General features: G+C 34.9%; 99 protein-coding genes and 3 tRNA genes (2 of these 102 cut by a window edge). 51 read left to right on the forward strand and 51 right to left on the reverse strand.

The window, feature by feature from the left end; translation table 11 throughout:
- From secA to BUB25_RS05290, 4 genes are all read right to left on the reverse strand, one after another.
- Positions 1–2,464: the 5' portion of a preprotein translocase subunit SecA gene (gene secA, locus BUB25_RS05275; protein ID WP_072941232.1), read on the reverse strand. Its footprint begins 881 nt before the window's first position; only the first 2,464 of its 3,345 coding nucleotides appear in the window; the start codon lies at positions 2,462–2,464; its stop codon lies beyond the left edge, outside the window.
- 88 nt (positions 2,465–2,552) lie between these two features.
- Positions 2,553–2,774 (reverse strand): DUF2795 domain-containing protein, encoded by a 222-nt coding sequence (locus tag BUB25_RS05280; protein WP_007138072.1) that lies wholly within the window; start codon positions 2,772–2,774, stop codon positions 2,553–2,555.
- A 175-nt stretch (positions 2,775–2,949) separates the two neighbouring features.
- The gene (locus BUB25_RS05285) at positions 2,950–3,519 is read right to left on the reverse strand and encodes a cob(I)yrinic acid a,c-diamide adenosyltransferase (protein WP_072941235.1); all 570 of its coding nucleotides are present in this window, start codon (positions 3,517–3,519) and stop codon (positions 2,950–2,952) included.
- 63 nt (positions 3,520–3,582) lie between these two features.
- Positions 3,583–4,269 carry an ABC transporter ATP-binding protein gene (locus BUB25_RS05290; protein ID WP_072941238.1) on the reverse strand — a complete coding sequence of 229 codons (687 nt, stop codon included), beginning with the start codon at positions 4,267–4,269 and terminating at the stop codon, positions 3,583–3,585.
- Positions 4,270–4,533: 264 nt separating this feature from the next.
- Between BUB25_RS05290 and BUB25_RS05295 the strand changes: the two genes are divergently transcribed.
- Complete coding sequence (locus BUB25_RS05295) at positions 4,534–5,217, forward strand: DUF6565 domain-containing protein (RefSeq protein WP_072941240.1); 684 nt, start codon at positions 4,534–4,536, stop codon at positions 5,215–5,217.
- 79 nt (positions 5,218–5,296) lie between these two features.
- On the opposite strand, the gene BUB25_RS05300 is transcribed toward BUB25_RS05295, so the two are convergent.
- Together BUB25_RS05300 and BUB25_RS05305 are read right to left on the reverse strand one after the other, a co-directional pair.
- Positions 5,297–5,926 (reverse strand): carbonic anhydrase, encoded by a 630-nt coding sequence (locus BUB25_RS05300; RefSeq protein WP_072941243.1) that lies wholly within the window; start codon positions 5,924–5,926, stop codon positions 5,297–5,299.
- 31 nt (positions 5,927–5,957) lie between these two features.
- On the reverse strand, positions 5,958–6,737 hold the full coding sequence (locus tag BUB25_RS05305; RefSeq protein ID WP_072941246.1) for an O-methyltransferase: 780 nt from the start codon (positions 6,735–6,737) through the stop codon (positions 5,958–5,960).
- 156 nt (positions 6,738–6,893) lie between these two features.
- Between BUB25_RS05305 and BUB25_RS05310 the strand changes: the two genes are divergently transcribed.
- Both BUB25_RS05310 and katG read left to right on the forward strand, forming a co-directional pair.
- Complete coding sequence (locus BUB25_RS05310) at positions 6,894–8,444, forward strand: SDR family NAD(P)-dependent oxidoreductase (protein ID WP_072941248.1); 1,551 nt, start codon at positions 6,894–6,896, stop codon at positions 8,442–8,444.
- Between the two features lie 200 nt (positions 8,445–8,644).
- Positions 8,645–10,861, forward strand: a complete 2,217-nt coding sequence (katG, locus tag BUB25_RS05320) for a catalase/peroxidase HPI (RefSeq protein WP_072941253.1) — start codon at positions 8,645–8,647, stop codon at positions 10,859–10,861.
- A gap of 160 nt (positions 10,862–11,021) precedes the next feature.
- Here katG and BUB25_RS05325 read toward each other — a convergent pair whose 3' ends face one another.
- Entirely contained in the window at positions 11,022–12,884 is a 1,863-nt protein-coding gene (locus tag BUB25_RS05325) for an ABC-F family ATP-binding cassette domain-containing protein (protein ID WP_072942063.1), read from the reverse strand.
- A 508-nt stretch (positions 12,885–13,392) separates the two neighbouring features.
- Between BUB25_RS05325 and BUB25_RS05330 the strand changes: the two genes are divergently transcribed.
- The 15 genes from BUB25_RS05330 (at position 13,393) to BUB25_RS05400 (ending at position 25,377) form a co-directional block, all read left to right on the forward strand.
- Positions 13,393–14,697, forward strand: coding sequence for a dihydrolipoamide acetyltransferase family protein (locus tag BUB25_RS05330; protein WP_072941256.1), 1,305 nt, complete (start codon positions 13,393–13,395; stop codon positions 14,695–14,697).
- A 198-nt stretch (positions 14,698–14,895) separates the two neighbouring features.
- Positions 14,896–15,666: a 3'-5' exonuclease gene (locus BUB25_RS05335; RefSeq protein ID WP_072941259.1), complete on the forward strand. Its 771-nt coding sequence runs from the start codon at positions 14,896–14,898 to the stop codon at positions 15,664–15,666.
- A 51-nt stretch (positions 15,667–15,717) separates the two neighbouring features.
- Entirely contained in the window at positions 15,718–16,329 is a 612-nt protein-coding gene (locus BUB25_RS05340) for a fumarylacetoacetate hydrolase family protein (protein ID WP_072941265.1), read from the forward strand.
- Positions 16,329–16,673: an Hpt domain-containing protein gene (locus tag BUB25_RS05345; protein WP_072941270.1), complete on the forward strand. Its 345-nt coding sequence runs from the start codon at positions 16,329–16,331 to the stop codon at positions 16,671–16,673. The genes BUB25_RS05340 and BUB25_RS05345 overlap by 1 nt, the downstream gene beginning before the upstream one ends.
- 110 nt (positions 16,674–16,783) lie before the next feature.
- Positions 16,784–18,034, forward strand: a complete 1,251-nt coding sequence (locus BUB25_RS05350; RefSeq protein WP_072941274.1) for a CinA family nicotinamide mononucleotide deamidase-related protein — start codon at positions 16,784–16,786, stop codon at positions 18,032–18,034.
- A 75-nt stretch (positions 18,035–18,109) separates the two neighbouring features.
- A complete protein-coding gene (gene rpmB, locus BUB25_RS05355; RefSeq protein WP_072941276.1) occupies positions 18,110–18,346 on the forward strand; it encodes a 50S ribosomal protein L28 in 237 nt (78 codons plus the stop codon).
- Positions 18,347–18,375: 29 nt separating this feature from the next.
- A complete protein-coding gene (rpmG, locus tag BUB25_RS05360; protein ID WP_011963553.1) occupies positions 18,376–18,558 on the forward strand; it encodes a 50S ribosomal protein L33 in 183 nt (60 codons plus the stop codon).
- A gap of 48 nt (positions 18,559–18,606) precedes the next feature.
- The gene (locus BUB25_RS05365) at positions 18,607–18,759 is read left to right on the forward strand and encodes a DUF4295 domain-containing protein (RefSeq protein WP_072941281.1); all 153 of its coding nucleotides are present in this window, start codon (positions 18,607–18,609) and stop codon (positions 18,757–18,759) included.
- 266 nt (positions 18,760–19,025) lie between these two features.
- Positions 19,026–19,979 carry a signal recognition particle-docking protein FtsY gene (gene ftsY / locus BUB25_RS05370; RefSeq protein ID WP_072942066.1) on the forward strand — a complete coding sequence of 318 codons (954 nt, stop codon included), beginning with the start codon at positions 19,026–19,028 and terminating at the stop codon, positions 19,977–19,979.
- 308 nt (positions 19,980–20,287) lie between these two features.
- Complete coding sequence (locus BUB25_RS05375) at positions 20,288–21,409, forward strand: sensor histidine kinase (protein WP_317047065.1); 1,122 nt, start codon at positions 20,288–20,290, stop codon at positions 21,407–21,409.
- On the forward strand, positions 21,409–22,743 hold the full coding sequence (locus BUB25_RS05380; RefSeq protein ID WP_072941288.1) for a sigma-54-dependent transcriptional regulator: 1,335 nt from the start codon (positions 21,409–21,411) through the stop codon (positions 22,741–22,743). The genes BUB25_RS05375 and BUB25_RS05380 overlap by 1 nt, the downstream gene beginning before the upstream one ends.
- 202 nt (positions 22,744–22,945) lie before the next feature.
- Positions 22,946–23,167, forward strand: a complete 222-nt coding sequence (locus BUB25_RS05385; RefSeq protein WP_072941291.1) for a hypothetical protein — start codon at positions 22,946–22,948, stop codon at positions 23,165–23,167.
- Between the two features lie 6 nt (positions 23,168–23,173).
- Positions 23,174–24,454 carry a Glu/Leu/Phe/Val family dehydrogenase gene (locus tag BUB25_RS05390; protein WP_072941311.1) on the forward strand — a complete coding sequence of 427 codons (1,281 nt, stop codon included), beginning with the start codon at positions 23,174–23,176 and terminating at the stop codon, positions 24,452–24,454.
- A 90-nt stretch (positions 24,455–24,544) separates the two neighbouring features.
- Complete coding sequence (locus BUB25_RS05395; protein WP_072941314.1) at positions 24,545–24,961, forward strand: GreA/GreB family elongation factor; 417 nt, start codon at positions 24,545–24,547, stop codon at positions 24,959–24,961.
- Positions 24,958–25,377 carry a hypothetical protein gene (locus BUB25_RS05400; RefSeq protein ID WP_072941317.1) on the forward strand — a complete coding sequence of 140 codons (420 nt, stop codon included), beginning with the start codon at positions 24,958–24,960 and terminating at the stop codon, positions 25,375–25,377. The genes BUB25_RS05395 and BUB25_RS05400 overlap by 4 nt, the downstream gene beginning before the upstream one ends.
- Before the next feature lie 61 nt (positions 25,378–25,438).
- Here the strand turns inward: BUB25_RS05400 and BUB25_RS05405 are convergent, their stop codons facing one another.
- A complete protein-coding gene (locus BUB25_RS05405) occupies positions 25,439–26,503 on the reverse strand; it encodes a serine hydrolase domain-containing protein (protein ID WP_072941320.1) in 1,065 nt (354 codons plus the stop codon).
- A gap of 222 nt (positions 26,504–26,725) precedes the next feature.
- On the opposite strand from BUB25_RS05405, the gene BUB25_RS05410 reads away from it, so the two are divergent.
- Genes BUB25_RS05410 through BUB25_RS05420 form a run of 3 tightly spaced genes read left to right on the forward strand, consistent with a single transcriptional unit; the run spans position 26,726 to position 27,939 of the window.
- The gene (locus BUB25_RS05410; protein WP_072941322.1) at positions 26,726–27,169 is read left to right on the forward strand and encodes a lipocalin family protein; all 444 of its coding nucleotides are present in this window, start codon (positions 26,726–26,728) and stop codon (positions 27,167–27,169) included.
- Entirely contained in the window at positions 27,150–27,446 is a 297-nt protein-coding gene (locus BUB25_RS05415) for a DciA family protein (RefSeq protein WP_072941325.1), read from the forward strand. Before BUB25_RS05410 ends, BUB25_RS05415 begins: the two co-directional genes overlap by 20 nt.
- 16 nt (positions 27,447–27,462) lie before the next feature.
- A complete protein-coding gene (locus BUB25_RS05420) occupies positions 27,463–27,939 on the forward strand; it encodes a hypothetical protein (protein ID WP_072941328.1) in 477 nt (158 codons plus the stop codon).
- 87 nt (positions 27,940–28,026) lie between these two features.
- Here the strand turns inward: BUB25_RS05420 and BUB25_RS05425 are convergent, their stop codons facing one another.
- Positions 28,027–28,446, reverse strand: a complete 420-nt coding sequence (locus BUB25_RS05425) for a nucleoside-diphosphate kinase (protein WP_072941331.1) — start codon at positions 28,444–28,446, stop codon at positions 28,027–28,029.
- Between the two features lie 91 nt (positions 28,447–28,537).
- Positions 28,538–30,127: a bacillithiol biosynthesis cysteine-adding enzyme BshC gene (bshC, locus tag BUB25_RS05430; protein ID WP_072941334.1), complete on the reverse strand. Its 1,590-nt coding sequence runs from the start codon at positions 30,125–30,127 to the stop codon at positions 28,538–28,540.
- Between the two features lie 105 nt (positions 30,128–30,232).
- Here bshC and BUB25_RS05435 point away from each other — a divergent pair, with 105 nt between their 5' ends.
- Complete coding sequence (locus BUB25_RS05435; RefSeq protein ID WP_072941337.1) at positions 30,233–31,516, forward strand: MFS transporter; 1,284 nt, start codon at positions 30,233–30,235, stop codon at positions 31,514–31,516.
- Positions 31,517–31,527: 11 nt separating this feature from the next.
- On the opposite strand, the gene BUB25_RS05440 is transcribed toward BUB25_RS05435, so the two are convergent.
- Complete coding sequence (locus tag BUB25_RS05440) at positions 31,528–35,583, reverse strand: DUF7948 domain-containing protein (protein WP_072941340.1); 4,056 nt, start codon at positions 35,581–35,583, stop codon at positions 31,528–31,530.
- Positions 35,584–35,730: 147 nt separating this feature from the next.
- Between BUB25_RS05440 and BUB25_RS05445 the strand changes: the two genes are divergently transcribed.
- The 4 genes from BUB25_RS05445 to BUB25_RS05460 all read left to right on the forward strand — a co-directional run bounded on the left by BUB25_RS05445 (position 35,731) and on the right by BUB25_RS05460 (position 41,498).
- Positions 35,731–37,917, forward strand: coding sequence for a B12-binding domain-containing radical SAM protein (locus tag BUB25_RS05445; protein ID WP_072941343.1), 2,187 nt, complete (start codon positions 35,731–35,733; stop codon positions 37,915–37,917).
- A gap of 104 nt (positions 37,918–38,021) precedes the next feature.
- Entirely contained in the window at positions 38,022–38,507 is a 486-nt protein-coding gene (locus BUB25_RS05450) for an acyl-CoA carboxylase biotin carboxyl carrier protein subunit (RefSeq protein ID WP_072941345.1), read from the forward strand.
- A 3-nt stretch (positions 38,508–38,510) separates the two neighbouring features.
- Positions 38,511–39,953, forward strand: coding sequence for an acetyl-CoA carboxylase biotin carboxylase subunit (locus BUB25_RS05455; protein WP_072941348.1), 1,443 nt, complete (start codon positions 38,511–38,513; stop codon positions 39,951–39,953).
- Between the two features lie 3 nt (positions 39,954–39,956).
- On the forward strand, positions 39,957–41,498 hold the full coding sequence (locus tag BUB25_RS05460; protein ID WP_072941351.1) for an acyl-CoA carboxylase subunit beta: 1,542 nt from the start codon (positions 39,957–39,959) through the stop codon (positions 41,496–41,498).
- Positions 41,499–41,583: 85 nt separating this feature from the next.
- Here the strand turns inward: BUB25_RS05460 and BUB25_RS05465 are convergent, their stop codons facing one another.
- The 5 genes from BUB25_RS05465 to BUB25_RS05485 form a co-directional block, all read right to left on the reverse strand.
- Positions 41,584–42,486: an N-acetylmuramoyl-L-alanine amidase gene (locus BUB25_RS05465; protein WP_072941355.1), complete on the reverse strand. Its 903-nt coding sequence runs from the start codon at positions 42,484–42,486 to the stop codon at positions 41,584–41,586.
- A gap of 31 nt (positions 42,487–42,517) precedes the next feature.
- Entirely contained in the window at positions 42,518–42,991 is a 474-nt protein-coding gene (locus BUB25_RS05470) for a hypothetical protein (RefSeq protein ID WP_072941358.1), read from the reverse strand.
- A 133-nt stretch (positions 42,992–43,124) separates the two neighbouring features.
- Complete coding sequence (rimO, locus tag BUB25_RS05475) at positions 43,125–44,438, reverse strand: 30S ribosomal protein S12 methylthiotransferase RimO (protein WP_072941361.1); 1,314 nt, start codon at positions 44,436–44,438, stop codon at positions 43,125–43,127.
- A gap of 269 nt (positions 44,439–44,707) precedes the next feature.
- On the reverse strand, positions 44,708–46,204 hold the full coding sequence (locus BUB25_RS05480) for an OmpP1/FadL family transporter (RefSeq protein ID WP_072941364.1): 1,497 nt from the start codon (positions 46,202–46,204) through the stop codon (positions 44,708–44,710).
- Positions 46,205–46,254: 50 nt separating this feature from the next.
- Entirely contained in the window at positions 46,255–47,286 is a 1,032-nt protein-coding gene (locus tag BUB25_RS05485; protein WP_072941367.1) for a hypothetical protein, read from the reverse strand.
- Between the two features lie 101 nt (positions 47,287–47,387).
- On the opposite strand from BUB25_RS05485, the gene proS reads away from it, so the two are divergent.
- The 5 genes from proS to rpsT all read left to right on the forward strand — a co-directional run bounded on the left by proS (position 47,388) and on the right by rpsT (position 49,539).
- Positions 47,388–48,866, forward strand: coding sequence for a proline--tRNA ligase (gene proS, locus BUB25_RS05490; protein ID WP_072941370.1), 1,479 nt, complete (start codon positions 47,388–47,390; stop codon positions 48,864–48,866).
- Between the two features lie 78 nt (positions 48,867–48,944).
- Positions 48,945–49,016 (forward strand) — tRNA-Glu (locus tag BUB25_RS05495).
- A gap of 47 nt (positions 49,017–49,063) precedes the next feature.
- Positions 49,064–49,135, forward strand: a tRNA-Glu gene (locus BUB25_RS05500).
- 45 nt (positions 49,136–49,180) lie between these two features.
- Positions 49,181–49,252 (forward strand) — tRNA-Glu (locus BUB25_RS05505).
- Positions 49,253–49,287: 35 nt separating this feature from the next.
- Positions 49,288–49,539, forward strand: a complete 252-nt coding sequence (gene rpsT / locus BUB25_RS05510; RefSeq protein ID WP_072941373.1) for a 30S ribosomal protein S20 — start codon at positions 49,288–49,290, stop codon at positions 49,537–49,539.
- A gap of 135 nt (positions 49,540–49,674) precedes the next feature.
- Here rpsT and BUB25_RS05515 read toward each other — a convergent pair whose 3' ends face one another.
- Together BUB25_RS05515 and BUB25_RS05520 are read right to left on the reverse strand one after the other, a co-directional pair.
- Entirely contained in the window at positions 49,675–50,085 is a 411-nt protein-coding gene (locus tag BUB25_RS05515) for a response regulator (protein ID WP_072941375.1), read from the reverse strand.
- Between the two features lie 4 nt (positions 50,086–50,089).
- Complete coding sequence (locus tag BUB25_RS05520) at positions 50,090–51,799, reverse strand: PAS domain-containing protein (protein ID WP_072941378.1); 1,710 nt, start codon at positions 51,797–51,799, stop codon at positions 50,090–50,092.
- A 169-nt stretch (positions 51,800–51,968) separates the two neighbouring features.
- On the opposite strand from BUB25_RS05520, the gene typA reads away from it, so the two are divergent.
- The gene (typA, locus tag BUB25_RS05525) at positions 51,969–53,765 is read left to right on the forward strand and encodes a translational GTPase TypA (RefSeq protein ID WP_072941381.1); all 1,797 of its coding nucleotides are present in this window, start codon (positions 51,969–51,971) and stop codon (positions 53,763–53,765) included.
- Positions 53,766–53,853: 88 nt separating this feature from the next.
- On the opposite strand, the gene BUB25_RS05530 is transcribed toward typA, so the two are convergent.
- The 6 genes from BUB25_RS05530 to BUB25_RS05555 form a co-directional block, all read right to left on the reverse strand.
- Positions 53,854–58,290 carry a T9SS type B sorting domain-containing protein gene (locus BUB25_RS05530; RefSeq protein ID WP_072941385.1) on the reverse strand — a complete coding sequence of 1,479 codons (4,437 nt, stop codon included), beginning with the start codon at positions 58,288–58,290 and terminating at the stop codon, positions 53,854–53,856.
- 24 nt (positions 58,291–58,314) lie between these two features.
- Positions 58,315–60,651, reverse strand: coding sequence for a T9SS type B sorting domain-containing protein (locus BUB25_RS05535; RefSeq protein ID WP_072941389.1), 2,337 nt, complete (start codon positions 60,649–60,651; stop codon positions 58,315–58,317).
- Between the two features lie 15 nt (positions 60,652–60,666).
- Complete coding sequence (locus BUB25_RS05540) at positions 60,667–61,503, reverse strand: ABC transporter permease (protein WP_072941392.1); 837 nt, start codon at positions 61,501–61,503, stop codon at positions 60,667–60,669.
- Between the two features lie 11 nt (positions 61,504–61,514).
- Positions 61,515–62,423, reverse strand: coding sequence for an ABC transporter ATP-binding protein (locus BUB25_RS05545; protein ID WP_072941395.1), 909 nt, complete (start codon positions 62,421–62,423; stop codon positions 61,515–61,517).
- 76 nt (positions 62,424–62,499) lie between these two features.
- Positions 62,500–62,889: a response regulator gene (locus tag BUB25_RS05550; RefSeq protein WP_072941398.1), complete on the reverse strand. Its 390-nt coding sequence runs from the start codon at positions 62,887–62,889 to the stop codon at positions 62,500–62,502.
- The gene (locus BUB25_RS05555) at positions 62,879–64,708 is read right to left on the reverse strand and encodes a PAS domain-containing sensor histidine kinase (protein WP_072941401.1); all 1,830 of its coding nucleotides are present in this window, start codon (positions 64,706–64,708) and stop codon (positions 62,879–62,881) included. Before BUB25_RS05555 ends, BUB25_RS05550 begins: the two co-directional genes overlap by 11 nt.
- Before the next feature lie 333 nt (positions 64,709–65,041).
- On the opposite strand from BUB25_RS05555, the gene BUB25_RS05560 reads away from it, so the two are divergent.
- Together BUB25_RS05560 and BUB25_RS05565 are read left to right on the forward strand one after the other, a co-directional pair.
- Positions 65,042–66,091: a hypothetical protein gene (locus BUB25_RS05560; protein WP_072941403.1), complete on the forward strand. Its 1,050-nt coding sequence runs from the start codon at positions 65,042–65,044 to the stop codon at positions 66,089–66,091.
- Between the two features lie 36 nt (positions 66,092–66,127).
- A complete protein-coding gene (locus tag BUB25_RS05565) occupies positions 66,128–67,003 on the forward strand; it encodes an SdiA-regulated/phytase-like domain-containing protein (protein WP_072941420.1) in 876 nt (291 codons plus the stop codon).
- Here BUB25_RS05565 and BUB25_RS05570 read toward each other — a convergent pair.
- A complete protein-coding gene (locus tag BUB25_RS05570; RefSeq protein ID WP_072941423.1) occupies positions 66,986–70,717 on the reverse strand; it encodes a metallophosphoesterase in 3,732 nt (1,243 codons plus the stop codon). The genes BUB25_RS05565 and BUB25_RS05570 overlap by 18 nt on opposite strands.
- Positions 70,718–70,742: 25 nt before the next feature.
- On the opposite strand from BUB25_RS05570, the gene BUB25_RS05575 reads away from it, so the two are divergent.
- The gene (locus tag BUB25_RS05575; RefSeq protein ID WP_072942069.1) at positions 70,743–71,915 is read left to right on the forward strand and encodes a Pycsar system effector family protein; all 1,173 of its coding nucleotides are present in this window, start codon (positions 70,743–70,745) and stop codon (positions 71,913–71,915) included.
- Here BUB25_RS05575 and BUB25_RS05580 read toward each other — a convergent pair.
- The 18 genes from BUB25_RS05580 to BUB25_RS05665 form a co-directional block, all read right to left on the reverse strand.
- On the reverse strand, positions 71,912–74,278 hold the full coding sequence (locus tag BUB25_RS05580) for a GAF domain-containing protein (RefSeq protein WP_072941426.1): 2,367 nt from the start codon (positions 74,276–74,278) through the stop codon (positions 71,912–71,914). The two genes, BUB25_RS05575 and BUB25_RS05580, sit on opposite strands and share 4 nt — an antisense overlap.
- 136 nt (positions 74,279–74,414) lie before the next feature.
- On the reverse strand, positions 74,415–74,657 hold the full coding sequence (locus tag BUB25_RS05585) for a hypothetical protein (protein WP_072941430.1): 243 nt from the start codon (positions 74,655–74,657) through the stop codon (positions 74,415–74,417).
- Positions 74,658–74,858: 201 nt separating this feature from the next.
- Complete coding sequence (locus BUB25_RS05590; protein WP_072941432.1) at positions 74,859–75,917, reverse strand: nucleoid-associated protein; 1,059 nt, start codon at positions 75,915–75,917, stop codon at positions 74,859–74,861.
- 88 nt (positions 75,918–76,005) lie between these two features.
- Positions 76,006–76,545 (reverse strand): IS1096 element passenger TnpR family protein, encoded by a 540-nt coding sequence (locus BUB25_RS05595; RefSeq protein ID WP_072941435.1) that lies wholly within the window; start codon positions 76,543–76,545, stop codon positions 76,006–76,008.
- Between the two features lie 215 nt (positions 76,546–76,760).
- A complete protein-coding gene (locus BUB25_RS05600; protein ID WP_072941438.1) occupies positions 76,761–77,360 on the reverse strand; it encodes an HPP family protein in 600 nt (199 codons plus the stop codon).
- A 5-nt stretch (positions 77,361–77,365) separates the two neighbouring features.
- Positions 77,366–78,646: a chloride channel protein gene (locus BUB25_RS05605; protein WP_072941442.1), complete on the reverse strand. Its 1,281-nt coding sequence runs from the start codon at positions 78,644–78,646 to the stop codon at positions 77,366–77,368.
- A gap of 187 nt (positions 78,647–78,833) precedes the next feature.
- Positions 78,834–79,223, reverse strand: coding sequence for an SMU1112c/YaeR family gloxylase I-like metalloprotein (gene gloA2 / locus BUB25_RS05610; RefSeq protein ID WP_072941445.1), 390 nt, complete (start codon positions 79,221–79,223; stop codon positions 78,834–78,836).
- Positions 79,224–79,225: 2 nt separating this feature from the next.
- Positions 79,226–79,486, reverse strand: a complete 261-nt coding sequence (locus BUB25_RS05615) for a hypothetical protein (RefSeq protein WP_072941448.1) — start codon at positions 79,484–79,486, stop codon at positions 79,226–79,228.
- A 3-nt stretch (positions 79,487–79,489) separates the two neighbouring features.
- Complete coding sequence (locus BUB25_RS05620; protein WP_072941451.1) at positions 79,490–80,047, reverse strand: sugar O-acetyltransferase; 558 nt, start codon at positions 80,045–80,047, stop codon at positions 79,490–79,492.
- 58 nt (positions 80,048–80,105) lie between these two features.
- Entirely contained in the window at positions 80,106–80,879 is a 774-nt protein-coding gene (locus BUB25_RS05625; RefSeq protein WP_072941454.1) for a CDP-alcohol phosphatidyltransferase family protein, read from the reverse strand.
- A 60-nt stretch (positions 80,880–80,939) separates the two neighbouring features.
- A complete protein-coding gene (locus BUB25_RS05630; RefSeq protein WP_072941457.1) occupies positions 80,940–81,962 on the reverse strand; it encodes a COX15/CtaA family protein in 1,023 nt (340 codons plus the stop codon).
- 51 nt (positions 81,963–82,013) lie between these two features.
- The gene (locus tag BUB25_RS05635; RefSeq protein WP_072941459.1) at positions 82,014–83,435 is read right to left on the reverse strand and encodes a CCA tRNA nucleotidyltransferase; all 1,422 of its coding nucleotides are present in this window, start codon (positions 83,433–83,435) and stop codon (positions 82,014–82,016) included.
- A 74-nt stretch (positions 83,436–83,509) separates the two neighbouring features.
- On the reverse strand, positions 83,510–83,887 hold the full coding sequence (locus tag BUB25_RS05640; protein WP_072941462.1) for a GxxExxY protein: 378 nt from the start codon (positions 83,885–83,887) through the stop codon (positions 83,510–83,512).
- Between the two features lie 61 nt (positions 83,888–83,948).
- Positions 83,949–84,515 carry an L-threonylcarbamoyladenylate synthase gene (locus BUB25_RS05645; protein WP_072941464.1) on the reverse strand — a complete coding sequence of 189 codons (567 nt, stop codon included), beginning with the start codon at positions 84,513–84,515 and terminating at the stop codon, positions 83,949–83,951.
- A 544-nt stretch (positions 84,516–85,059) separates the two neighbouring features.
- The gene (locus tag BUB25_RS05650; protein ID WP_072941467.1) at positions 85,060–85,899 is read right to left on the reverse strand and encodes a DUF4422 domain-containing protein; all 840 of its coding nucleotides are present in this window, start codon (positions 85,897–85,899) and stop codon (positions 85,060–85,062) included.
- Positions 85,900–85,910: 11 nt separating this feature from the next.
- Positions 85,911–87,011 (reverse strand): UDP-galactopyranose mutase, encoded by a 1,101-nt coding sequence (gene glf, locus BUB25_RS05655; RefSeq protein ID WP_072941471.1) that lies wholly within the window; start codon positions 87,009–87,011, stop codon positions 85,911–85,913.
- Between the two features lie 28 nt (positions 87,012–87,039).
- The gene (locus BUB25_RS05660; protein WP_072941474.1) at positions 87,040–88,029 is read right to left on the reverse strand and encodes a glycosyltransferase family 2 protein; all 990 of its coding nucleotides are present in this window, start codon (positions 88,027–88,029) and stop codon (positions 87,040–87,042) included.
- A gap of 11 nt (positions 88,030–88,040) precedes the next feature.
- Positions 88,041–88,856: a 2,3,4,5-tetrahydropyridine-2,6-dicarboxylate N-succinyltransferase gene (locus tag BUB25_RS05665; protein WP_072941477.1), complete on the reverse strand. Its 816-nt coding sequence runs from the start codon at positions 88,854–88,856 to the stop codon at positions 88,041–88,043.
- A gap of 237 nt (positions 88,857–89,093) precedes the next feature.
- On the opposite strand from BUB25_RS05665, the gene ruvX reads away from it, so the two are divergent.
- Entirely contained in the window at positions 89,094–89,510 is a 417-nt protein-coding gene (ruvX, locus tag BUB25_RS05670; protein ID WP_072941481.1) for a Holliday junction resolvase RuvX, read from the forward strand.
- A 120-nt stretch (positions 89,511–89,630) separates the two neighbouring features.
- Positions 89,631–91,124, forward strand: coding sequence for a malate:quinone oxidoreductase (locus tag BUB25_RS05675; RefSeq protein ID WP_072941484.1), 1,494 nt, complete (start codon positions 89,631–89,633; stop codon positions 91,122–91,124).
- Positions 91,125–91,174: 50 nt separating this feature from the next.
- Here BUB25_RS05675 and BUB25_RS05680 read toward each other — a convergent pair whose 3' ends face one another.
- Positions 91,175–93,388, reverse strand: coding sequence for an FUSC family protein (locus BUB25_RS05680; protein WP_072941486.1), 2,214 nt, complete (start codon positions 93,386–93,388; stop codon positions 91,175–91,177).
- Between the two features lie 200 nt (positions 93,389–93,588).
- Here BUB25_RS05680 and def point away from each other — a divergent pair, with 200 nt between their 5' ends.
- The 4 genes from def to BUB25_RS05700 all read left to right on the forward strand — a co-directional run bounded on the left by def (position 93,589) and on the right by BUB25_RS05700 (position 97,121).
- Positions 93,589–94,176 carry a peptide deformylase gene (gene def / locus BUB25_RS05685; protein ID WP_072941489.1) on the forward strand — a complete coding sequence of 196 codons (588 nt, stop codon included), beginning with the start codon at positions 93,589–93,591 and terminating at the stop codon, positions 94,174–94,176.
- Between the two features lie 89 nt (positions 94,177–94,265).
- The gene (locus tag BUB25_RS05690) at positions 94,266–94,742 is read left to right on the forward strand and encodes a DUF5606 family protein (RefSeq protein ID WP_072941492.1); all 477 of its coding nucleotides are present in this window, start codon (positions 94,266–94,268) and stop codon (positions 94,740–94,742) included.
- 85 nt (positions 94,743–94,827) lie between these two features.
- On the forward strand, positions 94,828–95,601 hold the full coding sequence (gene mazG, locus BUB25_RS05695) for a nucleoside triphosphate pyrophosphohydrolase (RefSeq protein WP_072942072.1): 774 nt from the start codon (positions 94,828–94,830) through the stop codon (positions 95,599–95,601).
- A 71-nt stretch (positions 95,602–95,672) separates the two neighbouring features.
- A complete protein-coding gene (locus BUB25_RS05700) occupies positions 95,673–97,121 on the forward strand; it encodes an APC family permease (RefSeq protein ID WP_072941494.1) in 1,449 nt (482 codons plus the stop codon).
- A gap of 1 nt (position 97,122) precedes the next feature.
- Here the strand turns inward: BUB25_RS05700 and BUB25_RS05705 are convergent, their stop codons facing one another.
- Complete coding sequence (locus tag BUB25_RS05705; RefSeq protein WP_072942074.1) at positions 97,123–97,803, reverse strand: Crp/Fnr family transcriptional regulator; 681 nt, start codon at positions 97,801–97,803, stop codon at positions 97,123–97,125.
- A gap of 110 nt (positions 97,804–97,913) precedes the next feature.
- On the opposite strand from BUB25_RS05705, the gene BUB25_RS05710 reads away from it, so the two are divergent.
- The 9 genes from BUB25_RS05710 (at position 97,914) to BUB25_RS05750 (ending at position 106,994) form a co-directional block, all read left to right on the forward strand.
- On the forward strand, positions 97,914–100,301 hold the full coding sequence (locus tag BUB25_RS05710; RefSeq protein ID WP_072941498.1) for a heavy metal translocating P-type ATPase: 2,388 nt from the start codon (positions 97,914–97,916) through the stop codon (positions 100,299–100,301).
- 108 nt (positions 100,302–100,409) lie between these two features.
- On the forward strand, positions 100,410–100,601 hold the full coding sequence (gene ccoS / locus BUB25_RS05715; protein WP_072941501.1) for a cbb3-type cytochrome oxidase assembly protein CcoS: 192 nt from the start codon (positions 100,410–100,412) through the stop codon (positions 100,599–100,601).
- 2 nt (positions 100,602–100,603) lie between these two features.
- On the forward strand, positions 100,604–102,787 hold the full coding sequence (gene ccoN, locus BUB25_RS05720; RefSeq protein ID WP_072941504.1) for a cytochrome-c oxidase, cbb3-type subunit I: 2,184 nt from the start codon (positions 100,604–100,606) through the stop codon (positions 102,785–102,787).
- A gap of 12 nt (positions 102,788–102,799) precedes the next feature.
- Entirely contained in the window at positions 102,800–102,970 is a 171-nt protein-coding gene (locus BUB25_RS05725) for a cytochrome C oxidase subunit IV (RefSeq protein ID WP_072941525.1), read from the forward strand.
- Positions 102,971–102,995: 25 nt separating this feature from the next.
- The gene (locus BUB25_RS05730; protein ID WP_072941528.1) at positions 102,996–103,880 is read left to right on the forward strand and encodes a cbb3-type cytochrome c oxidase N-terminal domain-containing protein; all 885 of its coding nucleotides are present in this window, start codon (positions 102,996–102,998) and stop codon (positions 103,878–103,880) included.
- A gap of 38 nt (positions 103,881–103,918) precedes the next feature.
- Positions 103,919–105,337, forward strand: coding sequence for a cytochrome c oxidase accessory protein CcoG (ccoG, locus tag BUB25_RS05735; protein ID WP_072941531.1), 1,419 nt, complete (start codon positions 103,919–103,921; stop codon positions 105,335–105,337).
- Positions 105,338–105,473: 136 nt separating this feature from the next.
- Positions 105,474–105,923 carry a FixH family protein gene (locus BUB25_RS05740; protein ID WP_072941534.1) on the forward strand — a complete coding sequence of 150 codons (450 nt, stop codon included), beginning with the start codon at positions 105,474–105,476 and terminating at the stop codon, positions 105,921–105,923.
- A 97-nt stretch (positions 105,924–106,020) separates the two neighbouring features.
- Positions 106,021–106,722 carry a sulfite exporter TauE/SafE family protein gene (locus tag BUB25_RS05745; RefSeq protein ID WP_072942077.1) on the forward strand — a complete coding sequence of 234 codons (702 nt, stop codon included), beginning with the start codon at positions 106,021–106,023 and terminating at the stop codon, positions 106,720–106,722.
- 38 nt (positions 106,723–106,760) lie between these two features.
- Positions 106,761–106,994: an HP1242/YdcH family protein gene (locus tag BUB25_RS05750; RefSeq protein WP_072941537.1), complete on the forward strand. Its 234-nt coding sequence runs from the start codon at positions 106,761–106,763 to the stop codon at positions 106,992–106,994.
- A 151-nt stretch (positions 106,995–107,145) separates the two neighbouring features.
- Here BUB25_RS05750 and hemN read toward each other — a convergent pair whose 3' ends face one another.
- Entirely contained in the window at positions 107,146–108,513 is a 1,368-nt protein-coding gene (gene hemN / locus BUB25_RS05755; RefSeq protein ID WP_072941540.1) for an oxygen-independent coproporphyrinogen III oxidase, read from the reverse strand.
- A gap of 141 nt (positions 108,514–108,654) precedes the next feature.
- A complete protein-coding gene (locus BUB25_RS05760) occupies positions 108,655–110,667 on the reverse strand; it encodes a DUF349 domain-containing protein (RefSeq protein ID WP_072942080.1) in 2,013 nt (670 codons plus the stop codon).
- Between the two features lie 459 nt (positions 110,668–111,126).
- Between BUB25_RS05760 and BUB25_RS05765 the strand changes: the two genes are divergently transcribed.
- On the forward strand, positions 111,127–111,561 hold the full coding sequence (locus tag BUB25_RS05765; protein ID WP_072941544.1) for a WxcM-like domain-containing protein: 435 nt from the start codon (positions 111,127–111,129) through the stop codon (positions 111,559–111,561).
- A gap of 145 nt (positions 111,562–111,706) precedes the next feature.
- Here the strand turns inward: BUB25_RS05765 and BUB25_RS05770 are convergent, their stop codons facing one another.
- The 4 genes from BUB25_RS05770 to BUB25_RS05785 form a co-directional block, all read right to left on the reverse strand.
- Entirely contained in the window at positions 111,707–112,456 is a 750-nt protein-coding gene (locus tag BUB25_RS05770) for a shikimate dehydrogenase family protein (protein WP_072941547.1), read from the reverse strand.
- Positions 112,456–113,853 carry a tetratricopeptide repeat protein gene (locus BUB25_RS05775; protein ID WP_072941550.1) on the reverse strand — a complete coding sequence of 466 codons (1,398 nt, stop codon included), beginning with the start codon at positions 113,851–113,853 and terminating at the stop codon, positions 112,456–112,458. Before BUB25_RS05775 ends, BUB25_RS05770 begins: the two co-directional genes overlap by 1 nt.
- Positions 113,854–114,062: 209 nt before the next feature.
- Complete coding sequence (locus BUB25_RS05780) at positions 114,063–115,253, reverse strand: aspartate aminotransferase family protein (RefSeq protein WP_072941553.1); 1,191 nt, start codon at positions 115,251–115,253, stop codon at positions 114,063–114,065.
- A gap of 89 nt (positions 115,254–115,342) precedes the next feature.
- Position 115,343 carries a 1-nt sliver of an OstA-like protein gene (locus BUB25_RS05785; protein WP_072941557.1) on the reverse strand. Its footprint extends 1,631 nt past the window's final position, so just 1 of its 1,632 coding nucleotides falls inside the window; its start codon lies beyond the right edge, outside the window; its stop codon straddles the right edge of the window (only 1 of its three bases is visible, at position 115,343).

The raw sequence follows: 115,343 nt of genomic DNA on the forward strand, positions 1-115,343 counted from the left end.
GCTCTCCAAACAAAGCATGACGACGACGTTTGTACACTACTTCACGTTGCGCGTTCATTACGTCATCATATTCTAACAAACGTTTACGAACACCAAAGTTGTTTTCTTCTACTTTTTTCTGGGCGCGTTCGATAGATTTAGTCATCATCGAATGTTGGATTACTTCTCCTTCTTCCAATCCCATTCTGTCCATAACCTTGGCGACTCTTTCAGAACCAAAAAGACGCATTAAGTTGTCTTCAAGAGAAACGTAGAACTGAGAACTTCCCGGATCTCCTTGACGACCGGCACGACCTCTTAACTGACGATCCACACGACGGGAATCGTGACGCTCTGTGCCTACAATTGCTAATCCGCCTGCTGCTTTCACTTCGGCAGATAATTTAATATCCGTTCCACGACCAGCCATGTTGGTTGCAATAGTTACCACTCCGGCTTTACCTGCTTCTTCAACGATTTGTGCTTCTTGTTTGTGCATTTTTGCATTCAATACGTTGTGGGTCACACCGCGCATTTTTAGCATTCTGCTCAATAATTCCGAAATCTCTACCGAAGTCGTACCAATAAGTACCGGTCTTCCGGCTTGTGATAAGGCTGTTACATCTTCGATAACCGCATTGAATTTTTCACGAGTGGTTTTGTAGATGAAATCTTCTTTGTCTTGTCTGGCCATTGGTCTGTTAGTAGGAATTTCTACTACATCCAATTTGTATATTTGCCATAGCTCACCAGCTTCAGTAACCGCAGTTCCAGTCATACCGCCCAATTTCTTGTACATTCTGAAATAATTCTGTAAAGTTACCGTGGCAAAGGTTTGGGTAGCGGCTTCGATTTTTACATTTTCTTTGGCTTCAATCGCTTGGTGCAAGCCGTCAGAATAACGACGACCGTCCATAATACGACCGGTTTGCTCATCTACAATCATGATTTTGTTATCCATGATTACATATTCTACGTCTTTTTCGAAAAGGCTGTAGGCTTTCAAAAGTTGTGTCAAGGTATGAATACGCTCACTTTTGATAGCGAAATCTTGGAATAATTTTTCTTTCTCTTCCGCTTCTGCGTCTTTGTCTAGTTTTTTCTTCTCGATCATGGCAATTTCAGTACCAATATCCGGAAGAACGAAAAAGTCAGCATCAGTATCGCCAGAAAGGAATTTGATTCCGTTATCAGTTAATTCTACCTGATTGTTTTTTTCTTCGATTACAAAATACAAGGCCTCATCAATCTTATGCATTTCGCGATTGTTGTCTTGCATGTATTGATTTTCTGTTTTTTGAAGCAGTTGTTTAATACCTTCCTCACTCAAAAACTTAATCAATGCTTTGTTTTTTGGTAAACTTCTGTACGCTCTCAAAAGCAAGAAACCACCTTCTTTAGTGTTTCCTTCTTTGATTAATTTCTTGGCTTCAGCCAAAAATCCGTTAGCCAATTGACGTTGTAAATTAACTAGGTTTTCAATCTTTGGTTTCAGTTCATTAAACTCGTGACGATCTCCTTGAGGAACCGGACCAGAAATAATTAAAGGTGTTCTGGCGTCATCAATCAAAACCGAATCGACCTCATCGACAATGGCATAATTGTGTTTTCTTTGTACCAAATCATTTGGCGAATGCGCCATATTGTCTCTTAAATAATCAAAACCAAATTCATTATTGGTTCCGTAAGTGATATCGGCTTCGTAGGCTTTTCTTCTTTCGTCAGAATTAGGTTGGTGATTGTCAATACAATCTACAGTCATACCGTGAAACTCAAATAAAGGTGCTTTCCAAGTGCTGTCACGTTTTGCCAAGTAATCATTCACCGTTACAAGATGTACTCCATTTCCGGTTAAGGCATTCAGGTATAGCGGTAAAGTAGCTACTAATGTTTTTCCTTCCCCTGTTTGCATTTCGGCAATTTTACCTTGGTGCAATACCATTCCACCAATCAATTGGACATCATAATGAATCATGTCCCAAGTAATTTCTTTACCTGCGGCATTCCATTTGTTTTGCCAAATAGCGTTGTCTCCGTCAAGGCGAACATAGCTTTTTGTTCCAGAGAATTCTCGGTCTTTAGCTGTTGCTGTTACGATTATTTCAGAATTGTCTTTGAAACGTCTGGCTGTTTCTTTTACTACTGCAAAAGCTTCAGGTAGAATTTCTAGCAATGTTTTCTCCGAGATATCGTAGGCTTCTTTCTCTAAAGCGTCAATTGCGTTATAGATATCTTCTTTTTTGTCAATATCTTCAATGCCTTCTACTTCTTGTTGAAGTGCGCTAATCTTAGCGTCAATTCCGGCTCGGGCATGTTTCAGCTGATCTTTAAAGAAATAGGTGCGCGCTCTTAACTCATCATGTGACAAAGTAATCAAATTACTTTCAAATGTCTTGATTTTGTTTAAGTAAGGCTGTAAGGCTTTGACATCTTTGTCGGATTTGTCTCCAACAAAGGCTTTAATAATGCTATTTATGAAACTCATAATATGTTTGTATTTCTAATTTGTTTTCTAGCTGTAAATTTAACCAAAAAAAAAGCCTCTTTTGAGACTTTTTCTTGGGGTAATTTTTTTAATATTCATCCTCATTCCAAAGATAATCTTCGTCAGTTGGATAATCCGGCCAAATTTCTTCCATTGATTCATATATCTCGCCTTCGTCCTCTATAGATTGAAGGTTTTCTACTACTTCTAATGGTGCTCCAGCACGTATAGCGTAGTCAATAAGTTCGTCTTTGTTAGCAGGCCACGGTGCATCACTAAGATAGGATGCTAATTCTAATGTCCAATACATGTTTTGTCGATTTAGTTTTGTGCAAAAATAAAATTTTTACTGAAAAAGGCAAGTAAAAATCCATTTATTTTTTAAAAATTTAAGAACGTGTTTTTTAGTTTAAAGTTTAAGGTTTAAAAGTTTAAAATTTTGAACCGAAAAACACAACTGAATACTGATTTCTGTTTACTGAATTCTACTTTCTTGGAATCCATTGAACTTCTTCGGCCTTTAAATCATGAGACAACTTCCGTGCCAATACAAAAAGGTAGTCAGAAAGTCGGTTTAAGTACTTGATTGCGATTTCGGCAACGGGCTCATTATGACTTAAATGTACCGCTAAACGCTCAGCACGGCGGCAAACACAGCGTGCTATATGACAATATGACACAGTGGTATGGCCTCCAGGCAGCACAAAATGAGTCATAGGCGGGAGTTCGTTTTCCATGGCGTCAATTTCCTGTTCCAGTAATTCGATGTCACTTTCTATAATTCCTAATTTTTTTAAACGAAGTTCTCCATTTTTCATCACTTCTTTTTCGGGAGGTGTCGCAAGAATGGCTCCTATGGTAAATAATCGATCTTGAACTTCGATCAGGATTTTTTTGTAATGTGTATTCATTTCCTGGTCTCGTATCAATCCGATATGGGAGTTCAGTTCGTCAACAGTACCATAACTTTCTATTCTCGCATGGTCTTTTGGAACTCTGGTTCCTCCAAAAAGAGCTGTCGTTCCTTTGTCACCAGTTTTGGTATATACTTTCATTTTTGTATGTTTATTTGGTTATTTGTTTAATCGATTAAGCAAATAACCGAATAAACAAATAAACTATTTTGTAATGTCACTTTCAACAAGACCATCTCGCAAGCGAATGACGCGATGTGCGTGTTCTGCAATTTCCTCTTCGTGGGTAACCAGAATAACGGTATTTCCATTGGCATGAATCTCATCAAAAAGGGTCATGATTTCAAGGGAAGTCTTGCTGTCTAGGTTTCCTGTGGGTTCATCGGCAAGAATAATAGAAGGGCTGTTTACTAATGCTCTAGCTACGGCTACACGCTGGCGCTGTCCACCGGAAAGTTGATTGGAATGGTGGTCTATCCTGTCAGAAAGGCCCACTTGTGTCAGTACTTCTTTGGCTCTGTTGTGTCTTTCAGATTTAGAATAACCGGCATAAATCATCGGGAGAGCCACATTGTCGAGGGCTGTTGTTCGAGGCAAAAGGTTGAAAGTTTGAAAAACAAAACCAATCTCCTTATTTCGTATTTCGGCCAGTTCGTCATCTTTCATGTGGCTGACATCTTTGCCGTTCAAAATGTAAGTCCCTGACGTGGGAGTGTCTAAGCAACCCAAAAGGTTCATGAGCGTTGATTTTCCGGATCCTGAAGGGCCCATTAATGCAACATATTCGCCTTTGTTTATCTCTAAATCAATGCCTTTTAAGACATAGACAATTTCATTTCCAAGAACAAAATCTCTTTTGATGTTGGTTATTTTTATTAATGGATTTGCCATTTATGGTTACAATTGATTGATTGTGAATTCTCGGTTTTAAAAGTACAAAAGACTTTTGAATTAAAGATAAGTTGCCAAAAATACATTTTTGTTACAAAAATAATAGGGCAGTGTTCTTCGTTTGTTTGGATTAGGCTTATTGGTTTTCTTTGCGTTAGGGTTAATTTCATAATTAATTTAATTATTTGTATAATTTTTGTATTTAAATTGGGTATAGTTTAATGATGTCTATATTTGTTTGGTAATATTTAATAAATTGAAATTATGAAAAGTACAAATTTAGTATTAGGAATGGCGGTTTTGGCTCTTGGATTTACATCTTGTAAAGGAGAGAAAGAAAAAGAAGCAGAGAAAACAGTGGAATCTTATGTTGTTTATGTTGACTCATTGGAAAATTTGGCTCCGGAAGATGCTAAAGCTAATTGGCAGTCTATAGAAGCTACATATGAGTTGAAAAATAATCAGGCCGAAACAGCGCTTTTAGACTTAAAAAAGAGTGAAGAAGCGAGGGTGAAACTGGAAGCCAGTAGAACGAAGTATGCAGCATTGCAGGCTCAAATACAGGCCGAAATACAAGCTCAAACACAAGCTCAAACACAAGCTCAAATGCCAAACTCTAAGCAACAAATGCGAAATGCACTTTTTGGTGAAGGGAAAATTGGTGAGGATATGAATTTTAGCTGGGTTAATAAGGATAATATCCTAAATGTTTACCAGCAATTTGTAAACACTGTTCAGGCTAATAAAGATAGCTATTCTCGTGAAGACTGGGACGAAATCAAATTGATGTACGAAGCATTGGACAGCAGAAAAAACACCGTTGAAAAAGAAGGATTAACTTCTTCTGATAATAATAAAATTGCCGGATTAAAATTGAAATTTGCGCCCATGTATTCTTTGAACAGAATGGGAGCAAAGACGGATGAAATGGAAGAAGCTAAAAAATAAGACTAAAATTTTGAATAAGAAAGACCGTCAGCAATGACGGTCTTTTTTTGTATTTTGAACTTTTTAAGGGAGATGTGTGTTAGTTTTTGATCTTGTAAATCTTTGTAATATCTTTTAATATTTTGTCAAAATCAATTTCCAAATCAATCAGTTTTCCGGTGTGTATGTCAAAAACCCAACCGTAAACTTTTAAATTGCGTTGGCTGTTTGCTTTTTGTACTTCGGCTGTTTTGATAACATTGATACATTGTTCCTGAACATTTAATTCTATGAGTCTTTTGTATTTTTGCTGTTCATCAGTAATGGCGTCCAATTCATTTACATGTATTCGATACACATCTCGAATGTTTCTTAACCAAGGATTCAAGATTCCTAAATCAGCTTGTTGCATGGCTGCAAGTACACCGCCACAACCATAATGACCGCAAACTACGATATGATTTACTTTTAGATTCGTCACGGCATAATTAATGACTGACATGGAATTCAGGTCGGTATTGGGAACGATATTCGCAATATTGCGATGTACAAAAACTTCGCCTGGTTCTAATCCCATTAGTTCTTCAGCCGAAACCCGACTGTCAGAACAGCCAATATAAAGAAATTCAGGTGATTGTCCTTGACCTAATTTGTCAAAATAGTTTTCATCGCTTTGTAGTTTTTTAGCGATCCAATTTCGGTTATTCTCAAAGATTTGTTTGATATCCATAAAGTATTATTTATGGGGCAAATATACTAATCTATACGCGAATGATGAAATGTTCTTTGGGTTGTTCCCGTCTAAAAAAGACTAATCCCCACTGAAAAGTATCGATAGTGACTGTCACTTTTGGGTGTTTTTGTATTGTTTTCCAAGCTTCTTCCATTTCTTTCGACCAATGAATATCATCGAAAATCCAAACTGTATCATTACTGATGGTTGGGAGTAATAATTCAAAATAGTCTAAAGTCGCTTTTTTCGAATGGTTTCCATCAAAGTAAACGAGACCAAAGCCAAAAGGCGAAAGACTAAGGTCGCTCAAATAAGTTTCAAACTTCGTTACAACAGAATTTACATTGTTTAACCCAAATTGTTGCAATTGAGTATTTGCAATCGACATGGTATTTGGACAACCTTCCAGTGTTGTTATTTTTGCTTTTGGATTCCCCAAGGTCAGCGCAGCAGTCGCTAATCCTAATGAAGTGCCTATTTCTAAAATGGTTTCTGGCTTAAAATAATTCACGATTCTAAATAGCAATTTTGCCCTTTTAGGGCTGATTCCTGCCGTTTGGGCAATCTTTGAAATCTGTCTTTTATCCGATTTAAAAACTTTGGAACCCGCGCCAAAATCAGTCACTTCAATCGTTTTATTGTTTTCTAAAAGTGAATTTCTATAGTTTTTTAAAACTAGATATTCTGGTTTTGATTTTTTGTCGTAAAAACATTTGGTTAACAGATTAAAAACAAAAGGCGAATGTACGGCATGCTCATTCTTGGAGTGCCAAAGGAATTTTATGTAAGATTTTATTTGGAATAACATAGAAAGATTTGCAAAGTAGTCGCGAAGATACAAAGATAATCAGCAGTAGTGAATATCGTAAATTCAAGTATTTTTTTTTGGATTATTTAGCGTTCACTTTAAAGACTATATTTGCGACCTTGGTATTTACACTAAAAGCAATACCCATTTTTTAAGATGATTACGGAAGAAATACAAAATAAAACGACCTTAAGTTCAGAAGAAATTGACCGATGTATCGCTGTTTTGGCACAATTGAACGCGGATACAGATCAAATATTTGAGATTCCAAAAGAGCAAAGAACAGCCCTGATTAAAGCGGCAGGAATGTTTTCCAGACCGGATCGCGAGGAGTTTGCTCGCAGGAAAAAAGACGGAAAGGCTGTGGCCAAACGAAAAATGGAAAAAAAGGACAGAACCGCCCGTAAAGAGACCGGAATCCGATCTGCCCGGGAAGCGAGTGTTTTTGTTGCTCCAAAATTATTGGCTTCGCATGAGCTTACGAATAAAGGACAACTGGAACTGGAAACTCCCAGGAAGTGCTACGTTTGTAAAACCGAGTTTCGTAAAATGCACCACTTTTATGACAGCATGTGTACTGATTGCGGTGATTTTAATTATGCCAAGCGTTTTCAAACAGCCGATGTAAAGGGACAAATAGCAGTGATTACAGGTTCCCGACTGAAAATAGGCTATCATATCACCTTGATGTTGTTGCGCGGTGGAGCAACCGTTATTGCCACGACCCGTTTTCCGGTAGATTCGGCCTTGCGATTTTCTCAGGAAGCCGATTTTATGGATTGGGGACACCGCTTAAAAATTCACGGATTGGATTTAAGACATATTCCCAGCGTGGAGATTTTTTGCAATTTTATTGAGCAAAAATACGGGCGACTGGATATTTTAATTAATAATGCAGCTCAAACGGTGAGACGCCCCGCAGGATTTTACGCCCACTTGATGGAAAATGAAGAGCGTCCTATTGCTACTTTGCCTCAGCAAGCGCAGGAATTATTATTAGATCATACCAATTGTTTGGATGAACTAAAGGTACTGACAGCAGGAGCTTCTTCTAATCAAAATATGCCGGTAACTTGGCATGGACCCGAGCCCGGAATTGGCTTGCGGGCTTCCGCCAAATTATCCCAGATTCCCTATTCCTTCGATAATGCCTTGGTCGCAAATGAGGTTTTCCCGGAGGGGGAACTCGATGCCGATTTGCAGCAAGTGGATTTGAGAAAAACCAATAGTTGGCGCTTGAAATTAGGACAGATAGAAACTACTGAAATGATCGAAGTACAATTGGTGAATTCGGTTGCACCTTTTGTATTGTGCAATAGACTTTCAGAAGTGATGAAGAAAGACCATACGGGACAAAAACACATCATTAACGTTTCGGCAATGGAAGGAAAGTTTTATCGCGATTTCAAAGAAGACCGTCATCCGCATACCAATATGGCTAAAGCGGCTCTGAATATGCTCACACATACCGCTGCGGGAACTTTGGCAAAAGACGGTATTTTCATGAATGCGGTAGATACCGGTTGGGTAACAGACGAAGATCCTGCAGAATTGGCCAAAAGAAAACAGGAAGAAGAAGATTTTCAGCCGCCATTGGATATTGTTGATGGTGCCGCAAGAGTTATGGATCCTTTGTTTGATGGAATTAATACAGGAAAACATTGGTGCGGTAAATTTTTGAAAGATTATAATCCAATTCCTTGGTAAAAATCTATAAATTGTTCTAATATAAAGAGAAAGAATTGTTTGATAAACCACAGTAAATTTAATTTTGCTGTGGTTTTTTGTTGGCTATGTTTTAGTAAACAGATTGTTGAATAGTTTTTATCTATTTTAAAAAAAAAATCGATACTGTTTTTTGTGTAAATTAGCATAGAGAGTTTATAAAATAAAAAACAGATATAATTATGGAAAACAACATTAATCCGAATGGTGAAGGCAAATGCCCATTTTCAGGAACAGCTGCAAAACAAAGTGCAGGTTCTGGTACAAGAAATAATGATTGGTGGCCCAATCAATTGAAATTAAATATTCTTCGTCAACATGCTGAAGTGTCTAATCCGATGGGCAAGGAGTTCAATTATGCAGCGGAGTTCAAAAACCTCGATTTAGCAGCTGTAAAAAAAGATATTTTTGAATTAATGACTAACTCTCAAGAGTGGTGGCCAGCTGATTATGGTCATTATGGACCTTTCTTTATTCGAATGGCATGGCATAGCGCTGGAACCTATCGTATCGCAGATGGTCGTGGAGGAGGAGGTTCCGGTTCCCAACGATTTGCACCTTTGAACAGTTGGCCTGATAATGTAAACCTAGATAAGGCACGTTTGTTATTATGGCCTATCAAAAAGAAATATGGCAAGAAAATTTCATGGGCCGATCTGATGATTCTTACCGGTAATTGTGCTTTGGAGTCGATGGGAGTCAAAACTTTCGGTTTTGGTGGCGGACGTGAAGATATTTGGGAACCAGAAGAAGATATTTACTGGGGATCTGAAGGCAAGTGGCTTGATGACAAACGCTATACAGGAGACCGAGAACTCGAAAATCCTCTTGCAGCGGTTCAGATGGGGCTAATTTATGTGAACCCCGAAGGACCTAACGGGAATCCTGATCCATTGGCATCAGCACGTGATATTAGAGAAACTTTTGCCCGTATGGCCATGAATGATGAGGAAACAGTTGCTCTTATTGCCGGCGGACATACCTTTGGAAAAACTCATGGTGCCGCTGATCCAAATAAATACGTTGGTCCAGAACCCGCAGCTGCGCCTATTGAACAACAAGGGCTTGGGTGGAAAAACACTTTTGGTACTGGAAATGGAGAATATACAATAGGAAGTGGTCTAGAAGGTGCTTGGACAACAACACCAACAAAATGGAGCAACAACTATTTTGAAAACTTATTTGGATTTGAATGGGAATTAGCAAAGAGTCCAGCAGGTGCTCACCAATGGAAACCGAAAGGGGGAGCAGGAGCAGGTACAGTGCCGGATGCTCATAATCCATCAAAAAGTCATGCACCAACCATGCTTACTGCTGATCTTGCGTTGAGAGTTGATCCTATTTATGAACCAATTTCAAGACATTTCTTTGAAAATCCGGATGTATTTGCTGATGTATTTTCTCGTGCTTGGTTTAAGCTGACCCATCGTGATATGGGACCGATATCCCGTTATCTGGGGTCTGAAGTGCCTAAAGAAGAATTAATCTGGCAAGATCCTGTTCCGGCTGTTACGCATAAATTAATTGATGATGCCGATATCGCTACGCTAAAGACTAAAATACTGGATTCAGGATTATCCGTTTCTCAATTGGTGTCGACTGCTTGGGCTTCTGCTTCTACCTTTCGTGGTTCTGATAAACGTGGTGGAGCAAACGGCGCACGCATTCGATTAGCGCCACAAAAAGATTGGGAGGTTAATAATCCGGCTCAATTGTCTAAAGTATTAGAGACATTGGAGGGAATTAAATCAGAGTTTAATAGCACTATATCTGGAGGAAAGCAAGTTTCTCTTGCTGACTTAATCGTACTTGCTGGTTGTGCGGCTATTGAAAAGGCAGCGAAAAATGGAGGTCAGAGCGTAATTGTACCATTTATTCCCGGAAGAACCGATGCGTCACAAGAACAAACAGATGTAGAGTCATTTGCAGTTCTGGAACCTGAAGCAGATGGTTTCCGTAACTATATGAAAGCAAAATATACTATATCTGCAGAAGAAATGCTGGTGGACAAAGCACAACTACTAACGTTGACCGTGCCTGAGATGACTTTGCTTTTGGGTGGACTACGTGTTCTTAACACTAATTTCGATCATTCCAATAAAGGAGTATTCACAAACCGTCCTGAGGTACTTACTAACGATTACTTTTTGAATCTATTGGATTTAGATACGACTTGGAAAGCAACTTCTGATTCTCAAGAGGTATTCGAAGGGCGTGACCGTAAGACTGCCGAATTAAAATGGACTGCGACTCGTGTTGATCTTATTTTTGGATCCAACTCTGAGCTTAGAGCAATTGCTGAGGTATATGGATGTGAAGATGCTAAAGAGCAGTTCGTAAACGATTTTGTGGCAGTGTGGAATAAAGTGATGAATTTGGATCGTTTCGATTTGGTCTAATTTTTTGTCGCCTTTTAAATCAAAATACTTAGAAACAGTTTATAATAGAAAAACCACAACAGAATCTAATTTTGTTGTGGTTTTTTAATGCTATTTTAAAATAAGTATTTAACTCAGTAAATTGCGACTGAACACTGCGACTGCAGACTGAATACTAATTTTATCCTTCTATCTTCGCGCTCAGCTCAAACCAGCGTTCTTCTTTCTGATCTATTTTATTGATGATATTTTGTAATTCGTTCGCTTTTTTCTCGATATCGGCATCGGCAACTTTCCCGTCTGAGAATAATTGCTCGATTTTAGTTTTATCAATTTCTAAATCCTTTATTTCTCTCTCCAGTTTTTGATATTCTTTTTGCTCGTTGAAAGTCAGATTTCCGGTTGGGTTGTTTTGTTTCCAGTCTTTTTTATCGGCTTTGTTTTCCTCTTTTTGAGCCACATCGGCACTGTCTTCATAAGCTCTGAAATCAGAATAGTTTCCCGGGAAATTTTCCACCACACCTTGTCCTCTAAAGATAAACAAGTGATCTACAATTTTATCCATGAAATAACGGTCGTGCGATACCACTAATAAACAGCCGGGATAATCCAGAAGGAAGCTCTCTAAAACGTTCAGGGTCACAATATCCAAATCGTTTGTAGGCTCATCGAGAATCAAGAAGTTAGGATTCTGAATCAAAACCGTACACAGGTACAAACGTTTTAATTCCCCACCACTCAAACGGTCTACAAAATCGTATTGTTTTTTAGCATCAAAAAGAAAACGCTCTAACAACTGAGAAGCCGAAATGATTTTTCCTTTCATCAACGGAATGTATTCTCCGTATTCCTTGATTACGTCAATCACACGCTGTCCCGGTTTTGGGTTGATTCCGCTTTGGGTATAATAACCCAGTTTGATCGTTTCGCCAATCACCACTTTTCCACTATCCAGCGGAAGTGTTCCCGTTAACAGATTCAAGAAAGTCGATTTTCCGGTTCCGTTTTTTCCAATGATTCCAATGCGTTCTCCGGGCTGAAAGTCAAAACTGAAATTATCCATGATCACATGATCCTTGAATTTCTTGGAAATTTTGTGAAGTTCGATAATCTTACTTCCCATACGCTCCATGTTGATTTCGAGCTCTACCTTGTTTTCCTTACGGCGACTTTGTGCTTTTTCTTTAATGTCGTAAAAATCATCCTGACGGGATTTCGACTTGGTCGTTCTCGCTTTTGGCTGACGGCGCATCCATTCTAATTCTTTTACGAAAAGGTTTTGCGCTTTGTCTACACTCGCATTTTCGGAGGCGATGCGTTCCTCTTTTTTCTCTAAATAATATGAGTAGTTTCCTTTGTAGGAATATAATTTTCCGTTGTCCAGCTCGATGATTTCGTTACAAACACGCTCCAGGAAGAAACGGTCGTGCGTCACCATAAACAAGGTAATGTTTTCTTTGGCAAAATAACTTTCGAGCCATTCGATCATTTCCAGATCCAAGTGATTCGTAGGTTCGTCCAAAATCAACAAGTCAGGGCGGTTGATCAAAATAATGGCTAGAGACAAACGTTTTTTCTGTCCACCCGATAGGTTTTTTACTTTCAGTTTGAAATCTTCCAATTTCAGTTTGAACAAAATTTGCTTGTATTGGGTTTCAAAATCCCAGGCATTGTGCTGATCCATTCCGTCAAAAGCTTTTTGATAAGCTTCCTCGTCTTCTGGATTTTCCAATGCTTTTTCATAAGCTTCAATCACTTTCAAGATTTCATTGTCTGAAGCAAAAATGCTTTCTTCAATCGTTAATTCGTCTTGTAAGTTGTTGTTTTGCGACAGGAAAGCCATTTTAATTCCTTTTCTCAAAACCACTTGCCCGGTATCGGATTCGTCCAAACCATTGATAATGCTCATAATGGTTGTTTTTCCCGAGCCGTTCTTGGCTATAAAGGCAATTTTCTGGTCTTTGTTGATTCCAAAAGAAATGTTTTCAAAAAGTGTTCTTTCTCCAAAAGATTTGGATATATTTTCGACTGATAGATAATTCACAAGTGTAATTTTTTGCAAAAGTAAGCTATTTATATGGAGTTGTTGCAATCCTGTGAATTAGAGTACGAAAACTAATAGGATTTAAAGTAAATGATGGGTGTTGTCTGTGAAATTAAACTCGTGCAAATCATTTATTCTCCACTCTCAGCTAAGGGTTTGGAAGCTAAATGATTTTGTTATTGTAAAAAAAAGCTTCATTTCACGATTTAAAAACGGAAAAAATGGTATTTTCGTCATGGAATTGGCTAAAAATAAATAACAGAACACTATCGGATAAGTTTTTGTTTGCTTCCAATTAATGGGGTATTTTTATGAAATCGTTAAAAAATAAAAGATTAACGGTGAAAACAGCATCAAAACATAGCGATTTTTTAATACGAAGGGCTAATTCTGATGAAAAGTTATGTTTTTAAAAATATCGCTAAAAATTACATTAAATGTAATTTATATTCCAAATATTTAGTAATTTCGCAAACTGAAAACAAAAATCACCTTTTAGGTTAACAATATGGCAAGATTTGAATTAAAGCTTCCAAAAATGGGAGAAAGTGTCGCAGAAGCAACCATTACAAATTGGTTAAAAGAAGTTGGAGACAAAATTGAAGCTGACGAGGCAGTGCTAGAAATTGCAACGGATAAAGTGGACAGCGAAGTGCCTAGTGAAGTTAGTGGTGTTTTGGTTGAGAAGTTGTTTGGTAAAGATGATTTAGTTCAAGTAGGTCAAACCATTGCTATTATTGAAACAGAAGGTGGTGAGATAAGTACTAAGGTTGAAGAAGCTGTGGCCCCAGAAGTGGTTGCTGAAGTAGAAAAAACAGTGGAAGCAGCCAGAGAAAGTGTTGCAGTTCCAGTTGATTTTTCAGATTCAGATAAATTCTTTTCTCCATTAGTTAAGAACATTGCAAAAGAAGAGGAGGTTTCGATTGCTGAATTAGAAACAATCAATGGTACAGGAAAAGATGGAAGAGTTACCAAAAATGATATATTAGATTACGTAAAAAATAGAGGAAATCAACCAGTATCCGCTGCGACAACTGCGATTGAAACACCAAAAGTAGCTCCTGCCGCTGTAGCTCAAAAAGCAGCTCCGGTTTCTCTAAGCGGAGGCGATGAGATTGTTGAAATGGACAGAATGCGCAAGTTGATTGCGGGTTATATGGTCGCTTCGGTACAAACATCGGCTCATGTGCAATCGTTTATTGAGGTTGATGTGACCAATATTGTAAAATGGAGAGAAAAACATAAAAATGCTTTCGAAAAGAGAGAAGGAGAGAAGTTGACGTACACGCCAATCTTTATGGAAGCGGTTGCAAAAGCATTGAAAGATTATCCGGGAATGAATATTTCTGTGGACGGCGATTTTATTATCAAAAAGAAAAATATCAATTTAGGGATGGCGGCTTCGTTGCCAAATGGAAATCTAATTGTTCCGGTTATTAAAAATGCGGATCAGTTGAATTTAGTTGGAATGGCTAAGGCGGTAAACGACTTAGGTGGTCGTGCAAAAGCTGGAAAATTAAAACCAGATGATACTCAAGGAGGAACTTATACGGTTACTAATGTGGGGACTTTTGGAAGTGTTTTTGGAACGCCAATCTTAAATCAGCCACAAGTAGGGATTCTAGCTCTTGGAGCCATACGTAAAATGCCGGCAGTTATCGAGACACCGGAAGGAGATTTCATAGGTATTCGTCAAAAAATGTTCCTTTCGCATAGCTATGACCATCGTGTTGTGGATGGTGCGTTAGGTGGAAGTTTTGTAAAACGTGTTGCTGAATACCTGGAAGCATTTGATGTAAATAGGGATTTGTAAAAGATTAAAAGATTAGATAAAGAACTCAACAGATTTTTTTGATTTGTTGGGTTTTTTAGTTTTGTAAAAAGATTAGACTTTTGAGTAAAACTCTTTCTTGATTTGAGAATTGACAAGCTTTAAAATTAAAATTTTTGAAAAAACAATGGTCTGATTTCATGTTTAAAAATTACATTTGTAATATTATAAAAATAAAAAATGGAACTTAAGTTAAATAAACCAATCTGCTTTTTTGACCTGGAAACTACAGGAATTGACATTGGAAAAGACAGAATTGTTGAGATATCAATATTTAAAGTTTTTCCTAACGGAAATAAAGAAAGCAAGACGTGGTTAGTGAATCCTACAATTCCAATTCCGCCACAAACAACAGCTGTTCATGGAATTACGAATGAAAAAGTAGCTAATGAGCCTACTTTTAATGAGTTGGCTTCTCAGGTTTATAATATGATAAAGGATAGTGATTTGGCTGGTTTTAATTCTGATCGCTTTGATATTCCATTATTGGCTGAAGAATTGCTTCGTGCCGGCGTGGATTTCGATATGAAAAACAGGGTTTCGGTGGATGTTCAGACTATTTTTCATAAAATGGAAGAGCGTACTCTATCAGCGGCTCTTAAGTTTTATTGCGGCAAAGGATTGGAGAATGCACATTCTGCCGAAGCGGATACGATGGCGACTTATGAGATATTGAAGGCGCAATTGGATCGTTATCCGGAGCTTGAAAATGATGTGAAGTTGCTTTCTGAATTTTCGACAAGAAAAAAAATAGCCGATTTTGCTGGAATGATCGCTTTTGATGAAGATGATAATGAGATTTTTGCTTTCGGAAAACATAAAGGAGTGAAGGTAGATACGGTTTTGGAAAAGGAACCGGGTTATTTCAGTTGGATACAAAATGCGGATTTTCCTTTGTATACCAAAAAAGTATTGACTGCAATCAAATTAAGAAAATTGAATACGAAATAAGTGTTCAGTGTTCAGTTCTAAACTGACCACTGATTACTGAATACTAAAGTTATGAAGATAATTTGTATCGGCAGAAATTATGTCAATCATATAGAGGAGTTGCAAAATGAGCGTCCTACTGAACCTGTGGTTTTTATGAAACCGGATTCGGCGATTTTATTAAAGCAGCATCCGTTTGTTATTCCGGAATTTTCGGAGGATATTCATCATGAGGTTGAGATTATTGTCAAAATAAGTAAGGTGGGGAAATACATCGAACCTAAGTTTGCTCATAAATATTATGACGAAATTAGTGTGGGAATAGATTTCACTGCTCGTGATTTACAGTCAAAGTTGAAAGCCAAAGGATTGCCGTGGGAAAAAGCTAAGGCATTTGATGGATCAGCGGTTATTGGAGATTTTTTACCTAAAGAGCAATTTAGTTCGTTAGAAAATCTTACTTTTGAGTTGACTAATAATGGAAAGTCGGTGCAAATGGGTGATTCAGCCTATATGTTGTGGAAAATTGATGAGCTTATTTCTTATGTTTCTCAATATTTTACTTTGAAAATAGGTGATATTATTTTTACAGGAACTCCTGAAGGAGTTGCTGCTGTGCAACCGAATGATGTTTTAGAAGGATTTTTAGAAGGACATAAACTCTTTAGAATACAAGTAAAATAATGGCTTTAAACTATAACCTTTCAAAAGTGTACGCACTTTCAGATAATGACACCGAATTTGTAAATGAAATTCTTACTCTGTTTGTGACAGAGGTTCCTGAGGATTTGTTGCAAATAAAAGAAGGAATTAAAAAGAAAGATCACAAGCATGCGTATGCTTATGCGCATAAAATTAAACCCACTCTTGATTTGCTGGGGTTAAATGTGGCTTTTGAGGAAATTCTGCAATTGGAAGCTTGGACCAAAGAAGAAGGTAAAAAGAAAGATATTAAAGATACTTTTAAGAGCATTAAGAGTCAAGTGAGTGATGCCGTTAAAGAAATAAAAAAAGATTTCGATTTGTAATTTTTCAAATGTTTGTATTTCTGTTGTAAAAACTTTTAAAAATTCAGCATTCATTTTTTCTTGAATGTTGAATTTTATTTATAGTCTCAATCCTAAATTTTTAGTAAAGAATGAAAGCAACCATAGTTACTATTGGCGATGAAATTTTAATAGGGCAAATTGTAGATACGAATTCTGCTTTTATAGCTAAATCATTAGATGGTATAGGGATAGAGATCGATGAAATGATTTCGATTAGTGATGATAAGCAAAGTATATTAAAGACTTTCTTGTGTTTACAAAATAAAGTAGATTTGGTTATTCTAACCGGGGGTTTAGGGCCTACGAAAGACGATATTACTAAGAAAACGTTTTGTGATTATTTTGAAGATGAATTGATTGTGGATCAAGGAGTTTTGGCTCATGTTACGCAGCTTATTGAGGGTTTTTATAAGCGTCCAATTACGCAAATCAACAAGGATCAAGCTTTGGTTCCGTCAAAATGTACGGTGCTTCCTAATCAGGTGGGTACGGCTCCGGGTATGTGGATGAAGAAAGAAAATACTGTTTTTGTTTCGCTACCAGGGGTTCCTTATGAAATGAAATACTTGGTTGAAAATGAGATTGTTCCAAGAGTTGTGAAAGAATACAAGCGTCCGTTTATTGTCCATAAAACGATTCTTACTTACGGTCAAGGAGAAAGTCTTGTGGCGGAACGTATTGAAGATTGGGAAAATAATCTTCCTGATTTTATAAAATTGGCTTATTTACCAAGTCCGGGAAGAGTGCGTTTGCGGCTTTCTGCTCGAGGAGATAATAAGCAGCAATTGATGGATGCAATCGAGGAAAAGGTGCGTTCATTGGATGTGATTATTGGTGATATTATCGTTGGTTTTGAAGAAGAAGAAACGATTGAGGTTGTGGTTGGGGAATTGTTGAAAAAACATAAAATGACTATTTCTACTGCCGAAAGTTGTACCGGCGGAACAATTGCATCGGTTTTGTCAGCGGTACCCGGAGCTTCAAATTACTTTAAAGGAAGTGTGGTTTCCTATGCAACGGAAGCGAAAATAGATGTTTTGGGCATTCCTGAAAGTTTGATAAAGGAGTTTTCTGTGGTGAGTGCTGAGGTGGTTTCGGCTATGGCCTTGAGTGTGAAAAATCTGATGAAAACAGATTTTGCAATTGCGACTACTGGAAATGCAGGGCCGACTAAAGGGGATGAAAATGCTGAAATTGGTACTGTTTTTATCGCTTTGGCAACGCCAAATGAAGTGATTGTTGAAGAATATAATTTTGGTCAACCACGTGAAAAAGTGATAGATAGAGCGGTGATTAAAAGTTTAGAACTATTAAGGAAAGAATTTTTGAAAAATGTGTAGTGATTTTTTTGCTTCATCCGTTTATTTTTCTTTTCTTTGCACCCTGATTTTGAATAACGATAAAAGATAAGCATAATGTCAAGAGTTTGTGACCTTACAGGTAAAAGAGCGATGGTAGGAAATAACGTTTCTCACGCTATGAATAAAACTAAGAGAAAATTTTCTGTAAACTTAGTTAAAAAGCGTTTTTATCTTCCAGAAGAAGATAGATGGATTACTCTTAGAGTAGCAGCATCTACGATAAAAACAATTAACAAAAATGGAATTGCTGCAGTTTTGAAAAAAGCGCAGTCACAAGGATTTATTAAATAATCTTTATTCCAATATAAATAAATAGCAAGATGGCAAAGAAAGGTAATAGAATCCAGGTAATTTTAGAATGTACTGAACACAAAGCATCAGGTGTTGCAGGAACTTCAAGATACATAACAACAAAGAACAAAAAAAATACTCCGGATAGATTAGAGATTAAAAAATTTAATCCAGTTTTGAAGAGAGTAACTGTTCATAAAGAAATTAAATAATTAGAGATTTTTATTTTTTAAAAATTTCAAATAAACAAATAGTAAGTCATGGCAAAGAAAACAGTAGCATCGTTACAAACATCTTCTAAGAGATTATCAAAAGCCATCAAAATGGTGAAATCTCCTAAAACAGGTGCATATACATTCGTAGAATCTATTATGGCTCCTGAAGCTGTTGATGAATTCTTGAAAAAGAACTAATTAGTTAAGCATTATATAGAAAAGCTACTTTCATTCGGAAGTAGCTTTTTTATTTTATATATTTGTCAGTGAATTTTTAGAAGCAAAACATTTGGGCTATTTTTTAGACTGATTTCCCGTTTTCCGATAATTATCGGGACGTTGCAAACTTTATTTAGGATAAGAAAGATCTTGAAATAAAGGGTTTTTACTGCAATCGGGGCTAATAAAAACATTTGGGTATCTTTAAAGAATCCCAATTCCCAAATCCTAAAACCCAAATTAAAATGAGTTTTTTCAAAAGAATATTTTCATCAGAAAAAAAAGAGACTTTGGATAAAAGTCTTGAAAAATCAAAAACATCTTTCTTTTCTAAGTTAAGTAAGGCCATTGCCGGAAAGTCTAAGGTTGATGATGATGTTTTGGATAATTTAGAGGAAATACTTGTCTCCTCGGATGTTGGTGTCGATACGACATTGAAAATAATTACCCGAATTGAAAGCCGTGTCGCTGCTGATAAATACCTTGGTACTGATGAGCTTAATCAAATTTTGCAAGAAGAAATTGCAGCTTTGCTGTCTGAAACCAATACTGGCGAAGCTACTGAGTTTGTAATTCCAATTAATACAAAACCCTATGTTTTAATGGTTGTTGGTGTCAACGGAGTGGGGAAAACCACGACGATAGGCAAGCTGGCATATCAATTTAAAAAGCAAGGATACAAAGTGGTTCTTGGTGCAGCCGATACTTTTAGAGCGGCGGCGATTGACCAATTGCAAATATGGGCCGATAGAGTTGGGGTTCCAATTGTAAGACAAAATATGGGTTCAGATCCGGCTTCAGTGGCATTTGATACTTTGCAATCGGCAGTAGCGCAAGGAGCAGATGTTGTAATTATTGATACAGCAGGTCGTTTGCATAATAAAATTAACCTGATGAATGAATTGACAAAGGTAAAACGAGTGATGCAAAAAGTCGTAGCCGATGCGCCACATGATGTTTTGTTGGTTTTGGATGGTTCTACAGGTCAAAATGCTTTTGAGCAAGCTAAGCAATTTACCGCGGCTACCGAAGTGACTTCTCTTGCTGTTACCAAATTAGATGGGACGGCTAAAGGCGGGGTTGTTATTGGAATTTCAGATCAGTTTAAAATTCCGGTAAAATATATTGGTGTAGGAGAAGGTATTGAAGATTTGCAGGTTTTTAATAAATATGAGTTTGTGGATTCTTTCTTTAAATAATTTATACAATGAATTTTTCTTCGATTAAAAATATTCCAACGATGTATCTCTATTTAGGGAGCATTTTTTCCTTTGTTTTGGCTAATATGGTTAGAGATAAAAATATTATTTTCTACTATGTTTTATTGGTTGTTGGAGTTTTGTTTTTTGTTTTCGGTTTGTTTAAAAGAACTAGAAAACAATAGATTCTGCAATTTATAAAGTAGTGTTTGATTTCAAAAAAGAACTGTAATTTAGGTTAATCTTTAAGTATTAAATGTATTATTTGTTAGGTTTTTGGATTAATTCTACTGCTGTATTTTTTAATATTGATTGCTTTAAAAACTATGGGTTCTATTATAACTACAGAAGAAACTCTTCAAGAGCGGATTAAGGAATTGTCCTGTCTCTATGATGTTTCCTCTGTGATTATTCTTCATGAAGAATCCGTTACAGATACTTTAGATAAGATTTGTTCTATTCTAGAACGAGCTTGGCGATTTTCTGACAAAGCAATTATCGAGTTGCAATTAGGAGATTATTATTTTTCTACTTCTAAATTAATGCCAGAGGAGACTGTTTTTCAACAATCGATAATTTCAGTTTTTAACGAAAGTAAAGGATATCTTAAAGTGCATTATCCATTAGGGGAGTTTTCTCAGAATGATTTTTTGTGTGATGAACAAAAACTACTCAATAAGGTTTCTTCGGATATTAGTAGTTTTTATGAGCGACATTTGAATCAAGAAAAGAATGAGTTGCTGAAACGAAATATGGAGCGAGTAGATCGGCTTGCTATTTTGGGTGAAATAACGGCTGGAATTGCTCATGAACTGAATACTCCTTTGGGAAATATTTTGGGTTTTGCAGAATTGATTCAAGAATCTACTAAAGAAAAACAATCTCAGTTAGATTGTGCTAAAATTATCAAAGCTGCTATTTATTCGAGAGAAGTGGTTAAAAAACTTATGTTTTTTTCCTGTGAGATGCCTCAAAATAGGAGGTTTGTTGAAGTAGTACCTGTTATTTCGGAGGCTTTAAGTTTAATGGGGCCTAATTTCAAAAAAGCTGAAATTAGTTATGAGTTTGACTATCAAGACCCGCAATTGGAAGTGCAATTAGATTCGATTCAGTTTACTCAAATTTTATTCAATATTTTAATAAATGCCATTTATGTTTCTCCTAAGAACTCGGTTATTAAAGTAAAGATTTATGTCTTAGAGTCGGACTTTTTCATAGAAATTGCCGATCAAGGACCTGGTATAGTTGAAGAATTTAAATCTAAAATATTTGAGCCATTTTTTACTACAAAACCTGTAGGTGAAGGTTCGGGCTTAGGACTTAGTGTGGTGCATGGTATTGTTAAAAGTCATAAGGGAGATATTTTTTCTTTTGATAATGTGCCTCAAGGAACTATTTTTCAAATAAGATTACCTTTAAAGACAATTTAATGAAGTTAAAGAAAGAAAATATTCTAATTGTTGATGATAATTATGATATGCTTGAGTTGCTTCATCGCAATTTAAAGGCTCAAAATTTTCACACTTATAAAGCTTCTTCTGTGAAGGAAGCCATTGAGATTTTAAAATTCAGTACTATAGATTTACTGATTACTGATTTGCAGATGCCTGGAATTAATGGTATCGAATTGGTGAAATATGTTCAGGAACATTTTCCTGTTATTCCAAAATTAGTTATTACAGGATTTCCGTCTGTCGATGGAGCTATTGAAGCGGTTAAGTCCGGAGCTTTGGATTATTTGGCCAAGCCTTTTACTAATGAAGAGTTGAACGCTGCGGTGCAGAATTTAATTGTTTCAAAAGAGAGAGCAAAAAACAGTACTGAAAAAGTAGTTTCTTCTGATGTGAAAATTAAAGAATATGCGGGTATTGTAGGGAAATCTCAGCAGATAGTTCAGTTGATAGATTTGATTCAACGGGTGAAAGACAATAGAGCTACAATTTTGATTCAAGGCGAGAGTGGTACCGGAAAAGAGTTGGTGGCTAGAGCGATACATTATCAAGGAGCTTTTTCTTCTAAACCGTTTATTACGGTAAATTGCGGTGCTATACCTGAAAATTTAATGGAATCGGAGCTTTTTGGTTATGTGAAAGGCGCTTTTACTGGGGCCAATGAGAATAGGGATGGTTTTTTTCAAGCAGCTGCAGGCGGAACGATATTTTTAGATGAAATAGGGACGGCTCCTTTGGCTGTTCAAACTAGGTTGTTGAGAGTGTTACAGGAAAAAGAAATCAGTATGATTGGTTCTCAGAAAAGCCAGAAAGTTGAACTGAGAATTATTGCAGCTACAAATAATGATCTCTATGAGATGTCTAATAAGGGGATTTTTCGTGAGGATCTTTATTATAGATTAAATGTAGTGAATATTGAAACTCCGCCACTGCGTCATCGCCGTGGTGATATAAGGCTTTTAGTAGCAACTTTTTTGGATAAATATAGCGTGGAGTATAGCAAACCTCAGATTACTATTTCAGATAATGCAGTCGAGATCTTGATGCGTCATTCATGGCCGGGTAATGTCAGGGAATTGGAAAATGTAATCCAAAGAATGATTATTATGAGTGGTGATCAAATTGAAGTTAGGGATGTTCCTGAATACTTAAAATATCCAATGCCATTTGAAAAGGAAGAACTTAAGTCTTTAAAGGACATGGAAAAAGCACATATTTTAAAGGTTCTTGCAGCTGTAGATAACAATAAAACTCGCGCAGCAGAAATACTTCAAATTGATCGAAAAACACTTCGTCAAAAACTAGATAAATAATTTTTTTTGGGGAATACCTCCTCTTTCGGGTAGTTTTACCCCGCTTATTTTTAGTATATATATCCCTATCTTTTATCAAGCCCCTTGTTTCTAAGGGGTTTGTTGTTTCTACGAGTAAGATCATTTCAATTGGCATGCAGTTTGTCTATTGCTAGTAGAATAATTGTTTTTTTTGGATAAATAAGTTTTTAAAAGATATAAAATGAGCTTGTTAGGTAAAAAAGGGATTGATTATATTCCTATTGTCATTAAAAAAAAATCAAAAAAAGATAAGATGATAATTGATTTGGATCTATCATCAGTTTCAAAAGAAAAAGCAATTGTTACAAATGGTTTGATTTCGGGTTTGTGTAGTCATTGCGATGATAATTTGCACTGTGACTGGAAACGGAATAATAAGATGTTTTGTGAACATTATCAATAAAATAATATGACAACTATAAAAGGAGCAACAAAAAAAAGTATGCTCGACAATGTGATGCAACAGTTTAATAAAACAGCTGATAGCATTAATTTGAATCCAAATATTAGAAAAATTTTATCAGTAACAAATAATGAAATTAAAATTAACTTCCCCGTTAAGATGGACAATGGTGAAGTACGAGTTTTTACCGGTTACCGAGTGCAACACAACAATGCATTAGGGCCTTATAAAGGCGGTTTGCGTTACCATCCCTCAGTAGATGCCGAGGATACTAAAGCGCTTGCTATGTGGATGACTTGGAAAACCTCATTGGCTGGTTTGCCTTATGGCGGGGCAAAAGGAGGAATTCAAATTGATCCAAAAGAATTTTCAATTCAAGAGCTGGAACGTATTACAAGACGTTTTACTTATGCTTTGGGAGAAAACATTGGTCCGGAACATGATATTCCGGCACCAGATGTCAATACTAATGAACAAACGATGGCTTGGATGGCTGATACATTTATGTCAACAAAACCATCATCAGAGCGCTCTCGTAATCAGCATGTGGTAACAGGGAAACCCGTTGGTTCTGGTGGTTTAGAAGGGAGAAATCGTTCCACTGGTTACGGGGTGTATCTGACTATTAAGTTGCTGTACAAAAGTAGAGGTGAAAGTTTGCAGGGTAAAAAGTTTATTGTACAAGGTTTTGGTAATGTAGGTTATTGGGCTTCTCATTTCTTAAGTCAGGATGGTGCCATTATGATAGCAGTTCAGGATGCTCAGGCTACAATAATTAATGAAAATGGGATAGCCGTACAAGCTTTATTTGATCATTCAAAAGCTGTAAATGGCTCTGTAAAAGGCTTTGTTGGCGCTAAAGAAATGGACTCAGACTTGTTTTTTGCTTTGCCTTGTGATATCCTTATTCCAGCGGCTTTAGGAAATCAAATTACGGAGGAAAACGCCTATTCTGTTAAAGCAGATGTGATTGCAGAAGGGGCAAATGGGCCTATAGATACCGAAGGAGAGCAAATCCTGTTAAGAAATGGAATTACCATTATTCCTGATATTTTATGTAATTCAGGTGGGGTGATTGGTAGTTATTTTGAATGGCTTCAAAATAGAAATGGGGAGCTTTGGTCATTGGAAGAAGTGATGCAAAAGATTGATAAAAAACTTAGTGAGGCCTTCTATAAAGTGGAAGGTTTTGTAGAAGAAGGGGAAATTGACTGGAGAACAGCAGCCTATATTTTAGCAATAACAAGGATAGAAATAGCCTATAATCATAGAGGGATTTTTCCTTAAACACTTTTTAATCAGTTTAATAAAAATATACCTTTATAGTGACTCAGCGTTACTATAGAGGTTTTGACTTTACACTTTTACATTATAATTATGAAATACGGACAATTAATAGTAGACGAAAGAGAGTATGCTTTGCTAATGCGAAATATAGAGAGTTCTAGAAGTCAGGAAGATAAAATATATAGAGATTCAATTAAAAAGTTGAAAACGGAATTGCTATCTGCTAAAATTAAGAAAGAAGGCAAGATGCCAGAAGATGTAATTCGATACAATTCGGTTGTGAGAATTCGAACGCCTTTTAATACGGAAAGTAGTTATCAAATTGTGACTCCTGAGAAAAGTAATATAAAGCAAAACAAAATTTCTATTTTGTCTCCTATGGGATTGGCGCTTTTTGGTTATGCCAAGGGCGATCGCATAGTTTGGCAATTTCCGTCAGGGACTAATGAGATTGAGATTATCGGTGTAAGCCAGCAGGAAATTCAGCTTAATACTGAAGTGCTATGAAAGATTTGATTTACAAACATGAGACAATTGACGATATCCAAATGAAATTTATGGATAAAGATATTGAGCTTTGGAAAGAAGAAATTTCGATTATAAGGGTAGAAATTCTTTTTTTTAAACGAATGTTAACTTCGTCTGTTTTTAAGGTTTTGATTTTCAATCAGCAAAAAAAAGAGGATTTAATAAAAGATCTTATAAAAGTTAAAGAAATAAATGAATCCTATTACAATCAATTAGTAGATTTTCTGAATAAGTTGGATATGATAAAAGAGTGCGATGATGTTCAATGCGAAACGTTCTATTTAAATAATCACACTAAGTTTAGAAAAGAGATCGAAAGCCATTTTTCGGCTTATCGATATTATAAAAAGAATGTTATTTTATTTTTTGACAGCTATCTCGAAGATAAAATATAAAAATAAGTTTTGTAGTTGATTTTGATTGAAAACACATTTGGATTCTGTTCGAATGTGTTTTTTATTGATACAAGGCTCTGATTTTTTGCCATAATACTGCATCAAAGTCTGATAACGCTAGGTTTGAATTGTCTGCTGCATTTCCCATCCTGATGATTACCATATTCTTGCTGGGAACAACATAGATTTTTTGATCATTTTTCCCTAAAGCCATAAACATATCATTTGGCGCAGAGGGAATTATGCTTCCTGAAAATTGCAATTGTGATTGAGGTAAGTGGTAGCTGCTTTTTCCGTTGATCCACCATAAATATCCATATCCCGAATTTATATTTTGTGAAGTTGTTGTAGCGGTATTACAATAGTTTTCATTTAGAATGATATTATTATCCCATTTTCCTTTATTGAGAATTAGTAAGCCAAAACGCGCCATGCTTCTTGTAGTACTTGTGTATACAGAGTTATTATCAACTGTAATCCAGTTGCCGTCCATTCCTATTTTGTCCCTTAACCTGGCGTTGAAGTAATTAGTCCAAGTTTGATTTGTAGCTTGGGCAATGATATCCTGCAATTTGACATAAACATTGTGATACGCCCATCGGGTTCCGGCATCTGCTTTATAGGTCAAACAATCAGCTGTGACACAATCTCCATTGTCTAAGTCTTCCAGTCCGGAAGTCATAGTAAGTAAGTGTTTAGCAGTAATCAGGTTTTCTTTGTTTAAGGCTAAGCTTGTCCAGTTATTTCCTAGATAGGTTGAGACCTTGGTGTCCAGATTTATAAATCCTTCCTGTTCTGCAATTCCGGTTAGGGTTGCTGTCAAGGTTTTTCCGGCGCTGGCCCAATACCAATTTGTATTAGCAGTATGGCCATTGAAATAATTTTCCATAACAATTCGTCCATTGACCAAAATCATAAAAGACTTGGTGTTTTTTATTTGCAAATAGTCTAAAAGCGGTTGAACGGCCGATTGTTTCCAGTTCAAGTCTGCAATTGATTTTGTTTCCCAGTTTGTTCCTGTAAGGGGAGGAAAATAAGAATCTGTATTTGTAGTTGGAATTTTGGTTTCGGAATTGCAACTAGCAAATAAAAGCAAAATCAGAAGGTTGTAGATTGTTTTTGGCATGCTTTGATTTTTATTTTTTCTTTGGATTAAAAATAGCTAAAATAGTTTAATGTGTTTTGCTATTTTTGTTTTCTTTAAACTTAATAAGCTTAACTTTGTCGCATATAAAAAAGAGATTTTATTGACCCAATTCCTAGCCCTGATGGAAGCGGCATCCCGCACTTTTTTTAGTGCGGATACAGCGTACAGCAGGAAAAAGCTCCTAATAAGTAAACGATTTTTATGAAAAATATATTCCAAATTTTAGTGTTTTCTTTATTTTTTGTTGGCTGTCAGCCAAAGGTTCAACCTGCAGATATAGCTAAAATAAATGGCTATTGGGAGATAGAGAAAGTAGCTCTTGCAGATGGGGAAGACAAGGATTATAAGATCAATGAAAGTTATGATTTTTTTGAAATTGGAAAAAATGACGAGGGAATTCGTAAGAAAGTGATGCCGCAGTTAGACGGGACATTTTTAGTTAATGATACTTATGAGCAGGTTAAAGTTCGATTTGAGAAAGACAAAGCATTCTTGGATTATAAGACTGATTATGCCAAGTGGAGTGAGGAAATAATAACGCTTACGGACAAGGAATTAGTGTTGAAAAACACTGAAAATACTAGATATCATTACAAAAAAGCAGGACCAATAAATTTAAATGACGATGGCAAAAAGACTGAATAATCAAAGTACGATAGGGGAGGTGTTGAAGCAAATTATCCAGACGAATAAGTTGCAAGCGGGAATGGATCAAATGGATGTGAAAGAGGCTTGGAAAAACCTGATGGGAAACGGCGTTAACAGTTATACTAATAATGTAGTTCTAAAAGGAAGTACTTTGTATGTTGAGTTGACTTCTTCAGTTTTGAGAGAAGAATTGAGTCATGGTAAATCTAAAATTGTAGCAATGATTAATGAAGAATTGCGCAGGGATGTTGTTACTAGTGTTGTTTTGAGATAATAATTTTAGTTTTTTAATGATGCGAAATATTAGAAGTAAATTTAAAATATTACCTTTTTTTACAGCTATTGGATTAATATTTTTTGGATTCTTTTTGTTTTATATTTGCTTGGTTTCTCCTTTAGCGACTATTGTGTTGCCAGTTTTGTTTTTATTATTTGTTGCTTATTTTTGGCTGACGGAATTTAGAACTAGAGCTCATAAAATAAGTGTAAATACTGATTTTATTTCTGTTTGCAAGCTCTTTGGTTTAGGAAGGTCTGAAGTTTATGATTTTAAAAAATTAGATGGTTTTGAAATTTCAATTCAGTCTGGTAAATCAGGAAGTTTTGAGTTTTTATTTGTTTTAAAAAACGGAAAAAGAGTCGCTTGTATTTCGAATTTTTATCATTCTAATTATGGTGAATTAAAAAAAATCCTACTAGAAAACTTATCTTATTTTGGAGTAAAAAAGTACAGTTTTAAAGAAGAATACAGTCAAATGTTTAAATAAAAATGCCGTTTCAAAATTTTGAAACGGCATTTTTATTTGGATGATTTTTAAATCGTAGTTCAAAAATCGCTAATCTTCAATCGAAAATTAAAATTGCTCTCTTCCTGCAAAATGGAAAGCACCTTCGATGGCTGCATTTTCATCGCTATCAGAACCGTGAACTGCATTTTCTCCGATAGAAGTTGCGTATGCTTTACGGATTGTTCCTTCAGCAGCTTCAGCTGGATTTGTAGCACCAATTAAAGTTCTGAAATCTTCAACAGCGTTATCTTTTTCTAAAATAGCGGCAACGATAGGTCCTCTTGACATGAATTCAACTAATTCTCCGTAGAAAGGTCTTGCAGCGTGAACAGCATAAAAAGCTTGTGCATCAGCAACAGTAAGTTGAGTTAATTTTAAAGAAACGATTTTGAAACCTGCGTTAGTAATCATAGCAAGTATGTTTCCGATGTGTCCGTTAGCAACAGCATCAGGCTTAATCATTGTAAATGTTCTATTTGTAGCCATTTTGATTTTTGTGTTTTTTAAATTTCGTGCAAAAATAGTTTATTTTGTTTAATAATGTTACAATTTTCGTATTATAGTGAATTAAATACGATTATAATGTAATGATTTCGAAATTTTGTTCCAAAGCTTGTAAACGAGTAAAGAGTTTCGGAATCAGATTTTCTCCATTTTCCAAGTAAAATTCTGAAAAATTGGCCTGACGTTCTTGTAAACTTTTGTTAGGGAACAATTCATTTTGTAAGTTGGTGATACGCTCTAATTCGTCGCTATACTTTCTTTTTTGAGCTTTTAATAAACGTTTTTCTAAATTTTCTAATCCTTTTATCTGCTTTGCTTCCTGCGCTTTTACGGCATCTGAAAAAGATTGATCCGTTTTTTTTGCGATGGAATGAAGATAATGAAATTGGTTTTTTAGAAAGTCCTTTTGAATACTTAAATCAATTGGAAATTCAGAAAGATCGAATGTTTTTTTATTGACCAAGTCGGCTTGTTTTGAAAACAAGTCAGCCCAGCTTAAACCTAATTTAGCCGCTTTTTTTTCTTGCTTTTCGGTAGTTAATAGTGCTGAGTTTCGAACTAAAAGCATCGGAAAAGTGATTTTTACCGCATCAAAGAAAGATTTCAATTCCAGCCAATAGGCAATTTCTCCGCCTCCGCCAATGTAGCATAAGTTGGGTAAAATTACTTCCTGATATAACGGACGCATAATCACGTTAGGACTGAATTTCTCAGGGTTACTATCAAGTAGTTCAAGGATTTCATTTTCTGAAAACTCTATTTTGGTATGATTTACTTTGTATTTCTCATTTTCGAAAATAATGCGTTCCCTCAAATTATCTTCGATATAGAACAAATTAATTTCGCGCGGGTTGACCTGAATGAAGTACTCTTTTAATTGTTCAACCGTTTTTGATACTTCTTTATGGGAAGTTTGTTGCAGTAATTCTTCCTTCATAAAAGGAATAAAATTGCGTTTCAATTCTGGATTGTCGGCATCAAGGATGACCAAGCCGTAGTTCCCAAAAAGGGCATTTGCTAAATGGCGTGTAGCATCGGCAAGGTTATTATGTTTTAAATAGGCCTGCTGAAATAGTTTTTGAATTGCAATTGCATTGGTACTTGTTCCTAATTCCTGAGCATATATTTCGAGAAATTCTTCTAAACCTTCGGTAGACAATCGACCTACGGGACCGCTGCTTATTTTGTTCCATCTGAATTTTTTTCCTTTGAAATTGAAATGATTTATTTCTTCAAAATCATGATCTTCGGTTGCCATCCAATATATAGGCACAAAATTGTAAGCGGGATATTTAGCTTTTAAATCTTTGGTAAGATTAATAGTAGATATGATTTTGTATAAAAAATACAAAGGACCGCTAAATAGGTTTAATTGATGTCCAGTAGTGACGGTAAAGGTATTGTCTACTTTTAAAGCTTCAATATTTTGCAGGGTCAAATGAGAAGTCTCAATTGTAGCATACTGTTTTTGCAGTACCGAAACTAAAGTGTTTCTGTTGGTATTATTGAAATTTTCTTGTTTCTCCAAGATTTGACCTTCAAAGTTTTCAAGTGTTGGAAACCGATTGTAAAGTTCCTTTAAATTGTTTTTTTGATCTAAATAATCATTCATCAAAGGAGAGAAATATCCGGAGTTTTGATAGCTTATACAGTCGGTAGGCATAATAAAGTTTTATATGTCGCTAAATTACCAATAATTATTGGAACTATAATATTTGTTACTTTCGAAAATTAGTATCATTTTTATCAAAAAAAAAACAACAGTCACATGAAAGGAAATTCTAATTCGAAAAAAGGAAATTCATTAAAACACGTTCTTTTTGGTAGTTTGATTGGAACAACCATAGAGTTTTTTGATTTTTATATCTATGCTAATGCAGCCGTATTAGTATTTCCTCAATTGTTTTTCCCAGGCGCAGATAGTACAGTATCTACTTTAGAATCTTTGGCAACCTTTTCAATAGCCTTTTTGGCTCGACCTTTAGGCTCGGCAGTTTTTGGGCATTATGGAGATAAAGTTGGTCGTAAAGCAACTTTGGTTGCGGCTTTGTTAACCATGGGAATTTCAACTGTGGCTATTGGTTTTTTACCCAGTTATGCAAGTATTGGTATTGCCGCTCCTTTATTATTGATGCTTTGTCGTTTCGGGCAAGGTGTTGGATTAGGAGGTGAGTGGGGTGGAGCTGTTTTGCTAGCAATTGAAAATGCGCCACCAAACAAACGCGCTTGGTATGGAATGTTTCCACAGTTAGGAGCACCGATTGGTTTATTGCTTTCGGGAGGAACGTTTTTATTCTTAACGGATTCTATGAGTGCTGAAGATTTTATGGATTATGGATGGAGAATTCCGTTTATTGCGAGTTCACTTCTGGTTTTAATTGGATTTTATATTCGACTAAAAATTACCGAGACTCCGGCTTTTGAGAATTCTAAAGAAGAACAAAAAGAAGTTAAAATTCCATTTTTCACTTTACTTAAATCCTATAAAAATCAGTTAATTTTTGGAACTTTTGCTGCCATTACTACCTTCTTGGTTTTTTATTTAATGACTGTTTTTACATTGAGTTGGGCAACTTCTGATTTGGGTTTTACCAAAAGAGATGCGCTCTTAATCCAATTGTTTTCGGTCTTGTTTTTTGCACTTTTTATCCCTATTTCAGCAATAGTTGCGGATAAAATTGGTCGTAGAAAAATACTTGTTTTTACCACAATTGCAATTGCAATTTTCGGATTTTTATTTTCGGATTTTCTAAATTCAGGAAGTACGGTTTTAGTGACCACTTTTGTTTGTATGGGAATGGCTCTAATGGGATTCACTTATGGACCTTTGGGAACTTTCTTGTCGGAATTATTTCCGACTACTGTTCGCTATTCAGGAGCTTCCTTGACTTTTAATATGGCAGGAATTCTCGGAGCGGCTTTCGCTCCTATGGTTGCTATTTGGTTAGCTTCTACTTATAGTTTGACTTATGTTGGTTATTATCTAACAATAACTGCTAGTATTTCTTTGATTTCGTTATTGGTAATTAGTAAAGAGAAACATAAGTTTTAATAGTGTGAGTATTATCGTTTTAAACTAAAATGTCCTCGGTACTCTTGTCCGTTTGCTCTAGTTACAATGAACCAATAATCGGTTGCGGGTAATTCTTGATTGTTGAATTGACCGTTCCAAGCTGAATTTGGTAATAATACTTTTAATAGCTTACCATAACGATTAAAGATTTGAATTCCTGTATTTGGTGCTAAGTATGCAAAATCAATTGTCCAAGTATCATTGTATCCGTCATTATTTGGTGTAAAAAATTTTGGGTAAGGAAGCTCGTCTATAAAATTAATACAGTCTGCAGATGTGGCTTTCAGAATCGTTATTGTGATAGGAATTCTATCACTTTCACAATTATTTATGGTTTCTGAAGCATAATAGCTAATTCCGTTTGTAAGCAAAGTGGATTCGGATAAATGTATTGATGAAGTAGCACTTTCAAACCAATTTGTGTTTTGGCCAGATATGATGATATCACTAATTTTTGCATTTTTTTGAACGCAGAATGTTTGCGGTGAATTGGCAATTGGAATTGGTGTGTCCTGAATTTTTACGGTAATAGCTAATCTTTCACTTTCACAATCGTTAATTGTTTGTGTTGCATAATATATTTTTCCATTTTGCAATAAAGTAGTTACTGGTAAAACAACCCCATTGGTTGATTGATCATACCATTTAATATTCGAAGCTGTAATAGTAAGATTGGCAATAGACGCATTTTCATCGATACAAAATTGTTGCGTTTTATTTCCTATTGGTAATGGGGTATTGTAAACTAGAACTAAAACGGGAGTTCTGTCACTTTCGCAGCCTATTGTTTGTGAAGCGTAATACGTTTTATTGTTTTCTAACAAAGTATTGTTAGGCAAAACTGCTGCGGCAAAATTGGTATCGTACCATTTTATGTTTAGTCCCGTGATTTGGATATTGTTTAATGTTGCATTTTCCTGTTTACAGAATGATTCAGTTGCATTTGCTGTTGGAGCAGAAGGGGTATTCACAATTGAAACATTCACACCGAATCTCTCGCTTTCACAATTATTCACTGTTTGCGAAGCATAATAAGTTTTACCATCAACAAGATTCGTTGTTTCGGCTAATAAAGAACCATTGGTTAATGCATCATACCATTTGATTTGATTTCCTGTCACTTGAATGTTTGCAATAGTAGGATTTGAGCCAGTACAAAATGACTGATTAACATCGGCTGTTGGAACAGCAGTATTTTGAATATTAATTAAAACAGCAATTCTTTCGCTTTCACAGCGATTAATTGTTTGCGATGCATAATAGGTCGTTCCGTTTTGTAATGAAGTTGTGTTTGCAAGGATATTTCCATTGGTCAAAGCATCATACCATTTTACGTTTTGTCCATTAATTGCAATGTTACTAATTGTTGCGTTTTGCTGGATGCAGAAGGTTTGGGGGGAAGTTATGGTTGGCAGCGGTTGATTGATAATAGTAACGGTTTGGTTTTGATTGACAGAATTTCCATTCCCATCCTTATAATTCCATACAATTGTATAGGTTCCTGCTAAATTATAAGAAAGCGGATTTGTAGTTGTTGCCCTAATTGCTCCAGCGCATGCATCAGTAGCGGTTGGAATTGTTGTTATTGTTGTATTGCAATCTCCTGTTATCGTTGGAAGAGTAGTAAGATTAGGAATTGGGGCTTCAATATCTCCAATAATTACATCGACAGTTTTAGTGTCATCGCAACCGCCAGTACCTGTAATTAAACAACTGTATTGACCATTATTTAGAGCAGTTGCGCTTAGGATTGTTGGATTTTGTTCCGTTGATGTAAATCCGTTTGGACCTGTCCATAAATAATCTGTACCACCGGAAGCTTTAAGTTCTAATGTGGCGCCAATACAGATTGGGGAGTTGCTTGAAGCAATTGGAGTTGATATAATATCTTCTGAGAATTTCATTAAAAAATAATTCTTAAAAACACCTAAAATTGACGGTTGATAAGAAGTATTATCGGCAATACCATTGTTTTGAGAGGAAAGTCCACTTACAAATATTGAATTGTTATTACCAAATGCTAATCTTGTACCTGTGCTAGAACTATTATTGCCAACGAATGTGCCCCAAATTAATTGAGCCTGTTTAGAAAATTTACCAATATATCCCTCAAAGTTTCCATTAGGCCTATACGAACATGGAGTTGTTAATTTTGCATTAGAAAAACCAGAATTGGTAGCTCCTATATAGATTGAATTATTTTTAAATAAAAGGGAATATACGTTTGCAGCTCCTAAATAAGATCCCCAAATTCTTTGTCCATTACTGTTTAATTTAGCAAAAAATCCTTTATATAAATATTGATTTGAACTATCAAAACTATTTGGTGTTGTTATATTAGTAGTACTTGCTGTTTCTCCACCAATATAGATATTATCTTCATCATCAGCTGCAACAGTATATACATAGTCAACTTGTTCTCCTCCATAATAGGTTGCCCAAATTCTATGTCCATCAAGAGAAAATTTATAGACAACACCGTCTGGATGTGTGATAAGGTCATGATTTTCTTGAAAAACTCCAGGGGTCGCAATATTATTAAAGCTATTTGTATTTCCTCCCGTAATGAGATAATTATCTTTGACTACAATTGTTTTTAATTCATCCCAGCCTTCACCACCTACATAAGTACTCCAGATTAAATTACCATCAAACTTAAATTTTGCTAAAAAACCATCAATTTTATAATAACCATCATTTAATTGTGTTTGGAAATTACTATTGACAGCAATATTTGTATTGCTAAAAGTACGACCTGCCAGATATATATTGTTGTTTTTATCTATATCCAGAGAATATGCTGCATCATCATTTTCACCACCGAAATAAGTTCCCCAAAGTCTAATTCCTGAATCATTAAATTTAACCAAAAATGCATCGCTGCCACCTGATAGATTAGACTTGTATGTACCAATAGTACTTATGTTTGATGTAGAAGGAGTACTTCCCGTTATGACAGCATTGTTTTGAGAATCTATCTTGATATCGTTTATGGTATTAAGGCCTTGACCTCCATAATAAGTTCCCCACAAACGATTTCCATCTGGACTAAACTTTACAATTATTCCATTTGTACTTAAGTAAGCATAAGAGGGGATTGAATTTTGGTGTGCTCCTGTAGTTGCATAGGATGAATTTGAGGCAGTTGTTGTACCTGTCATGTATGAGTTTCCTGAAGAGTCTGTTGCAATATTAGCTTCTCCTAGTGTAATATGTATATTTCTTTCATCTCCATAAAAAGTTCCCCATAATCTGACAGGAACAGGATCAATTACTACAGTTTTTCCATTTACAGAATTTGATGTGTTAAAACCATAAACATTGTTTTTGATTTTTTTAAAACCGACCTGAATTGACTTTTTACTCATTCCATCTTCCGTCCAGCTGGCAGGTAGAATTTCTTCCATCTCACCAAAACGTACTTGCATTTTGATTTTATTATCAACTAATTCTGTTTGGGCTCCGTTAAATTTCAATCGAATATCCGATATTTTTCCTTTAGGATGAATTACAAAGTTGTATTCAACCGCTTTTAAACTATCTTTTGGAATGGAGAAAACGACATCAATGTTAGGATAGATATTCCTGTATATAATTTGCTGGTATTGATGTGTATTAACAATGCCTTCAGGTTTATTAGGAACATTGTAATAATTATCATAGTCTTTAGATTCTTCTTTAGAAATTAATTCGACTTTTGAATTTGAATTTACAAAGTCAATGTCAATTCTATGAAAAATATATTCTAAATTATAATCAGGTACTTTTTTGTCGTTTTTTGCTATTGATGAAAAAGTATTGCTGTCCTCGATAGGTTTTTTTATAGAGATTTTTTTAGTTTCATAGACGTCATACGAAAACCCGTTTTTTTTCAATTGTACATTTAGCCCATTGGTATTCAAAAGGTATTTTACAGCATTATTGGGCTTTCCATTTTGGTCCATAATTTGTCCTTTATTTTCTTTAAATCCTTTGGAACTGCTTTTGTTTTGAGCAATTGTATTTATTCCAATGCATAGTAGAATTATAAAGTATTTGAACCTCATTTTAATGTTTTTTTGATTTTCAAATGTAATTAAATACTCGCAAACTTTTTTGCTCTTTTTAGTAGAGAATTATCCTTTTAAAACTTTCAACTCGCATAACAATAGAAACTAAAATTATCCACTATTTTTGTACAAAATTTATTCCCTTTGAAAACCAAACTTTTCCTCATCACCCCGCCTTTTACCCAACTGAATACGCCTTATCCCGCAACGGCTTATATCAAAGGCTTTCTCAATACCAAAGATATCGAATCAGTGCAAGCGGATTTGGGGATTGAAGTGATTTTGAAATTGTTTTCGAAGAAGGGCTTAGAAGAGTTATTCCAGTTGCTTAACCGACAACCAGCAACCGACAACTGCAAACGCATTCTCGCTTTAAAAGACGAATACTTAAAAACCATCGATCCGGTTATTGCATTTCTGCAGGGAAAAAATCCGACTTTGGCACTTCAAATTTGTCAGGAAGATTTCCTGCCCGAAGCTTCTCGTTTTGCACAATTGGAAGAACTCGATTGGGCTTTCGGAACCATGGGAACCCAGGACAAGGCCAAACATTTGGCGACTTTATATCTGGAAGATATTTCCGATTTTATTGTGGAATGTGTCGATGAAAACTTTGGATTCAGCCGCTATGCGGAGCGTTTGGGTAGATCTGCGAATTCTTTTGACGAATTGTACCAAGCCTTACAACAGGAACCAACCTATATTGATGATATTCTGCTTTCGATTTTAAAAGAAAGAATTGAAGCAGTTCAGCCTACATTATTTTTAATTTCGGTGCCTTTTCCGGGTAATTTATACAGTGCTTTTCGCTCAGCACAATGGGTTAGAAAATTTCATCCTGAAATTAAGATTTCGATGGGTGGAGGTTTTCCGAATACCGAATTGCGTTCACTCTCGGATGCTCGGGTTTTTGAGTTTTTCGATTATATTACACTTGATGATGGGGAAATGCCGGTTGAGGAATTAATTGTGAATATTGAAAACCCCAATTATAACGCTTTTAAAAGAACATTCCTTTTAGAAGATGGAAAAGTAGTTTATAAAAATAATTCTACAAAAAGTGATTATAAACAGTCGCAAGTGGGAACACCTGATTATTCAGATTTGCTTTTGGATAAATACATTTCGGTTATCGAAATCGTAAATCCTATGCATAGAATGTGGAGCGACGGTCGTTGGAATAAATTGACCATGGCGCACGGTTGTTATTGGGGAAAATGTACTTTTTGCGATATTTCGTTGGATTATATCAAAGTGTACGAACCCGTTGCCGCCAGTTTATTGTGCGACCGCATGGAAGAAATGATTGCCCAAACGGGTGAAAATGGTTTCCATTTTGTCGATGAAGCCGCGCCGCCGGCACTGATGCGGGCTTTGGCACTTGAAATCCTTCGCCGTAAATTAGCGGTTACCTGGTGGACGAACATTCGATTCGAAAAAAGTTTTACCAGAGATTTATGTCTGCTGCTGAAAGCTTCGGGTTGTATTGCTGTTTCCGGCGGTCTCGAAGTGGCTTCGGATCGTTTATTGAAATTGATTGACAAAGGTGTAACGGTAGAACAAGTGGCCAAAGTGACCCGTAATTTTACCGAAGCGGGTGTGATGGTTCACGCTTATTTGATGTACGGCTATCCCACACAAACGGTTCAGGAAACAGTAGACAGCTTGGAAATGGTACGTCAATTATTTGAGGCCGGTGTATTACAGTCCGGATTTTGGCATCAGTTTGCCATGACGGCGCACAGTCCAGTAGGGATGTATCCGGAGAAATTTGGCGTAGTGAAAGAAACGGAAACGATTGGAACCTTTGCTAATAACGACATTAATTATACCGATTCGACAGGAATCGACCATGATAAATTTAGTTTTGGGCTGAAGAAATCCCTGTTTAATTTTATGCACGGAATCTGTTTTGATTACGAATTGCAGGATTGGTTTGATTTTAAAATACCAAAAACAAAAATCACTCCCGATTTTATTTTTGATGCAGTGCAGGAAGCGGAGGATTTTAATATAAAACCCAATGCCAAAATAGTTTGGCTGGGCGGGAAACCATCAGCGGAATATTTTACCAAATCCAAAAAAGGAAATTCCTGGGAAATGATAACGCTGACTTTTCACGACAAAAAAGAAAGTTTTACGATTCAAACCAATAAAAACGAAGGGGAATGGCTGCTAGGAATTCTTGAAAAAATTACGGTTTCAAATGCTAAAATCTATACTTTTCAGGAAGTAAAAACTGATTTTGAAGCCCATTTGGAAGATTTTGAATTGTTTTGGTATTCAAAACCTATCAATACTTTAAGGGAATTTGGACTATTGGTGTTGTAATTCCATTTTTTTAAGCAACACTAGTATTTTAGCATAAATCCACCAATTTTCTATTACGAAAACGTTTTCTTTTACTTATTTTTACGGTCATTAAAAATTCACAGATGAGTAGTACCTATAAAGTAAATGTAAATGACTCCTTTCAATTTGATTTTGATAAGGAACAAGTTTCACAACTCGATGCAGTTAGTATAGAAGCGAATAAGTTTCATATATTACACCAAAACACTCCTTTTAGAGCAGAAATTGTATCTGCTAATTTCAATGAAAAAAGCTATACTGTAAAGGTAAATAACAATAGTTATACCGTCGCTATTTCTGATGCGCTTGATGTTCTCATTAAAAAAATGGGATTTGAAGTTGGATCGACTAAACAGGTCAATGCCATTAAAGCACCTATGCCAGGTTTAATCTTGGAAATTAGTGTATCTGTAGGTCAATCAGTCAAAGAAAATGACAGTTTGTTAATCCTTGAAGCTATGAAAATGGAGAATAGTTTTCTTTCACCTCGGGATGGAATCATAAAATCGATTTCTGTGAATAAAGGGGATGCCGTTGATAAAGGGCAATTATTAATTGAATTTGAGTAAAGCATGAAAAAAATATTAGTTGCCAATAGGGGAGAAATTGCCATTAGAGTCACGAAAACTGCCCAAAAAATGGGTATAAAAACGGTTGCTGTTTATTCTACAATAGATAGAAATGCGCCTCACGTAAAATTTGCCGATGAAGCGGTTTGGATTGGAGAATCGCCTTCGAATCAGTCTTATTTATTGGGAGATAAAATTATAGAAGTTGCTAAGTCCTTAGGTGTGGATGCCATTCATCCAGGTTATGGTTTCCTGAGTGAAAATGCTGAATTTGCTGAAAAAGCAGAACAAAATAATATTATCTTCATTGGTCCAAAATCGAAAGCCATTCATATAATGGGAAGTAAATTGGCCGCCAAAGAAGCGGTAAAAGTCTATAATATTCCAATGGTTCCGGGTTTGGACGAAGCTATTACGGATATCGAAAAAGCCAAAGCAGCGGCAACTGAAATAGGTTTTCCTATCTTAATTAAAGCTTCAGCCGGTGGTGGCGGAAAAGGAATGCGTGTGGTAGAAAACGCAGCGGAATTTGAATCCCAAATGAAAAGGGCAATCAGTGAAGCCATAAATGCTTTTGGTGATGGCTCTGTTTTTATCGAAAAATATGTGGCCTCACCGCGACATATCGAAATTCAAATCATGGCCGACAGTCATGGCAATATTTTGTATTTATTCGAAAGAGAATGTAGCATTCAGCGCCGTCACCAGAAAGTGGTCGAAGAAGCGCCTTCGGCTGTTTTAACGCCTGACTTGCGCAGGAAAATGGGAGAGGCTGCGGTATTGGTGGCCAAATCCTGTGATTATCTTGGTGCGGGAACAGTCGAATTTTTATTGGATGAACACAATAATTTCTATTTCCTTGAAATGAATACGCGCTTGCAGGTCGAACATCCGGTTACGGAATGGATTACCGGATTGGACTTGGTCGAATTGCAAATCAAAATTGCAAGAGGAGAGGAATTGGAAATTCAACAAGAAGATTTGAAAATAAAGGGGCATGCATTGGAATTACGTGTCTATGCCGAAGATCCGATGAATGATTTTCTACCGAGTGTAGGTCATTTGGGTGTTTATCAATTACCGGTGGGTGAAGGAATACGTGTGGATAACGGATTTGAACAAGGCATGGATATTCCTATTTATTATGATCCAATGTTAGCCAAGCTGATCACTTACGGAGAAACCCGTGAAGAAGCGATTCAAATTATGTTGAAAGCTATTGAAGGTTACTTGGTAGAAGGCGTGCAAACAACCTTGCCTTTTGGTAAATTTGTTTTTGAACATGAGGCTTTTCGCTCCGGGAATTTTGACACTCATTTTGTGAAAAAATATTATAGTGCGGATTTGTTGAAAAATCAATTGGAAAAGGAAGCCGAAATTGCTGCTATGATAGCTTTGAAGCAATATTTTGAAGATCAAAAAATCGTACGATTACCAAATCAATAAATTATGGATTCTAAAATAAAAGAATTAAACGATAAAATTGCCGAAGCCCATTTGGGGGGCGGTAAAAACAGAATTGAAAAGCAGCACCAAAAAAAGAAACTCACCGCAAGAGAGCGCGTAAATTATTTGATGGATGAAGGCTCTTTTGAAGAAATTGGGATGCTGGTGACCCATCGTACAACCGATTTTGGGATGGAAAAAGAGATGTATTATGGCGACGGTGTCATCACTGGATACGGAACCATCAATGGAAGATTAGTTTATGTTTTCGCTCAGGATTTCACTGTATTCGGTGGAGCATTGTCTGAAACACATGCAGAGAAAATCTGTAAAGTGATGGATATGGCGGTCAAAATGGGAGCGCCCATGATAGGGCTGAACGATTCTGGAGGAGCTCGTATTCAGGAAGGTGTTCGATCTTTGGGCGGTTATGCTGATATTTTCTATAGAAATGTACAAGCAAGTGGAGTTATTCCTCAAATTTCCGCTATTATGGGTCCCTGCGCCGGTGGTGCGGTATATTCTCCCGCTATGACTGATTTTACAATGATGGTCGAAGATACCAGTTATATGTTTGTTACTGGTCCCAATGTGGTAAAAACGGTGACAAATGAAACCGTAACTTCGGAGGAATTGGGTGGAGCAAGTACGCATTCTACTAAATCCGGTGTGGCGCATTGTACTTCGGCTAATGATGTGGAATGTCTTGAGGATGTAAAACGATTGTTGAGTTATTTGCCACAAAGCAATAAAGAAACGGCTCAAAAGTTGCCTTATGAACTCAATGATGAGGTTCGGGAGCAGCTCGCAACAATTATACCGGATAATCCGAACAAGCCTTATGATATGCACAATGTGATTTCGGGAATTATAGATACAGATTCTTTTTTTGAAATTCATAAAAATTTTGCCGAGAATATTATTGTGGGTTTTGCCAGATTAGGAGGAAGAAGCATTGGTATTGTGGCCAACCAACCTTTATATTTGGCTGGAGTTTTGGATGTGAACAGTTCGATAAAAGCAGCGCGATTTACCCGTTTTTGTGACGCTTTTAATATTCCGCTATTGGTTTTGGTAGATGTGCCGGGCTTTTTGCCGGGAACAGATCAGGAGTGGAACGGTATTATCATGCACGGCGCTAAATTGTTGTATGCTTTGAGTGAAGCAACCGTACCTAGAGTAACCGTAATTACACGTAAAGCTTATGGCGGTGCTTATGATGTAATGAATTCGAAACACATTGGTGCCGACATGAATTTTGCTTGGCCTACGGCTGAAATTGCTGTTATGGGCGCCAAAGGAGCTTCGGAAATTATCTTCAAGAAAGAGATTAATGAGGCTGCAGATCCAGCAGCTAAACTATTGGAAAAAGAAAAAGAATATGCCGACTTGTTTGCCAATCCATATACTGCAGCTCAAAGAGGTTTTGTCGATGAGGTAATCATGCCAGAAGATACCAGACGTAAATTGTTAAAAGCGTTTAGTATGCTCGAAAATAAAGTAAGTGTTACTCCAAACAGAAAACACGGAAATATTCCTTTGTAGATTTTTTATAGTAGAAGCAAAAAAAAAAACCAGCTTATAATGCTGGTTTTTTTTTGTTTCTGCTTAGTTTGAGATTTCGGTGCGATTATGATTTTACACTGATGTCATAAATGGTATTTCTGGTTTTTTCATCCACTACGGCGTTAATCTCATTTGGCATATAATGACGTTTGAAAGCGATTATCGCTGCCGAAAGATTCTTAGTGTCATAGCCTATAATTCGTAAGCCTTGTTCAATATTGAAATTTTCTGGAGCGGCCGGTAATGGATCGTTAGGCCAAAGACCAAAACCATTTTCAGCCAAGGTTTTCCAAGGAAATAAAGCGCTTGGATCCTGTTTTCTCGTAGGGGCAATGTCAGAATGCCCTATGATGTTTTGCGCTGGGATATTGTAATCTTTTTTTAGCTTACTCAATAAGGATATCAAAGTTGTGATTTGAGCCTCGGAAAAAGGTTCGATTCCATTATTGTCTAATTCGATTCCAATTGATGAAGAATTGATATCGGTATTTTTTCCCCAAGAGCCGTTTCCTGCATGCCAAGCTCGCAAATAATCATTGAGCATTTGTACTACGCTGCCATCATCAGCAATGACATAGTGAGCACTTACCTGCGTTCTGGTTAAGGTAAATGTTTTTATAGTTTGTTGTATCGAATCTTGAGCAGTATGATGAATGATGACAAAATTTGGTTTCCTTAAGTTAAAGTTCACCGTACTAATCCATTCTGTATGGATGCCGTTTTGCAAAGCAGTAGATCCTGTTTTTGAAAGAGTGTCTTTAAATGTGTATAACTGTTTAGTATAGACACTGTCTATGGTTATCACAGTTTTAGTGACAATCGGTAATGGTTCCGGTTCTTTGTTTGATATTATTTCCTTAAAGGTTTTGAGTTTCGTATCGTATTCTTTCTCAGTGGCTTTGTGCGGATTTGTAGCGCAGGAAGTGATTGCAATGGCCAGAATCAAGTAGCAAAGTTTATTTCTCATATTTTAAGTTGCCTTTCTCTTTCAAAAATAATTATTTCTTCTTTTTCGATTTTTTCGGATTTTTATTGTCTTCTTTGAAAGCTTTGTATTTTGCTTTTTGCTCCTCGCTTAAAAAGGCATTCACTTTTCGATCTGTATTTTCAGAGAGAGCTTCAAATTCCTTCATAAGTTCCTCTTGACTGCTTTTTGATTTTAATAAAGCAGTTTGTGTTTTTATACTTTCAGTAAGAACATTCGAAACAGCAATTTCTTGTAAGGCGTCAAGGTTTAATTCCGGTTTTAGCTGTTCCATTATTTTACTGACAGTTACTTCAATCGGGATTTCTTTAGGTGCAGATTGTTCTCTGGTTTGGTTCATTTGATTCATTCCCATTCCTCCATTTCTGCCGTAACCGTTATTGCCATAGCCGTTACCATATCCATTTCCATAGCCGTATTGTGCCGAAACCGTAGTTGCGGATAACAATAGTAATGCTAAAACGAACAATGTTTGTATTGTTTTCATATGTAGGTTTTTTTATTTTTTTTAAAGGTGAAATGTAATTGGCCTAACAGCTATTGGTAGTTACAACCAATTTACCGTTATGTTTATTTCATGTCCAATTTTTAAAAAGTATATAAAAATAGAAATTTAAAATTTAAACGGGCTCTCCGTACAAGTCAAATTCTGTTGCTTCAATGATTTTTATCATGGCAAAATCGCCTGTCTTCAGATAATGTTTTGAAGCGTCGATCAAAACTTCATTGTCCACATCAGGACTGTCAAATTCAGTTCTTCCTACAAAATGCCCGCCTTCTTTTCTGTCAATGATGCATTTGAAAATTTGTCCAACTTTTTCTTGGTTCAAGTCCCATGAAATTTGTGACTGTAATTCCATGATTTCATTGGCGCGATCTTGTTTTACATTGTCCGGAACATCATCTTCCAATAAATAAGCATGGGTATTTTCTTCGTGAGAATAAGCAAAACAACCCATTCGATCAAACTTCATTTCTTGAACGAAATCCTTTAATATATTGAAATCTTCCTGAGTTTCTCCTGGATAACCTACTATTAATGTAGTACGAATTGCCATTCCTGGAACTGCCGCACGGAATTCTTTTAGTAATTTGGTTGTTTTTTCCTGAGTTGTACCACGTCTCATGGATTTCAAAATAGAATCTGAAATGTGTTGCAACGGAATGTCAATGTAGTTACAAATTTTAGGTTCGCGTTTCATGATTTCAAGAACGTCCATAGGGAAACCGGTAGGGAAAGCATAGTGCAAACGAATCCACTCAATTCCTTCTACTTTGACCAAAGCTTCTAATAATTCGCCAAGATTACGTTTTTTGTAAATATCAAGACCGTAGTAAGTTAAGTCTTGTGCGATTAAAATTAATTCTTTTACGCCGTCTCTGGCTAATCCTTCTGCTTCTTTAACCAGTTTTTCAATGGTTTGAGAAACGTGTTTTCCTCTCATCAATGGAATAGCGCAAAAACTGCATGGTCTGTCGCAACCTTCGGCAATTTTTAAATACGCATAATTTTTAGGAGTAGTTGTCAAACGTTCGCCTAATAATTCATGCTTATAATCAGCTCCTAAAGCTTTTAGCAATTGCGGTAACTCAGTAGTTCCAAAAAACTGATCTACATTTGGTATTTCTTTTTCTAAATCTGGACGGTATCTTTCAGATAAGCAGCCAGTTACAAAAACTTTGTCGACCAGTCCTTTTTCTTTTTTATCAGCATATTCTAATATCATGTTTACTGATTCTGCCTTAGCATTATCAATAAAACCGCAGGTGTTGATGACAATAATGTTTCCTTCGCTTTCGGCCGGTGCTTCATGTTCAACTTCTTTTCCGCTGGCACGAAGTTGACCCATTAACACTTCACTATCGTATATGTTTTTAGAACACCCAAGAGTGATCACATTGATTTTATTCTTTTTTAAAGACTTGGTTCTCATAGATTTGTAAATTGGAGTGCAAAATTACACTTTTTTATTCAAACTCTCCCGATAACCTTCGGGATTGTTTCAGTTTCTTTAAGCTGTTTTTTAAGGAAGTATAGTGTCTTTTTTGCTTTAGTTTTTCTATACAAACCATAATGATTCTGAATATAAACGAAGTCTGCTGAACTTTTATGAAATAGAAATTTAATAAAGTATAAAGGGCTAAAAAAAATCCGAATCAATTTATTGAAACGGATTTTATATTTTTATATTTATTTTTTTACTTATAATTCAAAAAGTAAAGTCAAGGCAATGTTATTATTGATACTATTGATTCTGGCACTATCGGTCAATCCTTGTGAGAAAAACGCTTGTTGCGAATCTCTTTTTGCGTAAGCATAAGATAAATCTAGTTTTGTTGATCCAAAGTTATAGCCTAAACCACCTGAATAACCATTTAAGTCGCCCATTGTAGTGGTGTTTTTGTAAGGGCTTTGTTCGTAACGGTATCCTGCTCTAAGGCTTAGTTTTTCGATTTTATATTCGGCGCCTATTCTTAATTCTCCGGTATTGTCAAGAACGTTGCTCATATAAGCGTTTGTTCCGTTGAATTCGTTTTTAGGTTTGAATTGAGTGTTGCTGTAATCTTTTATGGCGTAATCAACACTTATTAATCCTGATTTTCCAAAAACATAGGCTAAACTTCCGGTAAGTTTGCTAGGTGTTTGTAATTTGTAAGGGGCATAAACATTAGTGATTTTAGGGTCTACGACATCTTTTGTGTCTGCATCTCCTGTTTTACTGCTTACTGCAACCAATCTTTGAGAAAACTCGTCGTTTAAGTTGTACCAAGTTGATGATTCGTAAGCTAATCCTAAGCGTAGTTCATTGGTTACTTTTGCAATAGCACCCAGTTGAAATGAAAATCCGGTTCCATAAGTGTATAATTCGTTGTCGAATCGCAATGTAGATACGGTGTATTCATTTGTTAACGGCGCATTATTGTCTTCATAAAAACTGCTGAATTGTCTGAAATCGGTAAAATGAGAATTCAAATTCAAACCAATATATAATTTGTCTTTATAAGAGGTAGCGGCATTAAAAGATAGTTTTCCGTTGTATCCTTGTGAGGAGATTGTATTTTCCTGAAAATAATTGCCTCCAGCGGGAACATTTGAGTTGTATAGGGTGTTTCCATCAGTTGGGCTTACAGGATTGATAATGAATGCTTGGTATCCTAAATAGGCTTGTTGAGCTGCAAAATCAAGTCTGCCGTAGCTTGTGTTTTCGAAATCGCCAAAAGGAATGCCGTTTGCATAACTTAAAAAGTAATTATCTATTGAGTTGTTAGGGTTTGTTCCTGCTGAAAAGAAAGAATTGTTGAAGTTATTAGTGTTTTCGTAATTTAAGGCAATAGAAAACTTTTTCCAATTGCTGTTAGGGTTATGGTTTTTAAAAACAAATACACCACCAGCTTGATTCAAATCAAAAGAGCTGTCTTTTTCGCTTGTCTTAGTGCCGAAATAATTCGAATTGTTTTTAGTATTTAAACTACTGATTGTAAATGTTGCTTGGTTGTTTGAAAAAACAGCAGATCCTGCCGGATTGATATTTAAAGAGGATAAGTCACCACCAAGGGCGCCAAAAGCACCACTCATGGCTTGAAAACGAGCTGTTCCGTTTAGGTTATTTTGAGCATAGCGTAATGCATCCGTAATTTCTTGGGATTGAGCTGCGCTAAAAGTGAAGCCTGCGAATAATAGAAATAGATATTTTTTCATCTTATGTTCGAATAAAGTTTTTATTGTAATCTAAAGAGTGTTGGGGATGTTTACATTCCGCCTCTTCTTCCGCCTCCGCCTGAGCTTCTTCCGGCTCCACCACCTGAATTGTAAGACGGCGTTGATCTGGAAGGTGAATAGTTGTTGCTTCTGGAATTATCTGAACTTTGGGTTCTAGTTGGGGTGTAATTATCGTTTCTTGAATTGTTTGAACTAGGGGTGTATCTTCTTGTAGGGGCAGTGTTTTCGCCTCTAGATTCATTGGTGTAATTTCTTGTTCTTGAAGGAGTGGTATAAGAATTGTTTTGAGAAGGGTTTCTTTCTGAAAAATAAGAGTTCGTTCTTGAGGTATTGCGAAAGTTTGATGTTCTGTTAGGGGTTGTATAATTAGAGTTTCTGTCGGTGCTTATTCTATTTTGGGAATAATTTCTAGAGCTATAATTTCGGTTTCCACTCACTGTATTGCTATAAGAAGTTCCTCTTCGGCCAGAGCTGTAAGAGTAATTGCGATTGTTATAGTAATTTCCATGATTATAGTAGTTATAGCTATAGTATGGGTAATTCCATCCATAATAACTTGGGTAACCCCATCCGTAGTAAGGATAATTCCAGCCAAAATTAGAGTAACCATAATAATAAGGGGAATAGCCCCAATTGTAGTTAGAGTATCCCCATCCGTAATAAGGATAGCCCATTCCAAAGCCTAGAGATAGGTTCCAGTTGTCAGGATAGATGTTAATTTGGGTTTTTGCATGGTTGTCTCCCCAGTCTGCATAACTGTAATTTCCTTGTCTGCTGTTGTTTGTAATACTATCGTTATTATTGTAATTGTCGATATCAGTAAAAAAATCGTCTGATTCGCTGTCATTTTGCAAAGAGGAAAAATAATCTTTATAATAGTTATTATTTGAGTTCTCTTGAGGAGCGCGCTCTACTGTTCTGGTTTCAGTGTATCCATAAATGCCGTCGCTGTCATAATAAGAGCTATTTTGATAAGAGCCACAAGAAGTCATCAAGATGCTGAAAAACACAATTAAAGGATAAAATAAAGTTTTTTTTGTGGAAAAAATATTAGTTTTCATATCTATAAGATTTTTTATTGTTGCACATTACAAAAATAGTTAGTTTTGTGGAACTATTTAGTAAAAAATAATAGCGCAAAATTTGTGCCAAACTATTCAATATGAGTAAGAACCTTACTACAAGATCAGAAGATTATTCAAAATGGTATAACGAGTTAGTTGTTAAAGCTGATTTAGCCGAAAATTCAGGTGTTAGGGGCTGTATGGTTATTAAACCGTACGGTTATGCTATTTGGGAAAAAATGCAAGCAGAGTTGGATCGAATGTTTAAAGAGACTGGGCATCAAAATGCTTATTTCCCTTTATTTGTTCCTAAGAGCATGTTTGAAGCAGAAGAAAAAAATGCAGAAGGATTTGCTAAGGAATGTGCTATCGTGACGCATTATAGATTAAAAAATGATCCCGATAAGCCAGGGAAGTTAATGGTAGATCCTAATGCAAAATTAGAAGAAGAGCTAATTGTTAGGCCAACGAGTGAGGCCATTATTTGGTCTACTTATAAAGGATGGGTGCAATCGTATAGGGATTTGCCTTTGTTGATTAATCAATGGGCTAATGTGGTTCGTTGGGAAATGAGAACGCGTTTGTTCTTGCGTACAGCTGAGTTTTTATGGCAGGAAGGGCATACGGCGCATGCTACAAGAACTGAGGCTATTGAAGAATCGGAAAAAATGATGAATGTGTATGCTGATTTTGCGCAGAATTTCATGGCTATTCCGGTAATAAAAGGCTTGAAAACAGAAACGGAACGTTTTGCTGGAGCCGAAGAAACCTATTGTATAGAAGCATTGATGCAAGATGGAAAAGCATTGCAGGCGGGTACTTCGCACTTTTTAGGTCAAAATTTTGCAAAAGCTTTTGATGTGAAATTTGCCAATGCCGAAGGCAAGCAAGAATATGTTTGGGGAACTTCATGGGGAGTTTCGACTCGATTGATGGGGGCTTTAGTGATGACGCATTCTGATGATCAAGGCTTGGTTTTGCCGCCAAGTTTAGCACCAATACAAGTGGTAGTGGTTCCAATATATAAAACAGATGAACAATTAGCAGAAATTACTACTGCGGTAGATGTTTTGATTTCTGAATTGAAAAAGTTAGGTATTTCAGTGAAATATGATGATAGAACGACGCAGAAACCTGGTTTTAAATTTGCTGAATGGGAATTAAAAGGAGTGCCTGTTCGAATTGCTGTAGGTCCAAAAGATTTAGAAAATGGAACTTTTGAAGTGGCGAGAAGAGATACTTTGACAAAAGAAGTGAAATCTAAAGATGGAATTTCGGCTTATATCAGCGATTTGTTAGCGCAAATCCAAAAAGATTTGTTTGATAAGGCATTAGACTATAGAAATACGCATATTACTGAAGTAAATAATTTTGAGGAATTTAAGACTGTTTTGGAGGAAAAAGGAGGCTTTATATCAGCACATTGGGATGGTACTCCGGAGACTGAAGAAAAGATTAAAGATTTAACCAAGGCTACCATTAGATGTATTCCTTTGGATAGGGTAGAAGAGTCGGGAAGCTGTGTGTTTACAGGGAATCCTTCAGTTGGTAGAGTGTTGTTTGCTAAGGCTTATTAAAAAAAAGAATATTTTTTTTGCTTAGCTATTGTAGAACTCAAAAATAGTTGTATTTTTGCATCCGCAATACAGAAGCACGGTCCGTTCGTCTATCGGTTAGGACGCCAGGTTTTCATCCTGGTAAGGGGGGTTCGATTCCCCCACGGACTACAATTTTGTTTTGTGTTACAGTTTTCCTGAACTTTAAAAAGGATAATGGTCCGTTCGTCTATCGGTTAGGACGCCAGGTTTTCATCCTGGTAAGGGGGGTTCGATTCCCCCACGGACTACAAATTAGCTAACATTTAAGATTGGCAACAAACTAGGAGAATAATGGTCCGTTCGTCTAGGGGTTAGGACGCTAGGATTTCATCCTAGTAACAGGGGTTCGATTCCCTTACGGACTACAAAAAAAGAATAGTAAAGATAAAAATATAATAAAATGGCAAATCATAAGTCAGCTCTAAAGAGAATCAGAAGTAACGAAAAGAGAAGAGTATTAAATAGATACCAACATAAAACTACTCGTAATGCTATTAAAGCATTAAGGATAGCTACTGATAAAGTTGATGCTACATCTAAGTTGTCAAATGTTATTTCTATGATTGATAAATTAGCTAAAAAGAATATTATTCATGATAATAAAGCTTCTAATTTAAAATCTAAATTAACTAAATTTGTTGCTAAATTGTAATTTATATTTTATACAATATAGAATAAAGCTCCTTTATAAGGGGCTTTTTTTTGTGTTTTTTTAAGTGATAAAGATTGATTGATGCTTGTTGAATAAAGGATTCAATGGATTGATTCTAGATGTAGGGTTCTGGAATTAGACTTCTTGGTTCATTTTATTGGTTAGATAATCAAGCATGGTTAAGTTGATAGGTTTTGGTAAGAAGTCAATAACCATGGGGTATTTTTTTGCTTTCTCTAAGTCTTCGGGATCTATTGTGGAAGAAAGAACAACTACTTTGGTGGTGTTGTAGTCAGAGTAGTCAGAGCTGCTAAAACGATCTAAAAACTCCCATCCACCCATAACAGGCATGTTTAAATCTAAAAAGATAAATTGAGGAAGGTTTTTTGTTTCGTTGTTTTGCTTGAGTGAATCAAAGTATTGAAGAGCTTCTTCTCCATTTTTGGCAGTCATTATTTCACGGGAAAAAAATGTCTTAGCAATTGTTTTTTTGCATAACATGAGAGTTATAGGGTCGTCATCGACACATAAAATTAAATCAAACATTGTCTTAATTTTTAAATGTTAAGGTAAATGTGGTTCCTTTGTTAACTTCGCTTTTGATCTCAATTGTTCCTCCCATTGCTTCAACTTGTGATTTTACTAGGTATAATCCGAGTCCTTTGCTGTCTGGGTAGTTGTGGAATCTTTGATAAAGTCCAAATATTTTGTCTTTGTTTCTTTCTAGGTCGATTCCAATTCCATTGTCTCTAAATGTCAGAATAACTGAATTGTCGATTTGAATAGCTGAAATAGTTATTTGTAATGTCCTGTCTTCTGATCTGTATTTAATGGAGTTTGTTAGAAGATTTAATAAGATGCTTTCTATGTAAGATTTGTTTACGTTTAAAACGGATACTTCTCCAAAATTTAATTTTAAGCTTGGTTTGTAAAGGTTGATTTGGAAAGTAAGTTGGTTGAAAATGTTTTCAAATACTTCTTTTAGCGTTACAGCTTCTTTTTGAATCGAAGCGTTGTCTTTTATTACCATGACTTTTGTTAGGTCATTGATGGTCTCGTTTAATTGTTGGGTTGATTTGTTGAAGCCATCCAGAATCTCTGTCAGTTCAGGATCTTCTATTTTGATATCCTCAATTAGGTTTAATAAACCTGTTAAGTTTGATATAGGTGCTCTGAGGTTGTGTGATGTAATGTACGAGAATTGTTTTAAGTCTTTGTTGTTTTGGGTTAATTCCTTTATGAGTTGTTCTTTTTCTTTTTCTTGTTTTTTCTCTTCACTAATATCTCTTTGTATTGATATCCAGTGTGAGAGTTCATTTTCTGAATTGTAGATTGGTATCATTGAAAAGTGTAGCCAAAATTCTTCTTTGTTTTTTCTGTAACAAATAGTTTCGATTAGGCTTTCTTCGCTTTTGTTTATTGAGTTTATTATTTTTTTGATATCATCAAGTGGGGTATTTGGAGCTTTTAGAATATCGGGAGATTTGCCAATAATTTCGTTGGATGTATACCCAGTCATTACTGTAAAAGCCGGATTGACATAAATTATTTTGGGCAATTTACGGTTGTTGAAACTAGCTTCAGTAATGATGATGGCATCCTTGGTTTGTAAGATTACGGTTTCTAGTAATTTCAGTCGTAATTCTTCCTCTTTTTGTTTGGTTACATCTTGAAGTGATCCAATCATTCGAATGGCTTTTCCGTTTTCATCTTTCAAAAGAAATCCTCTGTCTAAAACGTATTTGTAACTGTTGTCAGAACATTTAAAACGGTATTCGTCTTGCCAGTTTTCTGTTTTTTGTTCAATGAAGGAATACAATTTAATAGACATTTTTATGCTGTCTTCAGGATGGATGTTTCCAAACCACCAAGCTGAGCTGTTCCCGACCTGATTTTCATCGTAACCAAAAATATTTTTTATTCCTTTGTTCCAAAATATTTTGTCTTCTTGTATTTTCCAGTCCCAAATCGTGTCGCTTGTGGCTTTTGCAACAATGTCATATTTTTCATTGGATTCTTTAATTTCGTCGTTTGATTCCTTGAGTTTTTTAAAGATGGAGTGGTTCCTGTTTTCGTTTTTTGACAGGATATATCTATAGGTTATCCCAGTAAGAACGACAAAAATAATATCTTTTGCGAAGCTGTAGATTCTAAAATTGGCAAAAGTAGCGTGTCTTAATGATAGTTTATGAAAAACAATAACTGCAAATAAGGCAGTTAGTAAATATACTATAGTTATTTGATTGGATTTGTTTTTCATTACTCAAATGTAATTAATTATTGCGAATTAAAAAATATCCCCATCTACTTATTTTATAAGTTTATATTGTCAATTTAATGTATCTAATGGGTTATCAATATGGAAACTATTGAAGAAAGGTTTTTTGTATAAAAAAAAATTGTACATTTGCGCCCATTAAAAATCACAGATGGAATCTATTAGAAATATTGCAATTATTGCCCACGTCGATCACGGTAAAACAACTTTGGTTGATAAAATTATGTATCACTGTCAGTTATTTCGTGACAACGAAAACACAGGTGACCTAATCCTTGATAACAACGATTTAGAGCGCGAAAGAGGTATTACCATTACTTCAAAAAATGTTTCTGTTCAGTATAAAGGAACAAAAATTAATATCATTGACACTCCTGGTCACGCCGATTTTGGTGGTGAGGTAGAACGTGTATTAAACATGGCCGATGGTGTATGTTTATTAGTGGATGCTTTTGAAGGGCCGATGCCACAAACGCGTTTTGTATTGCAAAAAGCTATTGATTTAGGTCTTAAGCCATGTGTAGTTATCAACAAAGTTGATAAAGAAAACTGTACTCCGGAAGAAGTTCACGAAAAAGTTTTTGACTTGATGTTTGAATTAGGAGCTACCGAAGAACAATTGGATTTCCCAACGGTTTATGGTTCTGCTAAAAACAACTGGATGTCTGATCATTGGGAAAATCAAACAGAAAATATCGAGCCTTTATTGGACATGGTAATCAAAAACGTACCAGCTCCTAAAGTATCAGAAGGTACTCCTCAAATGTTAATTACATCTTTAGATTTCTCTGCTTTTACGGGTCGTATCGCGATTGGTCGTTTAGAAAGAGGTGTGTTGAACGAAGGAATGCCAATTTCTTTAGTAAAAAGAGATGGTAAAGTTATAAAATCACGTATTAAAGAATTACATACTTTTGAAGGTTTAGGTCGTAAAAAAGTACAACAAGTAATTGCTGGAGATATTTGTGCAATCATTGGAGTAGAAGGTTTTGAAATTGGTGATACTATCGCTGATTTTGAAAATCCAGAAGCTTTACAAACCATTGCTATTGATGAACCAACAATGAGTATGTTGTTTACTATTAATGACTCTCCTTTCTTTGGTAAAGAAGGAAAATTTGTAACTTCTCGTCATATTAGAGAACGTTTGACAAAAGAATTAGAGAAAAACTTAGCGATGAAGTTAGGTGAAACTGATTCTGCTGATAAATTCATGGTTTTTGGTCGTGGAGTATTACACTTATCGGTTCTTATTGAAACAATGAGAAGAGAAGGTTACGAGTTACAAATTGGCCAGCCACAGGTAATCATCAAAGAAATTGATGGTAAAAAATGTGAGCCAATTGAGGAATTAACAATCGATTTGCCTGAAAATCTTTCTGGTAGAGCGGTAGAGTTTGTTTCTATCCGTAAAGGAGAAATGTTATCAATGGAAGGTAAAGGAGAACGTATGATTGTTAAATTCAATATCCCATCTCGTGGAATTATTGGTTTAAGAAATCAATTGCTTACCGCTACTGCAGGTGAAGCGATTATGTCTCACCGTTACATTGGATATGAGCCTTTCAAAGGAGAAATTCCTGGACGTAACAATGGTTCATTAATTTCTATGGAAAATGGTAAAGCAATTCCTTATTCTATTGATAAATTACAAGATCGTGGTAAATTCTTCGTTAATCCTAATGACGAAATTTACGAAGGTCAAGTAATTGGAGAAAACTCACGTAGCGATGATATGTGTGTAAACGTAACAAAAGCTAAGAAACAGTCTAACGTACGTTCTTCTGGAAATGATGAAAAAGCGAGAATTATCCCTCCAATTATTTTCTCTTTGGAAGAAGCTTTAGAGTACATTCAAAAAGATGAATATGTAGAGGTTACTCCAAAATCTATTCGTTTGAGAAAAATTTATTTGACTGAAACTGATAGAAAAAGATTTAAAATCTAATTTTATTTATATAAAAAAAAGCCATTCGAAAGAATGGCTTTTTTTATGACTAATAATGAACTAGAATAACATTCGACTACTTTTGTAATTATCTTTTTAAACTGAAATGGCCTTGGGCTTCCCTTCCATCTTCTAATTTTAAGGTGTACCAATAATCATCTGCTGATAAGGGTTGACCATTGAAAGTTCCATCCCATCCCTGGCTTGAAGGTTTTATTTGAGTTAATAATTTTCCATAACGATCAAATATAAAAATGATAGCCTTTGTATTGAAACCTGCAGTTACTCCTTTTATATTCCAATAGTCATTATAGCCGTCATTATTTGGCGTAAAAAATTTTGGAGCCCCAATGACAGCAATAGTTTTGCTAACAATACCGCAGGCATTTTTATCATTGATGAATATATCATGAATTCCAGGAGAAACATTATCAAAAAAATTAGAGTTTTGGAACGGTCCATTTGGCGCGTCTATACTATATTCATATGAACCTTGACCGGAAACATTTACCGTTACCGTATTTACAGCTGTCAAATCTGAGATTAGAACTGAATCGATATGGGCTATATCAGAAGCAGTAACTTTAATTGTTCTGACTCTACTGCAACCAAAACTTTTAGAAACCGCTACTTTATAGTTGCCTTCAGTATTTACTTTTAGAGTTGGTTGTGTTTCATTTGGTATGATTTGATTGTCTTTCCACCAAATATAGGTGTAGTCAGTTGTTGGCGAACCGTCATTTATTCCTGCGTCAAGTTGTACAAAAAAAGTAGGTAAGTTAGAGCAGACTAATTCATCTTCACTATGGTCGTCATTAGTATTGATATTTGGTTTCGCATTAACTGTTAAAGTAATGTGTGAGCCTAATCCATAGCAAGCATTGTCTAATGTACTTTCAACTCTAACCCAAATTTGTTGTTGATTAGGGTAGCCTTCATTTCTATAATTGTTTGTATTAGTGATTTCATTTGCCTCTGCTAAGGCATCGGCTTCATTTTTATAATATTTTATAGAATAGGAGGAACTTGGTGTAGGAAGAATAGCTATGATATCATTTGTAACACTGCTAAAATCAAAGGTCGAAATTCCATCAGTATCGTCATGAATTGAATCTATATAATCGTCGCAATCTGTAAAATCACGTTGAAAAGTGGAAGGAATTTGAGTATTAGATACAATTAAGCTCAATGGTACGACGCTAATACATCCATTTTGGTTTTCTGCTCTTGCCCAAACTATTCCATTAGCACTGGTATAAGCGGTAGGCGTAGTTATTTTGGTATTCAAATCAGCGGTATCCGCCCCAATTTTTGTGGTATAATAGCTGAAAATTTCATTTGAATAATTGGTCGAAAGAGTGCTGTTTTTTTCGGTTAAATTGAAGTCGGAAATTCCATCTGCATTATCATCACATTGAATAATTGACGTAGGAGATGTAATAGGTAGATTGTGGATTATTAAAGTTGTTTCTCCTGAAGTTAAACCACAGAAATTCCCAGTTTTATTCAACTTAACACGATATTTATAGCCATTCATGATTTTTTTTGTAGCAGATATCAATAGGGAATTTGTTGTGACTCCTGAATAAGTGGTGTTATTTGAAAGGTCACTCCAAAGAGTTCCATTAGTTGAAACTTGCCATTGATAGGTGTTTCCGCCGTTATCGACAAAAGAGATAGTGGCATCTTGAAATTCACATGTTGCTGGAGTTGTTGGTTGTTGTGTTATTATTATAGGCGCTGCAATTAAGTATATGCTGTTTGGAACTGTATAAGCAATACCGCTAGTCACTTTTCCCTTTGCATCCACAGCTATAGGATTATTTCCTAAATAACCATCATTATTTGGATCAGAAAAACCGGCTTCATTTACATCATTACATAAGTCATTGTCGCTGTCTAAATCACGATAATTTTTGATGCCATCAGAATCTGTATCAGCAAGAGTGTAAGTTATGGTTCCAGAATCTGCCGATGTTTCAAGATTGTCAGAAAGGCCATTTGTTCCAAAACTGGCTTGATTGCCATCAACTATTCCATTAGAATCGGCATCAGTTCCATTACTGCCGGATTCTTCTAAATCGAAAATGCCATCGTTGTCACTATCTAAATCCCGATAGTCTGGGATGTTGTCATTATCTGTGTCTATTGGAATAAATCCTGGTTCGAAGGCATCGTCTAGTCCATTCTTATTAGAATCAATGTTAGAAATAATAATGTTATTCGTTTGGGCTTCAGCGCTGTCTAAAATTCCATCATTATCACTGTCAATATCTAATAAATCAGGAATACCGTCTGAATCGCTGTCAATTGTTTGTAGATGTTCTATGGCAAATGTCGCTTTGTTGTTATTGGTGTCAGATAAATTATTGTGAACAAAAGTTAAAGAATTGGTTTGATAAGTTTGAAATTTGAATGAACCACTTCCAGGAAATAAAGGGGTTGTGCTTTTTAATCGGAATCGAATTTCAAAAGAAGAAAATTCTTTTACGCCACTTTCATAAATCCCATCATAATTGGTGTCAATTAATAATTGGTCATTGGGATCTGTAACGGTTATTGTCTTATTTGTTGGGACACGGAGTGTAAAATCACCTTCGCTGTTCATTTGCTCATTTATAGGAGTCGATTGATTAGAATCGTCCTGCATAATATAGCTAAAGATTAGTGTTTCGGGCTGATTTAAGTTTAGGGTATAGGTTGTAGTATTCATTTTTCCTGCCGGTACTTCTGAAACAAAACCATATAAAGGTTTACCGGTTATGTTCTCAGTTGCACTTGTCTGGCCGGTGTATTCTGTCCCTAAAATCGGATTGGATTGGTTAATTAATAATTGATTAGCTTCATATCGGTTAGTGATACCGTCGTTGTCTAAATCGATATCAATATTATTATTAACTCCATCATTATCTGAATCATCAGGACAATTGCTTACCGGGATTTTATCTGAGAATACCGTAGAACCACAGCCTGAAATACTACCTCTTACCTGATAATAACCTGGCTCAGTGGGTTGGTAAGAACTGTTAGTTTCGCCAGGGATTTCAATGTCGTTTTTGAACCATTGGAAGGTATCGTATGATGATAAAGTACTAATTTTTAAAATAACATTAGGGATGCATGCGGAATTAGTAAGAGCTAGTTTATCACTAACAATTTCAGGTTTAGTGTCAAAACCGGAATAATAACCGCCATAGGTTGCAGTGCCACTGTTTCCGGAATATGAAACATAGACCTGCTTAGTAGATTTTACACTTACGTTTCCAGATAATCCATCAACGGTATAATATACAAAACCAGCATTTCCATTTATGTCTATAGGACTCGATGCGATTGGGGAGTCTTTGATTAAAACAATTGCGCCAGTTTCAGTTACAATATTTATACTTCCGGTATAAGATCTATTACCAATAAAATTAATATTGGGGATGTTATCCATTACATTCGGTGTGGAGCAATTTAAAGGTGGGACAAAAAACAAGTTTTGATTTGCTGACGAATTTGATCCGCCAATACTTTGGTAAGCAAAAATATTCTCTGAGCTTGTAATATATAGACTATTGTTAAGATAATTGCTCCCGTCTAATGTTAAATATTCGCCAGCATTTTTTATGATTGGAGTCGGATTTCCATTGGTGTAAATTTTAGTATTGTCTTTGTGTGCAATTAATAAAACGCGTTCCAATTCATCAGTCCCCAATCCTTTAACAAAAATATATTCCTTTCCTGTTTTTTCAAAGGACACGATTTGGTCAAAGCCCACATCTCTTCCGTTAGGACTTCCGTTTGTACCTACCAAAGTGCTGTTGCTTCCCCCAAACGAACCCGAATTGACCACCACCGGTTTATCAGATTGGACCAAAGCGCCAATCATTTTCGAACTGTTTGAAGGCGTCGCATTGATGGGGTTTGTTAAAGCTAAAACATAACTTTCATTTTTGTTTAAAGTAACTGTTATCTGCCCATTGACGGTAGAACCGTCGGACAGAATTGTGCCGTTTGGAATATTCGAAATGGTGATCTTAGTGCCGTTTTCCGTCGACAGTATGGAAGCGAAATTCAGCAAAGTGGGGTCAAAAAGCGGATTCAACATCGCCCCTAATCTAAATGTTGTGCCCAATGCGCTATTCCCCTTTGAAACTAAACCGCCAGCTTGATTATAGGATCCTGCATTTACACGAACACTTGTGTAAATTAAATCCTCGGCTTCTAAAATAAAGCCTTTATCGTTTAATTTTCCGATACTTGTACTTGGAGTGAATAATTGTGTATTGTCACCAAAACCTATACTATATATCCAAGGATTATTTTTGTTGACCGTACCTGTGAATATGCGTCCTCCAATTTCAGTAATTTTGACCTTGACATCAGTTGAGCTGGGAGTAGAAATATATAAATAATGATCTTGTGGAGTAACAAGAGGTGAAGTTGCAGAAGTCAATGGCGGAATATAATGCGTTTTACTAAATTGAGCGAAACCGCTTGCTGTAAGTAGTAAAAATAAGAGTGTAGCAATTTTTTTCATTTGCTAAAAATAGCAAAATAATTCTTATCTTTTTAACGAGAAATGCCCTTTAATACTTTTGTTATTTGTGAAAATAATATTAAACCAATAATCATCCGAAGGCAGATTATAACCATTAAATGTACCATCCCAAGCTGCATTGGAAGAGTGAAGCTGCTTTAATAATTTTCCATAACGATCAAAAATCGTAACTGTAGCTTTAGGGAATAAATCTAGATTTTTAATTATCCATAAATCATTAAAACCATCACCGTTTGGAGTAAAAAAGCGAGGATAATCTAATACGTAAAATTGAAATGGAGCTGCATCACCACAGCCGTTTTTATCTCGGGCGTAGGCCCAATAAGTTCCAGCCGCAATTCCATTGAATAAAGGACTATCTTGAAAATAGCTGCCATCAATAGAAAACTCATAATCTCCTAATCCGGTATATTCAATCAATACGGAATTTTGATTTGCTGCAAAATCATTTATTTTGGTTCCTGTAATTGTAGCTATTCCCGAGTTTAGAACTTGAAATTTTTTGGTAGCTCCACATCCATTGGCATCTGTTACTATGACTGAATAATCTCCTGGACTACTGACAGAAATGGAATTTGAAGTTGCTCCTGTATTCCATAAATAGCTTGAATAAATGTTACTTACAGTTAAGTCAAGTGTACGGCCTTCACATAGAGCAATAGTCTCATCTTCAAAGTTTAGAGGATTGAAAGTATTTACAACTAGTATTACAGGTGTAATCGCATAACAATCGGGTCCATTAAGTACTCGGGCATACAAAGTTTGACCTCCTGAAATGGTGTTTTTAAAGAAATAAGGCAATTCATTTTTTTCAAGATAGGCATCCGTTGGATTTAAATAAAAATAAACAAAAACATTGCTGCCAATAGCTGAAAAATACCCAGATGTAGCAATAGCCATCAAGTCAAATTGATGTATTCCATCGCTGTTGCCGTCATTATCATCACAAACGACGATTGGCGCAAGTGGTGTGATGGTTTGATTCGAAATTTGGAGTGTCAATTGCGCATAGTTTGCACAGCCGTAGTTATCCGAAACTTTTGCAATTATAATTTGATTGTTGGCTTTGTTAGTGTAATTCTTTGGATTTTGAATTGGATTTTGATTGCTTTGGGCATCAATAACATTTTCGTAAAAAACCATATTACCTAAATTACTATTGTTGTTTTTTAAGATAGGTTCTGCTCTTGTCAGGTCAAAAAAAGCAATTTCGTCCCCATTATCATCACATTGTATCAAATTAGTGTCTTGCAACACGATTTCGGGAGTGAATTCAATTTTGATTTGACCGGAAGCGATACAACTGGCACTGCCTAATTCTACTTCAACTCTATATATTCCTGTTTCAGTGGCTTCATAAGAAGGATTTGTTTCTCCCGAAATAGGAGTTAAAGAATCATCTTTATACCATCTATAGGTGTAGGCAGGAGAGAGTTTAGTGTCAATAATAAATTTTTCGCCAAAACAGATGGGGTTGTTTTGAGTCGTTCTATCGGAGCCTAAATCTATTTTTGAGGTAAAACTTCCCGCTTCGATAAAAACCGCTGAGTCGTAGCGAAAATTATCTTGATCTGCAATTACCAGTTTTATATGATATTTTTTTCCGGGGATAACGGTGGTCTGTGCATTTAGTATTTTAGTTTGACCAGCATAATTTATGGGAGACGAATTAGTTAGACTTGTATTTAGTTGGTCAAAATAGGTTTCATTTTCTGCAGGACAGGATGTCGTATTTCCGAAATTATTTGTATAAGATATTGGAGGGTGTATCGTTGTTGATGAAACCGGAGTTGTCGATCTAGGAATTAGAGCTAAATTTCGATAATTGGCGGCGTTTTCTTCTTTTATTAAAAAGGCAAATCCGTCGGAATAATTACAGGGATAATCATCTTGGTATTCATTGGAAGCAAATAAATAATTAAAACTGATGAAGTTTGTCAATGGAATGAAATCAAATTCTAAAACGGTTGCATTTATTGAATTGATGCCTAAAGCTTGATCTAAATCTGCGTCTCCTTTCCAAAGCGAATTTCCAGCTCCTTGATTTCGAATAAATGGTCCTTCGGAATTTTTACTACTCCAAGTGCTTAAAACAATACCTTCTGTAAACGGGAAACTGCCTCCTTGGTTATTGAAATATCCATAACTTTCTTGTCCTGAAGTAAATTCATCACCTTTTACGCTTTCTCCAGAAATATTGATGCAAGAACTATTATTTGTTAATATTTGGGTAAGATCCGTTGCGTTTTTAGAATCGTCCACGCGAATAGCTTGTGCAAATACAAGAGTTGTATTGCAGAGGACTAAAATCCAAAATAAAATGATTTTTATACATTTCATAGCATCACAAAGATACTACAAATCTCTATTTTTCAGTAATTTGAAAGACATAAACACAAATATGAAAGTCCAGATTAGAACAATAACGATCGATGAAAAATGAACATCATAATCTTTGAAATTGGCCACTCCAATTTGTTTTCCCAGGTTTTTGACTACTGATAATCTGGAGAAAGGTTCTACGATTAGATTCGACATAGATTCCAAAGGAAAGAATTGCGTAATAGTATCGGCAAATTTACTGTCTGGGAATATTTTGAAATTCAATATTCCTTTGGATATCCATTCCAAGATATTCCAAACAAATAAAAAACCAAGTGCAAATGCGGAACGTTTTACTAATATGCCTAAGAACAAACAGAAGGAGAAAAAGCCAACTAATTTTATAAAGAAAGCCACCAAATATTCTAAATCAGAGAAAACGATGCTTAATTCAGTGTAGGACGAGAAGCTGAATCCCAAAATTAAACTCATGATAAAAACAAAAACGGTCGAGCAAAAAGCAAATAAGACTACGGTGATAAATTTAGAAAGGATAAATTCTTTCTTGCTCATTCCATCGATTAGGTTTTGTTTTAAAGTTCCATAACTGTACTCGTTTGCCATCATAGAAACAATAACAATGGCCAAAAATAATTTTAAAATAGCTGCAATGAAGGTGTTAAAATGCCAAATAAACGGGAAATTGAATATACCCATTTCGGCAAGATGGAATTTAAAAATGCCCAAATCAAATTTTATGGATGCGATTAGTGCTATAAAGGAAAGTAAGATGAAATAGGCCAATGTCAAAATTCGGCTGGCTTTATTCATCCATATTTTTTGCAATTCTATTGAGAGTAATCTTTTCATGTTTGGCGGTTTTAAGAAGTTGGATTAGTGTTGTTTGTCAATTTTAAAAATTGCTCTTCCAGGCTGTTTTTACGTTTTACTAAATGTCCTAAATTGATGTTTCTTTCAAAAAGGAATTTGTTTAAAACGGCAGCTTCTAATTCGCTTTTCAAATAAACGAACACTTTTTCTTCTCCTTGTTTCACGCTCTCAACAGCGGGATGCGTTTTTAGAACAGCCATTAATTTTTCGGGATCCTCCGATTGCAATTCGAAGAAACCTTCATTTGACGAAATACCATCCACTAAACCGGCATATAAAATTTGGCCTTTTCTTAAAACCACAACATGCGAACAAACTTTTTCTACTTCATCCAATAAATGGGAAGCAAGAAGAATTGTTGTGCCTCCGGCGGCAACTTGCTTGATAATGTCCCTTATTTGATGAATTCCTTGCGGATCTAATCCGTTAGTTGGTTCGTCTAGAATTAATATTTCAGGATCGTTCAAAAGGGCAGAGGCAATGGCTAAGCGTTGTTTCATTCCTAAAGAAAAAGTACTGAATTTACTGTTTTTTCTTTCGCTTAAGCCAACCAATTCCAGTTTTTCCTGAACTTTGCTATAACTGATGTTTTTTATTTTACATACCAATTGAAGGTTTTGCTGCGCCGTCATATAAGGATAGAAATTAGGGCGCTCTATAATGGCGCCTACTTTTTTCAAAGCTTCATGCGTTTGCATTTTACCGTCAAACCAGCTGTATTCTCCTGAAGTTTTATTGACTACATTTAAAACTATTCCTAATGTTGTTGACTTTCCGCTTCCGTTGGGTCCTAAAATGCCATATACGTGTCCTTTTTTTATATCGAAAGTCACATCTTTTAACGCCTGTAAACTGCCATAGCGCTTATTAAGATTTTTAATTGAGAGAATGGTTTCCAAAATGTTGTCTTTTTTAGTTTTTTATAAGACGAACGAATAGTGGAATTGTTACTCTTAATTGGTATTTAGTTTGGTCTTAAATCATTTTTGACATTTCTTTCAATTTCTCGGCTGTAATAGGTTTCATAATATAACCTTTCAAAAAAGTGTGTTTCTTAGCCATTTCGATATCAACAGGATCGATGGACGAGGTGACGATAAAAATAGAAATTTCTTTTTTTATGGGAAACAAAATGAACTCATCCAGAAACTGCCAGCCATCCATAACGGGCATGTTCAAGTCAAGTAGGATTCCATCCGGCAATTTGTCATTGTCATTGCTGTTTTTTTCCAGTTCTTCTAATGCGGATTGGGCATTGAAAAAAGCATGGACTTCATCGCAGGTTTGATTTTTTTTAATTAGCATACTCATTAATTTTACTGATAATTTATCATCGTCAATAATATAGAGTTTTTTATTTTTCATTTAAATATATTTTAAAAGTGGATCCTACACCCACTTCACTTTCAACTTCTATTTTTCCTTTCATGGCTTCGATTTGGTTTTTGGTGATAAATAAGCCAATACCTCTTGCGTCGCTATGGTCATGAAAAGTTTTGTACATACCAAATATTTTGTGCCCATTTTTCTCCAGATTAATTCCCAAGCCATTGTCTTTGAAACTTATAATAGTATACTGTTCCTTGACTTCATAGTCTATTTCTAGAATGGTTGTTCTGTTAGGAGATTTATATTTAATGGCATTGGTAAAAAGATTAAGTAAAATACTTTCCAGATAGGCAGGAATTACACAGAGAGTTAAGTCTTCGGGAATATTGTCTATGACTGTAATTTTACTTTCTTTGATAATTAAGCTTAAGGTATTCTTTATTTTTTCGATTTCATCCTTCAATCGGATTTCTTTTTTTTCAATATTATTGCTTTTTTGAATGGTGATAATTTCGTTCAAAAATTCAATTGTTTGAGAAAGTTTATCTGTGGCTTCTTCAAAAAGGTCGATATAGGATATTTTTTCTTCAACATCATGGGTGTCTTTCATCACTTCCAAAACCATAGATAAATTACTGCTATGGGAACGAATGTTATGAGAAATTATGTGAGCAAAATTAAATAGCTTGTTGTTTTGATCATTCGTTACTTCTAGAAGTTTGTTGAGTTCTAGTTCTTTTTCTTTTCGAACGGTGATATCTCTTCCTACTCCTATGTAGTTGATTAAAGTATTTTCTTTGTCAAAAACAGGGTTGATGTTTAAATCATACCAGTATTTTTCTTTATTTTTTTTGTAATTAAGGATGGTGACTTTTATACTTTTCTTGTCCTTAATCGCTTGTCTCATGATATCAGTTGTGTGTTGATTTGTCTCGGGACCTTTAGATAAGAAGCCTGGTGTGTTACCCACTATTTCATCTAGGCTAAAGCCTGTAAGTTCAAGATAGGCTTTGTTTGCCCACACTGTTTTACCATTTGGATCGGCAATAATGATAGTATCTGTGGTTTCTGATACGGCAAGAGAAAGCATATTCATATAGGATTCATCGCTTTTTCGTTCAGAAATATCTCTAAAAAAACATACTAAGTAGTTTTTATCCCTAACATTAAATTTTTTTCCGGAAGCAATTTCTACGGGTAATATAGTTCCGCTTTTAGTTTGAATATAGGATTCCTTCACGGTATAATTGTCCTCTTCCGTATTTTGATTTAAGATGTTTTCAATTTCGTTATTATAGTTTGCAGGAAATAATTTGGAATGATGCAAGCCAATTAATTCAGTAGTTGCGTAACCTGTAAGCTCTGATATTCTGGGATTACAGTCTGTTATGTTTCCATTTGAAATATCAAAAATAAATATCGCATCATTGGCACTGGAGAAAATAGAAGAAAATTTCTCCACGCTCAGTTGCATCTCATTTATTAAATTTTGTTCTTTGGTAATATCCTGAAAAGTACCCAATAAGCGTCTGGGTTTTCCTTTTTTGAATACTACCTGACAGATACATTCCACATATTTGATATTGTTTTTAGCTGTTGTAATTTGAAATGTTTCGCTAAAAGGTATACCTTGATTGATAGCTTGATCAATCAAGAATTTAATTCGATCTCTATTTTTTCCTTCAGTATAAAATCCAATGCCACTTCCTAGAACGGGGATGAAATCCTCAGGAACTTCTAGGATACATTTGGTGACAGCATCCCAGTAAGTGGAGCTTTTTTTAAGATTATGATCCCATATTCCAATTTTTGCCGATTGGGCAGCATTGAAATACAGCTTAAGCTTATTTTTCATAACAGTAGGTTACTTAGTAATTAATTTGAAATATATAGGGACAGCCAAATTTAAATTAAATTACTAAGTTTCGGGTGTTTTCTTTAGAAAAAAGAACATAGCGGCGGCTTTTTTTTTAAAGTTATTTCATTTTAGAGGTTTGAGTTTTTTGACTAAAAAAAGATGATATCTTATGTCTATTGTAAGTGATTAAAGGTTAGGTGATTATGTGTTTTGTTTTTTAGTCTTAACTATGAAGTGTAGAAGTGTTGCTAATTTATGGGGCATGAAGTAGTTGGTCAAATGCTGTTTTACGATTATAATTTAATGTAAATTTGTATCAAATAATTAGTAATGGGAGACTCTTCGATACTGTTTAAAAAAATAACTTATCCTATAAATCAAGCACTTTCGGATTACCTAGAGCGGTATGATCGCGTCTCTAAGGTTCCTATTAGTTATGATGATTTGTTGCGTTTCTCTGGTGGCATTAGTGTTTATGATAAAAATGGTCAGGACACATTGTGGATTCGTGTCTATTACAATGAATTTGAAAGTGCTGAAATTGATTTGACATTAAAAAAAATATATTCGCTTTTACTATCTGATGGAAATTTGGGTATTCTTAAATTCTTAAATGTCGATTCTATTGATTATTGCACTTTTGGAAATTCGAAGCCCTTTAGGATAAAAGTTCGAAATATTCTCAATGATAACTATACGCATTTTTATATAAAAAAGGCTGATGCTTCAAGGGTTTACGGATTAGAATTAGAGCATCTTCTCTCGCCTGATAAAATAAATTTTTTAGTTTATAAAGATACTCTGATAGAAGAGCACATTATGGGAATTCCTGGTGATGTATTTATAAAAACGCTTTTAAGCGATTGTACCGAGACCGAAAAAGCGCAAATAGCCAAAGAATTCGTGAAATTCAATGAGCGTTGTATGATTCGCTTGCTAGGCGACATGCGCTCGTATAATTATGTGGTGGTTCCAACCCATGATTTTGACCAAGTGGTTTACAAAATACGCGCCATCGATTTTGATCAACAATGTTATGAAGGGAATTTCAAGATATATCGCCCTCAGTTTTTTAAAGAAAATTATTCTCTGGTAAAATTGGTCAAAGATAAACTCCAAGACAGTTCAATCGACCAGTACAAAGATGAGGAAAGATCAGCTTTGGCTAAAAGAATTCATTCGGCCGAAAATAAAATTAAACGACTATTGCAAATCATGAGTGATGACAATATAGCCCCAAAAGAGAATCAAATGCAATTACAAATGGAATTGTATCGCTATACTAACGATATGAATTTTAAAAATGCAAAATCGATGGGATATATAATGAAAGCAGCATTTGAGTTTATTATCAGAAACTTTAAAAATGTCAATTATTAAACTGCATTTTTTTTAAATTTAATTATTATTTGGATTATGAAAAACTATATTTCATTAGCGACTGTATTTTTTTTATTAGCTTGTCAACAAAACTCTAGCCCCGTAAAGGAACTGTATTCTTTGCCTAAAAAGTTGAAAGAAGTTTCTGGAATCACCTATTCACAACAGTTAGATTTTATTTGGGCTTTGGAGGATAGTGGGAATCCAAATGTAATTTATGGTTTGGATGCTAATGGCGCTCTAGCCAAAACCATGACTATTACAAATGCTATAAATGTCGATTGGGAAGATATTACCCATGACAAGGAAGGGAACTTGTATATAGGTGATTTTGGAAATAATGAAAATACGAGAAAGGATTTGTGTATTTATAAAATCGATACATCAGGATTAAAAAATGACAGTACTGCTTCAACCTCTAAAATCTCCTTTGCCTATCCGGAACAAAAAGATTTTCCGCCTAAAAAGAAAGAATTATTTTATGATGTAGAAGGTTTTTTTGAGTTCAAAAACAATTTTTATTTGTTTACCAAAAACAGAAGTAAAGGATTTGATGGCACCACTTTTCTATACAAAGTCCCTAATAGTGCAGGTTTTCATCAAGCGCAGCTAGTAGGCAAGTTTAAAACATGTGGTGACTACAATCATTGTGTGATTACAAGCGCCGCCATAAGTCCTGATGGATTAAAAGTTGTAATCTTGAGTCATGATAAAATTTGGTTATTCGAAAATTTTAAAGCTGATAATTTCTTGAGTGGAACAAAAACCGTATTTGATTTGAATCATTTTTCCCAAAAAGAAGCCATTTGTTTTAAGGACAATGATGTAGTACTTATTGCCGATGAAAAAACTAAAAAAATAGGAGGGAAGGTTTATGGGGTTAGCATCAAAAAACTAAAATCCAAATCCTAGACCAAAACTAATTCTTGCCTCTTCATCAACGCTTTTGAAATAGGTGAGTCGGGCTGTAATCACATTCAAACCATTGAGCCAGAGTCCGCCGCCAATGGATTGATGCCATTTGCTAGAATCTTCGCCTTGAGCCCAAACTCTTCCATAGTCAAAACCGCCTAAAACGCCATAGGACATAGGTAGTAAACTTCGTTTTATTTTCCCCAAATTCCATCGCAAATCACTGCTTTGATAAAATGATTTATTGCCTAAAAAACGTTCGTTTCTATATCCTCGCAAATCATAATCACCGCCTAAAGTAGCCCCTTGATAAAACTCAAAATTGTTGTTTAATAATGTTTTTGCTTTTAGAATAGTAGCCAAAACTACTTTACCGGCCGGATCAATTTTATGATTAAAATTAAGTTTGCCTTCTAATGACGGAAAATTTCTTTTGCTGTCATGTAGATCCATTTTCCAACTTCCGGCTATAGAAAAACCCATTCCCATGGTGGGAAGAGAGGCAACATCATAATTCTCAAAACTATATTTTACTGTCGCTCCGGCAAATTGACGGTTTTGAAAAATAGTTTGATTGATTGTTGAAGGAAGGCTTATAAAGCGATTCTCTGTAGCTTCTACTTTTATGTTCTCAAAGGAGGTTGCAATGTGAATTTCGCTTCCAGATGCTCCCACTTTTTTAATTGATGGAGCCACTTTTAGCATTTGGATGCGCACTCGATTGTAATCCATACCCTCAAGCTCATCATTATTGATAGTTTCATTACCTGAACCAAAATAATTAATGGTGAAATTAGGACTCGTAATTTGTGTTTCTAAATCTAAATCCCATTTCTTAATTAATTTGGGTAAATGCGCGTTGTATATAAATTCGTACCCATTAGTTGCAAAAAAGTAATTAGCAAGCAAATGATGCTTTTGAGTGTATGGATTTTGATTGAATTTATTTATAGTATAGCTTGCGGTAAAACCTAATTTCACACCATTATCAGGATTGTAACCACCGGAAGGCAGGCCTGAAAAAGCATTGTATTTTGGTTTTTCATAATCGTAAAGATTAGTTTCATAGTTGTCAGTCAATATAGTTTTGGTTTTTTTATCCACTGCATAGGAATTTGCTTTAGACTTGAAATCATAAATTTTTACTTTATGACCATTTTCAATAGTATAAGAATCGTTATTTTGTCCGCCAATTAAACGAATTCGGATTGCTGATTTTTCGTTTCCTTTTATTTCAAAAATATCCTCATCATCTAGGCCGTAAATCCAAATGTTTTTGGTCTTTGGACTTGAATATTCTGTGGTGTATTGTAATTCATCGCCTTCCTTTTTCAGTCGATAAACTTCAATTTCAAGCTGTTTTTTAGCTTTGCGGTTGATTATAAATTTGTCTTTTTTATCAGTTCCTACAATTAGTACTGTTCTTTGTAAAACAGCATAATACTCAGAAGCATATTTTTGGAGTTGTTCTCTTCTCGCTTTTAGTTTGTGTTTAATACTCTCGATTGTTTCATCTTGGACTTCTTTGGGTAAATTATTAAAAGCGCTATCTATAGCATCATCCGAAAGATTTTCTTGAATGTATTCGGCCTGCGTTATCCATTCTTTTTCAGTAGCAGTTTTAAGAAATACAAGATCTAAAGGATAAGGTTCGCGATTTAACCATTTTACATTTTTTATGTCTTCCTTAAAGGTTTGCATGTGACGCAAGGCGGGCATGTTCATCAACAAGGAAAGTAGAGTTCCATCATATTTTGTAAAGGCTTGGTCTCTATCGCGAGGAATTGGTTTGTAAATTATTTTTCCGCCTTCTTCATATTCTCCCCATCGCCACTGATCTTGATGTCTGTCCCAGTCGCCAATGAGCATGTCAAATAATCGGGCTTTGATATAAGCGTTTTCATCTACAGTATATTTTTCATCCTTATTTAGATTTTTTAATAAATCAGTGGTGCTAATAATTGTATTGGGTTTTCCAAAACTTTTTACTTCCTTTTGGCTATCTGTAGGTCTTTCTTCGACCATGTATAATTCATCACCAAAATCGGCATTAAAATCCTTCAAGGTTTTATGTTTTGGGATGTAGTACAGTTTCGGATTGGTATGAGAAACACCAATTTTTTCTGCTAGATTGCCTACCGCAAATGGAGTGTAAGGATGCGATGTGGTATAGAAATCAAATAAAAAATTTTCGGCAACGGTGTTTTTAAATTCGGTTGCTACATATTGGTCTTTGAACGCCACTGCTTGCAAGAAATTAGAGGCACTTTTTTTCATGGCACGCATGACATATTCTTTACCGTTTTTATCAACAATTTGCAACGATTTAGATTGATGACCACCACCGGCTCTTTTGGGTTTTAAGCCCCCAAAAAGAGTGTCTATTGTTGCCGTTTGAGTTTCTATGGGCAGGCTGTAATATTTTCTGTAATGTTCCCCAAATAAGAATTTATAAAACCAGTTTTTCTCCGTTTGTTTTTTCGTGTAAATGGATGTAGTTGTAGTTTTAGCAAATGAGGTTGGGAGTGTATCTGTATCGTTTTTTTTCGAATTTAATATCGTATGTTCAAACAACAGCTTTTCGCTATTGTTTTCATTGCCGTAAAAAAATAGTTTTGCGCTACCATTTTCATAAATAGCCAACTTAGCATATCCATTTTTACCATAGGAGAAATCATTTGGAAATAGAGCTTTCGCAGCTTCTGATTTTGAACCGGCGCCGCTTATAATTTGTCTGATATTGTCTTTTTCAATGTATTGTAAGTTATGGTCATGACCCGAAACTACAATAACATTGTCGCGGCTTTGTAAAAGTGTTTTTAGTCGTTTTGTGAAAAGAGTATATTGTTTGTTTTGAAGGTCTTGCGGGCTTATTCCGGATGTTTTTCGAAGTAAATTGATAAAAGAACCCAATACCGGAAGAGGGATTTTTTGCTCTAGCGGAAAAAGTTGTTTTTCTAATGAGAACTGTCCTCCATGTGTCCCGTTACTCATTAGCGGATGATGCACTGCCAAGATAATAGTTTTGTCTTGGTTTTTATTCAAAAGACTTTCCAATTCATCAAAGAAAGCGGCTCTGCTCTTGATGTCACAATTGTCATTTATAGTGGGATTCTTGTCCCAATCTTCCAAAAACCATTGGCTGTCTATTGTGATTAAGCAGGTGTTTTCATCTATTTTTAAATCGTCTATACCACAATTTTTGCGAGGTAAAAAGGCTTTTTTGTCCGCTAGATAATCCGTTACAAATTTAGCTTGTCGTTCTAAACCTTTGATGCCATTGTACCAATCATGGTTGCCGGGAATAAAAATGGTTTTACCTTTGTAATTTTCGGATAGTTTGAGTTGATTCTTTAATTTTTCTTCGGCCAATAGTAATTTGTCCGGATCATCGGTGCTGGGAAAACCTTTGGGATAAATGTTATCACCTAGAAATAATAGGGTAGTTTTTTGGCTTGCTTTTTTTAGTTGATCATGAAGTAAACTCATGGTTTGCTGAGCTTTGATCTCGTCAGCATTACCGGCGTCACCAATTAAAAAAAAAGTATGTACAATTTTAGAGGTATCAACGGCGTTTTGAGCTATCGGATTTTTGATATTCTTGCCAAATTGCGCTGTATGGGTGGCGCAGGATTGAATCAAAATCCCTAGTATGACTAAAAGTAATGAAGTTTTATTCGAAAGAATAAAACGATTATCCAAAAACAATTTCATAATTTAGTAGTATAAAAATATGTTTATGACTCTTTTAAATGAAGCCGAAGAATTTGTTAGTAAATTATTCAAAGATAAGCTTTCTACTTTATTTACCTACCATAATTTTAACCATACCCTTGGTGTTGTAGCAGCAGTAGATCAAATTGCTGAGGCTGAAAATATTAATTTTTCTGATAAAGAGATTTTGCTAGTGGCCGCTTGGTTTCACGATACGGGCTATACAAAAGGCTGTAGCAATCATGAGGATTCTAGTATTGCGATTGTATCTGATTTTTTGAAGCAAAGAGAGAAATCTTCAGATTATATTGCCAAGGTTTGTAATTTGATAAATGCTACCCGATATGATTATGAACCTCAAACACTTTTTGAAAAAATAATTAAAGACGCTGATTGTTTTCATTTGGGAAGTGAAGAATATTTATCTTCCTGTGAATCTTTGAGAATAGAATGGAAAAATCTAGATCAAAAATGCTTTTCAGATAACGATTGGGTCGTTGAAAATTCAGATTTTCTAATTAACAGACATCATTTTTACACGGATTTTGCCTTGCAGCATTGGCAATCGATAAAAGAAAAAAACATAGAAAGTATTCAAAATAAGCTAAAAAAGATGGAAGTTAAAAAAGAGAAGGAAAATAAGAAAAGGGAGCGAGGAGAAAAACCGGATCGTGGGATAGAAACTTTATTTAGAGTAACTCTAGGAAATCACACCCGTTTGAGCGGTATTGCAGATAGTAAAGCTAATATTTTACTTTCGGTAAATGCAATTATTATTTCAATTGCGCTATCCACTTTAATTCCAAAATTAGACAGCCCTAGAAACAGTCATCTGATGATTCCTACTTTTATTATGCTGATTTCGAGTGTTGTTACTATAATTTTTGCAATTCTTTCGACACGACCAAAAGTTACCAAAGGTGTTTTTGACCGTCAAGATATTGAAGAAAGAAAAGTGAATTTACTTTTCTTTGGTAATTTTTATAAAATGCCGTTGGATGAATACCAATGGGCTATGAATGAGATGATGAAAGACAGAGAATACCTTTATAATTCAATGATAAAAGACCTGTATTTTTTAGGATTAGTTTTGGAAAAAAAATACAGATTACTGCGAATAGCCTATAATTTATTTATGATCGGGATTGTTTTATCAGTTGTAGCTTTTGTTATTGCTTTCAAAATGATTGGGGCTTAATTTAATTCGTCCAGTAAATCCTGATAGGAGTAGTTTTTAAGGTTTACTCGATCATCATTTTTAACTTTTACTCTTATGGCTTTTAAACCGGAAACGCCCTGTAATTCTTCGACTTCAAATTGTTCTATTGTTGGCTCTAATATCTTTTTAAATTGTAGAAATTTGATATAATTCAAATATTCTGTTTTTTCGGCATTATGGGAATAGACGATTGTAATTTTCTCTTTCTCTGTAATACGCTCTTTGGTTCCTTTGATATTAGCTTTATCAATCCTTTTTTTGACCACTTCGTAGCGCGCGTTGTAGGTTCCGTCGATATCAAAACGTTTTTCATCCATTCTAAATCGGATGGAAATAGGGGAGCTAAATACTAAAATTAAAGAAGTGACATCTAATACGTAAGGCAAAGATGATTTGAGTTGATGGTGCTTCAATTCCATTTCACACAATGTTTGTAATTGCCACAGTCTCAAATTGTGAAGATACATAGTATCAAATGCTTTTGTTGGAGTTATGGAAGCTCCAATATATAGGTTGTGTTCCACGCCATCTGTCTTGAATCTTTCAAAATAGTGTGGGTAAATATTTTGGGCTTCTATTTGCTTTTTGTCCAGAACAGCAGCTAATTTTTTATTGATTATAGATAAGGCATTATCGAACTTTTTTCTGGATTGGTAAAACAATCCTGTTTTTTCATCGAGACTCTCAAAATATTTTTTTTCTAATAATTCACCATCAGAATTTGTCTTTGTATTTTTTAATATTGGGTGAATTTCATTTTCTATATACAGTTGAATTTGTTGTTCCGTATCAGCTTTCAGTGGGGATTCTAATTGTTTATGTAACGATTGTAATTCAAATTTTCGCTGTTCTAATAATATCAAATTTGCATTTGAATTTTGGTTTTTAAAAATTTGCAGTAGCATATTCAACTGATTTTTTAAATCTTCTTTTACGGTTTCATTTCTATGATCGGATGAACCTTTGATGTCTATTTGTCCATATAAAGGATAGACTTCTTTGAAGACGATTTCTTTGAAAATATAATCTTTGTTTGGATTACTGGTTTGAAAGTATTTTAAGGCTTCTTTTTTAAATTTCCAGTATACACTTGGATGAATGGAGGTGTATTCTCTTTGGATAACGGCTTCCACTTTATTTTGCATATCCGTATTATAGCGTTCCATGGTATCAATTAAAAAAGGAAGCACTAAATCAAGCTTGCTGGCATTGATGCTATTAAGTTCTCTTGGACTTGATGATACTAATTCTAATACGCCCAAAATAATACCGTTACTTATGATGGGAGCAAAGATACAACTGTGTACGTTTTGTTCTAATAAGTGTTTTGCAAATCTTTCATTTCCAGATACTAAGGCGAATTTTTCAACATTTGAAATAATTAATGGTTTTTGGTTTTTCAAAATATTCTCAATAAAACAACCCAGCAAAGTGCTTTTACAATCAACTTCTTCTTCAATAGGAAGAATAAAGCTATTGATACTGTGGTCGCTAAAACTTGGTTTTACAAATTTTTCTTCTTCTTCATTGTAGAAAACTAGACCAATCCTTAAATCGGCTATTTTAAAGATGGAACGAAAAATAGACTCGAAATTCTCATAAAAGGTTATCGGTTCTTTATCGGGTTTTAAAAGATTACCTTTTAGTTTAGAAATTGCGCTTTCAGTAGTAGAATCGAAAAGAATAAGGATGCCAAAACCTTTTAAAATCCAACTTTCTACAGGGAATTTTTCTTTCCAGAGCGCTATGTTATCATAATTATCCATCAATAAATCGATGTCGTCTTGAGAGATTTCGGGAGCTTTTTTAGTAGGTATGATTTCTATAAAATCCCCATTATACAAAATGCGGTATTGATTCATTATGCCCTCTTTATTTGGGATATCGTAAAATAAAGGCTTGCTGAAATCAATTTTTTGACCATAAAATTCATTAAGAATTAGCGTGCAACTCATTATATAAAAGTGATGCTCATCAAAATCTCGGATAGCCATGTCAAATTGAGAGCCCGCATTGTTTATTATTTTTTTGAATCGATCGCTATAATTAAAAGTAAAGTTTTGAAAAGGTATCGTAACTGCCTTTATCTCATTATTTGTTAAAGCAGTAGGGAATAAATCAGCTAAGAGATGCTTGATTAAAGTTTCGTTTTCCGGAATCAAATTTAGGTTTTCAATTCCAGTCCTGAATTCGGGAAAAGGGGCTATTTCTGCCAGTAAAGCTTTGGCATAATTAGATCTGTAATCCACATCAGTCCCTGCGATTTGCTCTAATGTTTCAATTAGTTTGTGAAACGAAATCAAGGTTTTAAATGGACTTTCTTTAAAAAAATTGGTTGTCATCTTTTTTGCTTTACCGGAAAAGCAAATTTACGAAATAAATGAGTAATCTGAGAGATCCCCATTAATAGTTCTTCAGGAAGAATAGGACAATATAACAAATTAGTTAAAATGATTCTAGATTTTGGAGTCAATCAACTCAAACAATATGAAACTTTTTTTTATTGAAACGAATTAATGTTTCATTAATTTCTTTTAGTTCTGGAGTAAGAAACATTTTTCGACCTTTGTCATCATTTGTTAATTCTAAATGACAAACGGTACATTCAAATTCCTTGAAATGATTTGTGATATTTCTAGTAACAATAAATTTATGTCCCAGTAGCGAACATAAAATTTTGCGATGAAGTATTTTTTCCTTGATTTCAATAGTCGTTATCATTTTACTTCTGATTTTGAGGTGTTTAAACTTAAAAAAAATCAGTTGAAAAGTAAAATTTAATCGTTAAAAGACAATAATTTTAAATTTATTTAAATAAAAACTTACAAATAGGTATACGAAATTTTCTTTTTATTGTTATTAGCCAAGAAAAAACCCTCAATTGATTTTACAATTGAGGGTTGGTGATTTTGTGATTTTCTTTTAAGATTTCTCTTCTTTATTGAAATAAACTAAGTAGTAGTACATTTGTTTTTCTTCGTCCCAACCTTTTTCAACAAATTTTTCGGCACTTTCCGGGTTGATGAAATCCATTTTAATTTGGATATGAGTATCCAGATTAATGACATTTTTGATTGATTTTCGGGCATCAGAAACCGCTGCATTGGCAATAGGGAATGAAGTAACATCTTCAATGCTGTATTTTTCGCCTTTGTCTACTTTATAATTTTTAAATTCAGGAATCAAATCAGGGTTGTCCAAGACTTCATTCAAAAATTCAGTTTCTTCAAATTCATCATTTTTGGCAAAATAATTCACAGATCGGTTCATGAACATCACTTCTTCTTTCTTGTCTTCAGCAGGGAAAACAACATCTTTGGCAAAGTTTTGACAAAATTTAAGGTATTTTTTTGTGATAAAATTTTCATCCTCAAAAGCATCTACCGAAAGGAAATGCTCTAACCAATATCTAGCATCATAACGGTTGCTGTCTACAGTTAGGATTTTATATCCTTCCTCTTTTTTATGATTAAAAATCAAACAACCTTTATCCAGTTTGTTTAAGTTTATTCCCTGTTGTAAAATCATTTCCAGATGGGTTCCTTTTTCTTCAAATTGCAAGAAATCAGCTTGTAATTCACTTTTAAAAATCCCAATAGCATCAACGACATTATTGTCAATATTTACATTAGTCAAATAAGCAACATAAACTTCTCCATTTTTAATGTGCGGATGATTGGATTGCTCAAATAGATGTTTGGTAATTTTTTTGGAACATTCGTGTAAATTAGCCGGATTTTCAAAAATTTCACTGGCGAATTTAAACATATCATTGTAATCTAAATCGACTTCATGCGCAAACTGAAAGTAGTTTTCCTCTTTTTCTCTAAAAGGTTTTAAGAAAAATTCTTTGATAAGAGGTACAATTTCATCTTGAAGATTGAAAGGTTGCTCTGATAAAAAAATAGCTTCATTACGGCTTTTATTTCCAACGCGATGGATGGAAAGCGTTTCGATGTGCGTGTTAAATAAGTTGATCATTTTTTATGTTTATTAGATGAAAGAGCCAAGATGAAAGACGGTAGATAGGTCTTTGATCTTGGCTCTTGATTCTTAGTTTTCTACTATTCTAGTTCCAATTTTCCTCAAATCCATAATCCTCAAAGCTATCATCTCCTTCAAACATATCGAGATCATCTTGATCTAAATCATCTTCAAATTCACTGGCGTAGTCATCAGCATTGTCTGCTTCAAAACTTTTCTCCATTGCCTCATCTGGCATTTCTCCATGTGAGAATAGTGTTTCGGGATAGATATTTCCAGCGGTTTGCTCTTCAATAGCGGCCAATTCAACTAAAAAAGTCCACATATTGATGAAATCATAAACATATAGAATTTTAGTGTTTTCGTCATCAAGGATATCAGAGAGTTTATAATCACTCATTATTTTTTGTTCTCCAGGGACATCTCCAGTATCAAAAAGTGAAATTTCATCCTCCTGATTCCAAGTTTCATCACAAGTATAGAACGAAGCGACTTCCATGCCGTCAAACCCAAAGGAATTGAAGATGGCATTGTGTAAATCCTCTAAAGTGTCTTCTGCAAGTATTGCAATATCTCTGAATATATCTTCCTCGGCATCTAGAATTACTCTGAATTTGTAAACCATAATCTTTGTTTTTATTGAATGGTCAAAGGTAAAATTTAATTTTAGATTTCAGATTTCAGATTCTTGATTTGTTGATAAGATTTTTGCGTATACATTTGTCAAGATTGAATCAATTATTTATCAGGAAATTGATGAAAAAAAGGCAATAAAGTATAGCTGCTTGAATTTGATGCTTTAGGTTGCAACTAAAGTTTACTAATGTTAATAAATTTAGATTACTGGTTTTGAAGTGATTTGTGGATTCTTTTCCTGATTTTATGGTATTTTTTATGAGTTGGATAATACCTGTTAGCTGTCATGTTATTAAAAATTAAAGCAACAATAAGTAAAATAAGAACGCCACTTAGAACAGGAGTAATGACATACCAATAACCAAGATTTTTAATTTCGGATGATCCCGTTACTGCTATCAAAGCAGTGGCGCCTCCAGGTGGGTGTAGCGTTTTTGTCATTTGCATCATAACTATAGAAAGCGATACAGCCAGTGGAGCAGTAATCCAAATAATGTCAGGGGCAAGTTGTTGTACCGTGACTCCAATTATTGCCGAAACCAAATGTCCGCCCACAAGATTTCGGGGTTGTGCCAATGGACTTTGAATCACACCGTAAACTAGCACACTTGAGGCACCAAAAGACCCTATTAAATAGACGATATCTGAATGTGGTAAAGTTTGGGATTGTAAATAAGTAATGATTCCGATGCCAATAAAAGAGCCTAAAAAAGCCCAAAAATGTTCTTTGTAATCAACCAAAGTTTCTTTGTAAAGAATGTATTTGGTTTTGCGGTAGCTTCGTTTAATTTTTTGAATGGCCATGAATGCTATTTTGTTAAACTTGGAGTATAGGTATAAACGTTATAAGGATAAATTATCTTGGCAGTATATTTTGAGATGAGGCAAACCATTAAAATAGGTAGAAATAAGGTGTAATCATTTGTTAGGCCACAAACTAAGAAAATTGCGGTAAAAGGCGCATGGATACTGGCACTGAGAACGGCAGCCATTCCTATGACCATAAAATTTAGTGGAATCACATTGACATTAAAAAAAGTATTTAAAGTCGATGCAACTAGTAATCCTAAAAAAGCACCAATAAAAAGGCTTGGTGCAAAAACACCGCCATCTCCGCCAGAAGCCAAAGTGGCTGAAGTTACGATGGGTTTTAAAACTATAATTCCGACATAAGTAAGGGCTAATGACAGTGTCAGCGGTATTTCATTCGTAGGATTGAAAAGAGTTTTTAGGGCATGATAGCCTTCTCCATAAAGTTGTGGAAACAGCAATAAAGAAACAGTCAGAATGACTGAGCCAATAATTATTTTGTAATAATGGGTTTCAATTTTTGAAAATTGTGATTTAAAAAACAAAACACAACGCGTAAGATAAACCGAATTTAGCCCTGCCAAAATTCCTAAAAGGATAAAATAAGGAATGGCTTTTAGATGCCAAGTCGTAATGGTTAATGCAAACAAAGGTTTTTCATCCAAGAGAGAAATAAGGCCAAATGCGACTGTGACAGCAATCAAATTACTGATTAAAAAAGCTCGGGTTACTTTTCTGGAAATAACTTCCAATGCAAAAAATATCCCAGCCACAGGGCTGCTGAATAAAGCAGTAATTCCCGCTGCAATACCAGCGCAGATCAATTCGGTTTTGTATTGTTTAAAAACGTTTTGCTTTCTTTGGGCAACAGAGCCAATCGTTGCCGAAGCAACTACCGTTGAAACCTCAATCCCTGTTGATCCTCCAAAAATAACGGTCAATAATCCGTTGATAAAATGCGATGGTATCTTATAGTTGGGCAGGTTTTTGGATTTGGAATTGGTGCTTTCAAAAATTTCTTTGATGCCTTTATTTTCTTTTTTTCTAAAAAGATATTCCCGAAGAAAATAAATGACCGAAAGTCCAAAAATTGGAAAAATGACAAAGAATAGTGGATTTACAGTTGCTTTATGAAAAAATATTTCCTCGTAATATTCGGTTATTTTTTTTAAAGCAACTCCTAAAAAAGCAGACAAGAAACCAATTAGAACAGAAACAATGACTAGTTTTTGAAATTTTATAAACTGGTAATTTTTTTTAATGCGGCTGGTATTGTTCATTTAAAAAGTATTTTAGGATGTATTTATTTTCAAATAAAAACAAGAATTGCTTATTCAAAATACATGTGTTTTTTAGAGCATCACAAATTTAAAGAAAGAAAGTCGGATTGAGATTTAAAATAGCGTTATAATCTGGTGTTTTTGAAAAACCTTTGTGAATTCTGTTTTTCCAATAAAAAAAAAGGATCTATTTTTCGTAAAATTCTATAGGAAGTTCATCCGGATCAGCAATAAAAGTAAAGCGTTTATGAGTCGTTTCATCTATTCGGATAGGCTCTGATTTGATGGTTTTGGAAGTTAAATAATTTATTGTTTGATCTAAATTATCGACTTCAAAAGCCAAATGGCGTAATCCTGTAGCTTCCGGTCTGGATGTCCTTGTTGGTGGATTTGGAAACGAAAAAAGTTCAATCGCGTACGCACCATTTAAAGCCAAATCCAGTTTGTAAGATTTTCTTTCCTCGCGATAGATTTCCCGGATAATGGTCAATCCTAAAACATCAGTATAAAAAGTTTTCGATTTTTGATAATCGGAACAAATAATGGCAATATGGTGTACTTTGTTTATAGAAATCATGGTTATTTTAAATAAGTCATTTCAGGTAGATTTGCGTTTGGGTCTTGTGCTAAAGCATCGGAATGAAGTTGATTTATTAACTTTTTGGTTTCGTCGATATCATGAATTCTAAAAAGAAATTGAACTTCATTTTGATCATCGGCATTTTGCCAAATGTTTTCTAAATACATTCCTTGCGAAGCATGAAACAATTTGTCCTTTTCTAAAATCTCTTTGATGGTTTCCAATGGAACATTATAGAGTTTTGCTAATAGGTGTGGCATAATTTATTGGTTTAATTTCCGAATCACTTTTGCAGGATTTCCCACAGCCAAAGAATTGGCAGGAATGTCTTTTGTAACAACAGAACCTGCGCCTATAACACAGCCTTTGCCTATGCTAACTCCGGGACAAATGACTGAATTGCCACCAATCCAGCAATCGTCGCCAATGGCTATGGGTAAAGCATTTTCGAGTGTTTTTCTCAATTCGGCATCAAGAGGATGGGTTGCGGTATACAACTGAACTCCCGGTGCAAAAAAGACATTGGAACCAATAGTTACTTTGGTACAGTCTAAAACGACACAGTTTACATTGAAATACACATTTTCGCCACAGTAGATGTTATAACCGTAATCGCAAAAAAAGGGCGGTTCAATATAGAGGTTGGCTCCCGCATTAGGGATTAATTCCTTAATGATTTCTCTCGCTTTTTTAGTAATTCGATATTCGGTAACGTTCAGTCGGTGGAGTAGATTTTTTGATTTGCGTCTTTCTTTTACTAAAACAGGATCTCCAGCTAGATAATATTCTCCGGCAATCATTTTTTCTTTTTCGGTTTTCATTATGATGTTTTTTAGATAAGACCAAGTTAGTATGTCCACTGATAGTTTTGCAGGTTTTTTATACTTTCAGAAAGCTTTTCCTGATTGTGATTAAAACAAAAATAAACAACGTATAAAAGATAAAAAACGGGACAATATATTCAATCAATCCCATAGGCAACATCAGGGCAATAATAAGCAATTGAAAGCCGAGGCCGTAAACAGAGACAAAGGTCATAAACCAGTTAGGAAAGGTTTTAACCTTGTAAGCTTCTTTGTCCATGGTATGAATTATTATGTCAAAAATTCCATAAACAATAGTGTAAATAAAGAACAAAATATCTACTGATTTTTGACTTTCTCCCGGTAAAGCTTTTGGTGATTTGTTCTCGAATATTTTACTGGTTTTATCGCCTCCTTCTGATTTGTTTCTTAAGATTACATAGTAGTAGTTGTATAAAGTTCCTTGTAATTGTATGCAAAAAAAAGCCAGAAATGCTAGCCAAATTGTAGTTTGCGAAACGTAGCAAACGGTCATTAGAAAGAGAAAATTAAGAACAATATCGAACACGCTGTCGAGATACCTTCCGGTATACGATGGCGTTTTTTTAATTCTTGCCAGTTCACCGTCGGCAGCATCAATAATTGATTTTAAAATAATAAAAAAACCGGCCAAAATGTAATAGCCCTCCAGAATGCAGAAAATAGCAATAGCACCAGAAACCCCAAAAAGTAAGGTGACATGGATGGGAGTGATTTGAGTATTTTTTAATTGGTTGGCAAACAGTTTCGCCAATGGTCTGCCATAATCGGACAGATCCAAAAATTTATCCTGGGCAGCAAGTTTAGACATTTAATATTTTAAACAAAGAAATGCGACAATATAGTCAGGGTATTTAAGTATGTTTTATCATTATTTGGATAATCGATGTAGGGTGAACGTCATCGCTGTCAGTAAAAAGAACGCCATTATTTGGTGCGCTAAACCTAACCATAACGGTACGTGGTAAAGCAAGGTGAAAACACCCAATGCAAATTGCAAAAACACAACGACTACCAAAGTGTTGATTCCTTTTTTCTGTGGCTGTGAAAGCGTATATTTTTTACTTTTGAAATATAAGGCAAGGATTAATCCTACTACGACATAGGCCATGGTTCTGTGAACAAACTGAACTCCACTTTTTCCTTCAACAAGATTTAAGAAAAGTGTTTTTTGTTCTATAAAAACGCTATCGTGAATCAGTTGGCCATCACTCATTAAAGGCCAGTGATTGTGTATCAAACCAGCATTTAAACCCGCAACAAATCCTCCGTAGATAATTTGCAACAGCAGAAAAACAAAAGCTATACGAGCCAGTTTTCTTAAAGAAAAATGAATTTGGGTTTTGTTTGGATAAATCAAGTCCAAGGCAACCCAAAGAGTGTAAGCAAAGGTGATAAAAGCAAAAGTTAAATGCAGAGAAAGTCTGAAATGGCTTACGTCTGGGTTGTCGATTAAACCGCTTTTTACCATAAACCAACCTAAAAATCCTTGGAAACCTCCCATGAATAATAGGACAATACATTTTCTTATCGTTTCGCTTGAAAGTCTTTTTTTAATCAAAAAATAAACAAACGGAATGATAAAAACTAAGCCAATTATTCTTCCTATAAAACGGTGAAACCATTCCCAGAAATAAATGAATTTATAGTCGGAAAGGGTGAAATCATTATGAATGTTGATTTTTTGGTATTCGGGAAATTGTTTGTAACGCTCAAAAGTTTCCTCCCATTTTGCTTCGGTAAGCGGCGGGAAAGTATCGGTTACCAAATGCCAATCTGTCATGGATAGTCCTGAATTAGTCAATCGGGTGATTCCGCCTACGACAACCATTACAAATAAAAGTACACAACCTGATAATAACCAAAAGACAACTGATTTATTTTCCTTTTTCATTGTTTGAAAGTAATTTTGTAAAGATATTTTAAAAAACAATTATTTCTTAATTCAACAAGCGTTAATTTTTAGTCCTAATTTTTTAGCTTTTTTTAGCATAAAATCATAGGCTGCTTGATAGTCGTTTGGGATTTCGCCTTCAAGAATTGCCTCTTTTATCGCTTCTTTAAGAATTCCGATTTCTCGGGATGGTTTCAAATTAAAAATTTCCATGATTTCTTCTCCTGAAATGGGCGGTTGAAATTGACGTACATGGTCGCGTTCTTCCACTTCCACAATTTTTTTTCGAACAATTTCAAAATTATTATGGTATTTTTTGAACTTACTTGGGTTTTTAGTAGTGATGTCAGCCTCGCATAAGGTCATTAAATTCTCTACATCTTCACCTGCATCAAAAACTAAACGACGTACGGCTGAATCAGTCACTGTATCTTGCGATAAAACAATAGGACGAGAACTCATCATTACCATTTTTTGAACAAATTTCATCTTTTGGTTCAATGGCATATGCAATCTTTCGAAGATTTTTTTGACCATTTTTCCGCCTAAAAATTCATGTCCATGAAAGGTCCAACCTTGTTTTTTGTTGAAACGTTTGGTAGGGGCTTTCCCAATGTCATGCAATAAAGCGGCCCAACGTAACCATACATCGTCCGTATTTGGGCAAATATTGTCAACGACTTCCAATGTATGATAGAAATTGTTTTTATGGGTATGTCCTTCAATTTCTTCGACCTGATTCAAAGCAGTTAATTCAGGAAGAATAATTTCTAAAAGGCCTGTTTTGAATAATAGTAAAAACCCAACGGATGGTTTATCAGTTGAAAGGATCTTGTTCAATTCATCAACAATGCGTTCACCGGAAATGATTTTAATTCGCTCCGCATTCTTCTGAATGGATTCCAACGATTTTTCTTCGATAGCAAACCCCAATTGATTGGCAAAGCGAATGCCTCGCAACATGCGTAAAGGGTCGTCAGAATAGGTGATATCGGGATCAAGTGGTGTTCTTAAAGTTTTGTTTTCAATGTCTTCTAATCCGTTAAATGGATCTAAGAGTTCCCCGAAGTTTGTGGTATTCAAAGATAAAGCCAGCGCATTAATGGTAAAGTCACGACGATTTTGATCGTCTTCGAGGCTCCCATTTTCAACGATAGGATTTCTGCTGTCTTGGGTGTAAGACTCTTTTCGAGCGCCCACAAATTCGATTTCGGTATCCTCAAAACGGAGCATTGCCGTGCCGTAGTTTTTAAAAACCTGGACTTTTGGTTTTTTTGGAAGTAAGTCCGAAACTTTTAGAGCCAGTTCGATTCCGCTGCCAACGGCTACGATGTCGATGTCTTTTTTAAAGTCCCTTTTTAAAATCAAATCTCTCACAAAACCACCAATGACATAGCTGTCGATGTTGAGTTCTTGTGAAGCTTGAGAAATGACTTCGAATATTTTATTGTTTAATGCTGATTTGTAATTCATGTTTTTTGCCACTGATTCGCAGATTTTTTTTGATATTTTAAAAAAATAAATTCACAGATAATAAAAATCAGTTATTATGAATTTATAATTCTTTTATGATCAAGAGAGTTTTTATTAAAATTGACCCAAAGGGCTAATTTATTGTCGGAAACTTTTAGATAATTTATACATTGTGCAATATGACTATCATCGAAAGAATTACAAGATTTTATTTCAAGAATTATTTTATCAAAAACCACAAAGTCTGCATAGAATTTATGTTTTAAAATAACACCTTTGTAATTTACTGCATATTTTTTTTCTCTTTCAAATGGAATTTTAGAATTATTAAATTCAAATTCCAATGCATCTTTATAAACTATTTCAGAAAACCCTTTTCCGAGATTTTTATGAAAATCAAATAAAATTCCGATTATCTGATACGTTTCTTCTTCATATAAGTATTGAGACATAATTTTTTTAAAATCGTATTTAATTTTTGATAAAAATCAGCGAATCTGTGGCTAAAAAAAACTATTTGCGTATAATTTTTACCTGAGAATCACTGCTCAATTTTATAATTGTGGATGGTTTTCCGGCAATTTTATCGCGATGCAAATTTACAACATAGTCTACGCCTTTTATAATTTCGGGGCTAATTTCTTTGAAACTTTTTGGAGTGGGTTGACCCGAGATATTTGCTGAGGTTGATACCAGCGGTTTTTTCATGCGCTCCAATAATTTAAAACAAAACGGCTCTTTTACTAATCTGATACCTAGTGTATTGTCTGTTGCGACAAGATTTGGAGCTATATTTCGTGGTTTGTCCAGTACTAATGTGGTTGGGTTTTCGGAAAGATCCATAATTTGCCAAGCAACTTCAGGAATTTCTTTGAAAACATTATACATCATTTTTTCGCCATTCATCAAAACGATCATGCTTTGGGTTTCGGCTCTTTGTTTGAGTTTGTATATTTTGGCAACTGCCTCAGGATTTGTGGCATCACAACCTATTCCCCAAACGGTGTCAGTAGGATAGAGGATGATGCCGCCTTCTTTTATGATTTCATAGGCGTTGTGTACTTCGGTATTGATATCCATTTTCTTATTTTTTAATTTATTTTTATAAGAGTATTATGCTATTCTTATGAGGAAATCACTTTCTGTTTTAATTATATTTTGTCACTTTTTCGTAATGTTTGTTAGTACTAATATAGTATTCTTTATAAAATATACTTAATATAAACTTCTCTTTAAGAAAGAATTTAAATTTAATTTTTCATTGGACTTAGTTTTGTAGCCTATTGTAGCTGCCATTATATAGCCCAATCCTTCTTTATATTTGTAGATGTTTAAATAATTCCATTTTTAAAAGTTAAACAGGCTTGTACTAGTAAATATTCTAATATAAAATTAGTTTTATTTTTCTTTAAAACGGTATCAATATTCTCAAATGAAAAAGATAAAAAGGTGTAGGTTAGCTTTAATTGATTTCTAGAAGGATGTTGTAATATCAAATTGAAAAATAGTTTTTTTTAGATACTCGTTTTTATTCCCACATTTGGAATTGTCAATAAAGTGGTAAAAAGTTTGTCTTTCCAATACATTTGTGTTTTCAAATGAATACAGAAAAAGAATTAGTTTATTATTTGTTTTTTATAGTTTTATTAGGAAATTTTGAACGGAACCAAAAAATGATGTTGTTATTATACACTGCTAGTTTTTTCATTAAAATAGTTTTTGACTTATTTTTGTCACTAACAAAGTGGACAGGCAGGTATTTTACTTTTAGTTGGTTATGGTGGATATAAACATTAAGTAATCTCTCTGACATAAATCCTAATACTCTTTCTTGATATGGATTTTTTGATATTTCAATTTGTTGTTCTACTTTTTCAAGGATTGAAAATAGCCAAGTGGAATAATCTGCCACTAGTTCTTTTTTAGCAATGAACATGTTAAAAGGCGAAAAAGCATTATTTTTTATCATTATTGTCTTAAAGGAATCCATGTATTCAGGATATAATTCATTAAGAGTATGAGTTAAAATTTCAAAATCCTGAGGTAAATGAGATAATGAATAATGACTATATAAAGATCTTGTTTTTACTAATTGATTTGGCAAAATGATGTCGCATTTATCCAAAAAGTGTTGTTTAAAGATGTAATTTTGAAAATTTGAAGAGAAATAGTCTTCGGTTATTTCAGTAATTTTTTTTGATTTTTTACTTTCTGAAAAATCAAAAAACCTTCTATAGTGACAAAGTCCAATAGTATCAACGAAATTTAAATTTTTCCATGCCCAATAAAGAGCGGTTAATTCGCAATAATTTTTATTTTTAGAACTAATATTGATTCCAATGTTATCTGCCTGATAAGGTAAGTTGAATTGACTTATTTCCTTTCCAACATGTATCGGTAGAAAAGATTCGTTTGGAATATAATTAAAATTCTTGTGTGTGCAAATTAGAATTTTAGTGTTCATAGTTATAAAATTTAAAGGAAAATTTTGCTTTTTTGTAGGGCAGATGCTATTATTTGGTGCATATCGTAGTATTTGTATTCAGCTAATCTTCCTCCGAAAATTACAGTATTATCTTTTTCTGAAAGAGTTTTATATTGATTATAAATAGCATTGTTTTTATTGTCATTTACAGGATAATAAGATTCTTTTCCTAAGCTCCATTCATCAGGATATTCGTAGGTCACTACTGTTTTCTTTTGTGTGCCAAATTCAAAATGTTTGTGCTCGATAATTCGTGTATATGGAATTTGGCTTTCTGTATAATTCACAACAGCATTGCCTTGAAAATTTTCTTGATCCAGAATTTTAGTTTCAAATTTTAAACTGCGGTATTCAAGACTCCCAAATTGATTGTTATAGAACTCATCTATTTTTCCTGTAAATACTATTTTTTTAGCTAGTTTAGTTAATTCTTTACGGTTAGCAAAAAAATCAACGTTTAGTCTCACTTCAATACCTTCTAATAAACCTTCAATTAATTTATTGTAGCCGCCAATCGGAATCCCTTGGTATTTATCGTTAAAATAATTGTTGTCGTAGGTAAATCGCACAGGCAATCGTTTAATAATAAATGAAGGTAATTCCGTTGCTTTGCGTCCCCACTGTTTTTCAGTATATCCTTTGATTAATTTTTCATAAATATCAATTCCTACTAAAGAAATAGCTTGCTCTTCCAAGTTTTGAGGATTTGTTATTCCAGAAGCTTTTACTTGTTCTTCAATTTTATATTTAGCCTCTTCTGGAGTTTTTACACCCCATAATTGATAAAAGGTGTTCATATTGAAAGGCAAGTTGTATATTTCGTTTTTGTAAAATGCTAAAGGGGAGTTAGTGTAACGATTGAACTCAACAAATTGATTGACATAATTCCAGATCTCTTTATCATTGGTGTGAAATATATGTGCTCCATATTTGTGCACATTTATATTTTCGATTTGTTCACAAAAAACGTTGCCTCCTTTATGATTTCTTTTGTCTATAACTAAACATTTTTGTCCTTTTTTCTTTGCTTCATGAGCAAAAACAGCTCCAAATAATCCAGATCCTACTATTAAATAATCGTATTCAGCCATTCTATACTTGCTTTGATTTTATAAATGATTAATGTGCCTCTATTCTTTTTAAATAATCCATTGCGCGAGGACTAATCCAAGTACCTTTTATCACGGCATTAGAATAATAGCGGATTAAATTTTTGAGTATTAAAATATTTACTTTCAATTTTGGAATGAAAAAGAAAACGAGCCCTAAAGAGGCTAATACTGTTTTTTCTATGAGTATTGATGTTATCAAAAGGAATTGAATAGTGAAATTCTCTAAGCCTCGGGTATGTTCATTAAAGTAAACATGTTGAGAGATTAAAACTTCTGTTTTTGTTAACGCTTTTGTTTTGATATTTATCCTTGAAGCTCCACCATGTTTATGTATAATAAAAACACTTCTTATTAAACCTATTTTACCTCCTTTATCGCGAACTTTTTTGCAAAGATCTACGTCCTCAAAATATAGCCAATATTTCTCTGTCCACCCCTTTACTTTGGTAAACCAGTCTTTACTCATGAAAATTACGGCTCCTGTTGCCCAATCAGGGAAAATGATTTCTTTTTCAGGGTTGTAGTTTAGTTTAATGTTTCTTTTTTTTATTAATTTTAACAATGCTCGTGATAATCCAAATAACGTTTTTAGACTTGGAAAGAAACGTATTTCATTGTATTTTTTATTTGATTCATTAATTTGAGTACAGCAAATGATTCCTAGATTAGAATTTCCAGATGAAGTATTCCAAAGTTCATAAATCGCATTTTCAGTAATAATTGTATCAGGATTTAGGAAGAATAAATAATTTCCTTTTGCAATAGATGCTCCCATGTTACATCCATTCGCAAATCCATTATTTCCTGAGTTTTCTATAAAAAAAACAGAAGGAAAGAGTGTTCTAAAATCCTCAATCCTTCCGTCATTTGATTGATTATCGACCACAATTGTTTCTATTGTAAATCGATTACTATCTATAGAAACGATAGATTTAAGACAGTCTTTTAAATCGTTCCAGCTTTTATAGTTTACAATGATAATTGATATATCAACCATTTATTTTTAATTTATACCGCTACGTCATATTCTCTCAACGCATTGTTTAGAGAAGTTTTCAAATCGGTAGATGGTTTACGTGTACCAATGATTAATGCGCAAGGCACCTGAAACTCGCCGGCAGCAAACTTTTTAGTGTAGCTTCCAGGAATTACAACAGAACGAGCAGGAACATATCCTTTCATTTCTACAGGTTCATCACCAGTTACATCAATAATTTTGGTAGAGGCAGTCAAGCATACATTAGCCCCAAGAACGGCTTCTTTACCTACGTGAACGCCTTCAACCACAATACAACGAGAACCAATAAAAGCACCGTCTTCAATGATTACCGGAGCAGCTTGTAAAGGCTCAAGGACTCCGCCAATTCCTACTCCACCACTCAAGTGAACATTTTTGCCAATTTGAGCACAGCTTCCTACTGTTGCCCAAGTGTCTACCATAGTTCCTTCGTCTACATAAGCACCAATGTTTACATAACTTGGCATCAAAATAACGCCACTAGAAATATATGCACCATAACGCGCTACTGCATTAGGAACTACACGAATTCCCTTCTCGGCATAACCTCTTTTTAGCAACATTTTGTCATGGTATTCAAAAATGCCAGATTCCCATGTTTCCATTTTTTGAATAGGGAAATACATCACCACAGCTTTCTTTACCCATTCGTTTACTTGCCATCCTTCACCAACTGGTTCGGCAACGCGAAGTTTTCCTGAGTCCAGTAATTCGATAACTTCTCTAATGGCAGTGGTAGTTTTTTCTTCTTGTAACAAGGCTCTGTTTTCCCAGGCTTGCTCTATAATTGTTTGTAATGAATTCATCTTTTTGCTAATTTTTGTACAAATATAAATGGATTTTTTAGAAAACGAGTTCGTTTTTGTAATACTAACATATTTATTGTTTTTGTTTGAAAAAAAAAGATATCGATATGTAAAATTCGATATGTTGATAACACAAAAGAATATGTCGGCATTTTTTTTATTTAATGAGGTTTTCTGCTGCGATGTATAATAATTTATCACACAAATTCTTTGTGTATCTTTGCAAAAAAAGAAAACATGCCTAGAATTCTATCGATAGATTACGGACAAAAACGGACCGGAATTGCCGTAACTGATGAAATGCAAATTATCGCCTCTGGATTGATAACTATTCCAAGTGCGACAGCTATTGATTTTTTGAAGGATTATTTTGCCAAAGAAAAAGTAGAAGCGGTTCTTATTGGAGAACCCAAACAGATGAATGGGGAGCCTTCGGAAAGTGCGTCCATTATAAAAGGTTTTGTGACTCATTTTACCAATCATTTTCCAGATATGAAAGTCATTCGGGTTGATGAACGTTTTACTTCAAAAATGGCTTTTCAAACGATGATCGATAGCGGATTGAGCAAAAAACAACGTCAAAATAAAGGTCTCGTGGATGAAATTTCGGCCACGATAATGCTGCAGGATTATTTGAATAGAAAACAGTTTTAGACTTTGATATTTAATCAACTAAAACAGCTTAAACGTTTTCGTGATTTCTAACTTTTTAGAGGCTTTTTTATGTTTTTTTTTGCAATTTTATGAAGTACCTTTGCACTTTAAATTTTTGCTATGCCTGACACAACAACCCAAACAAATACTGATGTAGTTCTTATTGGAGCCGGAATAATGAGCGCCACTCTGGGCTTAATTCTGAAAGAACTGCAACCCGATATAAAAATTCAAATTTTCGAAAGATTAGATATTGCAGCTGCCGAGAGTTCTGATGCCTGGAATAATGCCGGTACAGGACATTCTGCTTTTTGTGAATTGAATTATACCCCTGAGAAAGAAGATGGTAGCATAGATCCGAAAAAAGCGATCAGTATTGCTGAATCTTTTGAAGTTTCTCGCCAATTTTGGGCTTATTTAGTGGAACAAAAAAAGGTTCCTTCACCTGAGAATTTTATTAAAAGGGTTCCTCATTTGAGTTTTGTATGGGGAGATAAAAATGTGGCTTATCTTAAAAAAAGATTTGAAACTTTACAGCAAAATAATCTATTCAAGGAGATGGTATTTACTACTGATTACTCTCAAATGGAAGAATGGATGCCTCTGGTTATGGAAGGTAGAAAAGAATCGGATAGTTTTGCGGCAACGACAATGCCTATTGGTACTGATGTTAATTTTGGGGAATTGACCAGAAGTATTTTTAATTATTTGGGTACGTTGGATGGTGTTAGTCTTCATTTTAATCATGAAGTTAAGAAATTAAAACAGCAAGATGATAAATCTTGGAGAATAAAAATCACTGATCTGGCTAGAGGTGAGAAGAAAAAAATAAATACCAAGTTCGTTTTTATTGGAGCAGGAGGAGGTTCATTACCTTTATTGGAGAAAGCAGATGTTCCTGAAGGAAAAGGATACGGAGGTTTCCCAGTAAGTGGGCAATGGCTAAAATGTATCAATCCGGAAGTAATTGCAAAGCACAAAGCGAAGGTTTACGGTAAGGCCAGCGTGGGAGCTCCGCCAATGTCGGTTCCTCATATTGATTCCAGAATGATTAATGGAGAAAAACAACTTTTATTTGGCCCTTTTGCTGGTTTTTCTACTCGATTTTTAAAGAATGGCTCTTATTCTGATTTGCCTTTATCGATAAAGACCGATAATATTATTCCTATGATTGCTGCTGGAATAAAAAATATTCCTTTGACAAAATATTTGATAGAACAAGTGAGGCAATCGCCAAAGGATCGAATCAATGCGCTAAGGGAATATGTTCCTTCTGCCAGATCTAAGGACTGGGTTTTAGAAAGAGCAGGACAAAGAGTGCAGGTAATTAAGAAAGATGAAAAAGAAGGTGGAGTATTGGAATTTGGAACTGAGGTGATTACTACAGCCGATGGTTCTCTGGCAGTATTGCTGGGTGCTTCTCCGGGTGCTTCTACCGCTGTTTCGATAATGGTGGATTTAGTAGGAAGGTGTTTTAAAGAAAAACTCAATACGCCGGAATGGCAAGAGAAAATAAAAGAGATGATTCCTTCTTATGGTCAGACATTAAATGATAAACCGGAACTCTTGAATGAAATTAGAGAGAAGACCGCTTCGGTTTTAAAGCTAAAATAAAGATTAAAGTCCTATAGGAAATCCCAACATTGCGTTGGGATTTTTTTTGTTTAAGATTTCAATAAAAGCTGGGTTGTTTTCAGGATGTTTTCGGATAAATTTGTGAGCCAAATGAGTTGTTCAATGACCATTTGTGCTTCCTGCATTTTTGTTTTATACATTTCTTCATTCATGCTATCTGATTTTTTTAGCTCTTCTGAACGGATGTTTTTCAACTCTGTGAATCGTTTGCTTAATTCTTCGCTGACTGTTTGTTCCGCTAATTCTATTCCGTCTTCTTTTAAAAGAATAATGGCACTTTCCAGGTTTTCGATAACTTTATCAAACACCATATTGAAGGCTTCCGAGGCTTCGGTGGTTTTATGAGATTGGATGTAAGTGCCTAATGAAGCTGCTGATGATAATAAGGAATGATTGAGAACCGTCAATTTATACACTTGTGGTAATTTATTCTGTTTCGACTTTGGTTCTTGAACCATTCTTTGAAAAGAAGCCATTAGGTTGCCAATTTCAATAAAGGCATGTTTTCTAGCGAGACGGTATGAGGTGGATACGTCTCCCTTTTTATTGTAAAAAATAGAAATTTGTTTTAAATAGTTTTTATTGGCTTCAATTGATTTTTTTAAATGTTGCGGAATGTTTAAAAACTCCCAGGAAGGCCACAGAAAATGGTTTGCCAGAAAAGACAAAGTAGCTCCGACTAATGTGTCTAAAATTCGATATTGAATAACATCTTGAATATTGGGCGTTAGAATGCCATATATAAAGATGACATATAAAGTTACAAAAGTAGCTCCAACTTTATAATTTGTAGGGGTAAATGAAAAACCCAAAAGCATAGAAATCACCGCAAGGCAACCAATTATGGTAGTGTTATGGATTATGGATAGCATCCCAAAAGCAATTAATACACCTAGAAAGGTTCCGAAAATCCTTTCGTAGGTTCGCTGTTTTGTAAGACCGTATCCTTGACGTAGGATTACCACAATCGTGAGAACAATCCAGTAGGAGTTTTGAAATGGAAGTAGTTGTCCAATGAGCAATCCTGCCAAAATAGTAATTGTTAATCGGATGGAATGCCTGAAAACTGTCGAGGAAAAACTAAGATTTTCGATCAGAGTGCTTAAAGGATAATATTGTGGACTTATGAATTTTTCTAAATCTTTATCTTTTCCTTTAAAGTCTTGTAAATTGATAGTTGATGTAAAAGCACGCTCCAGAATTTTGATTTTTTCTACTTGTTTCTCTGCATAGTGAAGCATGGTTGTTAGCATCAAAACCCCTTCGGAAGCTTCAATTTTTCCTAAATCATTTTCATAATGGTTTATAGCAAATTCTAGTTTTTGCAGGTCATTGATCAGGTTGTGTTTTGGAACGTATTGGCTTCTTTCTTGGATGCTTTTTGATATTTTTTTGAGAGTTGAAGCCAGGTTATATGCTAGATTTTGATAGGTTTTTAACACTTTTGGATGATCATCAAATTTTTGATGTAATTTGTTGTGATCAAATGAGGTTGATATCGCTAATTCTAATATTTCCACAAGGGAAATAAATACAATAAGCATCTTTCTGTTTTGATTGGATGATCCGGAATTTGTTCGGTTTCTTATCAGAACTTCTCTTATGTTTTCGTGAATAGTATTTAATTCTACTTGTAGTTCCAGCTGTTTTTTGGTAATGTCTTTTCTGTTAGAGTTTAATTCCCATAAATCACCTCTAAGTTTTAGGTATTTTGAGGTCAATCGGATGCAGTCGGCTATTTGTAATTCAATATAACGGTTGGGTTTGATATAGAAAAAGATAAGAGAAACCAGCAAATAAAATAGGCCTCCCAAGAGTATGAGTCCTGAATATTCTAGCATTTTCCAGCCTGTATGTAAGTGGGCAAAGGCCAGTGATATCGAGAGTAAGGCCGAAAAGGAAACCATGTTAGCTCTTTGACCGTAAACAGAAATCATTGATAAGATGAAAATCAACACTGTTAGCAGTGGATAAAAAAGCCAAGGATAAGGATGAATAAGGTTTATTATTAAGTTGACGCCAGAAACAATAAATACGGTAACCAGTATTCCATTGACTTTGTGTTTCAGATTACTTTGAATATCACTCGGATAAGTAAAAAAAGCACCAAGAGCTAAGGTAAAACCAATTTCGAAATAACCTAAATAAGAAAACACCAATACTGGAATAACTGCTGAGATCGTTATTTTTAAAGCATTGGTGAAATAGGTACTGTCTGTAAATTTCTGGATAGTAGAAACCATAATTTGTGTGTTACTTACAAAGGTATGAATTGTACGATTTATCTATAGTGAAAATAGCTGCGATTTATAATTAAATTATAAAAAAGTACTATTTATCAATTTGGGATTAACCATTGTCTAAATTTTTACTATTTTTGCCAATCCAAATTTTGAAGGTTTGAAACCCTCGATTTTGATGGGTAATACTTAATATAACAACAATGATTTTACCAATTATAGGATATGGTGATCCGGTTTTGAGAAAAGTAGGAGAGGAAATATCATCTGATACTCCAAATCTAAAAGAAACGATTGCTAATATGTACGAAACGATGTATAATGCTTGTGGTGTTGGCCTTGCAGCTCCCCAAGTTGGAATGGCGGTTCGTTTGTTTGTAGTCGACACGACTTCTTTTAGTGAAGATGAGGATCTGGAAGATTCTGAAGTTAAAGAGTTAAAAGGATTTAAACGTACTTTTATCAATGCCAAAATCGTAAAAGAAGAAGGCGAAGAATGGGTTTTTAACGAAGGCTGTTTGAGTATTCCGGATGTTCGTGAAGATGTTTCCAGAAAAGAACGTATTACTGTAGAATACTGTGAAGAAGACTTCGTGATGAAAACAGAAGTTTTTGACGGATTGATTGCCAGAGTGATTCAGCATGAATACGACCATATTGAAGGAATTTTGTTTACGGATAAAATATCATCTCTTAAAAAACGATTGATTCAAAAGAAATTGAAAAATATTATGGAGGGAAAAACATTCCAAGAATATCGAATGAAATTCTTTGGTAAAAAAGGAAGATAATTTATTTTTTTCTGTTGGTCTTGGTATAGTTTTTGATTTTTAACAAAAAAATAATACGAATTGATTTCTTAATAATAATTTAAAAAAAAATGAATTTAGAAAAAATATTATCCATTTCGGGAAAACCAGGTTTATACATTTTAAAAGTGCAAACACGTACTGGATTTGTAGCAGAATCATTAGCTGATGGAAAGAAAATAACAGTAAATTTAAAAAGTAATGTAAGCTTATTATCTGAAATTTCTATATATACTTATGAAGGCGAAAAACCATTGGCGGAAATTATGAAAAGCATTGCTGCCAAAGAAAACAATGGTCCTGCAATTTCTCATAAAGAAGATAATGCAACGTTAGCGGCTTATTTTAAAGAAATTTTACCTAATTATGATGAAGAAAGAGTTTATCCTTCAGATATCAAGAAGATTTTAAATTGGTACAATACAATCCAAGCCAAAGGATTAGTGGTTGAAGAAGCAGTAGCAGAAACTGAAGCTGTTGAAGCAACAACAGAAACAGAAGAAGTTGTAGCCGAGAAACCAAAAAAAGCTAAAAAAGTTAAGGAATAGTTTTTCCTTTTTTTTGAATAAATTAATCCTGCATTCTATATTAATGGACTGCAGGATTTCTTATTTTTACACAAAACCAAATGCAATGAACACAAGACAAACACAGCTTCAGGCTTTCGAGAGATTATTAGATATCATGGACGATTTGCGAGAGAAATGTCCTTGGGATAAAAAGCAAACCCTGCAAAGTTTAAGGCATCTTACTATTGAAGAAACCTATGAACTTGGCGATGCTATCTTGGATAATGATTTGGCAGAAGTCAAAAAAGAGTTGGGTGATTTACTATTGCATATTGTTTTTTATGCCAAGATAGGCAGCGAAACAAATGATTTTGATATTGCCGATGTTTGTAACGAAATTTGTGATAAATTGATCCACCGCCATCCTCATATTTACAGTGACACTATTGTGAAAGATGAAGAAGAAGTCAAGCAAAACTGGGAGAAATTGAAACTTAAGGAGGGCAAAAAGTCTGTTCTGGAAGGAGTTCCCAGAAGCTTACCGGCGTTGGTAAAAGCGAGCAGAATTCAGGATAAAGTGAAAGGCGTTGGCTTTGACTGGGAGGAATCACATCAGGTTTGGGATAAAGTCCAAGAAGAATTGCAAGAACTGCAAGATGAGGTCGAAGCCGGAGATCAAGATGCTGTTGAGGCCGAATTTGGCGATGTACTTTTTTCGATGATTAATTATGCCCGATTTTTAAATGTAAATCCCGAAGATGCTCTGGAAAGAACCAATAAAAAGTTCATTAAGCGTTTTCAATATTTAGAAAGTAAGGCGGGAGAATTGGGCAAGCCTTTGATGGATATGACTTTGGCTGAAATGGATGTTTTTTGGGAAGAAGCTAAGAAAATTTAGTATCTAATGAATCATTTTATCACGATTAAAAATCGTGAACTTAATCTACTGTTGAATTTCAAATTAATATAATGCCAGAAAATAAAACCGAATTAAAACGTTCTTTAGGTTTAATAGACGCTACGAGTTTAGTTGCCGGTTCCATGATAGGATCCGGGATATTTATTGTAACATCAGCTATGGCCAGAGACATTGGGTCTGCAGCCTGGTTGTTAATTATATGGTTAGTTACAGGTATTATAACCGTTGCGGCAGCATTGAGTTATGGTGAATTGGCAGGAATGATGCCTAATGCGGGCGGTCAATTTGTTTATATCCAGCGCGCTTACGGAAGGTTAGTTTCTTTCCTTTACGGCTGGACTGTTTTTACCGTAATTCAAACAGGTGTTATTGCTGCTATTGCAGTTACTTTTGCTAATTATGCCGCTATTTTCTTTCCAGTTTTAGATCAAACGCTTTTTAAAATAGGTACTGGTTTTGTTTTTTCATACCAAAAGCTTTTAGCTATTTTTAGTATAGTACTTCTAACGTATATCAATACTAAAGGGGTTGAAAGTGGAAAAACGGTTCAATTGGTTCTTACTTCGGCTAAATTAATAGCGCTATTTGCATTGATTATTTTAGGGCTGTATGTAGGTTTGCAAACGAATGTTTTGGCTGATAATTTCACAAATATGTGGGAAGCAAGTAAAACGGTTGTGAATCCTGACGGTTCAATTACGGTTACCAAATTAGCGGGAATGGCACTTTTAGGCGCTGCTGGAGCCACAATAATAAACTCATTGTTTTCTAGTGATGCTTGGAATAATGTTACTTTTATTGCCGGAGAAATCAAAGAACCCAAAAAGAATATTCCGCGTAGTTTGTTCCTTGGAACTTTGATTGTTACCGTTATTTATGTTTTGGCAAATTTGGCTTATTTAGCTTTGTTGCCAATGCATGGAACACCAAATGCGGTTGATATTGCCAGTAACGGAATCATGTTTGCCAATAATGATAGAGTAGGGGCGGCGGCAGCAAGTATGATTATGGGTAATGTCAGCGTTTTTGTAATGGCTGGATTAATCATGGTTTCGACCTTTGGGTGCAATAGCGGTTTGATTCTTTCGGGTGGAAGATTGTTTTTTGCAATGGCAAAAGACGGCTTGTTTTTTAGGCAAGCAACGGAGTTGAATAACAATCAAGTGCCTGCCAAAGCTTTATGGGTACAATGTATTTGGGCTTGCGTGCTTTGTGTTTCGGGAAAATTCGGGGATTTGTTAACCTATGCTACTTTTGCGTCGTTATTGTTTTATATATTGACGATTTTAGGTGTTTTTATTCTTAGAAAAAAAGAGCCCAATGCTGATAGACCCTATAAAGCATTTGGTTATCCATTTGTACCGGCACTTTACATTGTGGTCACCTCGGCAATTTGCATGACTTTGTTGATTTATGATACGTTCAATACAGGATTGGGATTGTGTATTGTGGCTTTAGGAATTCCGGTTTATTATTTTGTAATGAACAAGAAAGATTAATTTATTCGGCCAGTTTTTTCAGTTTATTGATTTCTTTAAGGGTGATTTTTTTACCGGTTAATTCAATCAAACCTAATTTGTTAAAGTCAGACAATAAACGGATGCAACTTTCGGTTGCCGTACCAATCATTCCTGCTAGTTCTTCTCTAGATAATTGAATATGCAAGGAACCGTCCTCATTTTTCCCAAAATTATCTTCAAGATAAATTAAAGTTTGTGCCAAGCGTTCTTTTACGGTTTTTTGAGCCATAGCGACCATGTGATCGTCAGATCCTTTCAGATCTCCGCAAATGCTCTTCATTACACTCATCGAAAACTGGTTGTTTTTGTCAAAAAATCCCATGATTTCGGTCTTTGGAATAAAACAAACTTCCATGTCTTCAAGAGCTACAGCACTTAAATTGGCCGGTTCGTCGCTTATCATCGAACGTTGACCAAGCAATTCTCCGGATTTAATTAGCTTAACGATATGATCTTTGCCATTTGCACTCAATTTCGATAATTTGCAAACACCTTCTTTTATACAGTAGATTCCATTAATGCTGTCGCCTTCGTCAAAAATGGCTTCTCCCTTTTTAATTGTAAATGAGGTTTTACAACTTGCTACTTTTAAAAGTTCTTCTTTGTTTAAAGCTTTCAGCGAGCTGAATTCTCTAACAATACATTGTTCGCATTTACTCATTATGATCGATATAATTTGCGCAAATTTAAAAAAAAAATACATGATAAATGTCATTTTCTTAACTGTTTAAATTAGTAACCTTTGTATCAGGTATAATGAGCAAAATAATTATGGACACACAGAACTGTTTCCATTGTGGATTAGATATTGTAAAGCAGGAAGAAATTATTTTTGATGCGAAAACATTTTGTTGTAACGGCTGTAAAACCGTCTACGAAATTTTTAGCTTGAATGATTTGGTCTGCTACTATGATTTCGAAAAATCTCCAGGGGCAACACCACAAGAAATTAAAGGGAAATATGATTTTTTGGACAACGAGACTATCGTTTCAAAATTATTAGAATTTCAAGAGGATACAACTGCAATAGTTACACTTAGTATTCCGCATATTCATTGCAGTTCCTGCATTTGGATATTGGAAAACTTACAGCGTTTGCAAAACGGAATCAGTACTTCTCAGGTGAATTTTCCTGAAAAGAAAGTTCGTATTACGTATAATTCTGAAACAGTTTCTCTAAAGGAAATCGTGTATTTACTGAGTTCTATTGGCTATGAGCCCTACATCAGCTTAGAAAATTACGAAACGGGAAAAAGTAATATCGACCGAAGTTTGACCTACAAACTTGGAGTTGCTTTCTTTTGTTTTGGTAATATCATGTTGCTTTCGTTTCCGGAATATTTTGAGGTCAAAGAATTTTGGCTGGATAATTACAAGCCCTTTTTTCGCTGGTTAATTTTTGCCTTGGCATTGCCTTCTTTCTTCTATTCGGGCAGCGGTTATTATGTTTCTGCTTACAAAAGTATGAAGTCAGGAATGCTAAATATTGATATTCCAATTGCTTTGGGTATTGTAATCATGTTTATACGAAGTACGGTTGATATTGTTTTTGATTATGGTTCCGGTTTTTTTGACAGTTTAACGGGCTTGGTTTTCTTCATGCTGTTAGGAAAGATGTTCCAAATTAAAACCTATAGTTTCTTGAGTTTTGAAAGGGATTTTAAGTCCTATTTTCCTATTGCAATCACTCGAATTAACAGCGATGCTTCAGAAGAAAGTATTCCTGTGTACGACATCGAAAAAGGAAACAGATTACTTATTAGAAACCAAGAATTAATTCCGGTAGACGGGATTTTAATCAGCGAAAAAGCATCAGTAGATTATAGTTTCGTGACCGGGGAAGCGATTCCTATTACCAAAAAATCAGGCGATAAGATATTTGCAGGTGGTAAACTGATTGGTAAAGTAATTGAAATGGAAGTATTACACTCTGTTTCGCAAAGTTATCTTACACAGTTGTGGAGCAATGATGTTTTCCAGAAAAAAGTGGAACAAAAACACAAAAGTATAACCGATACCATCAGCCGTTATTTTACTCCTATTCTGTTGTTGATTGCTTTTGTTTCCTTTGGATATTGGATTTTTATCGATACAAATACCGCTTTCAATGTTTTTACGGCGATACTGATTGTGGCCTGTCCCTGCGCTCTGGCATTGACTGCTCCTTTTACGATGGGAAATGTGTTGCGTATTATGGGTAAACAGAAATTTTATCTAAAAAATGCTTTGGTTATCGAACAACTCGCTAAGGTGGATACGCTGGTTTTTGACAAAACAGGAACGATTACCACAAATAAAAAATCGAGTATCACTTATCAAGGAGATTCATTTTCTGAATTGGATTTAGTGCGAATTAAAAATGTACTGCGAGCGTCTAATCATCCTTTGAGTCGAATGTTGTATGATTTTTTACCAGAAGGAAAGAAAATTCAAACAACAGATTTTAAGGAAATTACCGGACAGGGAATTCAAGCATTGATCGATGGTAAAGAGATAAAAATAGGTTCTGCTTTTTTCGTAGAAAAGTCAGAGGCGAATACTATTTTGCAAACCGCTGTTCATATTAAAATAGAAGGAATTTATTATGGTAAATATGTTTTTAACAATCAATATAGGGAAGGTTTGGAGCTTCTTTTTAACAGTTTAAAACATGATTATCAAATTAAAGTTTTATCCGGTGACAATGAAGGCGAGAGGGCTTCGTTGGAAAAACTTTTGCCCGCGGGAACCGAATTGATTTTTGATCAAAAACCGGAACAGAAACTGGAATTTATTAAAAAGTTGCAGGAAGAAGGTAAAAATGTGATGATGGTAGGTGACGGTTTGAATGATGCCGGAGCCTTGGCTCAGAGTGATGTGGGGATTTCGATTTCTGAAAATGTGAATGTTTTCTCACCGGCCTGTGACGCTATTTTGGAAGCCAATGAGTTTCAAAAATTGTATTATTTTTTAAAGTTGTCCAAGAAAGCGATAACAACCATTAAAATGAGTTTTGTCTTGTCATTACTTTATAATGTCGTAGGCTTGTCATTTGCAATTACAGGGAATTTAAAGCCATTGGTAGCTGCTATTATTATGCCTTTGAGTACCATTACCATTGTCAGCTTTGTAACAGTGATGAGTAATTATTATGCAAGGAGAAAAAAAATAGAAGATTAATGGTATTTATAATATTTTTCTCGTTATTTTAGTATGGGCAGATAAGTATGATAATTGTCATATTTTTTAAAAAGGAAGCAGATTAACTTTGTAAAACAAAATTAAGGTATGAGTGTCATTTATTTATTAATCTCGATCAGCATATTTGTCGCTGTCGGATTTTTTATCGCTTTTATTGCAGCCGTGAAGAGTGGTCAATATGATGATGATTATACCCCATCAGTTCGTATGCTTTTTGACGACGAGATCAAGATTACAGCCAAAAAAGAAAAACAAACAACAGAAGAAAAACAAAATTAATTATGGAAATGCAGCAGTTTTATTATGACAACAAAATTGTAAAAAAGTTTATTTACGCTACCATCGTTTTTGGGGTGGTGGGCATGGCTGTTGGTCTTTTATTGGCCACACTTTTTTTATTCCCAAATCTTACCGACGGAATTTCCTGGTTGAGTTTTGGTAGATTAAGACCATTGCACACTAATGCGGTAATTTTTGCCTTCGTAGGAAATGCCATGTTTGCCGGTATTTATTACTCTTTGCAAAGATTACTCAAAGCCAGAATGTTTAGCGATTTTTTAAGTAACCTTAATTTTTGGGGTTGGCAGTTGATTATTGTCGCTGCTGCAATTTCATTGCCAATGGGATACACTTCATCAAAAGAGTATGCCGAACTGGAATGGCCTATAGACATTGCTATTGCGTTGATTTGGGTTGTTTTTGGTATCAATATGATTGGAACTATCTTAAAAAGAAGAGAGCGTCATCTATATGTGGCGATCTGGTTTTATCTGGCGACTTTTGTTACGGTAGCTGTATTGCATATTTTCAATAGTTTGGCCATACCGGTTTCTGGGATGAAAAGTTATTCTGTTTATGCAGGAGTTCAGGATGCCTTAGTACAATGGTGGTATGGACATAATGCGGTAGCTTTTTTCTTGACTACTCCGTTTTTAGGATTGATGTATTATTTTATTCCAAAAGCGGCTAATCGTCCGGTATATTCTTACCGTTTATCAATTGTTCACTTTTGGTCATTAATATTTTTATATATCTGGGCAGGTCCTCACCATCTGTTGTATTCTGCTTTGCCAAACTGGGCTCAGAATTTAGGGGTTGTTTTCTCGGTAATGTTAATCGCTCCGTCTTGGGGAGGTATGATAAATGGTTTGTTAACTTTGCGCGGTGCTTGGGATAAAGTTCGTGTTGATCCTGTATTGAAGTTTTTTGTGGTAGCGATTACAGGTTATGGTATGGCTACTTTTGAAGGGCCTATGTTGTCTTTGAAAAACGTAAATGCAATAGCGCACTTTACGGATTGGATTATTGCTCACGTTCACGTAGGAGCATTGGCTTGGAATGGATTTATGGCTTTTGGTATGATTTATTGGTTGGTTCCAAGAATGTCTAAAGGACCTTTGTTCTCTATTAAATTGGCAAATTTCCACTTCTGGATTGGAACTTTAGGAATTATACTTTATACGCTTCCAATGTATGTTGCCGGATTTTTACAGGCTTCTATGTGGAAACAATTTAATCCTGACGGAACATTAACTTATGGTAATTTCTTGGAAACGGTAACGCAAATTATGCCAATGTACTGGATGCGAGCCATTGGAGGAACTCTGTATATCATCGGAATGTTTGTATTAGTGTATAATATCACTAAAACAATCAGAGCCAATGCTACAATCGAAGACGAATTAGCGGAAGCTCCTGAATTACAAAAAATTAGCAGTGGACGAATTAAAGGAGAAAAGTTTCATCCTTGGTTAGAAAGAAAACCAATTCAATTGACAATTTTAGCAACTGTGGCTATCTTGATTGGAGGAATTATTCAAATTGTTCCTACAATCATGGTAAAATCGAACATTCCTACTATCGCGAGCGTGAAACCCTATTCACCTTTAGAATTAGAAGGTCGTGATTTATACATCCGAGAAGGTTGTGTGGGTTGCCACTCTCAAATGGTGCGTCCTTTCAGAAGCGAAGTAGAACGATATGGCCCTCAGTCTAAAGCAGGGGAGTTTGTTTACGATCATCCTTTCCTTTGGGGATCAAAACGTACTGGTCCAGATTTATTAAGAGTGGGCGGAAAATATAATGACAATTGGCATTTTAACCATATGTGGAATCCACAAAGCACTTCTTCAGGATCGATCATGCCGGGTTATAAATGGTTATTTGACAATAGCGCTTTAGATATTTCGGATATCGAGACTAAGATGAAAGTGATGAAAACTCTTGGGGTGCCTTATACCGATGCTGAAATTGCCAATGCTAAAACAGCAATTAAAGAGCAATCCCAAAAGATTGAAGAAAACCTTCATGCAGACCCTGATTTTGTGAAAAGTTATGAAGACAGTAAGAAGAAAGCGCAAGCAAAAGGAGAAAAGTTTGTTCCTATGCATGAAAGAGAAATCGTTGCGTTAATTGCCTACATACAACGTTTAGGGACTGATATCAAAGTAAAAGACAACAAGTAAAAAATCAAAGTCATGTTCGAACAAATAAAACATAACATGGAAACAATCGCGGGAGTTGCGATTTATCCGATACTGTCATTATTAATTTTCTTTTTTTTCTTTGTAGGACTTGGTTTATGGGTTGTGTCCTATAAAAAAGAAAAAATCAATGAGTTGAGTCAAATTCCATTGAACGATAATTAGTTAGTATAATTTCAAAATAATTAAAATGAAAAAATTAATTCCAGCATATCTAAGAGTACTAATAATTTTCTTTGTCATATTTGGCGTAACGGAATATTTTGTTGACTCAGGTGATCGTCCGGCGTTCATAAAATACCCAATGGTTTCATTGTTTTTATTTGTGTTTCTTTTCCTTTTAATAGCGATAGAAATCACAATAAGCGCTATTGATAATGTGACCTATCAGTTGCTTACTGATGACCAAAAGTCAAAATTGGAAGAAGAAAATAATAAGAGTTTTAAGGAAAAGCAATGGTATAAAAAACTAATGCAAAGCCTTACTAAAACTGAACCTATCGAGAACGAAGCCGGTCTGTTATTGAATCATGATTATGATGGCATCAAGGAATTAGACAATAATTTGCCGCCATGGTGGGTTTATTTGTTCTATGCTTGTATCGTTTTTTCGGCAGTTTATCTGGTTAAATTTGAAATATTAGATGGTGATAATCAGGAAATGGAGCTTAAAAAAGAATTGGCTCAAGCTAAGATTGACGTAGCTGAGTACATGAAAAACGCTCCAGACTTAATGGATGAGAAAACAGTTACTCTATTGACAGAACCTGCAGATTTAGCAAAAGGGGAGACATTGTTCACAACCAATTGTGCAGCTTGCCACAGAGCAGATGGAGGAGGACAAATAGGACCAAACCTAACTGATGAGAATTGGATTTTAGGAGGCGGAATTAAAGAAGTCTTCCATACCATTTCAAATGGAGGTCGCGACGGAAAAGGGATGATTGCTTGGAAAGGGACTTTGAAACCCAAAGAAATACAGGCTGTTGCCAGTTATATATTGTCATTGAAAGGAAGTAATCCAAAAGATGCCAAAGAGGCCGAAGGAGAGCTTTGGGTTGAAGAAAATAAATAGCATTCAGTATTGCTTAATAGAAGTTAAAACATTCAAAAATGTCAAAATTACCAGATCAAGCATTTAGAGATACCATAGGTACAATTGATGGTGAAGGAAAAAGGAAATTTATTTTCCCTAAAAAACCTTCGGGGAAATTTTATGAATATAGAAAGTGGGTTAGTTATTTTCTGTTGATTGTTTTAATTGCTAATCCTTTTATAAAAATTGATGGTAATCAATTCATGATGTTCAACATTTTGGAGCGTCGTTTTAATATTTTTGGTTTTCCATTTTGGCCGCAGGATTTTTATATTTTTGTTCTTTTTATGATTGTGGGTGTGGTTTTTGTCATCCTTTTTACGGTGATTTTCGGGAGAATATTTTGCGGTTGGATCTGCCCCCAAACGATTTTTCTAGAAATGGTTTTCCGCCGAATTGAGTACTGGATTGAAGGGGACAGAGGTTCACAAATTCGATTGTCAAAACAAGAATGGAATGCGGAAAAAATTAGAAAAAAAGGCATTAAGTGGACTATTTTCTTATTGATTTCTTTTGGAATAGCCAATGTCTTTTTAGCTTATCTTATCGGTAGCGATACTTTGATAGAGATGATAGAAGAAGGTCCTGCAAACCACATGAGTACGCTGATTGCCTTGTCGATCTTTACAGGTATTTTCTATTTTATTTTTGTGTGGTTTAGAGAGCAGGTTTGTATTATTGCCTGTCCTTACGGAAGATTACAAGGAGTTCTTTTAGATAATAAATCCATTAATGTAGCCTATGATTTTGTTCGTGGCGAAAAAGAAGCTGGTCGAGCCAAATTCAATAAACAAGAAGACAGGTCTGCAACTGGAAAAGGAGATTGTATTGATTGTAAGCAATGCGTCAATGTTTGTCCAACGGGTATTGACATTCGAAACGGAACCCAGCTAGAGTGTGTAAACTGTACCGCTTGTATTGATGAATGTGATTTGATAATGGAAAGTGTAGGATTGCCAAAAGGCCTTATACGCTATGCATCAGAAGACGAGATAGAGAAAAAAGCAGCATTTAAATTCACACCAAGAATGAAGGGTTATACCGCAATCTTGGTCATCTTAGTGGGAGTTTTGATAGGATTATTATTTTTGCGAACAGATGTTGAAGCAACTATCTTAAGATTACCTGGACAGCTTTTTCAACATAAAGGGGATAATATCAGTAATGTTTTTACCTATAAAATTATTAATAAAACCAATAATGATTTCAAAGAAATCCATTTTAAATTAATTGGAATAAAAGGAACATTAAAGGTAGTAGGCGGTCAAATGCTTGAAGTGCCTAAACAAGGAATGAAAAGTGGGACATTATTTGTTGAAATTCCTCAGTATTTATTAGAAAGTGATAAAACAAAGTTAAGAATTGAGGTTTATAATGGTGATGAGAAAATTGAAACGAGTACCACCACTTTTTTAAGTCCAAGAAGTTTTGACTAAAAAAAAATTTTGAAGAACTTTCTTCAAACTTCAAACTAAAATTATGAAATCGCCACTAACTTCAAGTTTGCGTAAGCAAACATCAATAAATAAAAAGGCGATACCATATGACCACTAACAAATTAATTTTACATATATGAAAATCAATTGGGGAAAAGGGATTGCCATTGCTATAGCGTTGTTCATGGCTTTTATTTTATATTTTGTCATTAAAGTACAATCAGATTCAAAATACGATAATGATTTGGTTGTCGAAGAATATTACAAACACGATGCCCGTTTTGATGAAGAAATGATACGCGCACAAAATGCGCAGGATTTAGTTGAAAAACCCACTATAACTAACGCTGAAAACGGAGTTACGATTGTGTTTCCAGCTGTTTTTGTACCTAATAAAATAAAAGGAAAAGTGTCCCTTTACAGACCGTCTAATAAAAAATTTGACTTCGAAATCCCAATTTCGATTTCTAATCCATCTTTGCTCATACCTAAATCAAATTTGGTAGGCGGTCAATGGGACCTTAACATTGAATGGCAATATGAAGGGAAAGAATACCTGACTAAGAAAACAATTTATATTAAGTAGGCTTAAAACTAAGAGAAAATAGAGAAAGAGTTCAAACTGGAAATTGATTTTAAATCATGTTCACTCTAAAATAGGTATTCTAAAATTCAAAATGATTATGCTTTATACCGCTTTCATATTCGGCTTAATCAGTAGTTTTCATTGTATTGGAATGTGTGGTCCAATAGCTATGATGTTACCGGTTGACAGGACTAATCCTACTAAGAAAGTAAGCCAGATTCTTACTTATCATCTGGGAAGATTAACTGCTTACGGTTCTATAGGATTCATTTTCGGATTAGTAGGTAAAGGCTTTTTCATGGCAGGAATGCAACAAAAAATGTCTATTTTTATTGGCCTGGCAATGATTGTAATTGTTTTAGTTCCTGAGAAAATCTTTGCTAGATATAATTTTTCAAAACCGGTTTATAGATTGATTTCCAAAATTAAACAAAGTTTAGGGAGTCAGTTTAGAAATAAGAGTTACAAATCACTTTTTATAATAGGATTACTCAATGGTTTTTTGCCTTGCGGTATGGTATATGTTGCTTTATTTGGGGCTATAGCGATGCAAAGTGTTGGTTTTGGTGTGTTGTATATGATTCTTTTTGGATTAGGAACAATACCTATGATGAGTAGTATTGTCTATTTGAACTCTTTCTTGACTGTCAAAACCCGAAATAAGATACAAAAAGCAATTCCCTATGTTGCTGTAATAATTGGAGTTCTATTTATTTTAAGAGGCTTAGGATTGGGGATTCCTTATATTTCTCCATCCAATATGAGTTTGTTTATTCGGCAAACTGCTGATTGTCATTAGATTAATTTTTCTTATATTTAACTTAAATTTTAAGAGCGATGGAAAGACACGATTTATTACACGAATTTCCTGAATATCAGGAGAAAATTCATCAACTGAAAGTTAGTAATCCTCAATTTCGAGAATTATTTGATGAATACCATGAATTAGAACATAAAATCCATCGAATAAATGATGGAGAAGAAGTTGTTATTGATGAATATGCCCATGAATTAAAAGCCAGATTTCTTTTTATGAAAGATGAATTAGTGGCGATGTTGCAAAAAGAGTAATGGTATATTTTGGTAGTTATTTTTACTCTCGAAAAACTAGGGCAAATTTAATTTCTAGCTTTTTAAAGGAGTGATTTTTACAGAAAATTTTAGATAACAAACAAAGCACGCTCTATGGCGTGCTTTGTTTGTTTAAGTTTTATATCAGTTTTTAAATTGTCATAGAGAATAATTTAGTTGCGGGAGCTTTTCGTTTTAAAAGCAAGTCAAAGGCCATACAGATATTACGCACATAAGGTTTACCGGCTTCTGTAACTCTAATTTTATCTTTTTTGATGATAAGGAGTTTGTCATTTTCCATTTCTTTCAATTGAGTCAAAATCTCCGGAATTTCTTCAAAATAGATAGATTCGTCTTTCCAGGAAGTTTCAAATTGACACATTAGGTTGAGAATGTGTTTGCGGATAATCAGATCCTCATTAGTTAATAAATGGCCTCTAAATATGGGGAGTTTATTGGTTTCTAGTAATTGATAATAGTCTTCAATTTTTTTTACATTTTGGGCAAAACTATACCAGCTATCACTTATTGAAGATACCCCTAAACCAATCATCAGTTGTGTTTTTGAAGAGCTATAACCCATAAAGTTACGATGCAATTCTCCATTTTTAAAGGATTCAAATAGGCTGTCTGTTTTTAGTGCAAAATGATCCATACCAATTTCATGATAACCATTTTTGAATAATAGTTTCTTTCCTATTTCATATAACATTCGCTTTTTTTCGTCTTTTGGAATGTCTTCATCCTTAAAACCACGCTGTCCGTTTCCTTTGATCCAAGGCACATGTGCATAGCTGTAAAACGCTAGTCTATCCGGTTGTAACGATTTTGTTTTTTCAATCGTGTCTACCACATCCTCTATTTCCTGAAATGGCAATCCAAAAATTATGTCGTGACCAATTGAGGTATAACCAATTTCTCTTGCCCAAAAAGTGACTTTTGCCACATTATGAAAGGGTTGTTCTCTATGAATGGCTTTTTGAACTTTTTCAGAATAGTCTTGCACACCAAAGCTCACTCTTCTAAAGCCTAAATCATATAGTTTTTGTAAATGTTCTCTAGTAGTGTTGTTAGGATGTCCCTCAAAGCTGAACTCATAATCATCGGCACGACCTGCCTTAGAAAAAATACCGTTGATTAAATATTCTAAGTTTTTCGACGAAAAAAAAGTAGGAGTTCCTCCTCCCAGATGAATTTCTTTTATCATGGGCTTTTCGGTCAATATCTCGCAATACAACGCCCATTCTTTTAGAATAGCTTCGATATATGGGTTTTCAACTTCGTGGTTCTTTGTAATGCGTTTATTGCACCCACAAAAAGTACATAAGCTTTCGCAAAAAGGGAGGTGGATATAGAGACTGATTCCGCCTTCTTTAGAATTGCTTTCTGCAAATGATTTTTTTAAGGTGTCAATCCAGTTCTGATATAGAAAGGCTTCTTCATTCCAGTACGGAACTGTAGGGTAACTGGTGTATCTTGGACCAGGGACATTGTATTTTTGAATCATTGAACTTTTCATAGCAAAGAAATTTTCTAAGTTCAAAAGTAGTTTGATTTACGAATAATTAAAATGATAATTATCATGCCAACCGGTTTTTAAAAAAAAGCCTCATGCTATTTCTAGGATGAGGCTTGTTCTTTTAAATAAAAGAATTGATTTTTATTCTTGGTTGAGGTTTCTTAACTGTCTCAGTTTTTCTTTCCAAGTATCCAGACTTTCTTTGTGAATTGCTATATTCTTGCGAACTTCTAAAACAATTGAATTTTCTTTTTTTGCATTTCGGGTATTTGCAAAAAATTGAATATTGTTTTCCAATTGGAAGATTTCGTTTTGAACTTCCTCTATTTTACGCATGATAAAAATCTTCTCGTTTTCCAGTTTTCGAGCATCGTTGCTTTCTGATAGGTTGTCCATTCTATTGGCAAAACGAATCATGTCAGTATCTTTTTTACTCAAACTTAATTTGTCAAAAAGGGCGTCTAAGATTTTATTGAACTTACCTTCAATGTGTCTCCTTGGGAAAGGAACTTTACCAAAAGTTTTCCAGTTTTCAATATGTAATTTTATGGCATCCAAATCTGTTTTGTGGTCACCGGTCAGTTGAAATTCCCTTAGAGTTTCCAGATAAGCTTTCTTTTTGTCAAAAGCTTGCATCTCATCAGTGTTTTCATCATGTTTTTGCTCTTTTAATTTGTCAAAATAATGATTACAGGCCTCTTTAAACTCTTTCCAGATTTTATCTGAATATTTTCTTGGTACATGCCCTATTTTTTTCCACTCCTCTTGAATTTGCTTCATGATTGGTGTAGTTGCTTCAAAATCATCACTGTCTTTTAATTCTTGTGCTTTGGCAACGAGTGCATTCTTTTTGTTTAAATTTTCGTTTTGGTCTTTTTTGATGTCTTTGTAAAAAGAATTTTTGAAAGAATTAAAGTTTCTGACTGCCGTTTTAAATGAGGCCCAAGTTTCTTCATTCACTTCCGAAGGCACTTTTCCTGTTGAGAAAAAAGCGGTTCTTAAAGCTTCTACTTTTTCAATTTGCACTAGCCATTGTGAGTGAGAATTGACTCTGATGGTTGCCAAAACTTCAATCTCGGCGATTATTTGTTTTTTCTTTTCTAAATTTTCAAGTTCGCTACCTCTTAGTTTTTCAAACAAAATTTCACGTTTATCGTGCATTTTTTTTGTCAAATCACTAAATTGATTCCATATTTCATCACGATGTTCTCTAGAAACAGGACCAATGTCTTCCTTCCAAATTCGATGTAAATCTTGTAATTCCCTGAAGGCTTTATTTACATCTGCTTCGTGGAGCAATTCTTCTACACGGCTAACAATTTTTTGTTTTTGTTCTAAATTGTGTTTGAAATCCAAATCTCTTGCTTCGCGGTCCAGATGCAAATAATCGTAGAAATTCTCCACATGAAAATGATAGTTATTCCAAACGTGATTGTATTTGTCTTTAGGTATCGGTCCCGCATTTTTCCATCGCTCCCTTAATTCATTAAAATGTTTTAAGGTGTCCTTGATGTTTTCTTGCGGATTGATCAATTCTTTCAATTCCTCAACGATGGCTAATCTGTTTTCTAAATTGGATTTTAAGTTGGTCTGGAGACTCTTAAAATGATTGTTTTTGTTGTCTCTGTAAAGAGAGTAATATTGGTCAAATTTTACTTTTAGAGGAAAATGATATTGAAATTCATCTGTAGAATCTGGATTCTCATTGTGAAATTCTTCTTTTTTCTCTTCAATAAAGTGATTGTATTTTGCTAAAAAGGCTTTTTTTAATTCTTCAATATGATCTTTTACAGACATAACCTTGTCAGTAGAAACTAATTTTTTCAGTTCATCTACTAATATTTCCATAGACAAGGTCTCATAGTCTTGCATTGGAATTTCATGACGGTCTTTTAAGGTTTCGTCTTCGCTTTCTTCTGCGTTGGTATCAGCTATGGCATCAAGAGCTGTTTGCTTGCTTGAAGGTGTTGTTTTCTTATTATCTACCATTTCATCAGGAGTTGCAACATTGTTGTGCTGAGCAGCTGCAGTGTCATTTTGCTCTGCAAAAGTGGCTGTTTCCAATGTTTCAATATTGGACTGATTTGATTCATTCGAATCTTGGGCTAAATTTCCATCTGCTTCAAGCAGGTTATCATTCTTTTCTTCTAACATTTTTTCAATGTTTAAGGTTTTTACTAAAATTGAATGCGAAAGATAGTAAAGGCGCATTGAAATTCAAAATAAATCCTTTGTTTATAGTTGTATTGTGTTAATTTTTTTTTCATTTCGAAGCAATTTCTTGCTATTCGGTTTGACTGTTTAGTTATTCGAAAAGGAAAATAAAAATAAGATTTTACTGTAGGTAAAATTTAAGGTAGTTCTATAAAATTACTTCTAAAAAGCAATAAGAGTCTTGTTGATACAGGATTTTATTTTTTTAACAAATAAGAGTTTTTATGTTACAATTCCGCTGATTTTGTTGGGCTTACATTGAAACAGAGTGTTTAATTTTTTAATTTTTTTATAAGAGAGAGAGCAATTTTACTTCAAAGCTCTATTTTTGTCGAAAAGCCCATTTTTGGGGATATTCGAGGTTGTTAATTAAGTTTTTTTAGAATATAATTTTAAATTATGAGTGAAATTGAAGTGATTAAAGGGGAGATTTTTAATGATCATCGCGGTCAGATTTCCTCCTTAAACAGTTTTAGATTTGGAGAAGTGGAGCGTTATTATTTCATTCATCATCCAGATCCAAAGGTTATAAGAGGTTGGCATGCACACCAATTTGAAAAAAAATGGTTTCAATGTGTTAAGGGTTCATTTACGATGGCTTTTGTTAAAATTGATGATTGGGATGCGCCTTCAAAAGATTTAAAAGCAGAAATTTTTGAAATTTCAGAAGAAACAAGTGAAGTTATTTGCTTGCCTATGGGCTATGCCAATTGCATAAAAGCACATGATAAAGATAGTGTTTTGATGGTTTTTTCCGGCAAACGAATTCCGGAAGCCTATGAGGATTCTTGGCGTTACGATGCCAATAATTGGGTGGATTGGTCTAAAATATAATTTTTTAAAAGAATGTGCTGAGATTGAATTACGTAAGGCTGATTTAGTTTTTCGGAATTATATAAAAAATCGTCTGGATTTAAATAAGTAACCTAATTGAGTTAGAATTAATTTAAATCCAGACGATTTTTATTATGTTAATTTTTTATTTATTCCAAATGGACCAAGCCTTCTCTGCTTGAAAAATGAGCATGTCGAGACCATTTTTGATTTGAGCTCCTTTTTCTTTCGCTTTTTTAAGAAATTGAGTTTCTTCAGGATTGTAAATCAAGTCGTATGCAATGTGCTTTTGAGTGAAAAAATCATAAGGAATCAACGGAAAAGCCTCAATATTAGGACTTGTACCTACTGGTGTCGAGTTGATGATTATTTGATATTCATTGAAAGTATCAGCATTAATTTGATTGTAGTCAATCGCATTTTCGGAAGGAGTTCTTGATACAAAAACATAAGAAATTCCCAATTCGTCTAAAGCAAAAGCAACTCCTTTTGAAGCACCTCCTGTTCCTAGAATTAAGGCTTTTTTATGATGGGCTTGCAATAAGGGTTCAAGTGATTTTTGAAAACCATAATAATCGGTATTGTAGCCTTTTAATTTGCCTTTTTTGGTAATTTTAATCGTGTTTACGGCGCCTATTTTAGCCGCCTTTTTTGATAATTTATCTAAAAAAGGAAGAACAGATTCTTTATAAGGAATAGTGACATTCAGGCCTTTTAAATTGGGATTGCTCTTTATTAGTTCGGTAAAAGCACTGATTTCTGCGATGTCAAAGTTTTCGTAAGAACAATCTTCAGAGTTTTCTTTTTTAAATTTTTCAGTAAAATATCCTTTTGAAAAAGAATAGCTAATGTTGCGCCCTAATAGGCCAAAGCGTTTTTTTTCTATTTCGACCATTATTCTTTATTGTGTTTCGCGATATAATTTTGCACCGTTTTTTTAGTCCAAACCACAGGGAATAAATCTTCAAGAAGAATATAATTGTCAAAATTCAATCGCAAAGCATTGCTCAAATGGAATTTAGCTTTGGTATTGTCTTGAATCATAAAGTACAATCCAGCCAAACGGTATTCGACTTCGTTTTCTTCGGGATAATATTCTGAGGCCTGTAATAAAGTTTGAATGGCACTTTCAAATTCACCTAAAAATTGAAGGATATCTACCCAAAATAACCAAGTGTCTAATCCTGTATCGCCAAATTCTACTGCTTTTCTATAACCAAATTCAGCTTCTTCAAAGAAGTTCATCTGTTTGTTTATTGTTGCATATCGTTTCCAGTATAAACGGTTTTGATTGTCTATAGCTAAAGCTTTGTTGACATAAAATAATGCTTTCTCAAAGTTTTTTTGACGGACATAGAAATCAGTAATAGCAACCCAACCTTTGTCTAAAAGAGGGTCTTCATGTACCGTTTCGTTGTAATATTTTAATGCTAATGCGGTATTGCCTAATTTTTCATGGCATTTTCCTATTCGAAGTAAGGCATAAGAAGTCGCGTCATCGAGCTCGATGGTACGGCTGTAGCTTTCAATCGCTTCTTCGTATTTTTCTAATCTTTCGTAAGCTTTGGCTCTTTCCATGAAAGCACCTAAGAATTCGTCATCAATCAGCGTTGCATAATCAAAGGCACGGATGGCATTTTCATAGTCTTTTACACCATAATACAAACGTCCCATCTGATGCCAGGCAATTTCACTATACGGATTTTTGTCGATGTATTTATTTAGATAGGCAATAGCGTCAAGGTTTTGATCTAAAAATTCGAAACAATATACCACATTGTACAATGCAGATTGGTCTTCGAGATCTTCTTCAAGGCATTTGATGAAGCTTTCTTTTGCCAGTTCCAGATTATCCATAAACAGGTATTCCATCCCTATTAAGTTATAGACATCGGCATAATCATCGGTGTATTCTAAAGCTGTTTCTAAGTAGGCAACCGCTTTTTCATGCTGGTCACGTTTAGAGCAAATATTGGCTTTTTGAATGTAAATTTCTTCATTAGTAGGTTCAAAGGCATATAGCTCGTTGAGTAATTTTTCAGCTATATCCAGTTTGTCGTCAAATACAAGCATTTCTACTTGAACCAACTTCAATCCCGTCGATTTAGGGTGTTGATCCAGTGCTAGTTTTAATGCTTTTTTTGCCAAAGCGGCCTTACCCATATCGAGATAATGAAGTATGATTTCTTCAAATTCTTCGGAGTCAAAAAAGAGCACTTTGTTCGTTTTTAACATCGACTCAAATTTTGACAGAGATAAGTTATAATCTTCTTCTTCGTTGCTTAATTGCATACTTTGTTTTTTTTGAATTTGGCCTATTTAAAATTAGGCATCCTTACTGTTATTCGGAAGAAAAAGTGGAATTGTTGTGAACAATTTAATTAACATTCTATAGGGAGATTTAAATCGATTTTTTATAATTTTTCGGTTTCGAAAATGCAAAACCAGTATTAGAATCGAAATAAAATTATATTGTTATAGATGATAATCAAAATTGTTATTTATAGACTGCTGTTCATTATTTCATCCATTACTTCTAACATTATTGCGCAACCTTCGCGTATTTCCTGTTCAGAAATTGTAAGCGGCGGCGTAATTCGAATCGCACATCCTTCAAATAGTAACCAGAATAAAATAAGACCTTTGTCTTGACATTTTAATATCACTTCATTCGTTATTGCTGCACTTTTTGTCATTGCGGCAAGCATTAACCCTTTTCCTCTAACTTCTTGTATCAAAGGATGTACCAAAAGTGATTTAAATAGTTTTTCTTTTTCTAAGGCTTCGGGCATTAGATTAGTTTCGGTAATTTCTTTCAAGGTGGCTAAACAGGCTGACGCAATGACAGGGTGACCACCAAAAGTAGTGATGTGTCCCAGTTTTGGATTATCACTTAATAAATCCATCATAGCCGACGAAGCTGTAAATGCTCCTACTGGCATACCAGAACCCATTCCTTTTCCCATTACCACCACATCAGGTACTACATCGTAATTTTGAAAGCCAAAAAGTTTTCCTGTTCTCCCAAAGCCTGGTTGTATTTCATCCAGAATCATCAGCGCTCCCATCTCAGTACAACGTTTACGCACTTTTTTAAGAAAATCATTATCAGGCTGAATGAATCCGGCGCCTCCTTGTATGGTTTCCAGAACGATTCCAGCTGTTTTTGTGGTTATTTTCTCCAGATCGGCTTCATTGTTGAAAGTGATGAAATCAACATCGGGAATTAATGGGCGAAAAACTTGTTTGCGTTCCTCAAATCCCATGATACTCATCGATCCCATCGTATTGCCGTGATAAGCATTGTGGCAAGAAATTAATTGGCTTCTGCCGGTAACTCGTCTCGCTAGTTTTAATGCGCCTTCAATTGCCTCTGTGCCTGAGTTTACTAAATAAGTTTTGTCCAAAGGTTCGGGTAGGAGCGAGGCCATGAGTTTGCAAAACTCGACTGCTGGGCTTTGAGAATATTCCCCATAAACCATAACATGCGAATATTTATCCAGTTGTTCCTTTATGGCTTGGTTTACTCTTTCCGGTTGATGTCCCAGCGTGCAGGCGGAGACACCCGCTACAAAATCCAGGTATTTTTTATTGTTAGTATCGTAAATATAAGAGCCTTTTGCGTAGGATACTTCCATGCCCAATGGATGAGGGGAAGTTTGTGCTTGGTATTTAATGAAATCGTTGTTCATGTTTGTTTTTTTTAACCGAAAAGATTTTTGCAAAGTTCTCGGAATTTTCAGGTATTGATTAAAACTGAATACTGCCGATTGATAACTGCC

The sequence above is a fragment of the Flavobacterium granuli genome (assembly GCF_900129705.1).
Lineage (GTDB): Bacteria > Bacteroidota > Bacteroidia > Flavobacteriales > Flavobacteriaceae > Flavobacterium > Flavobacterium granuli.

Bases quoted from the DNA above. Each gene is read 5' to 3' on its own strand.
- BUB25_RS05435 (WP_072941337.1), top strand. From the start codon at position 30,233: ATGAAAGGAAATTCTAATTCGAAAAAAGGAAATTCATTAAAACACGTT.
- BUB25_RS05615 (WP_072941448.1), bottom strand. From the start codon at position 79,486: ATGCCACACCTATTAGCAAAACTCTATAATGTTCCATTGGAAACCATC.
- ftsY (WP_072942066.1), top strand. From the start codon at position 19,026: ATGAGTTTTTTCAAAAGAATATTTTCATCAGAAAAAAAAGAGACTTTG.
- proS (WP_072941370.1), top strand. From the start codon at position 47,388: ATGAGTAAGAACCTTACTACAAGATCAGAAGATTATTCAAAATGGTAT.
- BUB25_RS05570 (WP_072941423.1), bottom strand. From the start codon at position 70,717: ATGAAATTGTTTTTGGATAATCGTTTTATTCTTTCGAATAAAACTTCA.
- BUB25_RS05390 (WP_072941311.1), top strand. From the start codon at position 23,174: ATGACAACTATAAAAGGAGCAACAAAAAAAAGTATGCTCGACAATGTG.
- BUB25_RS05705 (WP_072942074.1), bottom strand. From the start codon at position 97,803: ATGAGTAAATGCGAACAATGTATTGTTAGAGAATTCAGCTCGCTGAAA.
- BUB25_RS05305 (WP_072941246.1), bottom strand. From the start codon at position 6,737: ATGTTATTCCAAATAAAATCTTACATAAAATTCCTTTGGCACTCCAAG.
- BUB25_RS05330 (WP_072941256.1), top strand. From the start codon at position 13,393: ATGGCAAGATTTGAATTAAAGCTTCCAAAAATGGGAGAAAGTGTCGCA.
- BUB25_RS05280 (WP_007138072.1), bottom strand. From the start codon at position 2,774: ATGTATTGGACATTAGAATTAGCATCCTATCTTAGTGATGCACCGTGG.
- ccoG (WP_072941531.1), top strand. From the start codon at position 103,919: ATGTCAAAATTACCAGATCAAGCATTTAGAGATACCATAGGTACAATT.
- BUB25_RS05380 (WP_072941288.1), top strand. From the start codon at position 21,409: ATGAAGTTAAAGAAAGAAAATATTCTAATTGTTGATGATAATTATGAT.
- BUB25_RS05645 (WP_072941464.1), bottom strand. From the start codon at position 84,515: ATGGATATCAATACCGAAGTACACAACGCCTATGAAATCATAAAAGAA.
- BUB25_RS05675 (WP_072941484.1), top strand. From the start codon at position 89,631: ATGCCTGACACAACAACCCAAACAAATACTGATGTAGTTCTTATTGGA.
- ccoN (WP_072941504.1), top strand. From the start codon at position 100,604: ATGGAAATGCAGCAGTTTTATTATGACAACAAAATTGTAAAAAAGTTT.
- BUB25_RS05780 (WP_072941553.1), bottom strand. From the start codon at position 115,253: ATGAACAACGATTTCATTAAATACCAAGCACAAACTTCCCCTCATCCA.
- BUB25_RS05285 (WP_072941235.1), bottom strand. From the start codon at position 3,519: ATGAAAGTATATACCAAAACTGGTGACAAAGGAACGACAGCTCTTTTT.
- BUB25_RS05665 (WP_072941477.1), bottom strand. From the start codon at position 88,856: ATGAATTCATTACAAACAATTATAGAGCAAGCCTGGGAAAACAGAGCC.
- BUB25_RS05465 (WP_072941355.1), bottom strand. From the start codon at position 42,486: ATGAGAAATAAACTTTGCTACTTGATTCTGGCCATTGCAATCACTTCC.
- BUB25_RS05530 (WP_072941385.1), bottom strand. From the start codon at position 58,290: ATGAAAAAAATTGCTACACTCTTATTTTTACTACTTACAGCAAGCGGT.
- BUB25_RS05340 (WP_072941265.1), top strand. From the start codon at position 15,718: ATGAAGATAATTTGTATCGGCAGAAATTATGTCAATCATATAGAGGAG.
- BUB25_RS05605 (WP_072941442.1), bottom strand. From the start codon at position 78,646: ATGAACAATACCAGCCGCATTAAAAAAAATTACCAGTTTATAAAATTT.
- BUB25_RS05690 (WP_072941492.1), top strand. From the start codon at position 94,266: ATGAATTTAGAAAAAATATTATCCATTTCGGGAAAACCAGGTTTATAC.
- ccoS (WP_072941501.1), top strand. From the start codon at position 100,410: ATGAGTGTCATTTATTTATTAATCTCGATCAGCATATTTGTCGCTGTC.
- gloA2 (WP_072941445.1), bottom strand. From the start codon at position 79,223: ATGATTTCTATAAACAAAGTACACCATATTGCCATTATTTGTTCCGAT.
- BUB25_RS05520 (WP_072941378.1), bottom strand. From the start codon at position 51,799: ATGAAAAACAAATCCAATCAAATAACTATAGTATATTTACTAACTGCC.
- BUB25_RS05640 (WP_072941462.1), bottom strand. From the start codon at position 83,887: ATGTCTCAATACTTATATGAAGAAGAAACGTATCAGATAATCGGAATT.
- glf (WP_072941471.1), bottom strand. From the start codon at position 87,011: ATGGCTGAATACGATTATTTAATAGTAGGATCTGGATTATTTGGAGCT.
- BUB25_RS05540 (WP_072941392.1), bottom strand. From the start codon at position 61,503: ATGAAAAGATTACTCTCAATAGAATTGCAAAAAATATGGATGAATAAA.
- BUB25_RS05550 (WP_072941398.1), bottom strand. From the start codon at position 62,889: ATGAAAAATAAAAAACTCTATATTATTGACGATGATAAATTATCAGTA.
- BUB25_RS05635 (WP_072941459.1), bottom strand. From the start codon at position 83,435: ATGAATTACAAATCAGCATTAAACAATAAAATATTCGAAGTCATTTCT.
- BUB25_RS05580 (WP_072941426.1), bottom strand. From the start codon at position 74,278: ATGACAACCAATTTTTTTAAAGAAAGTCCATTTAAAACCTTGATTTCG.
- BUB25_RS05460 (WP_072941351.1), top strand. From the start codon at position 39,957: ATGGATTCTAAAATAAAAGAATTAAACGATAAAATTGCCGAAGCCCAT.
- BUB25_RS05295 (WP_072941240.1), top strand. From the start codon at position 4,534: ATGAAAAGTACAAATTTAGTATTAGGAATGGCGGTTTTGGCTCTTGGA.
- BUB25_RS05600 (WP_072941438.1), bottom strand. From the start codon at position 77,360: ATGGCCATTCAAAAAATTAAACGAAGCTACCGCAAAACCAAATACATT.
- BUB25_RS05725 (WP_072941525.1), top strand. From the start codon at position 102,800: ATGTTCGAACAAATAAAACATAACATGGAAACAATCGCGGGAGTTGCG.
- BUB25_RS05410 (WP_072941322.1), top strand. From the start codon at position 26,726: ATGAAAAATATATTCCAAATTTTAGTGTTTTCTTTATTTTTTGTTGGC.
- BUB25_RS05560 (WP_072941403.1), top strand. From the start codon at position 65,042: ATGGGAGACTCTTCGATACTGTTTAAAAAAATAACTTATCCTATAAAT.
- BUB25_RS05775 (WP_072941550.1), bottom strand. From the start codon at position 113,853: ATGCAATTAAGCAACGAAGAAGAAGATTATAACTTATCTCTGTCAAAA.
- BUB25_RS05680 (WP_072941486.1), bottom strand. From the start codon at position 93,388: ATGGTTTCTACTATCCAGAAATTTACAGACAGTACCTATTTCACCAAT.
- bshC (WP_072941334.1), bottom strand. From the start codon at position 30,127: ATGCCTACCGACTGTATAAGCTATCAAAACTCCGGATATTTCTCTCCT.
- BUB25_RS05470 (WP_072941358.1), bottom strand. From the start codon at position 42,991: ATGAAAACAATACAAACATTGTTCGTTTTAGCATTACTATTGTTATCC.
- BUB25_RS05535 (WP_072941389.1), bottom strand. From the start codon at position 60,651: ATGAAATGTATAAAAATCATTTTATTTTGGATTTTAGTCCTCTGCAAT.
- rimO (WP_072941361.1), bottom strand. From the start codon at position 44,438: ATGAGAACCAAGTCTTTAAAAAAGAATAAAATCAATGTGATCACTCTT.
- BUB25_RS05575 (WP_072942069.1), top strand. From the start codon at position 70,743: ATGACTCTTTTAAATGAAGCCGAAGAATTTGTTAGTAAATTATTCAAA.
- hemN (WP_072941540.1), bottom strand. From the start codon at position 108,513: ATGAAAAGTTCAATGATTCAAAAATACAATGTCCCTGGTCCAAGATAC.
- BUB25_RS05385 (WP_072941291.1), top strand. From the start codon at position 22,946: ATGAGCTTGTTAGGTAAAAAAGGGATTGATTATATTCCTATTGTCATT.
- BUB25_RS05515 (WP_072941375.1), bottom strand. From the start codon at position 50,085: ATGTTTGATTTAATTTTATGTGTCGATGACGACCCTATAACTCTCATG.
- BUB25_RS05750 (WP_072941537.1), top strand. From the start codon at position 106,761: ATGGAAAGACACGATTTATTACACGAATTTCCTGAATATCAGGAGAAA.
- BUB25_RS05710 (WP_072941498.1), top strand. From the start codon at position 97,914: ATGGACACACAGAACTGTTTCCATTGTGGATTAGATATTGTAAAGCAG.
- BUB25_RS05405 (WP_072941320.1), bottom strand. From the start codon at position 26,503: ATGCCAAAAACAATCTACAACCTTCTGATTTTGCTTTTATTTGCTAGT.
- BUB25_RS05765 (WP_072941544.1), top strand. From the start codon at position 111,127: ATGAGTGAAATTGAAGTGATTAAAGGGGAGATTTTTAATGATCATCGC.
- rpmG (WP_011963553.1), top strand. From the start codon at position 18,376: ATGGCAAAGAAAGGTAATAGAATCCAGGTAATTTTAGAATGTACTGAA.
- BUB25_RS05425 (WP_072941331.1), bottom strand. From the start codon at position 28,446: ATGGCTACAAATAGAACATTTACAATGATTAAGCCTGATGCTGTTGCT.
- BUB25_RS05700 (WP_072941494.1), top strand. From the start codon at position 95,673: ATGCCAGAAAATAAAACCGAATTAAAACGTTCTTTAGGTTTAATAGAC.
- BUB25_RS05400 (WP_072941317.1), top strand. From the start codon at position 24,958: ATGAAAGATTTGATTTACAAACATGAGACAATTGACGATATCCAAATG.
- BUB25_RS05565 (WP_072941420.1), top strand. From the start codon at position 66,128: ATGAAAAACTATATTTCATTAGCGACTGTATTTTTTTTATTAGCTTGT.
- BUB25_RS05415 (WP_072941325.1), top strand. From the start codon at position 27,150: ATGGCAAAAAGACTGAATAATCAAAGTACGATAGGGGAGGTGTTGAAG.
- mazG (WP_072942072.1), top strand. From the start codon at position 94,828: ATGAACACAAGACAAACACAGCTTCAGGCTTTCGAGAGATTATTAGAT.
- BUB25_RS05480 (WP_072941364.1), bottom strand. From the start codon at position 46,204: ATGAAAAAATATCTATTTCTATTATTCGCAGGCTTCACTTTTAGCGCA.
- BUB25_RS05440 (WP_072941340.1), bottom strand. From the start codon at position 35,583: ATGAGGTTCAAATACTTTATAATTCTACTATGCATTGGAATAAATACA.
- BUB25_RS05365 (WP_072941281.1), top strand. From the start codon at position 18,607: ATGGCAAAGAAAACAGTAGCATCGTTACAAACATCTTCTAAGAGATTA.
- rpsT (WP_072941373.1), top strand. From the start codon at position 49,288: ATGGCAAATCATAAGTCAGCTCTAAAGAGAATCAGAAGTAACGAAAAG.
- def (WP_072941489.1), top strand. From the start codon at position 93,589: ATGATTTTACCAATTATAGGATATGGTGATCCGGTTTTGAGAAAAGTA.
- typA (WP_072941381.1), top strand. From the start codon at position 51,969: ATGGAATCTATTAGAAATATTGCAATTATTGCCCACGTCGATCACGGT.
- BUB25_RS05630 (WP_072941457.1), bottom strand. From the start codon at position 81,962: ATGAAAAAGGAAAATAAATCAGTTGTCTTTTGGTTATTATCAGGTTGT.
- BUB25_RS05350 (WP_072941274.1), top strand. From the start codon at position 16,784: ATGAAAGCAACCATAGTTACTATTGGCGATGAAATTTTAATAGGGCAA.
- BUB25_RS05300 (WP_072941243.1), bottom strand. From the start codon at position 5,926: ATGGATATCAAACAAATCTTTGAGAATAACCGAAATTGGATCGCTAAA.
- BUB25_RS05595 (WP_072941435.1), bottom strand. From the start codon at position 76,545: ATGGTTTACAAATTCAGAGTAATTCTAGATGCCGAGGAAGATATATTC.
- BUB25_RS05730 (WP_072941528.1), top strand. From the start codon at position 102,996: ATGAAAAAATTAATTCCAGCATATCTAAGAGTACTAATAATTTTCTTT.
- BUB25_RS05455 (WP_072941348.1), top strand. From the start codon at position 38,511: ATGAAAAAAATATTAGTTGCCAATAGGGGAGAAATTGCCATTAGAGTC.
- BUB25_RS05290 (WP_072941238.1), bottom strand. From the start codon at position 4,269: ATGGCAAATCCATTAATAAAAATAACCAACATCAAAAGAGATTTTGTT.
- BUB25_RS05650 (WP_072941467.1), bottom strand. From the start codon at position 85,899: ATGAACACTAAAATTCTAATTTGCACACACAAGAATTTTAATTATATT.
- BUB25_RS05660 (WP_072941474.1), bottom strand. From the start codon at position 88,029: ATGGTTGATATATCAATTATCATTGTAAACTATAAAAGCTGGAACGAT.
- BUB25_RS05585 (WP_072941430.1), bottom strand. From the start codon at position 74,657: ATGATAACGACTATTGAAATCAAGGAAAAAATACTTCATCGCAAAATT.
- BUB25_RS05770 (WP_072941547.1), bottom strand. From the start codon at position 112,456: ATGGTCGAAATAGAAAAAAAACGCTTTGGCCTATTAGGGCGCAACATT.
- ruvX (WP_072941481.1), top strand. From the start codon at position 89,094: ATGCCTAGAATTCTATCGATAGATTACGGACAAAAACGGACCGGAATT.
- BUB25_RS05310 (WP_072941248.1), top strand. From the start codon at position 6,894: ATGATTACGGAAGAAATACAAAATAAAACGACCTTAAGTTCAGAAGAA.
- BUB25_RS05450 (WP_072941345.1), top strand. From the start codon at position 38,022: ATGAGTAGTACCTATAAAGTAAATGTAAATGACTCCTTTCAATTTGAT.
- BUB25_RS05485 (WP_072941367.1), bottom strand. From the start codon at position 47,286: ATGAAAACTAATATTTTTTCCACAAAAAAAACTTTATTTTATCCTTTA.
- BUB25_RS05395 (WP_072941314.1), top strand. From the start codon at position 24,545: ATGAAATACGGACAATTAATAGTAGACGAAAGAGAGTATGCTTTGCTA.
- BUB25_RS05740 (WP_072941534.1), top strand. From the start codon at position 105,474: ATGAAAATCAATTGGGGAAAAGGGATTGCCATTGCTATAGCGTTGTTC.
- BUB25_RS05345 (WP_072941270.1), top strand. From the start codon at position 16,329: ATGGCTTTAAACTATAACCTTTCAAAAGTGTACGCACTTTCAGATAAT.
- BUB25_RS05625 (WP_072941454.1), bottom strand. From the start codon at position 80,879: ATGTCTAAACTTGCTGCCCAGGATAAATTTTTGGATCTGTCCGATTAT.
- BUB25_RS05760 (WP_072942080.1), bottom strand. From the start codon at position 110,667: ATGTTAGAAGAAAAGAATGATAACCTGCTTGAAGCAGATGGAAATTTA.
- BUB25_RS05420 (WP_072941328.1), top strand. From the start codon at position 27,463: ATGATGCGAAATATTAGAAGTAAATTTAAAATATTACCTTTTTTTACA.
- rpmB (WP_072941276.1), top strand. From the start codon at position 18,110: ATGTCAAGAGTTTGTGACCTTACAGGTAAAAGAGCGATGGTAGGAAAT.
- BUB25_RS05590 (WP_072941432.1), bottom strand. From the start codon at position 75,917: ATGATCAACTTATTTAACACGCACATCGAAACGCTTTCCATCCATCGC.
- BUB25_RS05745 (WP_072942077.1), top strand. From the start codon at position 106,021: ATGCTTTATACCGCTTTCATATTCGGCTTAATCAGTAGTTTTCATTGT.
- katG (WP_072941253.1), top strand. From the start codon at position 8,645: ATGGAAAACAACATTAATCCGAATGGTGAAGGCAAATGCCCATTTTCA.
- BUB25_RS05335 (WP_072941259.1), top strand. From the start codon at position 14,896: ATGGAACTTAAGTTAAATAAACCAATCTGCTTTTTTGACCTGGAAACT.
- BUB25_RS05555 (WP_072941401.1), bottom strand. From the start codon at position 64,708: ATGAAAAATAAGCTTAAGCTGTATTTCAATGCTGCCCAATCGGCAAAA.
- BUB25_RS05620 (WP_072941451.1), bottom strand. From the start codon at position 80,047: ATGAAAACCGAAAAAGAAAAAATGATTGCCGGAGAATATTATCTAGCT.